The following is a 103,080-nucleotide window of genomic DNA, read 5'->3' on the forward strand; positions in this document are numbered from 1 at the left end:
CGACCCGTTGGACGCACAAGATGGACGCTGACCCGTCCTCGCCGTTTCTCCATCTCCTCGACTTCGGACTCGGCGCGTCGGGATTCCTCAGAGAGAATGTCGCTTTCCAGTTGGTTTCGAAGTTCGTCAACATGCCACGGAAATACAGACTGCTTTACAAGGACGTACCTGCCTGGCAGAACCAAAGTGACGAGCGACTTGCCTACTTCTTCACCTTCTGGTCCGCAGTACGCGACCGCTATCAGTCCACCTGGGATGAGGGCGTCAGAGCCGGCGGAAACCAGTTGTTCATGAAAGCTGGAATGCTCGTACTCCAAGAACTTGTCCTGGACTTCCTGGTACAGGTGATGACAGTACGTCAGATCGAGGGCAAGCCTTCCCCGTTCGCCGATCGCGACGACCTGGCTGACCTGGTTGTAGCTTCCCTGAAGTACCTACCGTCGGAATTCTTCTCGCGCGAGTGGCAAGAGAAGCAACTGGACACAAGTGAGCGCCGAGCATTCTTGCGAGCGCAAATGGAGATAACGATCCGCAACCAGGGCAAGAACATCGGGAACCAGCAACTGTTCAAGAAGAAGTGACGCCGGCGAACTTCGGATCTCTCGAGGCACTCCTGGACCAGCTCGTCGTCACGGCGAGTCGTGACGTCGAGTCCGAACAGGAACGGTACTACCAGTCAGTCGCGTTCGACCGCGCACTGCGTCTACTTCGCGTAGCCGACGACGATCGGGAACGCGTCTTGTTCGAGACGCGTTTGCGCCTGGCGCTGCACCTGGCCCCACGCGATGCGATCGCCTACTCTCACGATAATCCTGTGCCTCGATGGCAACTCGTTCGAGACCACCTCGTGTCTCGGTACGGACGTCCGGCCGAACTCGCTGCCCCAGCCGCTCGTGGAATTGCTGTGGTTCTGGACAACTGGGACCGTGGGCGAGACCCGGTGTCGTCTCGACGCGCTCTTCTAATACGGCGACATGGCCCAGTGTGTCGGCACTGCCACGTTCGGTTTGATGTCGAACCGGTCACGCTTGCGCATCTGGACGCGTACAAGCCGTATTTCCGATCTCCTGAGGAATTGCTCAGCCCTGAGGTCGATCACGTCGAAGCAATCAGCGCGATCGGTACCAACGAACTGCGGAATCTCCAGTTGCTGTGTCGACTCTGCAACGCCGGCAAAGGCGACGGACTTGGAATGGAGGTTCGTCACGAGGCGGCATTTGCAGGATATTCAGTGGAACGGATCCCGACAGCGCATCTGGCCCGGTTAGTCTATTACGTCATCGACCGTGACAATCGGCATTGCACACAGTGCGACCGCGATGACCTCGAACTCACAATCCGTCCAATCGTGGATACGGGCGGCGTCGTTCGCTCCAATCTGCGCACCGTTTGCGTCGCCTGTGGTGGTTCGTCGCCGGCGTAGATACGTGCCCACCTTCGGCGCCACACGTCCTAGGGATCGTTCGATACACAACCGCATCCCCGCCCGTTCGAAACACTTGACGACCGTCGACCTGCTCAACTCGGAGACTCACAGGCCAGTCGCTCATCAAGGCCAGAAGTGACTTGAGGGCATAGACCGCCGCCGACGGAACTCTCTTGGGCCATCTGCGCACTTGTCTCGGACCCCTCGTCGCCGCGTCCTTGTAGGCGTCTCTCGCGTGGCCGATGCGTTGCGCCGGCCCACATGTGCGCCGACGGGTCGGAGGTGCCTACAGGGGTCACTGCGCGACGTGACTTGACGACCACGGGCGCCGTTCAGTTGAACTCACTCGCGCCGGACGATCCATTGGTCGACAGGCACAACCAACCGGCCCGGCTCGCGATTCGCGTTTTCTGCACAGAGATCAGCGTCGAAGCCGACCCTCCAGACGACGACGTCTGCACGACCCTGATTGGAGTCGTCGGCGGCGGACGTGCAGCAGTCGCCGAGATCGCGGCGACGATCGTAGCCGGTGCTCCGCAGCGACGAAGGTCCCCTGCGTGCGGGCCTTTGCGGGAAGCCCTCTGCCGGACTCGAACCGGCGACCCCTTCCTTACCATGGAAGTGCTCTACCAACTGAGCTAAGAGGGCGTGCGGGGAAGCAGGGTAGCGCCTAGAGAGCGGCGAGGCGATCTGCGATGACGCGGGCGATCGCCAGGGACGAGGTTGCGGCCGGGGATGGGGCGTTGCGGACGTGGAGGACGCCGAGGGATTCGGCGAAGGCGAAGTCGTCTAACAGCTTGCCTTCTCGGGTGACGGCCTGGGCTCGGACGCCGGCGGGGCCGGGCTCGACGTCGGACGGTTTCAACGAAGGGACGTAGGCTGCGCACGCGTCTACGAACGACCTTCGGTTCATAGCGAAGCGGAGTTCTGAGACGCCCGTGCGCCAGAACTTGCGGGCCAGTCGCCAGGTGCCTGGCCAGGTCAGGGTTGAGCGGGCGTCGGCGCGGTTGAAGGTACGCAGCGAGTACGCCGTGCGGGACGGGGCCAACAGCGCTGTGGGGCCGAGCCAGACCTCGCCGCTCACGGTCTTGGTCAGGTGGACGCCGAGGAACGGCAGCGCGGGATCGGGGACTGGGTAGATCAGACCGCGAACCAACTCGGGGCGGCGCAATCGCAGATAGCCGCCTCGGAAGGGGACGATGCGCAGGTCGTCCGGTTCGCCGGAGCGGACGGCCAGCCGGTCGGACCAGAGGCCCGCGCACGCGACGGCGCACGCCGCTGGGATCGCGCCCTCGGAGGTGTTGACGACCGTGACCCCGCCGTGGCGTTCGAAGCGCGACACGGACACGCCCGTCTGGATTGTCGCGCCCATCGCGCGCACATCCGCGGCGTAGGCCCTCGCGACCGCGGCGAAGTCGACAATGCCGGTCGAAGGCGAATGGAGGGCGGCGACGCCGACGGCGTGCGGTTCGATCTCCGCGATCTCACCCGAAGAGAGACGGCGGAGGCCCGGGACGCTGTTCGCGACGGCGCGGCGTTCAAGTTCACCGAGGGCCGGGACCTCGGATGCGTCGCGCGCGATGATCAGCTTGCCGCAGCGCTCGTAGGGCACGCCCCGCTCGTCGCAGTACGCATAGAGCTTCTCGCGGCCCTCGGTACACAACTGCGCCTTCAGTGATCCGGGCGCGTAGTAGATGCCCGCGTGCACCACACCGGAGTTGTGGGACGTCTGGTGCGCGGCGATGTCCGGTTCGCGCTCGAGCACCAACACACGCGAGTCAGGGCGGCGCAGCAACAGCTCTCGGGCCGTCGCGAGGCCGAGGATGCCCGCGCCGACGACCACCACATCCCAGGGAGCCGTCAATGAATCGCGACTTCGTCGACGCCGCCGGCGCCTTCGAGGAAGTCGAAGTCGCAGCCCAGGTTGGCCTGGGTGACGTGGTCGGCGAACAGCTGTGTGTATCCGCGCCTAGCGTGGCGGGGGCGTGGGGTCCACGACGCGCGGCGGGAGGACAACTCCTCCTCCGAGACCAGTAGCTCGATCCTTCGCGCGGGCACATCCAAGGCGATCTCGTCGCCCGTCTGGACCAGTGCCAAAGGACCGCCGACGAACGCCTCGGGCGCGACGTGCAACACACACGTGCCGTACGACGTTCCGCTCATGCGGGCGTCGCTGATCCGGACCATGTCACGCACGCCCTGCTCCAGCAGCTTCTTGGGGATCGGGAGCATCCCCCACTCGGGCATGCCGGGGGCGCCCAACGGCCCCGCGTTGCGCAGGACCAGCACGGACGAAGCGTCGACGTCCAGCCCAGGGTCATCGATGCGGGCGTTCATGTCGTCGTAGTCCTCGAAGACCACAGCTCGGCCGCGGTGCACCAGCAGATCCGGGTCTGCGGCGGAGTGTTTGATCACGCAGCCGTCGGGGGCCAGAGAACCGCGGAGGATCGCCAGACCCGCCTCCTCCCGGACCGGATTCGACCGCGGACGGATGACGTCGTCGTCGAAGACCTCCGCGCCGGCCAGATTCGCGACGACGGTCTGCCCCGACACGGTCATGACGTCGTGCAGGTCCAGCCGCGCCATCAGCGCCCGCAACCCACCCGCCTCGAAGAAGTCCTGCATCAGGTACTTCCCACTCGGCCGGATGTTGGCGAGCACCGGAACGCCCCGCGAGAGCTCGTCGAAGCGGTCCAACGACAACGGGACGCCGGCACGTCCGGCCATCGCGATCAGGTGGATGACCGCGTTGGTCGACCCGCCCAACGCGAGCACCACGGTGATCGCGTTCTCGAACGACTCGACCGTGAGGGGCGAAGCAGGCAAAGAGACGATCCTGCGCCCCGACTCGACCGCCATGCGCGGGTGATCGCTGTCCGCAGCGGGGATCGACGCCGCGCCCGGGAGCGTCACACCGAGCGCCTCAGCGGCCGAAGTCATCGTCGACGCCGTCCCCATCGTCATGCAGTGCCCGGGGGTCGAAGCGATCCGCTCCTCGATCTCATCCCAGTCCGCCTGCGTGATGTTCCCGGCGCGCAGCTCGGCCCAGTACTTCCACACATCGGACCCAGAGCCCAACGTGACCCCTCGCCAGCGCGCCCGCATCATCGGCCCGCACGGCACGAAGATGAACGGCATCCCGACCGAGATCGCGCCCATGATCAGGCCGGGCGTCGTCTTGTCGCACCCGCCCAACAACACGGCGCCGTCGAAGGGGTAGGACCGCAGGAGCTCCTCGGTCTCCATCGCGAGCAGATTGCGATAGAGCATCGTCGAGGGCTTCATGAACGGCTCGCTCAGCGAGATCGCCGGGACCTCGACCGGGAAGCCTCCCGCCTGCCAGACGCCCCGCTTGACCGACTCGGCGCGGTCGCGCAGATGCGTGTGACAGGGGTTGATCTCGGACCACGTGTTGACGACCGCGATCACCGGCTTGCCGGCGAAATCCTCCCGGTCGTAGCCCATCTGGAAGGTCCGCGAGCGGTGGCCAAAGGACCGCAGGTCGTGGACGCCGTACCAGCGGTGACTGCGAAGCTCCTTCACACCCGCAATCCTGTCATGGCCATGGATCGCACCCTCGAGCTCCTGAAGTCGGTCTCTACAGCCACGATCACGACGCAGCTGCTCCAGCGCGGGCTGCGCAACGTCTTTCTGGAGGGCGTCAAACCCGTCACGCCGCACCGGATGGCGGGACCCGCCTTCACGCTTCGGTACATCCCCGCGCGGGAGGACATCGACACGCTCGACGTCTTCAAGGACTACGACCACCCGCAGCGGGCGGCGATCGAACAGGTGCCGCCGGGACACGTCCTCGTCATGGACTGCCGCGGGCAGAAGCGGGCGGCGAGCGCCGGCGGGATCTTGCTGACGCGCCTACAGGCGCGACGGGCGGGCGGTCTCGTGACGGACGGTGCGCTGAGAGATACGCCCGAGATCTCGAAGCTCGGCATCCCGGTGTTCGCGCAGGATGCCTCGCCGACGACGAACCTCGTCCAACATCACGCGACCGACATCAACGTGCCGATCGGCTGCGCCGAGGTGCCGATCTACCCGGGCGACATCATGGTCGGCGACGCCGAGGGGGTGGTCTGCATCCCGCGACACCTGGCGGAGGAGGTGGCGACCGCGGCTCGCGAGCAGGAGAAGCTCGAGCGCTTCATCCAGTACGAGGTCTCCAACGGCGCACCGCTGCGCGGGACGTACCCGCCGGACGAGGACACGCTCGAGCGCTATCGCGAGTCGCCGTTCTCGCGTTAAGGAACTCGTCAGCTCCTGCTCAGCTTTCGCACAGGGTTCTCGCCGACACTAGGTCTCGTGCTGAAGCGAACCCTCCCTCCGCTCCCCAGCCAGGCCTCGGCCGGCCACGCGCAAGTACCGGCCGCCGACGCCCGTGTCCCCCGGTAGCGCAACCGCAGACACCCCTCATAACGGAGCTGACCACTCCACTGCCGCCGAGCCCGCCTGACCAGCGAGCTCGGCTGCGTTAAGGGGCTGGCCTCACCGTCGGGGGCGGTGAACCGCACCTCGGTTCACCGGCGAGCACCCTGAAGCGGGCTGTCTCCGGCGGGCAAGATTCGCCTCGTGCTGAAGCGAACCTCCTCCCCGCTCCCCAGCCAGGCCTCGGCCGCCAATGCGCTTCTACCGGCGGTCGACGCACGCGGACACGGCAGCGCAGCCGTGAACGCCACGCAGCGTTGGCGCTGACCACGCCAGACGCTTCATCTCTCTCATTGCAGAGCAGCCGCCAATAGGCGGCTGAACTGCGTTCTGTGCCAAAACTGCAACGACTCTGCATCAATTCACGCGCGGCGCGTGGGTGCTCGGCGGATCCCGTGAGAACGTGGTCGCCATGGAAGAGATCGTCGCCGTGAAGGACCGGACCGCCCTGCTCCGCGAGGGCATCGCCGTCGTCGATGCGGAGGTCAAGGACGGGCGCCTGCTCGTCGAGGTCACGGGCGCGCCGGACGAGCGTGTGCGCCAGGTCGTGGGCGATCGCTTCGGGCCGGGAACGCGCGTGACCGTGGTCGACGACCTTCCACGGCGCCTCTACGCACGCCCAGCCGTCGGCCACAAGGAGCGCGAAGAGAAGCGGCTGCAGCTCCGATACGTGATCTGGCCCGATGAGCACATCGGGGACATCTTCGTCGAGGAGGACGAGGACAGCGTGGTCGTGCTCGGGATGATCTGCGTCTCCGCGGCCTGCGAGGACGGCGAGCCGACGGAGGTGCCCACGCACGTCTACCTCGAAGAGCCGCTGCGCAGCCGCCTCGTGATCGACGGCTGCAGCGGCGAGGTCGTGCCGTACAAGAACGTCTGGGACGACATCGAGGAGTCCGAGACGGCCACCCTCGAAGGGCGCTTCTTGAACCTCCTGCGCACCGGGGCGGAGAGCCGCCCTGCCGAGGGCGGCTGACCGCACTGCGATTCACCGGCTGGCGCCCTCAAGCGCCCGGTCTCGGGCGGGCAAGATTCGCCTCGTGCTGAAGCGAACCTCCTCCCCGCTCAACAGCCAGGCCTCGGCCGCCAATGCGCTTTCACCGGCGGTCGACGCTCGCGGACATGGCAGCGCAGCCATGAACGCCCACACACGTTGGCGCTGACCACGCCGAACGTCTCCTCAAATGCAGAACAGCCGCCAACAGGCGGCTGAACTGCGTTCTGTGCCAAAACTGCAACGACTCTGCAGCAATTCACGCGCGGTCGCGGTGGGTCGGCGGAACCCGTGAGAACGTGGCTGCCATGGACGAAATCGTTGGCGCGCAAGACCGCGCCGCCCTTTTCCGGCAAGGGATCACCATCGTGGACGCGCGCCGCGAGGACGGGAAGCTCCGCCTGGAGGTCACCGGCGGAGATGACGAGCGCGTGATCGGCGAGATCCGTGCCCGATTCGGCGCTGACACACAGGTCGCGGTCCGCGACGCGTATCCGCGGCAGCTGTGCGTGACCCGATGCGCCGGCTACATGGAACGCGAGCCGAAACGACTGCAGCTTCGGTGGGTGCTGTGGCCGAACGAGACGATCGCGGACATCGTGGTCGTCGAGGACGACGAGTCAGTGGTCGTCCTCGGTCTGAAGTCCGTCTCGTTCGAGCGGACGGACGATGACCCCTGCGAGTGCCCGACGCACGTGTACCTGGAGCAGCCGCTCGGCGACCGGACGGTCTACGACGCGTGCGGCGGTGACGAGATCCGATACAAGAACGTCTACGACGAGATCAAGGCGCGAATGGCCGGCATCTGATCCGCGGCGACCAGCCGCACGCCGACGGGCGGTTGACCGCACGTGCACTCACCGGCTGGCGCCCTCCAGCGCGCGGTCCGCGGCAGGCAAGATTCGCCTCGTGCTGAAGCGAACCTCCTCCCCGCTCCCCAGCCAGGCCTCGGCCGCCAATGCGCTCTCACCGGCGGTCGACGCTCGCGGACATGGCAGCGCAGCCATGAACGCCCACACACGTTGGCGCTGACCACGCCGAACGTCTCTCTCAAATGCAGAACAGCCGCCAACAGGCGGCTGAACTGCGTTAAGGGGACGCGGTGTGGGTGCGAGGCGAGGCTCAGACGCCCGGGGCGTTGCCGTTCGAGCTGCCCGGGTCCGGCGTGGCGTCGAGGAGCGCGAATCGCACCTGGGTGCCGTCGAACTGGGCGTCGAGGATCTTGTCGTCGAGGGCGGCGGCGACCGGTTCCTCGAGGTAGACGTGGGCCCCGCCTTGGTCGACGGTCTGGTCGGTCGGCCGGGGCTCGGCCGCGAGGCTGATCTCTAGCGGCGTGCCCTGCGGCGTCGGCGACCCGACCGAGATCCGGAGCCCGGGGTCGGGCTCGAGCCCAGAGCCGACAGAGAGTTGCCGGACTGCCTCCGCCGCGTTGTCGGTGATCGTCAGCATCGACGTTCCCTTCGTGTCGTTGGCGTCAACCCACGGCTACCACGATGGAGGCGACGAGGACCCGCGAACGTCGCATGACTGACCACCGCGCGGCGCGGCGCGGCAGCGGGGTCGGCGGCGCAGCGGGGCGGCGCGGCGCGGGGCGGAGCGGGGCGGCGCGGCGCGGTCCGGGGCGTGCGACGCGGCGGCGCGGCGCGGCGGCGCGGGGCGCGGCGCGGGGCGGCGCGGGGCGGAGCGGGGCGGCGCGGCGCGGGGCGGCGCGCGGCGCGGCGGCGCGGGGCGTGCGACGCGGCGGCGCGGGGCGGTCCGGGGCGCGCGGCGCGGCGGCGCGCGGCGCGGCGCGGCGGCGCGGGGCGGCGCGGCGGCGCGGGGCGGCGCGGCGGCGCGGGGCGGCGCGGCGGCGCGGGGCGGCGCGGCGGTGCGGCGCGGCGGCGTGGGTGGGGGTGAGCCGCCAGCGGTCCGGCGGGTAGCCCCACCCACGTTCACCGGCGAGCACCATCAAGAAGCGAGCGGCAAGAGAGCAAGCTGTGAAACGTGCTGAAGCGAACCTCCTCCCCGCTCTCCAGCCAGGCCTCGACCGCCTATCACGCGCTCTCATCCGCGGTCGACGCTCGGACTCTCGGCAGCGCAGCCAAGGGCTCCATCAGCGTTGGTGCTGACCACACCGGCGCGTACATCTTCTAGAGACAGAACTCCCTGCAGCGCAGCCGAGCCCCGAGTCCCCCGGGGCTCGGCTTCGCCGCTACCGCCGTATTCTCCGCCGACCGATGGATGACGCGGAGCTGAGATTGCGGCTGTGGGACGGCTTCGCCGCCCTGCAGACGCTGCTCGGCGGGTCCGCGCGCAATGGGTGGGTGCTGCGCAAGCCCGGGCTGGTCGCGAGCATCGTGCCGAGCGCCCCGGATTCGCCTGCGCTGAATGCCGCGGTGGCGCTCGATCCGAACGTCGCGGTCGAGGCGCTCCCCGAGCTCGAGATCACCTACGGGGATGCGGGCGTCAGACGGTGGGCGGTGTGGATCGACGGCAACGCCCGCCACGTCACGACGCAGTTCCGCGAGCAGGGCCTTGCGATCGCCAGCGCGTCCCCCGGCATGGGCGCCTCGATCCAACACCTGGGCATCGACCTCACCACGGCGAACGACCGCCCGAACGCGGGACTCAGAACGGTCGGCAGGGTCAATGACCTCGCCTACGGGAACGTCGACGCCCGGCTCGAACGAACCCTGACCACGCTGGAAGAAGGCACGCTGCGCGGCTACAAGGCCGATCTGAACGGCGCGCCGGCGGCGGTGGCGCTCGCGCTGCACCACGGCGAGGACTGCGGGGTCTCGTTCGTCGCGACCGTCCCCCAAGCGAGACGGCACGGGCTGGCGACGCAGGTGATGCGCTCCGCGCTGGCCGACGCCAACCGGCACGGCCTGACCACGATCACGCTGCAGGCGACCGAGCTGGGCGAGCGGCTGTACGCGCAGCTGGGACTGAAGCGACTGGGGCCGATGGAGCTGTGGGAGCATCGCCGATGAGCCTCAACCCCGCGCTCGAGGACATCCACTTCTGCCCGCGCTGCGGCAAGACGCCGACGGTGAACGCACCCCGCAGCATCACCTGCGCCCACTGCGGCTACGGCGCCTTCTACAACCCGAAGCCGGTGGCGGTGGTCATTCCGGTCACGGAAACGCAAGAGATCATCCTCATGAGAAGGGGCTTCGAACCGCAACGCGGTCACTGGTCGCTTCCCAGCGGGTTCGTGGACCTCGGAGAGACCGTCGAAACCGCGGCAGTGCGCGAAGTCAAAGAGGAACTGGACCTTCGGGTGGAGATCACGGGCCTCGTGGGCGTTTATTCGCGTGCAGAGGATCGTACGGTGGTTGTGGTCTACGCGGCCGCCGCGAAGGGCATCCCCTCCACGTCGGAGGAGGCCCTTGAGGTGAGGGCGTTCGCGCCGATCGATATCCCATGGCAGGACCTGGCTTTCTGGAGCGAAGAGCGCGCATTGGTGGACTACCTTGGCTCAAGGTCAAGGCCCGCGCGCTCCTGAACGTCCGACGGCTCCTCGCCCTCGTCCTGGTCTTCGCCGCCACGCTGCTGGGCGGCTATCTCGCGCTGGTCAGCTATCACGACGAGGATCGCCTCTCCGTGGGCGAGATCCGGATGTCGATCGACCCGGGCCACAAGGGGGCGCTCGACGTCTACGTGCCGCTGGTCGACTGGGGCGCGCGATTTGAGGCGATCCGCGCGCCGATCCGCATCCGCGTCGACCTGCAGACGATCGACCGGACCGTGGCGCAGCAGCTCGCCGAAGGCCAGCAACTCGACGTCCAGCAGGTCCGCACCGAGGCCCGCGACGCGCTGGCCGCCTACCTCAAGCGACTGATCGCGCTCGTCGTCGCCGCCGCGCTCCTGCTCGGCCTGCTCGTCGCCTTCGCGATCCGATCGCGCGTGCCGCGCCTGAGATGGACCTCCCTCCTGGCGATCGTCACGAGCCTCGGCATCGGGGCCGCGCTGATCACCTTGATCCCGCCGCGCGGGGAGATCTCGGACCCGCAGTACTACGCCCACGGCCCGGACATCCCACGCGCGCTCGAGGCCGTCGAGGCGGCGCGGCGGACGAGCGGCGTCCTCGACCAGGAGCTCGACGCGCAGCTGGTCGGCCTCGCCCGCCTCGTCGTCGCGCCCGGTCGCCGGCGCAGCCTGAGCAACCAGCCGGTGATCACCGTCGCGAGCGACCTGCACAACAACACGGTCGGCCTCGGCGTCCTCGAGCGGCTCTCCAACGGCGGCCCGGTGTTCTTCGTCGGCGACCTGACGGACCGCGGCAGCCAGCTCGAGACGTCCCTCGTCAAGCGCGTCGCCCACAGCGGCAAGCCGTTCGTCTTCGTGACCGGCAACCACGACTCCGACTACCTGAGCCGAGCGCTCGCGGGCGAGGGCGCGATCGTGCTCACGAGAGAAGGCCGCATGCGCGAGGACGGGACGACCGACCATCGCCTGGTCCACACCATCGAAGGCCTGCGGGTCGCGGGCTACGACGACCCCTACGAGCGCCGCTCGGCCGAGTCGTTCAAGGATCGCTACAACGCGGCCCCCGACCCCGCCGAACAGGACAAGTTCACGGGCTGGCTGACGCCATTGATCGGGAAGGTGGACGTCGTGATGGTGCATGAGCCGGCGCTGATCGCGCCCGCCCTGCAGGTCCTCAAGGACAAGCCGCCGGAGAAGCCGCTCGTCTTCCTGGTCGGCCACACCCACACCGCGGCACTGAACAAGCAGCCCGGCGTGACCGTCATCAACGGCGGTTCCGTCGGCGCGGGTGGCACGGGCAACCTGACCGAGAAGACGAGCCTCGGCATCGCCCGCTTCGTCTACACGCTCAAGCCCGCCTTCCAGCCGCTGGCGGCGGACCTGGTCTCGATCGACCCGGGCACTGGTTCAAGCAGCGCCCGGCGGGAGCGCCTCGATCCCGAGTAGATAGGGTCAATCCCACGTTGTGGGATGAGCTGCTGGAGCTGGACCGCGCCCGTGTGTGGCACCCGTACGGGCCGATGCCCGCGACGCATGCACCCCTGCCCGTGGTCGAGGCGGAGGGAGTGCGGCTGAGGCTCGCCGACGGCCGCGAGCTGATCGACGGGATGGCGTCGTGGTGGTGCGCGATCCACGGCTACCGCCACCCGGTCATCGACGAGGCGATCCAGGACCAGCTCGGCCGGATGGCCCACGTGATGTTCGGCGGCCTCACCCACGAGAACGCGATCCGGCTCGCCCAGAGACTCACGGACTGGACCGGCCTCGACCACGTCTTCTTCGCCGATTCCGGCTCCGTGTCCGTCGAGGTCGCCATCAAGCTCGTCCTGCAGTACTGGCACGGGGAACGCCGTCAACTACTCACCTGGCGCGGCGGGTATCACGGGGACACGTTCGGCGCGATGGCGGTGTGCGACCCCGACGGCGGCATGCACTCGATGTGGAAGGGCACGCTGGCGGAGCACGTCTTCGCCCCGCTGCCGGAATGGACCCCCGAATGGCGGGATGAGGTCACCCGTCTGTTCGAGACGCACACGCTGGCGGGCGCGATCGTGGAGCCGATCGTGCAGGGTGCGGGCGGCATGCGCTTCCACCCGCCCGAATGCGTACAGCACCTCCGTGACCTGTGCGACACGCATGAGGTTCCCCTGATCCTGGACGAGATCGCGACGGGCTTCGGCCGCACCGGGACGCTGTTCGCGGCCGCCGAGCACGCGGACATCCTCTGCCTCGGCAAGGCTCTGACCGGCGGCTACATGACGCTGGCGGCGACGCTGTGCACGGCGGCGATCGCGGAGCGCCTGAACGGGCCCCTCATGCACGGACCGACCTTCATGGCCAACCCGCTCGCGACCGCCGCCGCGCTGGCGTCAACCGGCCTTCTCATAGACGGGAGTTGGCGCGCGGAAGTTGCGCGCATCGAGCGCGGATTGTCAGCCGGCTTGCCGAACGGGCGGGTGAAGGGCGCGATCGGCGTGATCGAGCTCGACCACCCCGTCGACATCGCCAAAGTCACACGAACAGCGGTCGACCACGGCGTCTGGCTGCGCCCGTTCCGGAACCTGATCTACACGATGCCGCCCTACATCACGTCCGACGAGGACCTGCAGCGCATCACGGAAGCGATGGTCGCATGCGCATCGTCGTGACCGGGACCGACACCGGCGTCGGCAAGACGTACGTCTCCGCGGCGCTGTGCGACGAGCACACGACCTACGTGAAGGCCGCGCAGACCGGGGATGACGACGACGCGGGAACGGTCGCACGGCTGAGCGGCGCGAAGACGCACACCCTCGCGCACTACCCCGAGCCGCTCTCGCCCGAGCGCTCCGCAGCGCGTGCGGGTGTCGAGTGCATCACGCCCCGCGAGATCGCCGAGTTCGTCGACGGATTGCAGGGCCGCGTGGTGATCGAAGGAGCCGGCGGGCTGCTGGTGCGATTCGGCGACCAGGGGACGATCGCGGACGTCGCGGAGCTGCTGCAAGCACCGATCGTCCTCGCCGTCCGCGCCGGCCTCGGCACCCTCAACCACACCGCGCTCACGGTCGAGGCCATACGCCATCGAGGGCTCACCCTCCTCGGCCTCGTGATCGGGTCGTGGCCGGCGGATCCCGACCTCGCAAGCCGCTGCAACCTCGACGACCTCGCGACCATCGCCCCCGTTCTTGGCAAGCTTCCTGAAGGCCAGGCCCCCAGACTGGAGATCCCCGCATGATCCTCGACATCGCCCGTGAGCAGGTCCTCGAGCAGGGCATCGGCCTGTCCGAGGCGCAGACGCTCGAGGTCCTCCGGCTGCCGGACGAGCGGGTCGACGACGCGCTCGAGCTCGCCCATGAGGTCCGGATGCGCCACTGCGGGCCTGAGGTGGAGATCGAGGGGATCGTCTCGATCAAGACGGGCGGCTGCCCGGAGGACTGCCACTTCTGCAGCCAGTCCGGGCGCTTCGAGACGCCGGTCCGCGCCGTCCGGCTGGACATCCCGAGCCTCGTCGAAGCGGCGAGGGAGACGGCACGCACGGGCGCGACCGAGTTCTGCATCGTCGCCGCCGTCCGCGGCCCCGACGAGCGCCTGATGGCGCAGGTGCGCGAGGGCGTGAAGGCGATCACCGACAACGTCGAGATCAACGTCGCGTGCTCGCTCGGCATCCTCACCCGCGAGCAGGGCGAGGAGCTGCGCGACCTCGGCGTGCACCGCTACAACCACAACCTCGAGACGGCCCGCAGCCACTTCGGGAACGTCGTCACCACGCACACGTGGGAGGAGCGCTTCGAGACCCTGCAGCTCGTCCGCGAGATGGGCATGGAGGTCTGCTGCGGCGGGATCATCGGCATGGGCGAGACGCTCGAGCAGCGCGCCGAGCTCGCCGCGCAGTTCGCGGCGCTCGACCCCGACGAGGTCCCGCTGAACTTCCTCGACCCGCGCCCCGGCACCCCGTTCGCCGACTTCGAGCCGGTGCCCGCGATGGACGCGCTGCGCACGATCGCCGCCTTCCGCCTCGCGCTGCCGCGGACGATCCTGCGCTTCGCCGGCGGCCGCGAGCTGACGCTGGGCGACCTCGGGGCCCGCCAGGGCATGGTCGGCGGCATCAACGCGGTGATCGTCGGCAACTACCTGACGACGCTCGGCCGCGACCCGCAGGAGGACCTCGACCTGCTCGCCGAGCTGAGCATGCCGGTGAAGGAGCTGAGCAAGACCCTGTGACGTACTGCGCGGGCTGCGGGAAGGACGCGATCGGCGATCACAGCGGCTGTCTGAAGCCGCTCGACCCGCCCCGCTTCTGCACGACCTGCGGCCGCAAGCTGAAGGTGCAGGTGCTGCCGACCGGCTACCGGGCCGAATGCGTCCGCTGCCCGACATAGACCCCGCCCTGCACCGGACGCTGCGCACGATCGAATCCGCGCAGGGCCCGACGGTCACGCTCGACGGGCGCGAGGTGCTCCACCTGTGCTCGAACGACTACCTGGGCCTGGCGGGTGACCCACGCGTCGCGCAAGCGGCGGCCGAAGCAGCGCAGCGCTGGGGCTCCGGCGCCGGTGCCTCGCCCCTCGTCAGCGGCCACATGGGCATCCACGTCGAGCTCGAGCAGCGGCTGGCCGAGCTCAAGGGCACCGAGGCGTGCGTGCTCTTCGGCTCCGGCTTCCTGGCCAACATGGGCGTGATCGCGGCGCTTGCGACCGACGGCGTCGTCGCATCCGACGCTCTCAACCACGCCTCGATCGTCGACGGCTGCCGGCTCGCCCGCGCGCAGACGCTCGTCTACCCCCACGGGGAGGTCCCGGAGCAAGCCGACGTCATCGTCACCGACGCCGTCTTCAGCATGGACGGCGACATCGCCGACCTGACCGCGCTGGTGGAGACCGGCGCCCGCGTGATCGTCGACGAGGCACACGCGACCGGCGTGATCGGCCCAAGCGGACGCGGGCTCGTCCACGAGCTCGGCCTGCAGCACGACGTCATCACGATCGGCACCCTCGGCAAGGCGCTCGGTTCCTACGGCGCGTTCGTCTGCTGCGACGCCAAGACCGCCGACGTGCTCGTCAACCGCGCCCGCACGCTCATCTACAGCACCGCGCTCCCGCCGCCGAGCGTCGGCGCCGCGATCAAGGCCCTGGAGCTCATGCCCGAACGGGTCCCGCTCCTGCACGAGAACGCCCGCACGCTTCGAGCCATGCTCGGCGTCGAGGTCAACGACATGCCGATCGTCCCGCTCGTCTTCGGCACGCCCGAGGCCGCGCTCGACGCCAGCGCGAAAGCCCTCCAACAGGGCGTCTTCGCCCAGGCGATCCGCCCGCCCACGGTCCCGCGAGGGACCTCCCGGCTGCGCCTGGTCGCCACCGCCGCCCATCGCGACCTCTCCGTTTATGAGAACGTTATGAACGAGTTGGGCTATGCTGTGCGGCGAAGGGAAGTAGTCCCAACGGGTGACGTACGTCAACACGGCCGATAACGGCCCGGCGTCACCGGCCTGAAGCCAGGCGGACGAAACCTTCTCCACCTACCCAGGAGAAGACCCCTTGCTACTCGCCGCTGCCGCCGAAGCCGACAAGCTCAACCTCGACATCTCGATCGGGATGTGGGGCATCCTCGCGGCCGTCATCGTCGTCATGCTCGCGTTCGACCTGTTCGTCTATGCACGCGGGCACATCCCGAGCGTGCGCGAGAACTCCCTGTGGTCGATCGGGTGGATCCTGGTCGCCCTGGCGTTCGGCGCGGTCTTCTGGGCGTGGCAGGGTTCGGAGGCCGGCTCGCAGTACCTCGCGGGCTATCTGCTGGAGCGTTCGCTCTCGCTCGACAACATCTTCGTCTTCGCGGTGATCCTGAGCTACTTCGCGGTGCCCGGGGAGAAGGTCCAGGGCAAGGTCCTCGCGTGGGGCATCATCCTCGCGCTCGGCCTGCGGCTGATCTTCATCATGATCGGCGCGGCGCTGCTGGACGCCTTCCACATCACGTTCTACGCGTTCGGCGCGATCCTGCTCTACACCGCGTACAAGCTCGCCCGCCACGACGACACCGAGATCGAGCCCGAGCACAACCCGCTGCTCAAGCAGCTCCGCAAGCGGGTGACGATCACCGACGACTACGACGGCGACAAGCTGTTCACGAAGGCCAACGGCAAGCGAGTCGCCACGCCGCTGCTCGCGGTCTTCATCGTGATCGCGTCGACGGACATCCTGTTCGCGGTCGACTCGATCCCCGCGATCTTCGCCATCACCCAGGAGTCGTTCATCGTCTTCGCGGCCAACGCGTTCGCGCTGATCGGCCTGCGGGCGCTCTACTTCCTGCTCGTCGGGCTGATGGACCGCTTCGTCTACCTGACGCAGGGGCTCGCGTTCATCCTCGCGTTCATCGGCGCCAAGATGCTGCTGATCGACGTCTGGCACATCCCGATCTGGCTCTCGCTGTCGGTGATCGTGGGCACGCTCGCGGCGACCGCGGTGCTGTCTATGCGGGCAGAGCCGAAGGCGCACACTCCGGCATAGCGATCTGCACGTGCTCGTGCGTGCACGGCTGGCCCGCCGCGACGTGGAACCGGCGGGCCGCCAGGTTCATCACGACTGACGCGACCGTCTCGGTCCGATCCGCCCACGGCTCGCTCGGATCGACGTGACGGCAGACGCCCTTCGGGTGCGACTCGTGGCTGCGCAGCGCATCCAGCAGCGGCTGGCTGCGGACCACGTCCAGCCGCGGGAGCGTGCTCGGGGACTCCTCCGGCGTGGTGTCGTGGCCGCTGCGCGGGGCGACGAGGAAGTGGTTGGTGTGGGCGCCGACCTGACCGCGGATGACGTTGGCGCCGCCGGGGTTGAGCTCGATGCTGGCGACGTCGTTGGGCTGCGCGACGGTGACCGCCGAACTGGCGCTCGTGCGAGCGCCCGTGAGCAGCGTGACGGCGTCGTCGACCGTCCGGCACGTCTGCAGCGTCTGCCGCAGCAGGAGGTGGATCGGCGTGCCGTCCAGGCCGCCGTCGGCGGTCGTGTTGAGGAGGTTCAGGCAGACGCCGAGCCCGGCGTCGTTGAGACCGATCTTGGCCAGGATGCCCGCCTCGGTGAGCGTCGCGAACCAGCCGTGCTCGTGCTCGACGATCCAGACGACCGTCGAGGCCGCCGCGTCCGGATGCCAGTCCCAGTTCTGGGCGAGCAGCCCGCCGGCGCCGACCACCGAGCACTCCGTCGGGCCCTGGCCGGCCAGGATCTCGGTGCGGGCGTTGGCGGCGCGCAGCTCGAGCTCGTCGAGCCCCGATCCGGTCGCGATGCCCCTGATCTCCTCGTCGGCCTCAGGCGTGAGCCGGACCTTCGAACCCTCGATGCGGGCGTTGACGCCGGCCGTCTCCGCGAACATCCGGCGGTAGAGCGCGAGCGTGTTGGCGATGGGAGCGGCCTGCGCGCGCCCGAACGCCTCACCGCGCTCGTAGGGCGTGCGCTCGCTCGAGCGGTGGACGGGGAATGTCATCCCACCACGAAGGCTGCCACATCCTCGTGACGGGCGAACCACACCTTCGCCTTCGCCTTCATCGCCACGATCAGCCCATCCAGCAGCTGTGCGCGGTAGCCGCGCCCGATCACCTCCGGGTGCATCGTGTACGTGATGTGACGCCGATCCTCGAGCGCCGAGTCGAACTCGCGCAGCCAGGTGTCCAGGAACGCCTCCGGCGCGGTGAACGCGTCCCCGCGCCCCGGCTTCCAGTGCAGGTGCGGCCAGTCGTCGAGGCTCCAGTGCACCGGCAGCTCGAGCAGCCCGTCGTAGAGATAGGGCCGGTCGTCGCCCATGAGGCTCGAGTCGTAGCCGAACCCATAGTGCTTGAGCAGGTTCAGGGTCTCCGGCGTGAGCTCCCAGCTCGGGCTGCGGTAGCCCTTCGGCGTGACACCCAGGCGACCCCGGAGCGCCCGGATCCCCTTGTCGATCTCCTCCTCCTGCTCGAACGGCGAGATCGCGTCGCTCTGCTTGTGCAGGTAGCCGTGGTGGCCGATCTCATGCCCGTCCTCGATCACGGCCTCGATCGCCCGCGTGTGGCGCTCGGCGGTGTCGCCGGGCACGTAGAACGTGCCCTTGATGTCGTGTCTGCCCAGGATCTCGAGGATCCGCGGCAGCCCGCGCGTGACCCCGAAGCGGCCCTCGCTCAGCGTGCTCAGGCGGCCGGCGTAGGCGGGATCGCTGCCCAGCCACCCCGACTCGGCGTCCACGTCGAAGGTCAGCGAGACCGCCACCTCCGCCTGATCCGGCCAATCCGATCGCATCATCCGGTTGCAAATCCTCCCGAGAACTGGAAGTTTGCCGGACGTGGGGGGCATTCGGTTGTGGGCGGCGTCGGCCGTCATCCTCTTCGCCATGCCGGTGGCCGTTGCGCACGCCGGCACCTATGACGTCCGGTCCTGCGGCGCCAATTCGCCGCAGGCGTTCACGGTCGCCAACGAGAGCCCACAGACGATCGCGAGCGGGACCGTGTGCCCGCAGAGCGGCTCGCGGCTGCTGAGCGGGATGTACGCGGGCGTCATGAGCTCGGGCTTCACGTTGGCCCGCGCCGGCGCCTCGTGGACGATCGCCGCGCCCGCCGGCCTGACGTTGCAGCGGCTGGACCTCAAGCGCTCGCTCGGGCGGGTCAGCTCGTCCTGGTACGTGACGGCGTCGACCCCGGCGAAGGTCCTCGAAGCGTGCGACCAGGGCGACCCCGCGACCTGCCGGCTCGGCAACGCCGGAGGCGAGATCACGGCCTACACCGACCTGAACGCGCCGTCGGTGACGTTCCGGCTCGAATGCCACCCGCCGGAGGAGGACCTCGCGTGCGTCGGCCGCAACAGCACGCAGGCGTGGGTCGCCATCTACAACGCCACCGCCCGCGTCAACGACCCCGCCCCGCCGGTGTTCGAGCCGCTCGGCCTCGCGCCCGGCTGGCACAGCGGCATCGAGCCGCTGACGGTCGCGGCCGCCGACCCGAGCGGGATCAAGTCATTGAGCGTCTCGGCCGGCACCACCTCGCTCGTCGAGCGCAAGCAGACCTGCGACTACACGCGCATGCAGCCCTGTCCGGCGAGCGCGCGCGAGTCGCTGTCGATCGACACGACCAAGCTCGCCGACGGGACGTACCCGGTGAAGGCCGTCGCCACCGACGCGGCCGACCAGGCGGCGGCCGCCACGACCGAGCTCAGGATCGACCGGCGCGCGCCGGCGGCCCCGCAAGCGCTCGCCGTCCAGAGTGAGGCGGACGGCACGACGGCGTTCGTCTGGACCAACCCCGACCAGGGGACGGCGGCGCCGATCGCCGCCGCCCACTACGAGGTGTGCGGCACCGCGTGCGTCGAGGGAGTGGCCACCGGGCCCGCGATCGCTCGACTCGACTCCGTCGTCCTCCCCGCCGGCTCGAACCTCGTGCGCGTGTGGCTCGAGGACCAGGCCGGGAACGCGGACCGCGCGAACGCCGCGACCCTGACGGTCGACCCGTCCATCGTCAGCGCGCCACGGCCGATCGACCTCAACCCGCCGGTCTTCGCCGCCGGCGCCGCGCCCGCCTTCCGCGTCACGAGCGCGCGCCGCAGCGGGTCGACGCTGACGCTGAGCGGGACGATCGCCAAGGCGGCGACCGCGCGGATCACCGCCAAGGTGACGCACGGCCGCGCCTCGGTCACCGCTCAGGCGAAGCCGAAGAACGGCCGCTGGACCGTCAAGCTCAAGCTGAGCTCTGCGTTGCGCCGCTCGAGCGCGCTGTCGGCGACGCTCACGTTCGCCGGTCAGACCGCCTTCCGCGGCTCGACCATCCGCCGCCAGCTCACGAAGCGGCCACGGACGGACGAGTTCCGCATCAAGGCTTAGGCCGGAGCGCGCAGCGCCACGCCGACGAGCTCGTCCGCCGGGACCGGGCGGCCGAAGTGATAGCCCTGGCCGAGGCGGCAGCCGAGCGCACGGAGCGCATCGACCTGCTCGGGCTCCTCGATGCCCTCGGGGATGAGCACGAGGCCGAGCGACTCGCCCATGGCGACGATCGCCTCGAGCAAGGCGGTGTCGGTGGTGGCGTCGCGGGTGAAGGAGCGGTCGATCTTCAACACGTCCATCGGGAAGCGGCGCAGGTAGGACAGCGAGGAGTAGCCCGTGCCGAAGTCGTCGATCGCCAGGCGCACGCCCAGGCGGCGCAGGTCCTGGAGGCGCTCGGCCTCGAAGTCGGCGACGAGCGAGGACTCGGTGACCTCGAGGACGAGCCGGGCGGGGTTCAGGCCGCCGTCGGCCAGGGCGGTCGCCACCTCGTCGACGAAGCCCGGCTGCTCGAGCTGTGCGCCCGCGACGTTGACGCTCAAGTACGGCGCGCCGGACCAGAGCGCGGCCTGGCGGGCGGCCTCGCGCAGGACCCAGCGGCCCAAGGGGACGATCAGCCCGGTCTCCTCGGCCAGCGGGATGAACTCACCCGGACCGAGGAAGCCACGGACGGGGTGCTGCCAGCGCACGAGCGCCTCGAAGCCGGCGACGCGGCCCAGGTCGAGGTCGACGATCGGCTGATAGTGCAGGCGCAGCTCGTCGTTCTCGATCGCGCGCTCGAGCTGCTCGCGGCGGTCCAGGCGCTCGACCGCGCGGATGTGCATGTCCTCGGTGAAGAACGCGCAGCGGTTGGTTCCGGCGGCCTTGGCGGCGTACATCGCCAGGTCGGCGTTGCGGAGCAGCTCGGGGCCGGAGAGCGTGGTCGCGACGCCGACCGAGGCGCGCAGGTAGAGCCGCTTGCCCTCGAGCATCAGCGGAGCGCTCAAGACGGAGAAGATCCGGTCCACGAACGCGTCGAGGTCGGTCACCTCGACGGCGAGGATCGCGAACTCGTCCCCGCCCAGGCGGGCGACGGTGTCGCCCTCGCGCAGCGCGTTGCGCAGACGCTCGCCGCAGATCTCGAGCAGCCGGTCGCCGGCGGCGTGGCCGAGCGAGTCGTTGACCTGCTTGAACTCGTCCAGGTCCAGGAACGCGACGACGGCGGGCGCGCCGCCGGCCAGCGTGTCGGCGATGCGCTGCTCGAACAGCGGGCGGTTCGGGAGCCCGGTCAGCGAGTCCTCGAACGCGAGGCGGCGCAGGTGGTCGTCGCGCAGCCGGCGACGACCGGCGCGATCGAGCAGGGCGAGCAGCGCGGTCAGACCGACCACCAGCAGCGCCATCACCGCGACGGTGCCGATCCACGAGAAGCGATCGCTGCGGACGGCGACCTCGCGGTTGTTCTCGGCGGCGCCGCGCAGGCGGGTGCTGAGGTTCGCGCTCGCCGCCTCGACGGTCACGTCCATCGCCTGGGCACGCTCGAAGTCGCGGGCGCGCAGCAGCGCGAACTCGTCCTCGATCGCGGGCCGCAGCCGCTCGAACGCCGCGAGCGCGTTGGCGGCTCCGAGGCTGCCCTTGTGGCGCAGCAACCGAAGCTCGTCGCGCATGGACTCCAGGCGCGCGGTCAGCTCGGCCTGGACGGTGAGCGGGACGCGGCGGCGCGCTGTCGCCTCCCACTGCAGCGCGCTGACGCGGTTGGCCTCGGCCTCGACGGCGATCAGCGCCATGTAGCGCGAACGGCGCTCGTCGGCGTGGCGATGCAGGGCGGCGATGCCGAGCGTCGCCGCCGTCGCGACCAGCGCGACGACGGTGGCGATCAGGATGGTCCGCTTCCCCCGCATACTCCCCAGGGTGTTCGGCGGCAGCGGGCGCCGCTTGATGCGCTACGAGCCCAGCGTTGCCTTCGTCACCTTCCCGAGCGCGTTGCGCGGCAGCGCGTCCAGGTAGCGAACCTCGCGCGGGCGCTTGTACGGGGTCAGCAGCGAGGCGACGTGGTCCGCGAGCTCCCGTTCCCCCGGACGGGGGAGGCCGTCCTCGACGACGACCCAGGCGATGATCCGCTCGCCGAGGTCGGCGTCCGGCTCGCCGGTCACGGCCGACTCGACGATCGCGGGATGCTCGTTCAAGGCGTTCTCGATCTCGCCGGCGCCGATCTTGTAGCCACCGCTCTTGATCAGGTCCGTCGAACGGCGGCCGACGATCCGGATGTAGCCGTCCTCGGCGCGTGTCGCGACGTCCCCGGTCGCGAACCAGCCGTCGCGGAACGCTTCCGCGGTCGCGTCCGGGCGATTGAGGTACGACAGGAAGAGGTTCGGGCCGCGCACCTGGATCTCGCCGACCGTCTCGTCGTCCCAGACGTCCAGCTCGTCGCCCGAATCGTCGACGAGCCGCACCGACACGCCGTCGACCGGCAGCCCGACCGTGCCGGGACGGCGGTCGCCGGCGGCGCGGATCGCGGTGTTCATCAGCGTCTCGCTCATCCCGTAGCGCTCGACCGGCAGGAGCCCGCAGGCGGCGGAGATCCGCGCGTGGTCCGCGGCGGGCAGCGCCGCCGAGCCGCTGACCAGGAGCCGGGCCGAGCCCACCGCGCGCGCCAGCGTCGAGGACGCTTCGAGGTCCGCGGCGAGCCGGTGGTACATCGTCGGCACGCCGAAGAGCATCGTCGCGCGTCCCGACAACGCCTCCGCCGCCGCCTCGGAGGAGAAGCGCCCGAGATGCCACGCGGCGCCGCCGGCCCGCAACGGCCCGAGCATGCCGAGGATCAGCCCGTGCACGTGGTAGAGCGGGAGACCGTGGGCGACCACGTCCTCCGCCGTCCAGTCCCAGGCGGCGTAGAGCGCATCCAGGTTGGTCGCGATCGCCCGCCGTGGCAGCAGCACGCCCTTGGGCGGCCCGGTCGTGCCCGAGGTGTAGAGGATGATCGCGGGCGCCTCGTCGTCGATCTCGCGGGTCGGCAGCGTCCCCGCCGCGGTCACGTCCACCGGCTCGTCGCGCCCGAAGATCAGCTCGGGCCGCGAGTCGCCGAGGATGTGCTCGAGCTCGCGCGTTCCGGCCTTGGGGCTGACCGGGACGATCGGGACCCCCGCGGCCAGCGCACCCACGACCGCGACCACCGTCTCGAGCGAGTTCGTCGCCCACACCGCCACCCGCGACGCACCGGCCACGCGCTCGGCGACCGCGCCCGCCGCGGCACGCAGCTGCGGGTAGGTCAGCGCGTCGTCGCCGACCCGCACCGCCTCGCCCTCTAAGTCTTCGTTCAAACCTTTCAGGAGCACACCGAAGTTCTATCCGGTGCAAATCCGCGGCGACCTGCCGATCACCCGGGTCGATCATGCCCGGCACCACCGCACCCCGCGCCCTTGTCGTCGACGACGCCCCGGAGAACCGGATGCTCGTCAGCGCCCTGCTCGTGCAGCAGGGCTTCGACGTCGCCCAGGCCGAGGACGGGGAGGCCGCCGTCAAAGCGGCCTCCCTCAATCCACTCGACCTGATCGTCCTCGACCTCGGCCTGCCCGACATCGACGGCGTCGAGGTCTGCCGGCGGGTGCGCGAGTTCTCCGACGCCCACGTCCTGATGCTCACCGCGCAGGACACCGAGCTCGACAAGGTCGTCGGCTTCGAGGCGGGCGCTGACGACTACGTCACGAAGCCGTTCAGCGTCGCCGAGCTCGTCGGCCGCGTGAAGGCCGTGCTGCGGCGCGCGAACAGCAGCGCGCGGAGCCAGGTTGCGACCACCGCGGACGAGATCCTGCGCACGTTCGGCGGTCTGACGGTCGACGCCCCGGCCCGCGAGGCCAAGCTCGACGGCGCGGTCCTCGACCTCACCCGCATCGAGTTCGACCTGCTCGACACGCTCACCGCCGAGCCGCGCGTCGCCTTCAGCCGCGCCCAGCTGCTCGAGCGCGTGTGGGGCGAGAACTGGTTCGGCGACGACCACCTCGTCGACGTCCACATCTCCAACCTGCGCCGCAAGCTCGCCGACGACCCGCGCTCGCCCGACTTCGTGTGCACCGTGCGCGGCGTCGGGTACCGGATGGGCGCCGGTCGGTGAACCGGACAGCGTTGGCGGCGCCCCCGCTCGCGCTGCCCGAAGCCCTCGAGGAGGGCATCCTCATCTGGGACCCGCACGGCGTGGTCCTGAACGCCAATGAGGCGATGGCGCGGCTGATCGGCGCGCCGGTCGATGCGCTGATCGGCCAGCCGTCGGACCCGAGCGCGCTGCTCGCGCCGGGCGGCGGCACGATCCCGCCCGAGCAGCTCCCCGCCGCGCGGGTCGAGCGCGCCAAGTCCCGCGTCGACCAGGAGTTCGGCATCCCGCACGCCGACGGCGGTCACGTGTGGGTCGCCGCCCGCTCGGCGCCGCGCCCGGACGGGACGATCATCAGCGTCTACACGCCGATCAGCGAGGCCGAGGCCAAGGCCCGCGCGAGCGCGCGGATCGCCACGCTGGTCGACGACTCCCCCGACCTGGTGTGGATGTTCGACGCGCACGGGCTGATCGAGTACGCCAGCCCGAGCTTCAGCGCCACGCTCGGCCTGCGCCAGGACGAGGTGATCGGCCGGCTGTGGCGCGCCCTCACCCACCCGCTCGACGTCCCCGTGCTGCGCGCCGCGATCGGCGACGCCGGGCCCGACGAGCCGCGCACCGGGATCATCGAGGTGCGCCTGCGCAAGGCCGACGGCACGTGGGTGTGGGTCGAGGGCCAGGCGACGCTGCGCTTCCGCGGTGGGACCGCGATCGCGGTCGAGATCATCGGCCGCGACGTCACCCGCACCCGCGCCGCCGAGGACGCCGGCCGCCGCCTCGGCGAGCAGCTCAAGGCGCTCGTCGCCGGCGCGCCCTACGGGATCCTGATGCTCGACCAGACCGGGCACATCGCGGTCGTCAACGAGCAGGCCTGCTCGCTGCTGGACCTGGACGAGCGCCCGGAGGAGCTGATCGGCCGCGACACTAACGTGATCATGACCGCGATGGAGCGCATCCTCGCCGAGCCCGAGCGCGACGTCGCGCGACTGCGGGAGGTCGCCAAGACCGGCGAGACCGTGCGCTTCGTGTCGATCGACTGCGCCGACGGGCGCCGGATCAGCTACGACCATGTCCCGCTCGGCGAGGAGGGCGCGGCGGGGCGGCTGTGGTCGTTCCGCGACATCACGCATCTCAAGCTCGCCGACGAGGAGCAGCAGCAGTTCCTCGCCACGATGAGCCACGAGATCAAGACGCCGCTCTCGGGCATCGCGGGAGCCGCCGAACTGCTCTGCAACTCCGGGTTGCCGGACGCCGAGCGCGAGCTCGCGGTCGTGATCGCCGATGCCGCGCAGGCGCTGGGCGGGCTGGTCCGCGACACGCTCGATGTCACCCGCGCGGAGGCCGGCCGTGCGCAGCCCGAGTCCGAGGACTACGACCCGCGGCGCCTGCTGACCTCGATCGCCGGCGTCCTGCGCCCGAGCCTGCGCGGCCGCCCGCTCGAGCTGCTGGTCGAGGTCGACCCGGAGGTCCCGGACGCGCTGCGCGGCGACCCGGCGCGGGTGCGCCAGATCGTGCTCAACCTCGCATCCAACGCGGTCAAGTACACGGAGTCCGGCCACGCGCGCATCGGCGCCCGCATCGACGACGACCGCGTGCTGATCACCGTCTCCGACACCGGCCGCGGGATCGCCGAGGAGGACCTGCAGCGGCTGTTCGAGCCGTGGACGCGCAACCACACGCGCGCGTGGGCGGGAACCGGGCTCGGGCTCTCGATCGCCCGCCGCCTCGCCCGCGCGATGGGCGGCGATGTCACGGTGATGTCAGAGCTCGGCACGGGGTCCGCGTTCACGCTCGAGCTGCCGCTCGAGCAGGGCGAGCTCAGGCCCGTCGCGGCGGCGCGGGTCACGAACACGTTGTCGGCGAGCCGCGTGCTCGTCGCGGAGGACGACGCGGCGCTGCGCAGGTTGATCGGCATGCAGCTCGAGCGGCTGGGCGCGCAGCCGACGCTCGTCCCGGACGGGAAGGCCGCGGTGGGCGCGGCGATCGACACGGCCTACGACGCGATCCTGCTCGACCTGCGCATGCCGGTCATGGGCGGGTTCGACGCGGCGGCCGCGATCCGTGATCGCGACCCGAACATCCCGATCCTCGCGCTGACCGCCGATACCGCCGCCGAGGACGTCGAGCGCTGCCGCGCCGCCGGCATGGACGGGCATATCGCCAAGCCGGTCACGCTGCCGGCGCTGCGCGAGGAGCTCGAGCGCCGGATCGCGCCGGTGATCGACGACGGGCTGCTCGACGAGCTCGCCGAGAGCCTCGGCGGCCGCGCGCTGGTCGACCAGATGCTCCACGTGTACCGGGACAGCCTGCCGGAGCGGCTCGAGAAGCTGCGCGCGGCGACCGCCCCGGAGACGCTGCGGGAGGCCGCGCACGCGTTGCGCTCCCCGAGCGCCGGCTTCGGGATCGCGCGCCTCGCGGCGCGGCTGCAGGTCGTCGAGACCGCCGCGCGAGCGGGTCGGATGGCCGAGCTCGGCCCTTCGCTCGTCGCCGCCGCGCACGCCGATCGCGCGCTCGCCGCACGCTTGAGCACTTCTTGACAGTGCGTCGACCGGACCTTGAGGTCCGGTTCCGATACCTGGAGCATGAAGATGCTCCGCAAGCGTGATGCCGTCCCGACCCTCGCCGATGATCCGGTCGTTGCTCAGCTCAAGGACCGTCTGACCAGCCTGCACGACAATTGCCTGACGGACCTGGCCGGTGGACTGCGCGCGATCAACGGCTCCGACCTCACCGTCGCCGTCACCCCGGTCACGTCGCCGATCGACGCCGTCTCGGACGACCCCACGGTGCAGGAGCTGGTGAAGCTCTTCAACAGCATGCTCGACGTCGCCCAGTCGGCGATCGGCGACTACAACGCGATGCGCGAGGACCTGCGCGTCGCGCTCGGAGACCACTCCGTCCTGCACGATCTCCAGCCGCGCCTCGTCAGCCTGACCGACCACTGCCTGACCGGCCTCGGGACCGGCCTGGCCGCCGTCGCCGAGGGCGACCTCACGGTCGACGCCCACCCGGTGACGACCCCGATCGCGGGCGAGAGCATCGGCCAGCTCGGGGAGACCTTCAACCGCATGCTGTCGATGGCCCAGGGCGGGCTGGAGAGCTACAACGCGATGCGCGGCCGCCTGCACGACCGCGTCGGCGGCATGGTCAACGAGATCGGCGCGCTCGCCTCCCAGGTCGAGGCCTCCTCGCAGGAGCTGTCCTCGAGCGCGCAGCAGACCGGCGCGGCGATGGGCGAGATCGCGATCGCCGTCGGCGAGGTCGCCCACGGCGCCGAGCGTCAGGTCGAGCTCGTCAACTCCACCCGCGGCGCCGCCCACGAGGCGGTCGAGATGGCCGAGAAGGCGCGAGAGGTGGCCAAGACCGGCGTCCGCCTGACGGGCGAGATCGCCAAGGTCGCCGAGCAGACGAACCTGCTCGCTTTGAACGCCGCGATCGAAGCCGCCCGCGCGGGCGAGGCGGGCCGCGGATTCGCGGTCGTCGCCGACGAGGTGCGCAAGCTCGCCGAGACCGCGTCCAAGACCGTGGTCGAGACCCGCGCCGCCTTCGACGGCCTCGCCCAGAGCATCGACGACGTCTCGGGCTGCGTCGACCGCGTCGCCGGCGTCACCGTCCAGGTCTCCACGGTCGCGGGCGACACGAGCGCCGCCACGCAGCAGGTCGCCGCCTCCGCCCAGCAGTCCAGCGCCTCCACCCAGCAGGTCGCTTCCACGAGCGACGAGCTCGCCCGCCTCGCGACCGAGCTCAACCGCCTCGTCGCCGAGTTCGCCGTCTAAACCCCACATAAAGGGTCTGACCCCTTATCTCGCCGTTAGGTTCATCGACGGCGCTGCGCCGTGGCGCAACCTAAACCCCACCTAAGGAGTCTGACCCTTTATGTGGTGTTTAGGTTGCGTAGGCGGGCATGAGCCAGCGGCGGAGGAGCATGGCGAGGTGGGCGGCGGCGCCGTGGTCGGTGAGCATCGAGTAGTGGTCGCCGCCGCTGCCGAGGCGCTCGACCGGGCCGTAGCGGTCCCAGCCGAGCGCCGAGCTCTCGGGGAGGAGTGAGGCGGAGGCTTTGACGACGGTCAGCGGTGTGCCCGACGGGGTGTGGCCGGCGATCAGGCGGTGGTCGCGCAGGACGCGGGTGGAGTGCTCTTCGAAGCAGCGCTCGACCGCGGCGGGTGCGGTGTCGGCGCGGAGGGCGCCGACGGCGATCGCGGCCTCGCGGATGCCGTCCAGCGTCAGCTCGGACGGCGTCACGGTCAGGCCCTTGCGCGCGCCGACGTACATGGCGAAGGAGCGCAACCGCGCGGCCTCGTCCGGTTCCTCCGCGCCGGGGGCGGGCGCGTCGAGGAGGACGACCCGCCGGGCGGGCGCGGCCAGCGCGTCGGCGACGGCGCCACCGACGCCCCAGCCCACGAGCACGCGCGGCGCGCGGGTCGTGCCCAACCGACCGCGCAGCCGCTCGGCGAGCGAGGAGACCGTCAGCGTCGGGTCGGCCGCCCAGAAGCGGTTGACGGTCTCGAGCTCGAGCACCTTGACCGGCGTCCCGGCGGGCAGGTGCGAGGCGAGCCGCGCCCAGCAGGACGCGGACAGCGCCCCGGGATGGATGACGCACAGCTCCGTGGCAGGCATACACCTGTCAGAGCCGTCACCGCAGCGCCTGATACACCAACCTGTGGTAGTCGGGGACGTCCATCAGGAACGAGTCGTGTCCCCACGGGGATTCGACCTCGTGGTGCGTCACGTCCGCCCCCAGTGCGCGCAGCTGCTCGAGCATGTACAGCGAGTGCTCGGTGCCGAAGCGCCAGTCGGAGTCGAACGACACGAGCGTGAACGTCGTGTCAGGCGCGGTGACGTCCTCCGCGAACGGGTCGTAGTAATCCATCACCCGCGACAGGTACAGGTACGAGTGCGGGTCGAAGCGCTCGAGGAAGATCTTCGCCTGATGGTCGAGGTAGTGCTCGACCTCGAAGTCCGACGCGAGCGTCATGCCGTTCGCCGGCGGGCGCCGGTTGCGGCTGAACTTGCGCCGCAGCGACTCCTCCGACACGTAGGTGATGTGGGCCATCATCCGCGCGACGTCCATCGCGTCGTGGGTGAGGATCGCGTGGCGGGCGACTTTGCTGAACGCGATGTTGCCCGCCGTGAGCCGCGCCGTCGCGCACACCAGCACGGCGCGCTCGATCTCGTCCGGGTGATCGAGCGCCCACTGCAGGATCTGCATCCCCCCGAGCGACCCGCCCACCGCGGCGTGCACCTTCGTCACACCCAGCTCGCGCAGCAGCCGCCGGTGCACCTCGGCCATGTCGCGGATCGTGAACAGCGGGAAGTCCAGGCCGTAGCGCTCGCCCGTGGCCGGGTCGATCGACGTCGGCCCGGTCGTCCCCTTGCACCCGCCGAGGATGTTGGCGCAGATCACGTGGAAGCGATCGGTGTCGACCGCCTTGCCCGGCCCGATCAGCGTGTCCCACCACACGGCGGCCTCGGCATCCCCGGTCAGCGCGTGGGAGATGTAGACCACCGGGTCCGCTGGGTTCCCGTAGCGCGCGAACGCGATCTCGAGCGGCGCGACGTGCGCGCCGCTCTCGAACGTCAACCCCTCGTCGAGGCTGAGCGTCTCAACCACGGGTGCGTCGTGAAGAGATGACACCGGTGTCGAAGCCCGCGAGGTGCAGGCCGCCGTGGAAACGTGCATGTTCGATCTTCACGCAGCGGTTGGAGACGACGTTCAACCCTGCGCCGTGGGCGATCTCGACCGCCTCGTCCGAGTGCAGCCCGAGCTGCATCCAGAGCGTGCCCGCACCCGCCGCGACCGCCTCACGGGCGACGCCGGGGAGCTGATCCGCGCGGCGGAACACGTCGACGATGTCCGGCGGACCGGGCAGGTCCGCCAGCGACGGGTAGCACTTGACGCCCAGGATCTCGGTCTCGTTGGGCGTGACCGGCCAGACCTCGTAGTCGGCGCTCGAGGACAGCAGGTAGGTGAGGACGAAGTTCGACGCCCGCGCGGGGTTGGCCGACGCGCCGACGACGGCGATCGTCCGCGCGCGGCGCAGGATGTTGCGGCGCTTGGTCGCGCCCGGCGGCTCCCACGTGGTCGTCATCCGAGTGCCTTGTCGAGGTCGTAGATGATGTCGTCGACGTCCTCGATGCCGATGCTCAGACGGACGAGCTCCGGCAGCACGCCCGCGGCCTCGAGCGCGTCCGTGGAGAGCTGCCGGTGCGTGGTCGAGGCCGGATGGATGACCAGCGTGCGCGTGTCGCCCACGTTGGCCAGGTGCGAGCACAGCTCGACGTCGCCGATGAAGCGCTCGCCCGCCTCGCGCCCGCCCTCGACGCCGAACGAGAACACCGCCCCCGGGCCCTTCGGCAGGTACTTCTGCGCGAGCGCGTGGTTCGGGTCGCTCGGCAGCCCGGCGTAGCGCACCCAGCTCACGCGCGGGTCCGCGTCCAGCCACTCGGCGACGCGCTGCGCGTTGGCGACGTGCGCCTCCATCCGCAGCGGCAGCGTCTCCATCCCCTGCAGGATCAGGAACGCGTTGAAAGGCGACAGCACCCCGCCGAGGTTGCGCAGGCCCTCGACGCGCAGCTTGGTCGCGAAGCCGTACTCGCCGAAGTTGTCCCAGTAACGCAGGTTGCCGTACGTCGCCACCGGCTCGGTCATGACCGGGAAGTTCCCGTTGTCCCACGGGAAGCGGCCGGAGTCCACGATCGCGCCCGCGATCGACGTGCCGTGCCCGCCGAGGTACTTGGTCGCCGAGTGGACGACGATGTCGGCGCCGAAGTCCATCGGGCGGCACAGGTACGGCGAAGCCAACGTGGAGTCGACCGCGAGCGGGACGCCCGCGTCGTGCGCGACCTTCGCGAGCGCCTCCAGGTCGGCCACCGTGCCCGCCGGGTTGGCGACGATCTCGGTGTAGACGAGCTTCGTGCGCCCGGGCTGGACCGCGGCGGCGAAGGCGGCGGGGTCGTCGGGCGCGACGAACGTCGTCTCGATGCCGAGCCGGCGCAGCGTGACATTGAGCAGCGTGTAGGTGCCGCCGTAGAGGGCGCTGGAGGAGACGATGTGATCGCCCGCGTCGCACAGCTGCGTGAAGAGCAGCGTCTCGGCCGCTTGGCCCGATCCGGTGGCGACGGCGCCGATGCCACCTTCGAGTGAAGCGATCCGCTCCTCGAACGCGGCGACCGTCGGGTTGCCGACGCGCGTGTAGATGTTCCCGTACTTCTGCAGCGCGAACAGGTCGGCGGCGTCCTCGGTGTTCTCGAACACGAACGAGGTCGTCTGGTAGATGGGTACCGCGCGCGCTCCCGTGGTCGGGTCAGGGCGCGCGCCGGCGTGGATCGCGCGCGTGCGCATTCCCCAATCCCGGTCCTCAGGGTCACTCATGGGCCATGACGGTACTGGCCCGTCCGCCAGATCTGGGTTTTTCGGCGCGTCTACTGCGGTGACGCGGTTTCCGCTACCCGTTCACCCCGGTGGGGGAGGTGGAAGTGGCGACCCGCGAGGGATCCGTGGGACAGTAAGCACCTTCCGAACCGCCCCGAGAAGGTCAGCGCGTAGACATCCTCCCGCGAAAGCCCGGTTGCAGGTAGTTGGGGTGATCGTTCCGGTGCATCGTGCGCCGTGGCTTTACACCATAAATCGGACTGACTTCGCGCGGACACCGTCTGCAAAGCGACACTGTTCCTCTGTATAGCTTCCGGTTCGCAACGGAATTACGGGCGGGAGAGACATGAAGGTAAGGACACTCTTGGCGATGCTGGCGGCTCTGGTTGGAGCGCTGAGCGCTGCTGCTCCCGCTTCGGCGCAGGACCCGGGCGGCTGCAATGCCAACCGGATGACGTTGGACATCATCCGGGACAAGACGTACGTCAAGAACGGCGACGTCATCAACTACTACGTCGACATCGCCAACGTCGGTGGCTCGGCGTGCCGCGTGTCGAACGTGACGGTCTGGATCCAGTTCCCGGCGCCGGACGGCACGTCGACCGGACTCCTGCAGCGGGTGGACACGAACCTCGACCTGCCGGCGCAGTTCCCGACCAGGCGCTACGGGCCATACGCGTACACGGTCAACGCCAACCCGGGCGTCTCACGACTGGAGGCCAAGACGTACGTCGTCAACGGCCGGCTCCATGACACGCCGGTCCTCAGCCCCTTCAACGCCGACAAGTCGATCGGCACGCTGATCCCGACGCCTGGCATCGAGGTCACCAAAGAGGGCTCGATCGTCAACGGCCAGGCACCGGCGAACGTGACGTACACCTTCCGCGTCTACAACCGCACCAATCCACCGCTGACACTCGACAACGTCACCGTCAGCGACAGCCTGTGCCCGAACGTGGTCGGCCCGGTTTCGGGTGACGACGGCGACAACCGGCTCCAACCCGCCGAGGTCTGGGTCTACACCTGCTCGATGACCCACCCGTCCCCAGGTGAGTACCCGAACACGGTCACCGCGTGCGGTGAGTTGATCCTCAACGGCGGGCCGATGCCGAAGGTCTGCGACGAGGCCAACTGGAAGGTGACGCTGACGGCACCGCCGCCGCAGGTCGCGGTCAAGCCGCAGTCGACCACCAAGGCGCCGTGCACCCTGGCCCGCGCGAACGCCACAACAGTGCGGGCGGGACAGTTGAACACGATCCGCGTCCGCGTGCGCAACGTCGATGCCGGCACGAAGGTGACGCTGACGCTGCCCGGTGGCAAGAAGGTCACCGCCACCGCCGACAAGAACGGCCTCGCGACCTTCCGGGTGCGGCCGACCAAGTCGGGCACGGCCAGCATCCAGGCGGCAGAATGCTCAGATGTCGAGAGATTGTCGGTCAAGCCGGCGCGGCGTGTCGTGGCGCAGCGGGCGCCACGCGTCACCGGCTGACGTGCTGAAGACCAACTCCGTCGTTCTCGGCGCCGTCGCGATCGCTCTGATCGCGGCGGCGCCGGCGCGTGCGGCGAAGATCGAGAACCTGAACAAGCTGGGCAAGGAGTCCTACTACGCCTTCGTCGAGAAGGCGGTGGGCGCGAAGTCCCAGCCGAAGACGTCGGCCAAGACCGTCGGCAAGCTGCGCTTGAAGACCGGTGAGGGGACCGACGACCTGGTCCTCGTGATCGCCCGGACGACCGACAGCAAGGACCGCGTGTGGCTGAAGGTGCGCCTGCCGATCCGGCCCAACAACACGACGGGCTGGGTCCAGGAGAACGCGCTCAGCGAGCTGCAGCCGGTCGACAGCTGGATCAAGGTGTCGACCAAGACCTACAAGGTCACCGTGATCAAGAAGGGCAAGCGGGTGTTCAGCGCGCCCGTCGGTGTCGGGCAGCCGCAATGGCCGACGCCGAAGGGCCAGTTCTACATCCGCGCCAAGCTGACGAACTTCGGCGACCCGTTCTACGGACCGATCGCCTACGTCACCAGCGCCACGTCGGACCAGCTGACCGACTGGCCGGGCGGTGGCATCGTCGGCATCCACGGCACCTCGTTGCCCGACCTGATCCCGGGCAAGATCTCGCACGGCTGCGTGCGGATGAAGAACGCCGACATCAAGAGGCTCGACAAGCTCGTCGAGGTCGGCACCCCGATCACGATCACCTGACGCCGGAACGCAGGGTCGAGGCCGCGCGCTCGAGCGCCTCGACCCCCGCCGCGAGCGCGAGCACGCGCAATGGCATCGACAAGATGACGCTGCGCGGCGTCGCGCGCAGGAACTCCACCGCGACGGCGACCTGCCGCTCCCATTTGCTCGGCGACCCGTTCTGGAGCTTCTTGAAGAACACGCCGTGTTCCTCGGTGAGCCAGTCGAGTGCGGTCGCGCACGGGGCCGGCAGCACCGACGCGTCGAGCTCGGCGGCGACCGGGCGCTCATCGATCACGGCGACGGCCGCGCGCAACCAGGCGTCGAGCAGGCCCCAGTCGTGGCAGTCGGCGCTCGTCGCCAGGCCCATCAGGAGCACGTCGACGCGCAGGCGCGCCCAGTCCATCGCCGGGTGCGCGAGCACCATGTCCGCGGGATCGAGCAACCGCAGCCCGCCCTCATGGACGAGCAGGTTGCGGCCGTGCAGGTCGCCGTGGGCCAGCGCCATCGTCGACGCCGGCGGCATCTTCTCCTCGCCCACACCGGCGACGATCCGATGGCGGAAGAACGGCTCGATGGCGTCGAGCCGGTCCACGTAGTCCGGAAGCTTGTGCTCGATCAACGGTCGCATCTCCTCGAGCGCGAGCATGATGCGAGCTTGGCGTCCGATCGTCAACGTGCTTTCGGCCATGGCCGCGACCGCGCGCAGCGGAAAGTCGCCGGTCTGCTTCTCGTACTGGCTCGCCAGCCCGGTCGCGAGCTGACGGAGCGCCTGCGTGACATCGTGCGGAGACGGCGGACACTCCGGGCCCGCCAGCCAGTCCGTGAGCGTCTCCCCGTGCTGGAAGTCGATGGCGATCCCGAACCACCCGTCGATGTCGGCGAGATCCTGCGAGGCGAGCGCCGGCAGCTGCGGATTGCCGCGCCGCTTCCACGCCATGAGCTCTTGTGTGGCCCTCGACGCATCGCGGGACGCCTTCAGGAGGAACTGCTCCGACAGGCCGTCGGGCACGTGGCAGTAGCAGTTGAACACGACCGCTCCGGAGAGCCCCGGGCGCACGAGCTCGACCGTGATCTTCGCCGGCGTCGCGCTGGCCAGGCGGGCCACGAGCTCGCGCAGGTTGTCCTCTCCGACCTGCGACACCGCCGCCTGCAGCGCGAGGTTGAGAGGGTCGTACTCGAGCTCGATGTCGCGGGCGGTGCGCGGCCAGATCCTCGCGAAGTTGAATGCCTGGACGAGCGCCGAGCGCAGGTACATGTCGTTGGCGTCGTCGGAGAAGAGATAGCCCTTCTGGAGCGTCACGGACACACCGTGCGCGAGGTGTGGCGCCAGTTCGCCGGGCACCGTCGAGATCGCGATCAACGCCGCGCCACGGCCACGGAGCAGCTCGCAGATCTCCCAGCCGCGCCGTACTTCGCGCCCTGCTTTGTTGTCCTTCTCGAGGATGTCGACCACGACGAGGTCGAACTGGACCGACTTGTCCTCGAGCAGCTTCTCGGCGGCGTCGAAGTCGAGATCCTTCAGCTCGAGCTCGGCGTGTGGATACTCAGCGGCGAAGGCACGTTTGAGGCGGCGGCCGACACCGCGCAGCCGCTCCTGCTCGATGTCGTCGATGTACAGCCCACGGGTCTTCGGCATCAGGCAGCCCTCTGAAACGTGACCGTCACGCTGAACGTCGTGCCGTCGGTCGAGCCCGAGACGTGGCGGTGCTCGAGCCGGCCCCCGAACGCCGCCAGCTCGCGCTCGTAGGTCTCGAGCAGAGTGCCGGGCCTCGCGCTCGGCTCGGTCTCGGTGTTCCTCAAGGTGATCGACACGTCCGGGCCGCCGACGCGTGAATCCATCCAGATCGTCGCGGGCGGCACGCCTTGGCGCCCGCCGCGGCCGCGCCAGTGCTCCTCGACGTTGGCCACGAGCTCCTGCGCCAATTCGCGCAAGCGCTCTCGTGGAAAGAACACGTTGACCCCCTCCCGTAGTTCCCAGTCTCCTTCGCGCACGATCATCGAGCTCTTCCGGGCGCGCGCCAGCGCTTCGCGACCGAAGCTCTCCAGCGACGACGGCGCGCTCTCGAGGAACCGCACCAGCCGCGACGACGGCACGACGCTCTCGGGCACCGTGGCGCGCAGCAGGACCTCGAAGAGCCAGAGGAACTCGTCGGAGAAGACCTTCCAGTCCGTGTCGCTGATCGGCTCGCTCGAATAGCGGATGCGCTCGATCAGCTCGGCGATCGGCCACTCGGCGACCCCTCGCTTCTCGTCCAGGAGGTGCCGGAAGCGTGCCGCATGCTCGCCCAGCACCTCGCTCGCGGCGTCCGTGGCGAAGACCGGGCGCAGACGCTTGAGCGGCGGGAGCAGGTCGTCGCGGAGGAAGCGCGCCACGCGGTCCCAATCGATGATCACCCCGTCCTTCCACGTCAGCGGGTGGAGATCCTCGGTGTTGGTCGGCACGTCGTGCTGTGCGTCCTGCGCGAGCCGCCGGATCGGTCCTTCCTCGCCGTGCCGGTGATACAGCGGGCCGAAGTGCTGAGAGAGCACTTTCCAGGTCTCGGCGAGCGTGTAGCTGGTCAGCCGCGCGACGCCAAGCCGGAGCTTGGCACGATCGAGAAGCACGCGAGCTTCCCGGACACCCTTGCTCGAACGCGGCACCGTCGCATCGCGGACGTCCTCGTCGATGCGTTCGAGCGCGTAGACGAGCGGCGTCCAAGCGCCCTCGGCGCGGAGATACGGGCGCTCACTGTACGTCAGGAACCCGTGCATCAACGCCATCGTCGCGCCGTCGTCGTCGTGACACTGGCGGAAGATGTCCGGCCCGTAGTCGGCGAAGAACTGCTTCGAGCTCGTTCGGAGTACGTTGATGGCGCTGACACGGTCTTCGGGCTCGGTGTGGTGGTCGAGCGAAATCCGTATGGCGAGGAACGCGAGCCGGTCGCGCAACCTCGCGAACACCAGCGGCGGGCGGCGCAGCCACTGTCCTTCGGCGTCGAGCAGCCGCATCAGGTCCCGCGCGCGGGGTTCCCTCGGCGCGAGGCGGTCGAGGAGCTCGGCCAGCTCATGGCGCCGGCGGGTCGAGCGCAGCGCGGCGTCCAGCATGTCGCGCAGCCGGATCATCTCGACCGTCCGCTCCCCGGGGAGCGGTGAGCGCACGTGTTCGACGTCCGGCTCGCTGGACAGCTCCTCGCGGGTCATCAAGCGCAGCCGCTGGTCGCGTTGGTCGTGGGCGTACGCGACCAGATCGTCGGTCGGCATGATCTGCATGCCGAGGTGCCGGCCCTTCATGCAGACCGGGCACTCGGACGGCGTGTACGCGCGCACACCGATCGTGCTCGTGAAGCGGACCTCGACTGGCACGGTCCTGGACACGAGCCGCCGCCTCGGCGGCGATCCGTCCGCTCCGAACAGCTGCGCCTGCGGCTCGATCCCCGGCACTTCCACCTGCACCTCGATCTGCCGCACGGAACGCAGCTGCCATTCCTGCTCCGGCGACAACTGGCTCAGGCAGACGCAAGCGAGCACCCGCGCTGCACCGGCCTCCGCCGCGAGGCGCATCATCTCGGTGATCGTCCGGCCCTCGAGCGCGCCCCAGTCGACGACCACCACCTCCGTGCCGGGAGCAACCGACGGGACCGCGGGCGGGAACTTCCACCCGCCCCACACGGGTTGCCGCGGGATCGTCTGCGACGCGATCTCGGGTCGCGCGTCGCGCACGAGCTGCACGAGCGCGGCGGCGGGCTGCGAAGACCGCGGCTCCGGAGTCGGATGCCAGAGCTCGATCCTCGGGTCCTTCAGCTCGCTCTCGGCCGCCCATTCTGTGACCGACGTGACGTAGCGCTCGACGAGCTCTGGCACCCCGAGCAGCGCGTTGGGCGAGACGTAAAGCGTGTAGTGCCGTCCTGAGCTTCCTCCGACGTGACCGAAATGGATGGCGCGCGCGTCGGCGGCGATCGCCATCAGGTCCTTCGGCTTGATGGCGTAGCCCTCGAAGGGCGGCGCCTCGCGTTCTTCGCAGTTCGTGGCATCGACGAAGATCGGCTTCTCGCCCTCGCGAGGGGAGTCGGCGGCCGAGATCTTCCCGAGCGAGATGACCGGGATGCTCACACCCCAGAGCTCGACCTTGCGGTCCGGTTCCGGGCGCGAGTCGAGCAGGCACGCGACCGCGACCGGTGTCGCGCCATCGCGCATCACCTGTGACATGCACCGCCGGACCGACTCGCCGCTCGCCACGAGGTCCGCGTAGATGACGACCTGGTCCGAGGGGTGCGCGACGCCGACGCCCTGTACGCCATCGGCCCCGACCTCGCCCGGGATCACGTTCCGGCGCCCTGCCCGCATCGCCGTGGCGACCGCCTTCAACGTCGCCGGCTCGACCGCGCTGTCGGCCAGCAGGAGCGTCGGGGGTCCTTGCGCCTGGATCGCCCGCTGCGCACGCGACGCGAGCGCCAGCGCCGCCAACGCCACGTCGGCCGGGCGCTCGAGCGCCTTTCGCACGCTGATCCAGCCTCTGACCATGGCGAGGGACGGCGTGATCCTGATCCGCTCGCCTTCGAAGCCTTCGACCTGCTGCCGGATCCTCGCGGTGAAGCGGTCCGCGATGCCGTCCTCGATCGCGCGGATGTGCAGCCTGAGCTCGATGCCGGCGGTGACCAGCCGCGCGACGCCGTCGCGACGGAGCGTCATCCGGACCTCGCTGCGCGTTTCCGCGTCCGGAATGATCCGCTCGATCTCGCTGTGGGTGAGCAGGGCGCCGGATGCACCGACGAGCCGTGTCAGGAGCTTGGCGGTCACCGGGGTCGTGCCCGTCCACGCGAAGTCGTTGACGTCCTCGCCGATCACGAGCACCGGATCGAGCACGTCCTCGTCCTCGTCCGCGGCCTCCTCGAGGTTCATGCGCCGGTCGGCCACCCACGCGTTGAGGGCGTGGCACGCCCCACGGGCGACGGCGAAGTTCGGCACCCCCGCCACGACGGCGAGGTCCGGGTCCCGCGCCCGCGACAGGGCCTCGAAGAGGTGCCTGAAGCCCGCGTCGTCGAGCGGCTCGCTCGGAACGAGGACGCGGCACGTGTTGCCATCGCCGCCCTGTGCTCTCAAGGGCCGGCCGTCGATCAGGACCTGGTCGCCCTCGACGGTCACCGAGCCGTACTCGAAGCGCAGCTCGCCAGGCGGCTCCTGCCCGGCGCGATGCGGAAGCGTGTCGGGAAGCGCGGCGAGGTGCGCGCGGAGCACGGTGCCCGGGACCTCGGCGAGCCGGAGCTCGTCCTCGACCATCAGGACGTCGTGCGACAACCCGCCATGGTCGTAGCCGACCAGCTGATCCTCGGCACGGACCGTCACGAGCCCGGCATGACGCTTGATCACGCGGTCGACCCGATAGAGCCCGCGCGTGCCCTCGCGCGGGCCGGCGACGCTCGTCGACCGCCGGTCGAACGCCCACGCCAGCACGCTCGCCGACCGCCCGGCCTTCAGGCGCGGAACGCGAGCGTCGGAGCGGATCGCGGCCTCGTATGACGCGCCGAGCGTGGCGGGAATCCCGCGCCCCGAGTCGCCGACCACGATCTCGACGCCACGGCGCTCCGAGCGCGAGATCCACTCCGCGAATCCGCGCTCACACGGCGGGTACTCGTTTGCGGGGAGCTGCAGTGAAGGCGGGTGTGCGAAGGCCGCGACGAGCGCGAAGTCGGCGTCCGAGTGGCGCACCGCGTTGTCGATGAGCTCGTGCAGTACCACCCGCGAGAGCGCACCCGCGTCGAACCGGCTCCCGATGCCCCGGTTGTGGAGATCCAGGACCTGGACGAGGTGCTCCCCGACCGCGTCGATGTCGTCCTTCTCGGTCGGTCGCAACCACTGGAGCGCAACGATGCTCGTCGCGCGTCCGTGCTGCTTGGGGAGGCTGGTCTCGAAGCTGGGGACCCTGGGCGGCGTCGCGGGAAGCGGCGCGTCGGCGCTCGAGTCGTAGTCGTCGACGATCCGGAGCGGCGCTCCTTCGAGATGGCCCGACAGGAGGACGCCGGGGAAGTTCAGCCACCGCTGCAGGTAGTCCTTCGCCGCGGCGCGTCTGGCCGAGCGCTGGAGCAGCACACGCCGCTTGCGTTCCGGCAGTGGGCTGTCGGCGCTTGCGAAGTGCGCTTCCGCGCGGCGTTCACGCCCCAGGGGAAGCGCGAGCAGGACGGGGACCTCGTCGCGGAGGGCACGCTCGATCAGCAGCGCGGTCCTGACCACGGCGCTGAGCTCGACCCACTCGATGCGGGACACATCGAAGAACAGGCCCTTCTCGCGGACCTCCGCGCTCCACGCGCCGTCCTTGAAGACCCGGTGCGGACGCCGCAGCCACGACTCGAGCTCGGCGGGCACGAGCGCGCGTTTGGTGTGCCACACCGGGACCGGGTGATCCTCCACCCGCAGGGCGGTGATCGGCCGGCGGCGGCTGTGTCGCTCGTCGTTCAAGAGGGTGACGCGGTTGCCTGGGCTTGCTCGAGCTCGCGGATCCGCCACGCCGCGCTCACCGCGTTGGCGAGCGCGATCACCGCCGCCTCTTCGTACGCTCCGGGCTGCCCGTCACGTGTCAGCACGGAGACCACGGCGACGGTGCGCTTCTCGAAGCGGACCGCCGCCGAGGCGATCCCGGTGAAGCTCAGCTGGCTCAGCTGCCAGAGGTCGCCGCGGTTGTCCGCGCCTTCGAACTTGGCCAGTGGGTCGTCCACGCGTTCGCTGCGGCCGTTGCCCCACACAGCGCCGACGTGCCCGAGCGTGGTGACATCGATCTTCCCGATCATGTCGCGCGGATCGTGATGCCAGCCGACCGCGTAGCGGCGCCCGTCCTCGCGCCAGACCACGATCGCCGGGTGATGCTGCTTGTCCGGGTCGATCAATTCGGCGACCTTTCGCAGCCGTTGGGTCATCCACTCGTCGAACTCGCCCTGGCCGCTGAGGCTCTTGCGCAGCGACCGCAGCAGCTCCGCGCCTTCGCGGAGGCCCGCGGCGCGCGCGACCGCGTCACCACCCAGCCGCTTGCGTTCCGCGATCGCCGCGCACACCCAGAAGACGCGCAACACGAGCGCCGTGACCGTGATGCCGAAGATGATCCACTTGATCGTGGGATCGATGTTGTTGTTGGCGACGAGCCCGATGACGGAGAGGGCGCCGCCGAAGGTGAAGATGCCGCCGAAGACCTTTCCGGCCCAGCCCGCGAGGAGCTCGCGCCGCAGCGTCCCGAAGAGGAGCTTCATGGCGCGACTCTACTGGCGACTCCCTGACAGCGCCACGGCAACCTCGCATTCAGGGGCGACCTCGCGTTCAGCGAATGCCCTGAGCGGGGCGGAAGCGGTTCGCCGGGTCGACCTCCTCCTTGACCCGGCGCAGCCGCGGCAGGTTCGCGCCGTAGTAGGCGCGCAGGGCGTTGCCGAGGTCGGGGTCCGCGTAGTTGGCGTAGGCGCCGCTGCCGTACGGGGCGATCGCCGCCCGCGCGCGCTTGACCCGGGACTTGGCGAGTGGAATCGCCGCGTAGCTGAGGACCTGCGCGCTGAAGCGGGCGTCGCGGTGCGGGAACGCGGTGTCCGTGCGGTGCGGCCGGTTGACGGCGCCACCGTAGGCGTCGAGGATCAGCGTCGCGCCGGTGTCGGCGGCGGCGAGGAAGGCCGTGCGACCCCGCGTGCTCAACCTCTTGGTGACGTAGAGGGACGAGGCGGCGAAGCTGGAGCGCTGCGGCTTGGCGCCCGCCCACCGGCGCTGGACCGTGAGGTAGTCGGCGCTGCCCACGGTGGGCGCGCCCTGCAGCGGGGCGATCAGCTTGGCCAGCGCCTGCGGCGAGCCCAGGTACTGGCCGAAGGCGCTCGCACCGTTGGCATCGAGGGTGAGGATCGCGGTGAGCGCGCTCGGGGCGGTCGGCGCGAAGGCCTCCCAGTCGTGCAGCGCCTCGTCGCGCGCGCCGCGCGGGTAGGTGACGCGGAAGAAGGAGGCCGTGCTCACGCGGCGGGTCCTGAAGCGGATCGCGGTGACGATCCCGAAGCTCCCGCCGCCACCGCGCAGCGCCCAGAACAGGTCGTCGTCGTGCTCGACGCGCCGGCGCACGCCGTCGGCGGTGACGACGTCGAAGCTCGTCACGCGATCGAGCGTGAGCCCGAACGCGCGGCCGGCCAGCCCCATCCCGCCGCCGAGCACGAGGCCGCCGACGGCCACCGTCGGGCAACTGCCTGCGGGGATCGTCACACCCTTGGCGGCGAGCCGGGCGTACACGTCGCCGAGGCGCGCGCCGGGGCCGATCGTCGCCTTGCCGTCGCCGTACGCGATCCGGTCGAGGTTGCGCAGGTCGACGACCACGGCCGAGTTGCTGGTCGAGTCGCCGTTGTAGCCGTGGCCGCCGGAGCGTGAGACGAGGCCGATCCCGTACCGGTCGGCCCACCTGACCACGGCGCGGACGTCGTCGCTGTCCTTGGCGACGAGGACGGCGGGCGGCTTGACGCCGTCGAAGCGGCGGTTGAAGACGACGCGCGCGGCGTCGTAGCCCCGGTCGCCGGGCGTCAGGACGCGGCCGCGGGTCGCCGCCCGCAGGGCCCGCGCCTGCTTCGGGGTGAGGCGCTTCGCCTGCGCGGACTCGGCCCCGGCGAGCAGCGCGGCGGTCGCGACGAGCAGCGTGCGCCGCGTGACCCTCCCCGTGTGAACAGTTTCACTCCCGGAACTCAGGCCGCGACGGTAGCGTGAATGGATGACCTACCGGCGCTTCGTCGCCCTCGGGGACAGCACCACCGAGGGACTGATGGATCCGCTGCCAGACGGGAGCGGGTTCCGCGGCTGGGCGGACCGCTTCGCGGAGCTGCTCGCCGCGGTCGAGCCAGAGCTGCGCTACGCGAACCTCGCCGTGCGCGGCAAGCTCGCGTCACAGGTGCGCGAGACGCAGCTCGAGCCCGCCTTGGCGCTCGAGCCCGACCTCGTGTCGGTCCTGGCCGGCCTGAACGACATGCTGCGCCGCAACGTCGACATCGCCGCGGTCATCGGCGAGCTCGACGGCATGGTCGCCCGGCTGCGCGACGCCGGCGCCGACGTGCTCCTCTTCACGCTCCCGGACCCCGTGCCGATCAACCCGCTGGCCAAGACCGCCGCGGCGCGGCTGGTGCGGATGAACGACGCGATCCGCGAGATCGCCGCCCGCCGCGGCACGTTCATCGTCGAGCTCGACCGCCACGAGGTCTCCTCCGACCGCCGCCTCTGGAACGAGGACCGGCTGCACGCCAACCCGGAGGGCCACCGCCGGATCGCGCAGGCCGCCGCCCACGCGGTCGGGCTGCCCGACACCGACATGTCCTGGACGACCGCGTTCCCCTCTCCCCTGACGCGCCGCTCCCGCCGCTCCCACGCGGTCTGGTTCGGCCGCTACTTCACGCCCTGGTTGATCCGGCGGCTCCGCGGCCGCTCCTCCGGCGACGGGCGCGTGCCGAAGCGGCCGGAGCTCGAACCGGTTCGCCGCTGATCGTCAGCGCCGAAAGGGGCTCTTGCCCTTCTTCTTGCCCCGCCGCTTGGCGGCGAGCTTGACCTTGCGCACGACGACCTTGCGCTTGGGCTTCTTCCTGTGCGACTTGTTGTACGCGACACCGCCGCCCGCGGCGCCCGCGCCGATCGCGGCGAGGATCGCGGCGAGCAGGCCCGGGTTGGCCTTCAGGCGGGCGAACTCACGCTCCACCTCGGGCCACACCTGGTTCTCGATCAGGTCGGCGGCCGCCTCGGGCGTCGCCTCGAGCTGGGACGGCTGGATCGCGGGCGCGAAGGACACTTGCACCTTCACCGGCCGCGGGAACCAGCCGTTGAAGAGCTTCTCGGTGCCGGTGATGGCGCACGGGACGATCGGCGCCTGCGCCTCGATCGCCAGCCGGCCCGCGCCCTTGCGCGGCGCACGCAGCTGCTCGGGGTCGCGGTGGCGCGTGCCTTCCGGGAACAGCGCCAGCACGCGCCCCCGCTCCAGATGCAGGCGGGCGGTCTCCAACGCCTCCGGGTCGGCCTCGCCGCGGCGCACCGGGAAGGCGCCGAGCCCGCACAGCAGCCGCGCCGACTTGCCCTCGAAGAGCTCGGTCTTGGCCATGAAGTGCAGGTGGCGCCTGGTCGCGAGACCGATGAAGAACGAGTCGTAGAAGCTCTTGTGGTTCGGGGCGATGATCGCCGGGCCCTCTTTGGGCACGTACTCGTCGCCGGTCACCTTGAGCCGGTACCAGACGCCCGCGATCGGCGTGAGCACGACCCGCGCGGTGCCGTAGATCAACTTCGATGTGCCCCGCCTACGGGAGAGCTCGTGCGCCTTCTCGTTCGTCATCGCCATTGGCGCGTGAAACTAACACGCAATGACGAGCGGGATAGGAGTCCGGGAGCTCACGGTCTGCCGCGCCGGGCGCGTCGTGCTGCGCGAGCTGTCCTTCGACGCCCCGCGCGGGAAGGTGCTGGCGCTCGTGGGCGCCTCCGGCGCGGGCAAGAGCACGCTTCTGCGCTGCCTCAACCGGCTCGCCGAACCCGAGTCCGGGACGATCGAGTTGGACGGCGAGGACATCCGCGCCGTGGCGCCCCAGGTGCTGCGCCGCAGGGTCGCCCTGGTCGCGCAGGCGCCGGCGATGCTGCCCGGGACCGTCGCCGACAACCTCGCGTACGCGCTCGACGCGTTGACGGACGAGACGCGCGACGCGGCCCTGGCGGCGTCCGGCCTCGACGAGTCCTTCCTCACGCGCCCCGCGAAGCAGCTCAGCGGCGGCGAGCGGGCCCGGGTCGCGCTCGCGCGGGCGCTGACCCGCGACCCGGACGCGATCCTCCTCGACGAGCCAACCGCGGCCCTGGACCCGGAGACCGCGCACGTCATCGCCCGGACGGTCGCCGCGTTGGCGAAGCGCGACCTCGCCGTGATCGTGGCGACGCACGACATGGCGTTGGCGCAAGAGGTCGCGGACGCGACGCTGCGCCTGAGGCCGGGCGGCGACGCCCCGCCGCCCTCGGCCGCGCCGCCCGCGGGCGCGCCGCGCCTCGCCGACCCGCCGTGCGGCGCCGACGCGCCGCCCGCCGACGGAGCGCCCGGCCGGTGAGCTCCGGGGTCCTCCAGGTCGCGTGTGGCATCGCGTTCGTCGCGCTCGCCGCCGGGCTCGCGTGGCGGCTCGAGCTCGAGCTCACGCGCGAGATCGCCGTCGCCGCGGTGCGGGCGATCGTCCAGCTCACCGCGGTCGGCGCGCTGATCGCGCTCGTCTTCGAGTACGACGCGTTGGCGATCGCCTTCGTCGCCGCGATGGTCACGACCGCTGCGCTGACGAGCGGCGGGCGGATCAAGGGGGTCCCGCAGGCGCGGGCACGGGCGATCGCGGCGATCGGCATCCCCGCGGTCGGTGCCGCGGGCATCCTGATCGCGGTCGGTGCGTTCGAGCCGACGCCGCGCGCCGCGATCCCCACCGCGGGCATCCTGATCGGCGGGGCGATGACCGCCTGCACGCTCACGGGGCGGCGCCTGCTCGAAGGGCTCACCGGCGACGAGGACCTCATCGAGGCCCGGCTCTCGCTCGGCGACCGCATCCGCACAGCGCTCGCCCCGACCGTGCGGCAGGCGATCCGGACCGGGCTCGTTCCGGCGATCGACCAGACCCGCAACGTCGGCATCGTCACGCTGCCGGGGACGTTCGTCGGCCTCGTGCTCGGCGGCGCCTCGCCCGCCGAGGCGGCGCGCATCCAGCTGACCGTGCTGTTGACGCTGCTGGCGGTCGAGCTGCTGGCCGCGACGGCGATCGCGGAGCTGATCGTCCGCACCCGGATCGCTCCCGGCGAGCGGCTGCGCGAAGATGTCGTCGATGTTCGACGGTGACTTCGAGCGTGACGCGGAGCGCTTGACCTCGAAGCTGGACGGCTTCGCGGACGATCCGGACGGGCTGCGCGACGCGTTCCTGGACCGCCACGTCCACACGCTCTACGCGAAGCTCACCGACGACGGCACGAACGGGTTGCGCGCCGACGACCTCGTGTACGCGGCCGCGGAGCTCGTCCCCGGTCTGACGCCGAGCCGCGAGCAGGTCGAGCGCGAGCGCGAGCGGCTGCTGTCCGACCAGGAGGGCTACGAGATCGCCCAGGGCCAACTGCTCGGGCACGTGTTGGCCAACGAGGACGCGGGCCGGCACCTGATCGACGTGATGCTGCGGCCGACGCAGCTCGCGCTCGACCATGCGGAGGCGTTCGCACAGACGGGGGAGGCGGACCTCGGGACCGCGTACGTGAAGCGCGACGGCAACGTCGGCACGGTCGAGCTGCGCAACCCGCGCCACCTCAACGCCGAGGACGACACGACGACCGGCCCGCTCGAATCCGGCATCGACCTGTTGATCCTCGATCCTCAGGTGGAGATCGCGGTGCTGCGCGGCGGCGTCGTCGAGCACCCGCGCTACGCCGGCCGTCGCATCTTCGGCGCCGGCCTGAACCTCACCCACCTCTACCGCGGCCGGCTCTCGTACCTGTTCTTCGCGGTCCGCGACCTCGGCCTCGTCCACAAGGTCTACCGCGGGCTCAGCCGGCCGGAGACGGAGAAGCTGTGGATCGCCGCGGCGGAGACGTACGCGATCGGCGGCGGCTGCCAGCTGTTGCTCGTCGCCGACCACATCCTCGCCGAGGCCGGCTGCCGCTGCACGCTGCCGGCCCGCAACGAGGGGATCATCCCCGGTGCCGCGAACCTGCGGCTCCCGCGCTTCGTCGGCGACCGTCGCGCGCGCCAGGCGATCCTCTCCGACCGCGAGCTCTCGCCCGAGGAGCTGGCCGACGACATCGTGGCGCCCGGCGAGATGGACGCCGCGATCGAGCGCACCGCGGCGCACCTGGCGAGCGCCGGCGCGGTCTCAGGCGTCGCCAACCGGCGCGCGCTGCGGATCGCCCAGGAACCATTGGACCTCTTCCGCACCTACATGGCGACCTACTGCCGCGAGCAGGCCGTGTGCCACTTCAGCCCCGCGCTGATCCGCAACCTCGAGGAGAACTGGCGCGCCCATGAGCGTCAGGATTGAGCATGCGCCCCGCGCCGTGCTCGAGACGCTCCAACTCGAGCGCCTCAGAGAGCTCGTCGCCCGCCTGCGGCGCGTCGGGCGCGACGTGCCGGACATCGAGACCCTCGACGACCTGCGGCAGGTCCCGTTCACCCACAAGGACGACCTGCGCGAGCACTACCCGCTCGGCCTGCTCGCCGTGCCGCGCGACCGGCTGCGCCGCATCCACGCCTCCTCCGGCACCGGCGGCACCCCCACCGTCGTCGCCTACACCGAGCACGACCTCGACGTCTGGTCGAAGGTCATGGCCCGCTGCATGGCGATGGCCGGCATCACCCCGGGCATGGTCGTCCACAACGCCTACGGCTACGGGCTCTTCACCGGCGGCCTCGGCTTCCATCAGGGCGCCGAACGGCTCGGTGCCCTCGTCGTGCCGGTGTCCGGCGGGGTCACCCACCGGCAGGCGACGCTCCTGCGCGACCTCGAGGCGGAGGCGCTCTGCTGCACCCCGTCCTACGCGCTGCACATCGCTCAAGGTCTACGTGAGGCCGGAATCGCGCGTGAAGAGCTCAAGCTGAAAATCGGCATGTTCGGCGCCGAGCCCTGGACCGAGGGGATGCGCGAGCGGCTCGAATCCGAGCTCGGCGTGGTGGCGCTGAACGTCTACGGGCTGTCGGAGATCGTCGGCCCGGGCGTGTCGGCCGAGTGCCCGGAGGGGCGCGACGGCCTCCACGTCCAGGAGGACCACTTCCTCGTCGAGGCGATCGACCCCGACACGGGCGAAGCGGTCGCGGACGGCGTCGAGGGCGAGCTCGTCTTCACGACGCTGACCAAGGAGGCGGTGCCACTGCTGCGCTACCGCACGGGTGACATCGCGTCCTTGACCCACGAGCGCTGCGCGTGCGGCCGGACGTTCGCGCGGATGAGCGCGGTCCGCGGGCGGCGCGACGACATGTTGATCATCCGCGGCGTCAACCTCTATCCCTCGCAGATCGAGCACGTCCTGCTCGGCCAGCCGGGCGTCGCTCCGCACTACCAACTGGTGGTCGAGCGGCCGGAGACGCTGGACGAGATCACCGTCTGCTGCGAGCCCGTCGCCGACGGCGTGAACCCGATCGCCCTCGCCGCGACGATCCAGAAGGCGATCCACGCTCAGATCGGCGTGACCGTGACCGTGCACGTCAAGGCGCCGGGCGAGATCCCCCGCAGCGAGGGCAAGGCGGTGCGCGTCGTCGACCGGCGCGGTCAGCTCGGCGCGTAAGCCGTCAGCAGACGGCGAAGGAAGACCTCGGCGTCGGGCCACTCGAGGTGCGGGCGCACGGCGCGGAGCATCGCGTACCCGTGCAGTGACGACCAGATCAGGATCGCCAGCTCGCACGCCGGCTCGTACCCGAGTGACGGGTTCATCGCCTGCAGCAGCGCGACCACGCCGTCGAGGGCCTGGTCGCGGTTCACGTCGGGGTCCTTGTCCACCGCGGTGCGGCGGGTGGAGAACAAGGTCGCGTAGAGCGCCGGGCGCTCCTCGTAGAACGCGAGGTACGCGCGGCCCATGTTCATCAGCCGCTCGACCGGCGGGCCGTCGATCGACGCCGCGGTCAGCAACTCGCGGTTGAAGGTCTCGAAGCCGGCGTCGACCGCCGCGGCGATCAGCGCGTCGCGGTCCGGGAACTGCAGGTACAACGCGGTCGGGGAGACGCCGGCGCGGGCGGCGATCGCGCGCACCGAGGCGCGATCGGCGTCGCCGACCTCGTTCAGCACCTCCGCCGTGGCGGCCAGCAGCTGCTCGCGCAGCTTGGAGCCTTCGCCTCGCGGGTTGCGGGGACGCGTCGTCACACCCAGAGGTTAGCGATTACTTGACAGTCGTACATGTACTGTTGTTCACTGACGCTCATGCTCTCCGCCCGCCCCAAGCGCACGCTCCTCCTCGTGCTCCTCTTCGTCGTGGTCGCCGGCGTCGTCGGTGGACCGATCGCCGGGTCACTGCAAACCGAGGGCGGGTTCATCGCCACCCAGTCGGGCTCGGCGAAGGCACAGGCCGAGATCGAGGCGGCGACCGGCATGCAGGAGGCGCCCGGCGTCGTCGCCCTGATGAAGGACCCGGGCCAGGCCGCGGCCGTCCGCGCGAAGCTGGCGCGGCAGCCCGGCATCGCGAGCGTCCCGCCGCAACCCGTGCTCAGCCGCGACGGCAAGCAGGCCTACTTCTTCGCCACGCTGACCGCGAAGGCCGACGAGGAGGACGTGATCGCCGGGCTGGAGAACCGGTTCCCTGAAGGCTCCGGCGTGCTGCTCGGCGGCCCGGTGTTCGCGCAGCACCAGATCGGCGACTCGGTGTCCGAGGACCTCGGGCGGGCCGAGATGCTCGCCTTCCCGATCCTCCTGCTGCTCTCGCTGCTGTTCTTCCGCGGTCGTGCCGCCCTTCTCCCCCTCGTGGTCGGCATCACCACCGTGCTCGGCACGTTCCTGGTCCTCACCGTGGTCAACCAGGCGTACCACCTCTCGATCTTCGCGCTGAACCTCGTGATCGGCCTCGGCCTCGGCCTGGCGATCGACTACACGCTGTTCCTCGTCACCCGCTACCGCGAGGAGCTGGCCAAGGACAACCCGGACGCCATCCGGACGACGGTCAAGACCGCGGGACGCACGGTCGGCTTCAGCGCCGTCACGGTCGCGCTCGCCCTGATCACACTCACCGTCTTCCCGCTCGGCTTCCTGAAGTCGATGGGGATCGCGGGCGCGGCCGTCAGCATCGTCGCCGGCTCCTCCGCGCTCGTGATCGCGCCCGCGATCTTCGCGATCTGGGGTCGCAAGCTCGCCGTGAAGCCCCGCGGGCGTTCCGGCGGCTGGTATCGGCTGGCCCACGGCGTCATGCGGCACCCGCTCCCGATCGCGCTCGCCACCGGCGCGCTGATGCTCGTGATGGCCCTGCCCGCGTTGCGCGCGGTGTGGACGCCGGTCGACTCGAGCGTGATCCCGAAGGGCCAGACCGCGCGCACGGTCGTCGACACCGTCGATCGCGAGTTCGCGGGCGGCCAGGGCGACTACCCGATCACGATCGTCACCGAGCCCGGCAAGGTGCAGGCGATCAGCGCGCGTGTCGAGCAGCTGGCGGGCGTGCGCAGCGTGAGCGAGCCGCGCGCGCTGAACGCGACCACGAGCCAGATCGACGTGCTCGCCAAGGGCGACCCGATGGGCGAGACCGCGCGCGACCTCGTCGGCGACATCCGCGACGTCTCGGGCGGCGCGCTCGTCGGCGGCGCGGCGGCCGCGTTCGTCGACCAGCAGGCCGCGATCGCCGACAGCCTCCCGCTCGCGGTCGCGCTCCTCGTCGGCCTGACGATGCTCGTGCTGTGGCTGATGACCGGCTCGGTCGTCCTCCCGATCAAGGCGATCGTGATGAACGCGCTGACCGTCGGCGCCTCGCTCGGCATCCTCACGCTCGTCTTCCAGGACGGCCGCTTCGAGGGCCTGCTCGGCTACACCGGCAACGGCGGCGTCGAGCCGACCGACTTCCTCGTCGCCGCCGCGCTCGTCTTCGCGCTCTCGACCGACTACGGCGTCTTCCTGCTCGGGCGCATCAAGGAGGCGCGCGACAGCGGGCTGCCGGACCGCGAGGCCGTGGCGGTCGGCGTCGAGCGCACCGGCGCGGTCGTGACCGCCGCGGCGATCCTGCTCGCGGTCGCGATCGGCGCCTTCATCACCTCGTCGATCTCGTTCATCCAGCAGATCGGCGTCGCCACCGCCGCCGGCGTGCTGATCGACGCGTTCATCGTCCGGGCCCTGCTCGTCCCCTCGCTGATGGCCCTGCTCGGGCGCTGGAACTGGTGGGCGCCGCGTCCACTGCGCAGCCTGCACGCCCGCGTGGGGCTGCGCGAGGAGGTCGCGACAACCTAAAGGGGTCAGGCCCCTTTAACTGCTACGCCGTCGACGAGCGTCACGGCGCGGATGATCCCGCCGCCCGGGTGGACCTGTTTGGCCAAGGCGGCGGGGACGGTGGGCGAGCGGTCCTTCCAGCCGAGCAGCAGCTCGTCGTAGGCGGGGAGATCGACACGCGGGACGGGGCCGTCCTCCACGAGGCACGGCCCCGGCTCGCGGCAGTCGCGCTTGGGCAGGCCGGACCAGTAGGCGAGGTCGTCCCGCGAAGCTCCGTGGTGGCAGGCGCCGTAGCGGCGGGCGAGCTCGTCGAGCGCCGCGTCGCGGTCGATCTCGCGCGGTGCCCAGGGGATGAAGCGCCGCTCGACGTCCTGCACGACGTGCCCCTGCATCGCCGCGCGGGCGAGCAGGTGAACGAAGCCCTGGCCCTCGACCCCGAGCTCGGCCTTCAGCTCCGCGCGCGTCGCCGGCACGCGCGCGACGATGCGCGCCACGTACGCGTCGGGGTCCGTGACACCGAGCTGCTTCAGCCGGCGCACGTTCGTCGCCTCCATCCGCGGCGCGAACAACGGGTGCAGCCACTCGAGGTCATCCGCCGACACGAGGTGCAGCGTCTGGCGCATCAGCCACGTGATGCGCATCCCGTCATCCAGTGCGCCGCCGCGGACCGCCAACGCACGCTCCGGCGTCCGCAGGTCCTGCGCCTGGACGGCCAGCAGGTGGCGCAGGACATCGCCGCCGGGCGCGTGCAGCCACTGGCCGCGCGCCCGCAGCGTCGCCTCACTCACCCGCGTCGAAGGCCGCGACGACGCGCTTGGCCGCCTGCAGCCGCCACGCGTCCTCGACCAACTCGGCGAGCATCTCCGCCGCCACCATGTCCAGCCGCACGAGCACGACCGGGTAGTTCGCGTAGTGCGGCGTCACGAAGAACGTGTCCGGCTCGCCCTTGAGCAGCGCGTCGCGGTCGGCCATGTCGATCACGCGCATGACCAGCGCGTCGGGGTTGGTCCGCATCCGGCACATGAACTTGTCGCGCACCTTCAAAGAGGGCGTCCCATACGACGTCCCCTCGACGACGCCGGGGAATCGCGCGCCGATCTCGACGACGTCCTTCCACTCAGGCATCGGCGGGGCGGGGGCGGTTGCGGACCGGGGCGTGGGAACGGCGGTAGACGAGCAGGGTGCGTTTGAAGCTGATCACGACGGTACCGTCCTGGTTGTATCCGCGCGTGCGGACCGTGACGACGCCGACATTTTCGCGGGACTTGGAGTCGCGCACCTCGAGCACCTCGGACTCGGAGTAGATCGTGTCGCCCTCGAAGACCGGGGCGGGGAGGCGGACCTCGTCCCAGCCGAGGTTGGCCATCACGTTCTGGGAGACGTCGGTGACGCTCTGGCCGGTGACGAGCGCGAGCGTGAACGTGGAGTCGACCAGCGGGCGGCCCCACTCGGTCTGCGCCGCGTAGTGGGCGTCGAAGTGCAGGTCCGCGGTGTTCTGGGTCAGCAGGGTGAACCAGGAGTTGTCGACGGGCAGGACGGTTCGTCCGAGCGGGTGCTCGTAGACGTCGCCGACCTCGAAGTCCTCGAAGAACCGCCCCGTCCAGCCGGGCTTGATCATGCGCGGAGCGTACCCTCGTCGTCATGGGCGACCTCGAGCAGCTGACGAAGGTGGTCGACGTGCGCGGGAAGACCGTCGTCGACATCGGCTGCGGTGACGGCGCCTTCGTGCGCGCGCTGGCGACCGCGGGTGCGGAAGCGATCGGCATCGAGGTTTCCGAGGACGCCGTCGCCCGCGCCCGCGAACGCGACCCGGCGCATCGCTACGAGCTCGGCGGGGCGGAGCGGCTCCCGTTCGAGGACGCGTCGATCGACGTCGCCACGCTGATGCGCAGCCTGCACCACGTGCCCGACCCGGCGAGGGCGTTCCCGGAGCTCGCGCGTGTGGTGCGCGGGCATGTGTGGATCGCCGAGCCGCTGCCCGAGGGCGAGTTCTTCGAGCTCCTGCGGCCGGTCGACGACGAGACCGAGGTGCGGGCGAACGCGCAGCGCGCGATCGCCGAGCAGGACCGCTTCGACCGCGTCGAGACGATCGAGTACGACGTCTGGCTCAGGCTTCCCGCGTTCGAAGCGTTCCGGGACATGGTGCTCTCGGCCGACCCCACCCGCGCCGAGCGCTGGGCGGCGCACGAGGGGGACCTGCGGGCGCGGTTCGCGCCGGGCGACTTCCTGATCCCGATGCGCGCCGACCTGCTGCGGATCACCAGCCGATGAGGACCAACTCGCCGGTGCGCTCGAGCGAGCGAGCGTCGATCCGGCCGTCCGCCAGCTCCGCGGCGACGTCGGCCTCCTCGCCCGCCAGCAGGCGGTCGACGAGCCGGCGGTCGCCATGCCCGGGCAGCTTCGTCTGCCCGACGTAGCAGACGCGCTCCGGTGCGCCGAGGCGTTCGAGCAGGTCTTCGGCGATCGCGAGGATGGCCCGCGTGCGCTCCGGGTCCGAGCGGGTGAGCCGGCGGGCGGCCGCGACGTCGCAGCCGAACAGGCGCGCGATCGTCCGCTCCTCCGGTGCCGCGGCGGCGAACTCCTCCGCGGCGGCGAGCACCGCGTCGCTCTCGCCCGCCTCGATCAACTCGAGCGGGGTCTGGGAGAGCATCATCGGGTCGCCGATCGGATACGAGCGGCGCTCGTGGGTGAGCCACTCGCGCGCGTCACCCGGCGAGAGCCCGCAGCCGAGCAGCGTGCCCGCGATCGCATCCGCGACCTCGCGCGACGCTCCGGCGGCCACCAGCCGCCCCGCGACCGCGGACGTCCCGAATCTCAAGAGTCTCATCCACGACTCATGGTACGGCCAAGGGCGCCGGCGCTCACGCGCCGGCGCCCCCCAATCCGCTAGGGAGCCAGCTGACGAATACCGATTCGCCCGCGCCGGCACATCCGCAGCGCCTCGCGCCAGCCACGCTGCTCACGTGGCAGAGCCACGCATCGCGAGCGCGGCCGGCCCGACGCACTGGCGGCTGCACCAGCGCGGTCGGACCGACCATTCGCCAACTGACTCCTAGGGAGTCGTCGCTGACAGGGTGAAGGTCAGCGTCTTGCCGTATGCGCCGGTCAGCAGCGAGTCCGCCGCCGCGACCGGTTGCTTGAACTCGAGCGTCACCGGGCGGGCGCCGACCGGTGTGCTCCAGCTCTTGATCGCCAGCGCCGCGCCGGTCGAGCTCAGGGGCGCGAACGCTCCGTCATCCGCCCGGACCTGGAGCGACTGTGGCATCACCGCGGTGCCATTGACCAGATGGCCCGTGGCCGTGGCCGAGGGGTCGCGGACGGACAGCGCGGCGGCCGTGGCGCTCGACGTCACCGTCGCGGCCACGGAGCCCGTGTAGTCCTTCGTGACCCCCGGCATGAACGTGCCGAGGCTGGGTGCCGTGCCGATCGTCAGCGCGAGCACGCCGGGCACGTTGCCACCGACGTTGACTGAAACGTCGGTTCCGCCGCCCGACGGCGGCGCCACACCGCACGCCGCCGACGGCAGCACCCCTGCCGCGATCTCGATGCCCGCCCCGATGTGGGACAGGATGCCGGCCTCCTGGAACGAGGCCTGCGTGTGGCCGAGGCCGGTGTAGAACGAGCGACCGCCGTCGTAGCGCTGGCACCACGAGATCGGGTGGTCGTCGTCGACGCCGTCCGACCCGTCGTTCTCCGCGTACGTCGACTCGTCCATCTTCAGCAGGACGTGCACGCCCGGGGTGTTGCGCGGGCTGTAGTCGTCGCCGTTCGCGTTGCTCGGCGCCTTGTAGTTGTACCACTCGTCCACGCGGCTCCAGCGGGCCGGGAGACCGGCCGTCGACGGGTCCGTCGTGTCCTCCGCGACGACCGTCGCGGTGGGCGTCCCGTCCGGGTGGTTGCGGAAATACGCGCCCACCAGGTTGCCGTACCAGCGCCAGTCGTACTCGCCGTCGGCGGCCGCGTGGATGCCCACGTAGCCGTTGCCGGCGCGGATGAAGCGCTCGAACGCCGCCTGCTGGGTGTCGTTGAGCGTGTCACCGGTCGTGGAGACGAAGATCACGACCTTGTAGTGCGAGAGGACCGCGTCGGTGAACAGCGACGCGTCCTCGGTGGCATCGACCTGCCAGTTCTTCTGCGTGCCCAGCGTCTGGATCGCGGCGACGCCCGCCGGGATCGAGTCGTGCCGGAAGCCCGCCGTCTTGGAGAAGACGAGCGCGCGCAGCTTCTTCGTCGAGTCATCCGCGGCCAGCACCTGCACCGGGATGTCGCGCGTGGCGGTCCCGCCCTTGCCGTCCGACACGGTCAGCTTGATCGTGCGGTTGCCGGCGGTGGTGTACGTCGTCGAGGCGGTCGCCCCGGTCGCGTCCGCGGTCCCGTTGCCGTCGTAGTCCCACGAGTACGTGAGCGCATCGCCGTTGGCGTCCGTGGCCGCGGCGCTCAGCGCCACCTGCAGCGGGGCGAAGCCCGCGGTCGGCGTCGCGGTCGCCGACGTGATCACCGGGTTGGTGTTCGTCGGGCCGCTGCAGCCGGTCGCGCCGTTGACCTTGAAGTAGTCGAAGGTCGCGGTCCCGCCCGCGCCGTCGACGCCGGCCGTGTAGAGGCCGAACTTCATGTCCGCGGTCGGGTTGGTGATGCCGGTGCCGACGGCCTGCCAGGTCGTGCCGTTGAAGGACGCCTCGGCGGTGTAGGTCGTGCCGGACTTGGTCATCCGCAGCCAGATCCCGGTCACGCCCGTGGGCACGTCGAGGTTGGGCTGCGGGCTCGTCACGGTTCCGGCGACCTTCGAGCGGTTCTCGATCCGGTTGATCCGGGTGTTGGTCCCGTCGGAGATCGCGTTGAACTTGACGTAGTTGTTGTCGTCCTGCCAGATCAGGATGCCCGCCTGGCGGAACTGGCCCACGAACGTCCACGCCGAGAGCTTGGTCTCGAGCACGTAGTCCGGGGAGGTGTGGTCGGCCGTCTGCAGGAAGTAGTTCTTGTTCCCGCCCGCGACGTCGGCCTGGACCATGGTGGCGGTCAGCCCGCCGTTCTCGACCTTGTAGAGCGAGGTGTCCTCGCGCTGGATCGCGTTCCAGCGGGTCTTGTCCAGCGACGTGCCGGTGAACTCGTCACCGGGGCCGCCGGAGCCGGAGCCCGGGGTGGTGAGCGTGAACCAGTCGAACTCGGACGTGACGGTGTTCGCCGCCGCGTTGCCGAGGGCGAATATGCCCACGCGGACGTTGCCGGCCGGCAGGTTGGCGGGCTGGCCGACGAGCGTCCACGTCGTGCCGTCCGTCGACTGGTAGCCGCGGATCTGGGTGCCGTCGGACTCGATCTTCATGAAGAAGTCCTGCGGGTAGCTGGCACCCAGCGCCCCGCCCGAGTCCGCCGACGTGTTGCGCGGCGTGCCGGCGACCTCGTTGATGAACTCGAAGTGCTCGGTGACGGCGCTGGTCGGCTGGTTGTCGGCCAGGCGATCGAACTTCGTGTAGTTGTCGTCGTCGCCGTAGACGATCAGGCCCGCCTGGTGGTACTGGCGGTTGCCGGCGTGCTTGACCTTCGCCGTGATCGTGAACGGGCCGGACGGAGCCGTCCGCAGGACGATGTTCTTGGCGTTGTTGTCGCCGCCGTAGACGTCGCCGGTCGCGGTCGGGATCTTCAGCGTCCCGCCCGAGACGACGAGGCCCTGGTCGCGGCGTACGACCTCCCAGCCGGTGCCGAGGTCGGTGCCGTCGAAGTCGTCGCGGTAGTTGGTGCCGCAGCCCGCGGGCGCGCTCACCTTGATCGCGAACGTCTTCGTGGTGGTGCCGCCTTGGCCGTCGGTGACGGTCAGCGTGGCCGTGTAGTTGCCCTGGTTGGCGTACGTGTAGGTCGGCGAGGGCTGCGTCGACGTGTCCGTCGTCGTGCCGGGGACGCCGAAGTCCCACGCGTAGCTCAAGGTCCCGCCGTCCGGATCGGTGGCGGTCGAGGTGAACACCACCGGGAGCGGCGCGGCGCCGGTCAGCGGCGCAGCGGAAGCCGTCACGTCAGGCGCGGCCGTCTGCGCGGCGCCCCTGCCGACGAAGTCGACCCAGTTGATGTTCAGCAGCGAGGCCGTCTGGCCCGGGTTGCGGGTGATCATGAACAGCTCGTGCGTGCCCGCCGGCACCCCGGTCAAAGGCAGCGAGACGTTCTTGTACGTCTGCCAGTTGCCGGTGGGCGTGATCATCGCCGTCTTGCCCAGCAGCGGACCGGTCGGCGAGTCGTAGCGCAGCTCGATCGTGCCGCCCGGGCCGGCGGAGGCGACACGGAAGCGCGCCTCGGTGATGTCGGTCAGGTTGAACGGCTTGTAGGACGTGTAGTCGCCGTCCTCGATGAAGCCGATGTTCAGCCCGCCGCCCTCGGTGTCACTCGTCGTCTCCGTCTGCACGCCCGCGGTCCCGCCGGTCGTGCCGTCCGCGGTGCGGCCGGTGGAGGCGAAGAACTCCGCCTGCTTCTGCTTGGGCTGCAGGATCGCCTCGGCGCGCCCGGTGAGCGGGACGATGCCGCCCGGGCCGCCCTTGTCGGTGTAGGCCACGGAGATGACGGTGAACGTGTTGGCCTCCGGACCGTGGCCCGCGGCCAGGCCGCTGTTCAAGGTCCCCTCGCACCCCGTCGCGGACGCCAGGTCGTGCGCATGCTCGTCGTGGCCGAGCGAGATCTTGACCGTGATGCCCGAGCAGTTGATGCCCGCGCCGGTCGTGCCGTCCTCCGGATCGGTGACGGTGACCTTGTACGGGATCTTGTCCGTGAAGGATGCGAGCTTGCCGTTGAGCGGCGTGTCGATCGTGACCGTCGGGGCGCGGTTGCCGACCGAGATCAGGATGTTCTCGACGGCGGTCAGCCCGGTCTGGTCCTTGACGGTCAGCTTGGCCGTGTAGGCGCCGTTGGACGTGTACGTGTAGGACGGGTTGGCCGCGGTCGAGTCGACCGTGCCGTCGCCGTTGAAGTCCCACGCGTAGGTGATCGGGCCACCCTCGGGGTCGCTCGAGCCGGTCGACGTGAAGTTGACCGCCAGCGGGGCGAGCCCTGAAGTGACCGACGCCTCGGCGTTGGCGATCGGGGCCTTGTCGCCGGCGACGTAGTCGATCCGGTAGACGCCCGAGTCTGCGTTGTCGCCGCCGAAGCCGGAGCCCCACTCGATGACGTAGAGGGCGCCGTCAGGACCGAAGTCGAGGTCCATCGGCCGCTTGTAGCCGGTGCCGAGCGCGAAGGCGCTGACCTTCGTCATGGCGCCGTTGGCATCGAGGTCGGCGTTCTTGATCCAGCCGTTGTTCCACTCGGCGATGAACCACTTGTTGTCGTAGTACGCCGGGAACTTGCGATCGCTGTCCAGCGTCGGGTCGAAGTGGTAGCGCGGGCCGCCCATCGGCGCGCCGCCGGTGCCCAGGTCCGGGCGGAAGCGGGCGTCGGTGTCGCTGAAGCCCATCCAGGCGGTCGCCGGGCGGGCGGGCGGGAGGTTGGTCAGGCCGGTGTTGTTCGGCGAGGTGTTGACCGGGTTGTTGCAGTCGAACTTCGCGCCCGAGGTCTGGGTGGCGAAGTCGTAGTCGTTGTACGCGGTGTTCTCGCGGATGCAGTACGGCCACCCATAGTTGCCCGCGCTCGGGAGGACGTTGTACTCGACCGAGCCCTGCGGGCCGCGGTTGGCGTTCGTCGTCCCGGCGTCGGGGCCGTAGTCGGCGCTCAGCACCCACCCGGTGGTCTGGTCGACCGTGAAGCGGAACGGGTTGCGGAAGCCCATGCCGTAGATCTCCGGCCGGGTCTTGTTGGTGGCGTCCGCGGCCTCGTCGAAGAGGTTGCCCGTCGGGATCGTGTACGTCGTCCCCGGTCCGGGAGAGCCGAGCGGGATCTCCATCGGCTTGATCCGCAGGATCTTGCCGTTGAGGTCGTTGGTGTTGGCGGAGGTGCGCTGCGCGTCCCACGCGGAGCGGCCGGTGGTCTCGTCGATCGGGTTGTAGCCGCCCGAGTCGAACGGATTGGTGTTGTCACCGGTCGAGATGAACAGGCTGCCGTCCGGGCCGAAGTACAGCGAGCCCGAGGAGTGGCAGCACTGCCCACGCTGGTGCTGGAAGGTCAGGATCCGCTGCTCCGAGCTGAGGTCGAGCGTGTCGCCGTTGACCTTGAAGCGCGCGATCACCTGCGTGTTCGTGTTGTCCGGCAGCAGCGAGTAGAAGAGGTACACCCACTTGCTGAACGCGAAGTCCGGAGCCAGCTGCAGGCCGAGCAGGCCGTTCTCCTGGCTGCGCGTGACCGGTACGGTGCCGGCGGTCACGGTCTGGCGGGTGTCGGGCTTGAAGATCATCAGGCGCCCGTCGCGCTCGATGTAGAAGACACGCCCATCCGGGGCGACGTCCAGCTCCATCGGATTCTGCGTGTTGTCATCCAGCGTGACCTTCTGGAAGTCGCCCGCGGCCGGCGTCTGCGCCGCCGCGGTCGAGCTCCAGATCAGACACGCCAAGGCCGCCGCGAGAGCGGCCAGGAGCGATCGCATCGTGATCTCCTTACGGCGTCGTGGTGGTGAGCGAGAACGTGAGCGTCTTGCCGTACGCGCCCGTGTGCAGGCCGTCAGTGGCATCGACGTGTTGCTTGAAGCCGATCGACACCGTGTCGAGCGACTTGGGGCCGCTGTAGGTCAGCAGCGTTGCCGGCAGGGTCGCGAACGCTCCGCCTTGCGCCTGCACCTGAAGCGCCTGCGGCATCACGTAGCTGCCCTGCGTCAGGTGACCGGGGGCGGTCGTGCTCGGGTCGGACACGCTCAACGCCGCGTCAGGGGTGGACGTGGTGACCGTGGCAGTCAGCGACGCCGTGTAGTCCTTCGTCACCCCGGGCGCGAAGGTGCCGAGGTTGGCGTTGGCGCTCGAGAGGCTGAGCGAGAGCACGCGCGGCACCGTGCCGCCGATCGGCACCTGCTGCGAGACGCCCTCCGTGAACGCCAGCTCCTGCCAGCGCGCGCGGTCGGTCGCGCTGAGCACCTTCGGGAACATCGCGGTGCGGTCGAGCTCGGCGCTGATGCGCTGGCCCCCGCCCTGGTCGGCGCCGAAGCGGATCTCGGCCGGCGCGCAGCCGTTGATGCCGAGGTCCGGCAGCGTGCTGCCGCCGATCCGCGTGCCGTCGACGTAGACGTCGACGTTGCCGTCTCGCCCGGCGGTGATCACCAGGTTGATGAAGCGGCCGGTGGGCGGGACCGCGTTGGTCGTGATGCCGCGGCCGGACGTGATCATGCGAACCTGGCCGGTGGGCGTGAGGTCGATCAGGAAGCCGACGTCATCGCCGCCGCTGGCGGTCTTCCAGTCCCAGATCCGGCGATAGGTGGTGCCGGCGTTGATCTTCACGTCGGCCGCCCAGGTCGCTTCTCTGAGGAAGCCAAGCGTCGTGGCCGGCGTGCGCAGGTAGCGCGGACCGGAGATGTCGGCGCTGGTGCCGGTCGGGCCGGTCGCGAGGTACGCGGCAGCGCCGCCGCCGAAGACCGCGTCGCGCATGAAGCTCGACTTGTCGGTGATCGTGTTGCCGGAGGTCGCGTCCCACGCGAACAGCGGCGACTGGCTCGGGATCGGGCACGGCGTCGGCGGCTCGTAGCCGGCCGGGTCGATGCCGATCTTGACGTTGCTCTGGGCGAGGTGGCGGACGGCCGTGTTGGCGACGCCGGTCAACTGGGCCTTCGGCTGCGCGCTCGTGGGCGCGGACGGCTTCTGGATCAGGTACATGCCGTTCGCGGCGGCCGGGATCGTGAACGTCGCGGCGTTGGTGGTCGCGACGACGACGGTCGTGCCGTCATCGCCCTTGACCACCTGGGCGTCGCTGCCCGGCCACGGGTTCTTGACCCGGATGTCACGCGCCGTGGGGCCGTTGACGACGGCCGCGGTCGTGATGACGCCGTCCTGGACCTGGACGTGCACCTTGCTGCGGTGCTGCAACGACACGGTCCCTTCGGCGTTCCAGCCGGGCGGGACGGCGGGGGCGATCCGCAGCAGGCCGTCGAAGTCCTGCGCGAGCGCCTCGTTGAGCGCAAGCGCGACGATCCCGACCTGCTCGTCGTAGACGTTGGTCAGGTTGCCCGCGCCGAGGTTGGAGAGCCCGTTGCTGTAGAGCTGGTAGCTGTTGACGGAGGCGCGCAGGCGCTGCGCCACCTCGACCCCGTTGCCCAGGCGCGCGGCGTGGACCGGGTCGTACGTCCAGTCGTTGGCGTTGACGTAGCGCCGGTTGGCGTAGGTGACCTTCGAGAGCTCGAAGTCCGCCGGCGTCTGATCGGAGATCAGGTTGTAGGGGAACAGCGGCTCGAGGTCGAGGTTCTCGACGTTGTTGAACGCGAGGTTCGGCGTCGAGCTGAAGCCGAAGACGGTCTGGTTGTTGCGGGTGGTGCGGGGGAAGTCGAGCAGCTTCGGGATCGCCGCCTGCAGCTGCGTCACCAGGGTCGCGTCCTGTCCGAGCAGCTGCGCCGCCTCGATGACGACCGGGAACAGCGACTTCATCGCCGCGATGTCGGTGATCGGGTCGGTCGCGTCCCACTGCGTCTCGTGGGCGTTCGAGGGCGACGTGTGCAGCTTGCCGTCGGCGCCCTCCTTCGCATAGGCGAGCAGGAAGCGCGCCGCGTCGGCCATCAGCGGGTAGTTGCGCTCGAGGAACGTCCGGTCGTCGGTGGCGAGGTACTGGCGCCAGATGTTCAGGCCGACCTCGGCGCCCGTCGTCAGGTTGCGCTTGTTCCAGGACGGCTCGCCGCCCTCGAGGCAGCTCGGGTTGCCCTCGTCGGTGCCCGTGTACCAGCCGGTGCCGTCGAAGCGCATCGTCTCCGGCACGCAGACGCCGGGGCGCAGGCCCATCCGCAGCGACGTCCAGCTGCGGATGCTGTCGAGGTTGTCGCGGTAGAGGCGGAAGCGCGGCTGGTTGAAGTCCGCGTTGCCGGCGCCGAGGTTGGCCGCCAGCTGCATGCGCAGGTTCCAGAACCAGTAGTGGCCGCCGCCCCAGGACTGCGAGTCGCGGGAGAAGTTGAACAGCGGGTTGGTGCCCGCCTGGCTCGTCGGGAAGGTGCCGCGCTCGGACGCGCCCTCGATGTAGAGGAACAGCGTGCGGAGGTTCTCCATGTAGTCCGCGGTGCCGTCGGACGACGTGAGCTTCATCAGCCCGACCTTGTTCCAGTAGTCGTGCCACCACTGCAGATGAGCGGCGCGCAGGGCGGTCGTGGTCGCGGTCGCGTCGGTGCCGATCAGGGTCGCGGCCGTCGCCTGCGCGTCACCGCCGGCCCACGTGGGGCTGGCGACGATCACGCGGAACGTGCCGTCCGCGTTGGGCTTGAAGGAGACCTCGGCGGTGCGGGCGTCGACGACCGTCGCCGTGACGTTCTGGCCGCCGGCGGTCACCGCGGCGAGGCTGCCGAAGGTCTTGCCGGTGCCGCCCGTGGCGCTGCCGGTGTCGACCCAGGTCTCGGCGAGGCGCGCGATGCCACCGTTCGCGCCGGCCGTGGGGTTGCGGCCGTTCTGGAGGCTGATACGCGCGGTCTGCGTGCTGTTCGGGTCCGCGCCCGTGACATCGATGACGAGCTCGTCCTTGTCGGCGCGCACGTACGTGGTCGCGGTCATGCCACCGCCCTGCTGGCGGTAGATCGCGTCGTAGAGGTCGACGGACGCCGAGTAGTCGCTCGCGCTCGTCAGCGCCTGCAGGCCGGGGATCGTCACCTGGCCCGGGCTGCGGCGCGTCGGCCACGTGTCCGTGCGGTTGATCTGCGCCGTGAAGCCGTTCGCGGCCCACACCGCGGCGCCCATCTGGCCGTTGCCGACCGGCATCAGCTGCGACGCCTGCGTCGGCGGCGACCCGACCACGATGTTCGCCCGCTTGACGACGTTCGGCACGTCGACCTGGAACTGGTTGCCGATCCACGCGGTGGACGGCGCCGCCTCTGCGGCCGGCGCAGCGGCGATCAACGCCGTCAGCGCAGCGATCAGCCACGCCGCTACGCGGCGATGGCTCCTCTCCCCCGACATCAGTATCTCCTCGTTTGAACCGTTTGACCGGCCGCGCAACTATTGCGGCAAGTTTTCATGAAGTCAAGCGATTCACCCGATGTTTCCTTCCGAATTCGTTTTCGGACGGGTGTTAACGCCGGTATGTTGCGCAGAGATCGGAGGAGTTCAGCTTGAGCGTTACGCAAGAAGCGATCAACAAGATCAAGGCGATGATCATCGACGGGGAGCTCGGGCCAGGTGCCCGCCTGCCGAAGGAAGCCGACCTGGCCGAGCAGCTCGGCCTGTCCCGCAACTCGCTCCGCGAGGCTGTACGGGCGCTCACGCTGATTCGCATCCTCGAAACGAGGCAGGGCGACGGCACCTATGTGACATCGCTCGAACCATCGGTTCTGCTCGAAACGATGACCTTCGTGGCCGACTTCCACCAGGACGGATCACTCCTGCACGTCTTTCAGGTGCGACGCATCCTCGAGGCCGCCGCGACCGCCCTCGCGGCCCAGTTGATCACCGACCACGAACTCGAGGTTCTCGACGAACTGGTCGGAGGTATGGACGCCTGCGGGACCGTGGAGGCCTTCGTCGAGAACGATCTGGCGTTCCACAGGACGATCGCACTCGCGTCCCGCAACCCCGTCCTGGCGTCGCTGATCGAGAGCTTCTCCTCGCGCACGTCACGCGCGCGCGTCTGGAGGGGGATCACGCAGGCGGGCGCGATCGACCAGACCAAGACCGACCACCGCGCGATCTACGACGCGCTCCGCCACCACCGCCCTGACCTCGCAAGCGGGCTGGCGATCGCCCACATCGGCGCGGTCGAGTCCTGGTTCGAGCAGACGCTCTCGGAGAGCGAGCCGCCCGAGCGAGCCGCGGCATAGTCCCCGTAGGATCCTCAGATGCTCCTGGAGCGCGACGACGAGCTCTCAGTGCTGCGCACGCTCGTCGCCGCGGCGGCGAAGGGGGCGTCGGGACTGCTCGTGATCGAAGGGCCCGCGGGGATCGGCAAGACGCGGCTGCTCGCCGAGGTGCGACGCGAGGCGGGCGTGCGGGTTCTCACCGCGCGCGGCGGCGAGCTCGAACAGGGGCTGGCGTTCGGGGTCGTCCGCCAGCTCTTTGAGAGGGCGGACGCACCGCTGGAAGGCGGCGCGGCGGCGGCGCGCGAGGTCTTCGACGGGCCCGCGGGCGGGGTCGGCCGCGAGGACGTCTCGTTCGCGATCCTGCACGCGCTCTACCGGCTGACCGTCGAACTCGCCGAGGAGGCGCCGCTGCTGCTCCTCGTTGACGATCTCCAGTGGTGCGACGAGCCGTCGTTGCGGTGGCTCTGTTACCTCGTGCGCCGTCTCGACGGGTTGCGCGTGACCGTCGTGTGCGGCGTCCGCCCGTTCGAGCGTCACGCGCACGCCCATCTGATCGGTGAGATCGCCCATGACCCGCTCGCCGTCACGCTGCACCCGCAGCCGTTGAGCGAGCGCGCGAGCGCCGCACTGCTGGATGAGGGGGCCGACGCGACCTTCACGCGCGCGTGCCACGCGGCGACCCGCGGGAACCCGCTGTTGCTGGTCGAGCTCGCGAAGGCGCTGCGCGCCGAAGGCATCCCGCCCGACGCCGCGCACGTCGCGGCCGTCGACACGCTCGCACCGCGCGCCGTCTCGCGCGCGGTGCTCGTACGGATCGCCCGGCTGAGCGCCGGCGCGGCGGCGGTGGCGCGCGCGACGGCGGTGCTCGGTGACGCTGCGGCGCTGCCGCTCGTCGCCGCGCTCGCGGGCCTCGACGACGCCTCGGCGGCCGCGGCGGCCGGGGAGTTGGTCAGGGCCGAGGTGTTCGCCGACGAGTCCGCGTTGGCGTTCGTGCACCCGCTCATCCGCGCCGCGGTCTACGAGGACATCCCGGTGCACGAGCGCGCACTCGCCCACGAGCGGGCCGCGCAGCTGCTGCGCGCCCGCGCGGCCTCCCCCGGCTCGCTCGCGACGCAACTCGTGCACGCCCCCGCGCGGGGGGAGCCGTGGGTGGTCGAGGCCCTTGCCGAGGCCGCACGCGCGGCGCAGCGCGCCGGGGCGGCCGCGAGCGCCTCGGCCTACCTCGACCGCGCGCTCGCCGAACCGCCGCCTGAGGAGCTGCGCGCGCAGGTCCTGCTCGCCCTCGCGGGCGCCGAGAAGGGGCACGATCTCGCCCGCGCGAACGAGCACCTGCGCGATGCGATTGCCCTGATCGACGACCCGCTCGCCCGCGGCCTGCCCACGCTCCAACTCGCCCGCGGCCTCGCGATGAGCCGCCGCGCGGACGACGCGGTCGCGCTCGCCCGCAGCGCGGCCGCCGAGCTCCCGCCCGAAGCCGAGCTGCTGCTCGCGGCGTTCGAGGCACTCGAGCTGACGGCGCCGCTGCTCGGGGGGAGCGAGCCGGTCGCGCCGGAACGGTTCGCCCGCCACCGCCGCCTGCCGCTCGCTCCCGGACGGGGCGCAAAGCTGCTCGCGGCGATCGCCGCGCACCAGTGGGCGTACGGCGGCGGCTCGGCCGCCGAGTGCGCCCCGCTGGCGCTCGCCGCGCTGGACGGCTGGGAGCTGATCCGGGGCGACAACCTCGTCCTCTCGGTCGCCGCGATCCTGGTGCTCGTCATGGCCGATCGCGAGGAGGCGCTCGACGGGTGGGAGGCGCTGCTCGCCGCCGCGCACGCCCGCGGATCGATCGCGTACCAGGCGGCCGCGAGCACCTACGGCGGGTACACGCTCCTGCGACACGGCGAGCTCGGCGACGCCGAGGCCTCGTTCCGCGACGCGACGGAGGCCCGAACGCTCTGGAACCTCGGGGACGAAGGACGGCTCGAGGTCGCCGCCTGGCTGGCCGGCATCCGGCGCGAGCGTGGCGACCTGGCCGGCGCTCGGCGCGAGCTCGAGACGGTGGCGCCGCGAGGCGACGTCTCGCACGGGGACCGTTACTGGCACGGCGCGCACGTCGAGCAGCTGCTCGCCGAGGAGCGCCACGAGGAGGCGCTGACCGTCGCCGGCGAAGCCGCGCAGCGGTTCGCCCACCTGCGCCCGATCGACACGCCGTTCCGCGCCCACCAGGCCGTCGCGCTGCAGCAGCTCGGCCGACGCGAGGAAGCGCTGAACCTGGCGGAGGAGGAGCTCGGCGCGGCCCGTGAGTGGGGCGCGCCGTCGATCGTGGCGCGGGCGCTGCGCGTGCTCGGAACGATCGAGCAGAGCCCGGAGCGGTTGCAGGAGGCGGTGGAGGTCGCGGAGCGTTCCCCGGCGCGGCTCGAGCACGCGAAGGCGCTGGCGGCGCTCGGCGGCGCGCTGCGAGCCGCCCGCCGGCCGTCCGACGCCCGCGACCCGCTGCGGCGGGCGCTGGAACTCGCCGAGCCGCGTGGCGCGGACGCCCTCGCCGCCCGCGTGCGTAGCGAGCTCTACGCCGCCGGCGGCCGGCCGCGCACCACCGCGCTCCGCGGCCCCGAGGCGCTCACCCCGTCGGAGCGCCGCGTCGCCGAGCGGGCGGCCGCCGGCCAGACCAACCGCGCGATCGCCGAAGCGCTGTTCGTCACGCCCAAGACGGTCGAGCTGCACCTCCGCAACGCCTACCGCAAGCTCGGCGCGAAGAGCCGCCGCGACCTCGACGAGCTGCTGGCAAACCCCAGGGTTCCCGCCTAGAGCGCGTAGAGTCTCGCCGCGATGGGTGAACCGCAGGCGATCCTGACCCCGATCACCGAGGCCGCGATCTTCCTCGTGCTGGTCGTCGACCGCGAGGACGCCGTGCTCGACCTGCTGCCCGACGTCGCCGGGCTCAAGCGCTCCGTCGGGTTCCGGGCGCCGGAAGCCGGGCTGACGTGCGTCACCGGCATCGGCGCGGAGCTCTGGAGTCGGCTGTTCGGCGTGGCGAAGCCGGCGGGGCTGCATCCGTTCAAGGCGTTCAGCGGCGCGCATCACGCTCCCGCCACCCCGGGCGACCTGCTGTTCCACATCCGCGCCCGCCGGCTCGACCTCTGCTTCGAGCTCGCACAGCTGTTGTGCGAGCGCCTCGACGGCGCAGCCCGCGTGGTCGACGAGGTGCACGGTTTCCGCTCCTTCGACGATCGCGACCTGCTCGGGTTCGTCGACGGCACCGAGAACCCGGAGGGGTCCGGCGCGGACGACGCGGTGCTGATCGGCGACGAGGACGCCGCGTTCGCCGGCGGCAGCTACGTGATCGTGCAGAAGTACGTGCACGACCTCAAGACGTGGAACGCGCTCCCGGTCGAGGCGCAGGAGCAGGCGGTCGGGCGCACCAAGCTCAACGACGTCGAGCTCGCGGAGAAGGCGGCGAACTCGCATGTCGCGCTGAACACGATCGTCGACGACGACGGCGAGGAGCGGCAGATCGTCCGCTTCAACATGCCGTTCGGCCGCGTCGGCGCGGGCGAGTTCGGCACCTACTTCATCGGGTACGCGCGCACCCCGGACGTGATCGAGCTGATGCTCGAGCACATGTTCGTCGGCAACCCGCCCGGAACCACCGACCGCCTGCTGGACTTCTCGACCGCGCTCACCGGCACGCTCTTCTTCGTCCCCACGGCGGACTTCCTGGATGACCCACCGACACGCGAGCCGCCGCCCGAAGGCGACGGCTCGTTGTCGATCGGCAGCCTGCGCTAGGTGCCTACGGCGTGGTCGCCGAGAGCGTGAACACCAGCGTCTTGCCGTAGCCGCCGGCGTTCAGCGGCTCGTCGGCGGCGATCGACTGCTTGAAGCCGATCGTCAGCGCACGCTCGCTGACCGGTGCCGGGAACGCGAGCAGGTTCACCCGCGCGCCGGACTCGCTCAGCGGCGCGAACGCCGTGTTGGGGTTGGCGGCGTCCGTCGCCCGCACCTGGAGGGCCGAACGCAGCGACGCCGTGCCGTTGACCAGATGGCCCGTGGCGGTGGCGCTGGGATCGCGCACGGTCAACGACGAGGACGAGGCCGTCGAGGTGGCGGTCGCCGCCAAGCTGGCCGTGTAGTCCTTCGAGACCCCCGGCTGGAACGTCCCGAGGTTGCCGCTGCCGCTGATGTTCAGCGCCAGGACGCCGGGGACCGAGCCGCCGATGTTGACCGGCGTCGAGACCTCGTTCTCGGGCTTGACGACCACGGTGAGCGTGGCGCTCGCCGTTCCGCCCTTGCCGTCGGAGACGGTCACCTTGGCCGTGAACGTCCCGGCCGCGGTGTAGGTGTGCATGGCGCCCGCGGTGGTCGCGGTGCCGCCGTCGCCGAAGTCCCACGCGTACGTGAGCGCGTCGTTGTCGGAGTCGGCGCCGGTCGCGCTGAACGCGATCGGATCACCGACGGTGACGTCGCCGGACGGGGTGCGCTGCGCGCTCACCGTCGGGTCGTGGTTGACGGCCGCGATGCCACAGGCGTTGGACGTCTGGACACCGGCGGCGATCTCGATGCCGGCGAGCATGTGCTTGAGGAAGTCGGCCTCGCTGAACGAAGCCTGCGTGTGGCCCATGCCCGTGTACCACATGCGACCGCCGTCGAACTTGCGGCACCACGAGATCGGGTGATCGTCGTCAGTGCCGTCGCTGCCGTCGTCCTCCGCGTAGGTGGACTCGTCCATCGTCAGCAGCACGTGCGTGCCCGAGGTCGCCCGCGGGCTGTAGTCCACGCCGCCGCCGTTGACCACGGGGTTGACCGGCGACTGGAAGTTGTACCACTCGTCGGTGCGCTGCCAGCGGTCTTGGAGACCCACGGTCGAGGGGTCGGTCTTGTCCTCGCGGACGACCGTCGCGGTCGGGGTCCCGGCCGGGTGGTTGCGGAAGTACGCGCCCACCAACTGGCCGTACCACGGCCACGTGTACTCGGTGTCGGTCGAGGAGTGGACGCCGGCGTAGCCGCCGCCCGCCTTGATGAACCGCTCGAACGCCGCCTGCTGCGTGTCGGTGAGCACGTCACCGGTGGTCGACATCCAGATCACGACGTCGTAGTGCGAGAGCACGTCGTCGCGGAACAGCGACCCATCCTCGGTGGCGTCCACCTGGAACGAGTACTGGTTGCCCAGTGCCTGGACCGCGGCGATGCCCGCCGGGATCGAGTCGTGCCGGAACGCGGCGGTCTTGGAGAAGACCAGCGCCCGGAACCGCTTGGACGTGTCGTCGGCGGCCAGCACCGTGACAGGGACGTCACGCGTGGCGGTGCCGCCCTTGCCGTCGCTGACCGTCAGCTTCACGGTCTTGGCGCCGGCCGTGGTGAACGTGGTCGACGCCGTGGCGCCGGTCGCGTCCGCCGTGCCGTTTGAGTCGAAGTCCCACGAGTAGGTGAGCGCATCGTTGTCGGCGTCGGTCGCCGCCGCCGCGAGGTTGACCGCCAGCGGCGCGAAGCCGGCCGACGGCGTCGCGGTCGCGGAGGAGATCACCGGCGAGGCGTTGCTGGTGGTGCCGCAGCCCGTGGAACCGTTGAACTTGAAGTAGTCGAAGACCACGGTCTTGTCCACGCCCGCGGCCTGCCCACTGATCGTGAACAGCCCGAACTTCGGGGCGGTCTGCGTGTTGGCGACGGTCGCGAACGTCGAGACCCAGGTGGTCCCGTCGAGCGAGTACTCGCCCTTGTACGTCGTCCCAGTCTTCGTCAGACGCAGCCAGAAGTTCGCCGTCCCGGTGGGGATGGCCGTGGTACCGCTGGCCTGCGGCTGCGGGTTCTGGGTCGCCCCAGCCTGCTCGGAGCGCAGCTCGATCCGGTTGATCCGCGTCTGGTTCTGGTCGGAGATCGCGTCGAGCTTGACGTAGTTGTCGTCGTCGGTGTAGATGATCAAGCCGCCCTGGCTGTAGCCGCCGGTGAACGTGCCGGAGACCTTGGTCTCGAGGACGTAGTCGGTCGGCGCGCGATCGGCGGACTGCAACATGAAGTTGCGGGTGCCGGCCGGATCGCTGGTGGTGTTGATGTCACCCAGGACCGTCGTGACGGTCAGGTTGCCGCCGGCGACGGAGTACTTCGTCGCGTCTTCACGCACGATCGAGTTCCAGCGCGTCTTGTCCAGCGACGTGCCGGGGAACTCGTCACCCGGATGCGCGCTGGGCGGCAGCGGGGACTCGACGGTCACCCAGTCGAACTTGGCGTCGACGTTCGTCGCCGCGGCGTTCGAGAGGGCGAAGATGCCGATCTTGGCGTTCGCCGGCAGGGCCGCCGAACGGCCGACCGCGGTCCACGTGGTCCCGTCGATCGAGTACTCGCCGGTGATGTTGGTGCCGTCGGACTTCACACGCATGTAGAAGTCGTTCGGGAACGTCGCCTGGGGCAGGTTGCCCGAGGCATCCGCAGAGGCGTTGCGGGGCGTGCCCGCGACCTCGTTGATGAACTCGAACTTCTCGACGACGGCGTTACCCGAGGTGTTCGTCGCCACGCGATCGAACTTCGTGTAGTTGTCGTCGTCGCCGTAGACGAGCAGTCCGGCCTGCTGGTACTGGACGGCACCCTTGAAGTTGAGCTTCGTGGTGATCGTGAACGGACCCGTCGGCGCGGTGCGCAGGACGAGGTTCTTGGCGTTGTTGGAGGTCTGGTAGACGTCGCCGGCCTGCGCCGGCATCGTCACCGTGCCATTGTTGACGACCAGCGTCTGGTCGCGCCGGACGACGCTCCAGTCGCTGCCGAGGTCGGTGCCGTCGAAGTCGTCACGGACGGTCTTCACGCACGAGGAGGACGCCGCGACGGTGACGTTGATCGTCTTCGTCGTCGAGCCGCCCTGGCCGTCGGTGACGGTCAGCGTGGCCGTGTAGACGCCCTGCGCCGTGTAGGTGTAGGAGGGCGACTTGGCGGTCGAGACGTCGGTGGTGGTGCCGGGGACGCCGAAGTCCCAGGCGTACGCCAGCGTCCCGCCGTCGGAGTCGGTGGCCGTCGTATCGAAGGCGACCGTCAGCGGCGCCGCGCCGCTGGTCGGCGTGGCGGAGATCGTCGCCTCGGGGGAGGCGGTGACCGCCGCGCCCTTGCCGACGACCTCGAACCAGTTGACGTTGAACAGGTTCTGTGTGCTGCCGCGGTTGCGGAACACTAGGAACAGCTCATGCGTGCCGGTCGGCGGGGTGGCGATGTCGAGCTGGACGTCCTTGTACACCTGCCAGTCGCCGGTCGGCGTGATGTTCGCGGTCGTGCCCACGAGCGTGCCGGTCGGCGAATCGAGGCGCACCTCGATCGTGCCGCCCGCACCCGCACTCGCGACGCGGAACCGCATGGCCGTGGTGTTCTCGAGGTTGTACGGCTTGAAGGAGACGTAGTCGCCGTCCTCGATGAAGCCGATGTTCTGGCCGCCGCCCGCGGTGTCGGTGGTGGTCTCCTTGGTCACGCCGGCGTCACCGTTGGTGCCGCCGTCAGCCACGCGACCGGTCGAGGCGAAGAACTCCGCCTGCTTGGTCTTGGGCTGCAGGATCGCCTGCGCGCGGCCGGTCAGGGCCGGAGCGCCGCCCGAGCCCTTGTCGGTGTAGGACACGCCGAGCACCGTGAAGGTGTTGGCCTCGGCGCCGTGGCCGGAGGTCAGACCCGTGCTGAGGGTGCCGGTGCAGCCCGTGCTCGAGGAGAGCGTGTGCGAGTGCTCGTCGTGGCCGAGGGCCACATCGACCTTGACGTCGTCACAGCTGATCCCGGCGCCCGTGGTCCCGTCCTCGGGGTCGGTGACCGAGATCTTGTAGTTGACCTTGTCGGTGAAGGAGGCGACCTGGCCGTCCTTCGGGAACTCGATCGTGATCACCGGCGGGCGGTTGCCGACGGTGATCGGCACGTTGGCCACGGCGGTCAGGCCGGCGCCGTCGGTGACGGTCAGCTTGGCCGTGTAGGCCCCATTCGCCGTGTACGTGTGCGACGGGTTGGCCAGGGTGCTGGTGCCGCCGTCGCCGAACTCCCACGCGTAGGTGAGCGTGGTGCCCTCCGGGTCGCTGGAGCCGGCGCTCGAGAAGCTGACGGCCAGCGGCGCGAGGCCGGTGCTCGGGGTGGCCTTCGCCTGTGCGATCGGGGCCTTCTGGCCGGAGATGTAGTCGATGCGGTAGACGCCCGAGTCGGCGTTGTCGCCGTTGAAGCCCGAGCCCCACTCGATGACATACAGCGCGCCGTCAGGACCGAAGTCGAGGTCCATCGGCCGCTTGTAGCCCGTGCCGAGCGCGAAGTTCTGCACGGCGGTCATCGCGCCGCCCGAGCCCAGGTCAGCGGTCTTGATCCAGCCGTTGTTCCATTCGGCGATGAACCACTTGTCGTCGTAGAACGACGGGAACTTGCGCGCCGAGACGAGGTTCGGGTCGTAGTGGTAGCGCGGACCGCCCATCGGGGCGCCGCCCGTGCCGAGCCCCGGCACGCGCGAGTCCGTCTCGCTGTAGCCCATCCACGCCGTCGCGCCGATCGCAGGCGGCAGATTGGTCAGGCCCGTGTTGTTGGGCGACTCGTTCTTGAGGTTCGCGCAGTCGAACTTCGCGCCTGACGTCGAGGTCGCGAAGTCGTAGTCGTTGTATGGCGTGTTGTCGCGGATGCAGTACGGCCAGCCGTAGTTGCCCGACTTCGTGAGCACGTTGTACTCGACCGAGCCCTGCGGGCCGCGGTTGGCGTTGGTCGTGCTCGCGTCCGGGCCGTAGTCGGCGCCGAGGACCCAGCCGGTCTCGGGGTCGACGGTGAAGCGGAACGGGTTGCGGAAGCCCATGCCGTAGATCTCGGGACGCGTCTTCGCGGTGCCCTCGGCGAAGAGGTTTCCGGCCGGGATCGTGTAGGTCGTGCCGACGCCCGGCGTGCCCGTGATCGTCGTCATCGGCTTGACCTTGAGGATCTTGCCGTTGAGATCATTCGTGTTGCCCGCGGTGCGCTGCGCGTCCCAGTAGGCGCGGCCCGAGCGCTCGTCGATCGGGTTGAAGCCGCTGGAGTCGAACGGGTTCGTGTTGTCGCCCGTCGAGATGTAGAGGCTGCCGTCGGGGCCGAAGTACAGCGAGCCCGACGAGTGGCAGCACTCCGCGGTCTGGTGCTGGAACGTGAGGATCTTCTCCTCGGAGGTCAGGTCCAGCGTGTCGCCGTTGACCTTGAAGCGCGACACGACCTGCGTCCCGGTGCTGTCCGGGAGCTGGGAGTAGAAGAGATACACCCACTTGCTCGTGTCGAAGTCCGGCGCGAGCTGCAGACCGAGGAGCCCGTTCTCCTGGCTGCGCGTGACCGGGATCGTGCCGGCGGTCACCGTCTGTTGCGTGTTCGGCTTCCAGATCTGCAGGCGGCCGTCGCGCTCGATGTAGAAGACACGCCCGTCGTTCGCGATGTCGAGCTCCATCGGATTCTGCGTGTTGTCATCCAGCGTGACCTTCTGGAAATCGGACGCCGTCGGCGTCTGCGCGCGTGCCGCGCCACTCCAACACAGGCACGCCAAAATGGCCAGGGCGAAGCTCGCCCAGGCCCTTGAGGACCTTCCCATCAACTCTCCCTCTCCTCCGGGGTCCGACCCGGACACGTATTCGACTACTCGCGCAACGAATACAGGTTCAGGCAGCTCTCAGGTAGCTCCAATTGTCATCTGCCTGACAACTTAGACAGATGTCCAACAGTATGACCAGGTGAAACGCTTTTGCGCGCCCCTTTTTGACCGGGTGTACTACAAATGTTCGAAGGTTTCAGTCATTGAGCGTGCTCTCGAGCCAGGACTCGACACCAGCTACGTGAGCGGTCGCGACCGCGCGGGCGATGTCCGGGCGATGGTGGGCGAGCGCCTCGTAGAGCGCGGCGTGCTGGGCCTTGGTCTGGTCGATCGCGTTGGCCTGGGTGACGCCGCGCCAGACGCGGGCGCGGCTCATCGGCGTGGAGAAGCTCTGGAGCACGGAGGCGAGGACCGGGTTGCGCGACGCGACGCCGATCAGGCGGTGGAACTCGAGGTCGTTGGCGACGAACGCCTCGACCGTGTCGCACGCGTCCATCTCCTCGACCACGCGGCGCAACTCGGCGAGCTCGGCGTCGGTGATGTACTGGGCGGCGAGCGCGGCCGTCGCGGCCTCGAGGATCCGGCGGACCTCGAGCACCTGCAACAACGTGCGGTCCTGGTGGAACTCGGCCATGAACGTCAGCGGCTCGAGGAGCATGCTCGGCTCGAGGCTCGTGACGTAGGTCCCGTCGCCCTGGCGCGCCTCGAGGATGCGGGCGAGGGTGAGCGCGCGGACCGCCTCACGCAGCGAGTTGCGCGAGAGGCCGAGGCGGGTGGCGAGGTCGGCCTCCTTCGGCAGCCGCTCACCCGCCGCGAGCTCGCCGCGGATGATCATCGCCTTGATGTCCTCGATGGCTCGCTCGGTGACGCTCATTCGCGTCACGGGAGCGTATAGATCCGCCGGGCGGTGCCGCCGAAGACCTGCTCTCGCTCGGCCGCGCTCAAGCCAGCGGTGAGCGCCTCGGCGGCGTCGACCACCTGCTCGTAGGACGCGGCGAGCAGGCAGACCGGCCAGTCGGAGCCGAACATCACCCGGTCGGGACCGAACGCGTCGAGCACGATCTCCGCGTACGGACGCAGGTCGTCGACGGTCCACGCGGCCCAGTCGGCCTCGGTGACCATGCCCGACAGCTTGCAGGCGACGTTCTCGTGGGCGGCCAGCTCGCGGATCTGCGTGGCCCACGGCTCCAGCTCCCCGCTCGCGATCGGCGGCTTGGAGAGGTGGTCGAGGACGAACCGCAGCTCGGGCAGCGCGCGCCCGGTCTCGATCGCCGCCGGCAACTGCTCCGGGATCGTCAGCAGGTCGTAGACGAGCCCTTCGCGCGCTACCGCGGCGAGGCCGGCGCGCACGTCGGGCCGGCAGAGCCAGCGCGGGTCGGGCTCGCCTTGGACCAGGTGCCGGATGCCCACGAGGCGGCCGTGCCGCAGCGCGGCCAGTCGATCACCCACATCGGCGGCCGTGAGATCCACCCACCCGACGACCCCCGCGATCAGCGGGTGCTCGATGGCGAGCAGCTCCGGCGTCTCCTCCGCGACGGCGACGGTCTGGACGACCACGGTCGCGTCGACGGGCGCGACCGCTTCGAGATCGGCAGCCGTGAAGGTCCGACGGATGCGATCGTCGGAGATCCACGGCTGGTCGCGCACCGAGAGATCCCACAAGTGATGGTGTGCGTCGACGCGAAACATCCGATCTCGGCCGAATCCTATCGGACTTGACGACCGAGACATCCGATGATTAGCTGTCCAAACATCCTATGTCTGTGATCACGGCACTCGACACATACGACGTCCGCTTCCCCACCTCGTTGCACCTGGACGGGTCGGATGCCATGAACCCGGACCCCGACTATTCCGCTGCCTACGTGGTGATCCGCACGGACGCGCGGGACGGGCTCGAAGGCCATGGGTTCGCGTTCACGATCGGGCGCGGGAACGACGTGCAGGTGGCCGCGATCCGCGCGCTGGAGCCGTTCATCGTCGATCTCCCGCTCGAGGAGACGCTGGCTTCGCTCGGCTCCGTCTACCGCCGGCTCACGCATGACTCGCAGCTGCGCTGGCTGGGCCCCGAGAAGGGCGTCATGCACATGGCCGTGTCCGCGGTCGTCAACGCGCTCTGGGACCTCGCGGCCAAGCGCGCGAACAAGCCGCTGTGGAAGCTGTTGTCCGACCTTTCGCCCGAGCAGCTGGTGGAGCTCGTCGACTTCCGCTACCTGACCGACGCGCTCACGCCCGAGGAGGCGCTCACCATCCTGCGCGGCGCGCAGCAGGGGCGGGAGGAGCGCGAGGACCGGCTGCTCGCGACGGGCTACGCGGCGTACACGACGACGCCCGGCTGGCTCGGGTACTCCGACGCGAAGCTCACCCGCCTCTGCCGCGAGGCCGTCGCCGCCGGCTACGGGCAGATCAAGCTCAAGGTCGGCGCCAACCTGTCCGACGACGTCCGCCGGCTGCGGATCGCGCGCGAGGCGTGCGGGCCGGACATCCGGATCGCGGTCGACGCCAACCAGCGCTGGGACGTCGACGTCGCCGTGCGCTGGGTTCGCGCGCTCGCGCCGTTCGACCCGTACTGGATCGAGGAGCCGACGAGCCCGGACGACATCCTCGGCCACGCCACGATCCGGCGCGGGGTCGCACCGATCCGCGTCGCCACGGGCGAGCACGTGCAGAACCGCGTCGTGTTCAAGCAGCTGATGCAGGCCGAGGCGATCGACATCGTGCAGATCGACGCGGCGCGGGTGGCGGGCGTCAACGAGAACATCGCGATCCTGCTGCTCGCGGCGAAGTTCGGGCTGCCGGTCTGCCCGCACGCCGGCGGCGTCGGCCTGTGCGAGCTGGTGCAGCACCTGTCGATGTTCGACTACCTCGCGGTCTCCGGGAACGCCGACGGCCGCGTGATCGAGTACGTCGACCACCTGCACGAGCACTTCGTCGACCCGGTCGTGATCGAGCAGGGCCGCTATCGCGCCCCGCTGCGGCCGGGGTTCTCCTCCGAGCTGAAGCGGGACGCGCTGGCCGAGTACCTCTTCCCCGACGGCGCGGTGTGGGCGCCGCAGCCGACCCATGCGTGATCGAGCCCGGCCAGCGGCTCGGCGGACCGACGGTCCGGTTTCGGGCATCCCGGAGGTGGCGCGGTGAACGGCCTACGGGTGATCGTCACCGGCGGCGGCTCCGGGATCGGCCTGACGACCGCGCGGCACATGGCGGCGCAGGGTGCGCGCGTCGTCTGTCTCGACCTCGACCCGTCGGCCGTCGAGCCGCCGCTCATCGGAATCGAGTGCGACGTCTCCGATGATGCCTCCGTCCGGCCGGCGGTCGCGGCCGCCGCCGAGCAGTTGGACGGCATCGACGTCCTGGTCAACAACGCGGGGATCGGCGCGCGCGGGAACGTGGCCGACAACGACGACGCCGAGTGGCATCGGGTGCTCGATGTCAACGTCGTCGGCATGGCGCGCGTCAGCCGGGCGGTGCTGCCCTGGCTGGCGCGCTCCCCCCATGCCGCGATCGTCAACACCGGCTCGATCGCCGCCACCGCGGGGCTTCCGGACCGCGCGCTCTACAGCGCGTCCAAGGGCGCGGTCCAGGCGCTCACGCTCGCGATGGCGGCCGATCACCTCGACGCCGGGATCCGCGTGAACTGCGTGAACCCGGGCACGGCGGACACGCCGTGGGTGCGGCGGCTGCTCGACGCGGCGGACGATCCCGCCGCCGAGCGCGCGGCGCTCGAGGCGCGCCAGCCACACGGGCGGCTGGTCGCGGCCGAGGAGGTCGCCGCCGCCATCTGTTACCTCGCCGGACCGGGCGCGGGCTCGACCACGGGCGCCGTGCTCGCGGTCGACGGCGGGATGCAGGGACTGCGGGTGCGGCGATGACGCTCGGCTTCGGCAGCGCTCCGATCGGCAACCTCGGCCGCGAGGTGAGCGAGCAGGAGTGGCGGGGTGCGCTGGCCGCGGCGTGGGACGCGGGCATCCGCTACTTCGACACCGCCCCGCACTACGGGCTCGGGCTCGCGGAGCGGCGGCTCGGCGAGGGCCTCGCCGGACGCGACGGATTCACCCTCTCCACCAAGGTCGGCCGGCTGCTCGTGCCGGGTCCGGGGCCGTCGGAGGGCTACGCCGTCCCGCCGACGCATCACCGCGTGCGCGACTACAGCCGCGACGGCGTTCTGCGCTCGTTGGAGTCCAGCCTGGAGCGCTTGGGCGTCGACCGCGTCGACATCGTCTTCGTCCACGACCCCGACGACCACGAGCGCGAGGCGCTCGACGGCGCGTTCCCGGCGCTCGACGAGCTGCGCTCGCAGGGCGTCATCACGAGCTACGGCGCCGGGATGAACCAGTCCGAGATGCTGGCCCGGTTCGTCCGCGAGACCGATCTCGACGTGCTGATGCTCGCCGGCCGCTACACGCTGCTCGAGCAGGGCGCGCTCGACGACCTGCTGCCGGAGTGCGAGCGGCGCGGCGTGTCGGTCGTGGCCGCGGGCGTGTTCAACTCCGGCCTGTTGGCGAACGAGCGCCCGCGCGAAGGCACGACCTACAACTACGAGCCGGCGCCGCCTGAGCTGCTCGCGCGCGTGCACCGGATCGCCGACGTGCTCGAGCGCCACGGCACGACGCTGCCCGTCGCGGCCGCGCAGTTCGCGCTCGCGCATCCCGCGGTGTCGGCGCTGTGCCTCGGCGCGCGCTCCGCCGCCCACGTCGAGCGCAACGCCGCGCTGCTCGACGAGCCGGTCCCGGACCAGGCCTGGACCGAGCTCGTCAGCGAGGGCCTGCTGCGCCCGGACGCCCCCATCCCGGCGCAGGCGCCATTGTGACCGGGACCTGAAACGTGAGCGGGGGGAGAGAGCCGATGGAACGTCTGTTGTTGGAAGTGCACGGGGTGAGCAAGAGCTTCCCCGGCGTCAAGGCGCTCGAGGACATGCACCTCGACGTGCGCGCCGGCGAGGTGCTGGCCGTGGTGGGCGAGAACGGGGCCGGCAAGTCGACGCTGATGAAGCTCCTGTCCGGCATCTACGACGCCGACGCGGGCGAGTTCTCGTTCAACGGCGGCCAGTACGAGCCGACGTCGCCCAAGCACGCGCTCGAGCTCGGCATCAGCATCATCCATCAGGAGTTCAACCTGATGCCCGACCTGACGGTCGCGCAGAACATCTTCATCGGTCGCGAGCCGGGCGGGTTCTTCACGTCGGAGCGGCGCCTGAACGCCCGCGCGCAGGAGCTGATCGAGCGGCTGCACCTGCCGCTGCGGCCGAAGGACCTCGTGGGCGATCTCACCGTCGCCAAGCAGCAGATGGTCGAGATCGGCAAGGCGCTCTCCTACGACGCGAAGCTGCTGATCATGGACGAGCCGACCGCGGCGCTCAACGACGCCGAGGTCGAGGTCCTGCACGGCCTGATCCGCCGGTTCGTGACGCCCGACACGGGCGTGATCTACATCTCGCACCGCATGGACGAGCTGCGGCGGATCGCCGACCGCGTGACGGTGATCCGCGACGGCCGCTACGTCGGCACGCGCGACATCGCCGAGACGACGATGAAGGAGGTCATCTCGATGATGGTCGGGCGCGAGCTCTCGACCACGGCGAAGCCCGAGGGGGTCCGCGACGACCGCGAGGTCGTGCTCGAGGTCAACGGGCTCTCGACCAAGGATCTGCTCCAGGACGTGAGCTTCGAGCTGCGGCGCGGAGAGATCCTCGGCTTCGCGGGGTTGATGGGGGCCGGGCGGACCGAGGTCGCGCGCGCGATCGTGGGCGCCGACAAGACGTCGGCCGGCAGCGTATGGCTGCGCGGGCGCCAGCTGCACATCACCAACCCGGCGGACGCGGCCAAGCACCGGATCGGCTACCTGTCGGAGGACCGCAAGCGCTTCGGCCTGCTGCTCGAGCAGGACGTCAACGCGAACATCGGGCTCAGCGCGCTCGGCGAGCGCTTCGTGCGCTGGGGCTTCATGCGCGACAAGGCGATGCGCGCGACGTCGCGCGAGTACGTGGACAAGCTGCGGATCAAGACGCCGTCGGTGGCCCAGGAGGCCAAGTACCTCTCCGGCGGCAACCAGCAGAAGGTGGTCATCGCCAAATGGCTGGTCAAGGACTGCGACGTCCTGATCTTCGACGAGCCCACCCGCGGCATCGACGTGGGTGCCAAGGAGGAGATCTACCGGCTCCTGAACGAGCTCGCCGAAGGCGGCAAGTCGATCATCATGATCTCGTCGGAGCTGCCCGAGATCCTGCGCATGTCGCACCGGATCGTCGTCATGTGCGAAGGCCGCGTCACCGGCACGCTCGACGCTTCCGACGCGACCCAGGAGCAGGTCATGCACTATGCGACCCTGCGGACGCTGGAGGAGGTGGCATGAGCGTGTCGACGCCCCAGCGCGAGGACACGGCGCCGGCCGCGGTCGAGGCCGTCGGCAGCACCGTGCGCAATCGGCTGCAGCAGTTCCTGGCCTTCGCGAGCCTGATCGCGATCTTCCTGTTCTTCTCGATCGCCAGTTCGAGCTTCCTGAACTACGCGAACGTCACGGCGATCCTGTTCTCGACGGTCGTCATCGGCCTGCTCGCGCTCGGGACGACGTTCGTGATCATCACGAGCGGCATCGATCTCTCGATCGGCACCGGCATGACCTTGTGCGCGGTCATCTCGGGCGTGCTGATCGTCAACACCGGAGTGCCGATCGTGGTCGGCGTCATCGGCACGATTCTCTTCGGCGGCCTCATCGGCCTCGTGAACGGATTCAACGTCTCGGTGCTCGGCATCCCGCCGTTCATCGCGACCCTGGCGATGATGCTCGCGGCCCAAGGGCTCGCGCTCGTCATCTCGCACTCGACGCCGATCTACTTCACCGACGCGCCCGGTTACACGGCGATCTCGACCGGCCACCTGTTCGGCGTCGACTTCCCCAACGCCGTGCTCGTGCTCGCCGTGGCGGCGATCGTCGCCGCGGTGATCCTGAACCGGACGATCCTCGGCCGGTACACGTACTCGATCGGCTCCAACGAGGAGGCGACCGCACTGTCGGGCATCCCGGTGCGGCGGTGGAAGATCATCATCTACACGCTCGCCGGTCTCTTCACCGGGCTGGCCGGCGTGATGATCTCGGCCCGCCTGGCGTCCGCCCAGCCGGCCACGGGGCTCGGCTACGAGCTGCAGGCGATCGCCGCCGTCGTGATCGGCGGGACGTCGTTGAGCGGTGGAAAGGGCTCGATCGTCGGCACGATCATCGGCGCCCTGATCATCTCGGTCCTCAACAACGGGCTGCAGATCATGTCGATCCCGCAGGAGTGGCAGAACGTGATCCTCGGCGTCGTGATCCTCGTCGCCGTCTACGCCGACATGGCGCGCAAGCGCACCACGGTATGAACACAAAGGAGAGAGAGTGATGATGGGTCGCAAGTGGGTCGCGGTCGTCGGCGCGGGCCTCGCGTTGGCGGTCGCTGCCTGTGGGTCTGACAGCAACGATTCCGGCGGTGGCACCTCGAACACGGCCGCCAGCGGTGGTGGCGGCGAGCAGCCCTACATCGCGATCGTGAGCAAGGGCTTCCAGCACCAGTTCTGGCAGGCCGTCAAGCAGGGCGCCGAGGAGGAGGCCAAGGCCGAGGGCGCCCGCATCACCTTCGAAGGCCCGCCGACCGAGCAGGACATCGAGCAGCAGGTCACGATGCTCACCAACGCGATCCAGAAGAAGCCCGCCGCGATCGGCTTCGCCGCGCTGGACTCCAAGGCGTCCGCGCCGCTGATGGACCAGGCCAAGTCGCAGAACATCCCCGTGATCGCGTTCGACTCCGGCGTGGAGTCAGACGTGCCGGTGACGACCGCCGCGACCGACAACAAGGCCGCCGCCGCCGAGGCCGCCAAGCACATGTCCGACCTGCTCGGCGGCAAGGGCAAGGTCGGCATGGTCGTCCACGACCAGACGTCCAAGACCGGCATCGACCGCCGCGACGGCTTCATCGAGTGGATGAAGGCCAACGCCCCCGGCATCGAGGTGCTCCCGGTGCAGTACGGCGGCGGCGACCAGGCCAAGTCCGCCGACATCGCGAAGTCGATCATCTCCTCCAATCCGGACCTGAAGGGCTTCTACGGCGCCAACGAGGGCTCCGCCATCGGCATCGTCAAGGGCGTCGAGGAGAGCGGAAAGAAGGGCCTGACGATCATCGGCTTCGACTCCGGCAAGGCCCAGATCGACGCGATCAACAGCGGGGTCATGGCCGGCGCCATCACCCAGAACCCGGTCGGCATGGGCAAGGAGCTCGTCTCCTCCGCCATGAAGGCGATCAAGGGCGAGTCCGTCCCGAAGGTCATCGACACCGGCTTCTACTGGTACGACAAGACCAACATCGACGATCCGAAGATCGCCGCGGTCCTCTACCAGTAGCCGTCACATGAACGTCGGTCGTGGCACTTCAGGGTGTGTCCCGAAGTGCCCGACCGACGTGCCTGCTGAAGCTCGCGCGGTTCTTCCGGCGCGGGAAGGTCGAGCGGCGCGCCCTGCAGCGGCTGGGGATGCAGTCCCCCGTGCTGGCGCCTGACGACTACGAGCGGATCGAACACGAGGCCGGGCTGCCGGACCTCCGGGCGCGGGTCCGCGCCGGGCTGGAGCAGATCTCCGGCGACCAGCAGGCGGCGCTGCGCCTGCGGGTGGTGGACGAGCTGCCGTACGACGAGGTTGCGCGCCGGCACGGACGTCGTCCTGGCTGGTGCCGGACTCCTCGACGGCGCGCATCGTCCGCCGCCTGCCGGACCCCGCGGGGGTCTTGACTGGGCCGTGCGCACCTTCACCGCGCGAACGGCGCAGGGCGGCCGGGCGATGCGAGCGCGTACGCGCCGCGGCCCACCGTGACGGTCGGGCGCGCGCGTACGCGCCGCGGCCCACCGTGACGGTCGTCTGGGGGCCGCCGGTCCGGCGCGTCGAGGTGGGCGGGCGTTGGCCCCCCTTGGGGCCGGACGGGTCGTTCCTCGCGTTCTTCTCGCCCTCTATGACGGACCGCGACCTGGTGGTGCGGACCACGTGCGCGGACGGGAGCAGCCATCGCGTCGAGCGCTTCCGCGAGCGGCGGGTGCCGCGTTCGCGGATCGAGGCCCGCGCTCCCGACCCCGACGCCGGCACGCCGTACGGGCTGCTGGTCTGGCGCGACCCCGGCTTCCTGCATCCCGACGTGCAGGAGCTCACCATCCGCACGCCGCGCAGCGAGCGCCACCCGCTCGCCGGGCCGTAGGATCTCGGGTGAGAACGACGCAAAGGACGCCTATGACCAGTGCCTACACCGTCGCGGGCCGCGAGGACGCGCTCGACTTCATGGCGGACTACCCGGGCTACGGGGAGCAGCGGTGGTACACGACCGCGCTCGGGGCCGAGCAGGTCTCCTTCAGCTGGCGCCGGATGCTGCCGGGAACCGGCGGCCGCGGCAGCTACGGGCATCGCCACCCCGGCCAGGAGGAGGTCTACTTCGTGATCGCCGGCACGGTCACGTTCAAGGTCGACGACGACATCTTCGAAGCGGGTCCGCAGACCGCGGTCCGCATCGCGGGTGACGCATACCGCTCGATCCACAACGACACGGCCGACGAGGCGCAGGTGCTGATCTTCTCGCCGCGGCTCGCCGAACCTCCGACCGAGACGGTCGATGAGTTCTGGTCGTAGCGAGATCGCGGCGCTGATCGACCGCTACGACGCCGCGTGGAACGCCCAGGACCTGGACGCGATCGCGTCGATGCACGACGACGCGATCGTCTTCCACAACCACACCGCCGGCGAGCGGGTCGCCGGCGGGGCCGCCGTCCGCGCCCACATCGGCGCGATCTTCGCCCGCTGGCCGACGCTGCGCTTCGAGCGCCGTTCGTTGCGTTGCGGGGAGGACTTCGCCGTGAGCGAGTGGACCGCCCGCGCGACACATCCGGACGACGGCCGCCGGCTCGAGTGGGACGGCGTCGACGTCTTCCCGCTCAGCGCGGACGGGCGGCTCGCCCGCAAGGACGTCTACTCGACTTCGGGAACGCCGCGCGTGCTCTGACGCTATGACGACTCGCAGGCGTACCCGTCGCCGTCGCGATCGAGGTCGTATGGGTCGCTGCCGACCGACCTGACCGGTCCGGTGTAGTCCGGCCCGTCCCCACTCCCGCCCCGGCAGTCGTAGTCGGACGAGTCGGGCTTCAGGCAGGCGCCTTCGTAGTTGGGATCGCAGTTCGGCTCGCTCTGGGCTTCCTGCTCGGCGTTGTACGCGTCGCACCCCGGCGGCGTCGCCGCACCATCGCGGACGGCAGCCTTCTCCGCGGCGGTGCACGTCTTCGCGTCGCGGGCGATCCGCTTGCGCTCGCGCGCCGCGGCGTCGGCCTTGGCGATCGCCGCGTTCGCGCGCGCGATGACGGTCCGGGCGGCCTGCGTCTTGCGCAGTTGCCGTGAACGCGTCGCGAGACGCCGGGCATTCTTGTCGTGCCCGCGCTTGAGCTCGCGCTTCGCCTTTCGGAGGAGTTCGGCGGCCTGGCGTCGACGCTCCTTGGCGCCGTCGAGGGCGACCTCCCCGTTCATCGCCGACGCATCCAGCACGGCCCCCGTGTCCGGCGTGGCCGGGGGAGCGTTCTCCCCGGCGGCGCACCCGCTCACGATCGCCAATAGCACCAGGCCGCTCGCCAGCCTGGCCGCCCACCGCCCTCGTCGATCGCCCTCGCTCACAGTGCTCCCTCCATGCCAATACCGAAACCTTCACTAGTGACCCTATCGCGGCGCGCAGCGGGCGGCACTGGATACTCGTCCAGTCGACCAGAAGTGGAACGTGATCCGCTTATAGGGGGGTGGCAAGGAAAACTTGACCCTGAGGACGGTTTTCCTGCGCACCCCCTGTCGGGCAGCTGGCACCACCGATCCTCGCGGTGCGGCTTTGAGAGCTGCCCGTGTCTGGTCAGCGTGGCGGCCGTGGACGATCGATTGCGGCACAGCGCGAGAACGATCTATGTTCCCTCTGCGCGCAAGAAGGCGCGCACTCGTCCGCAGAGGAGTGTCTGATGGCCGCAGCGACGCAAACGACCACGGGTTCCAATAACGGTGCGCCCGAGGTGGCACTCCCGAGCAAGGCGGTCTCCGACGCACAGGACGTCTTGAAGCCCACGAGGGATCTCCTTCACGGGCTCAGCCTCCTGGGAGGCGACAAAGGCGCCGACGATGCGGCGGACAACGCCGACGACTTCGGCTCCGTCTGGGGCGGGCCCCCGCAGAGCGTCGCGCTGATCGAGGCCGGGGCGACCGCCGCTGCGAAGTGGTGGGCGGCCGGTTTGAGCGCCTCCGTCGGTGCGGCGTGGGTTTGGGTGACGGCCTTCTGGAACGCCAACGGTCCCATCCACGCCAACCTCGTGACCGGCATCGCGATCGTGACCGCCGCGGTCGTGCTCGCGATCGGCTACCTGATCGCGAGCGATGTCCGTGGGCGCGCCGCCGCCGCGGCGGCGACCATCGATGCGCGCAGCAGGGTCGCGATCGCGATGCTCAGCAACGCCGAGGCGCTCTACAAGCGCCCGCCGGCGCAGTTCGAACCCTCCCTCGTCGCTCTGTCGCCGTCCCGCAAGGTCGTCAACCGCGCGGCGGAGGAGCCCGATGACGAGAACGACTGGGACGCGATCGCCATCGAGCGCCAGGCGGACGGCTCCCTCGCCTACGTGGTCGCCAAGGGCTCCAAGCAGATGACGCTCGGCCCCGACAAGTTGATCTTCGTCAGCCAGGCGAAGCCGCCGAAGTCAGGATCACGAAACGGCAGTTGAGGCACCCTCAATCTGAGACGTAGCCCTCGTCCTCGAACCGGTACGTGCGGAGGTCCTGATAGATCGGCTTGGCGTACTGCTTGGTCGAATGAGTCGTGAGGCCGCGCTGGATCGCCACCGCGTGGCGACGCATCACCTCGTCGGTCGTGACGCCTTCTCCGCCACCCGGGTAGTGCTGGCGGACGATCCCGAAGATCGACCGCAGCTTGGACTCGGACTGGTCGCCGTGGCGTCCGAAGCTGAGCGATTGCGGCGGGACGAGGTCGTCGCTCCGGAACGCGAGATTGGTCGCGTCGCCGGTGTCCTCTCGAGTCTGCAACGCCTGCGCCGGGGTCAGGAACGCGCGCAGGTGCGGCGCGTCCGGGGGTTGCTTGAGCTTCCGGTTGTAGTAGCGCGTCGTCGTGATGTCGCCGCCGAGGAAGACGGCCGGGTCGTTCTTGGCCGCTGCGACGCCCTTCGGGTTCGCGATCGCCTCGGCCCCCTCCGAGCTGCCGCGCTTGGCCGGGTCGAGCCCTTGGGCGAGGATCGACGGGACGCTCGTCCGGCTCGTCGCGTGGTAGAAGCGCGCGTTGCGGTAGGCCTCCATGTGCGCGTCCAACTGCTGGTCGGTGACGGGCTCACCGTGCATCAAGACCCGCTCCAGCAAGCTCGGCCTCGGCGGATCGGGCATCAGCTCGATCCGCACCTTGTCGTTGGCCGAGATCAGGATCGGAGCCCGCGGATCCGGCTTGGTCGTCTTGTTGACGCGCACCGGGTACTCCATGCGGCCGACACGTTACGCCTTCACTGAGGAGGACCGGAACGGAGGATGATCGTGGTCTCGGTGTCGACCGCGCCGACGCGGTTGCGCAGGGTGCGCAGGAAGGCGTCGAGCTCGGCGGTGTCGCGGCAGGCGACGCGCAGCTGGTAGTCGGGCGCGCCGCTCAGGTGCAACACCTCGATCACCGGCTCCAGGCGCGACACGGCGACCGCGAACGCGTCGGAGTCGACGCCGCGGCGCAGCGTGACGCCCACCAGCGCCTCGAGGTGCCGCCCACCCGCCGCGGGGTCGATCAGCGCGACGAAGCCGGTGATCACGCCGGCCTGCCGCAGTCGGCGGACGCGGTCGGCGGCGGCGTTGGCGCTGAGGCCGACCGCGGCGCCGAGATCGCGCCACGAGAGGCGGCCGTCCTCACGGAGGAGCCTGAGGATCTCACTGTCGATCGGGTCCAGCGCCACGGTTCTCGCGGTCTTCTCCAAGGGCGGCTTGCGGGGCGTGAAGTGTCGCCGATATCCCCTGGACATGCACGCTCTCACGATCGGTTTCGGGCTCGGGTTCCTCGTCGCCCTGCAGCTCGGCCCCATGTCGCTGTTCCTGGTCCGCTCCACGTTGCGCAGCGGGTTGGCCGTGGGGTTGGCGATCGGCGGCGGGATCGCGCTCGTCGACGCGCTGTACGCGGCACTGGGCGCGGCGGGCGCCGCTTCACTGCTGGCCATCGACGCGTTGCGGACGACGTTCACCCTGCTCGGCGCGGCGGTCCTGCTGGTGCTCGGCATACGCACGCTGCGCGACGCGTTCCGGGTGCGGCCCGACGCGGAGACGCGGGAGGTCGTCCGGTCGCCGCGACGCGCGTTCGCCACGGCCGTCGCCGCGACGGCGTCGAACCCGGCGACGATCGCCTCGTGGGCGGCGATCTTCGCCGCCGCCAGCGGCGCGAGCGCGAACGGCACACCCGCGCTCCTGGTCGCCGGCGTCGGCGCCGGCAGCCTCTGCTGGGTCACGCTGCTCGCGGCGGGCACGGCCACCGCGCGGCGGGCGGTCGGAGCGAAAGCGATCCGGATCGCCGACGTGATCGCGGGCGGCGGGCTCGTGATCTTCGGCTGCGCGCTCGCGATCAGCGCGAACTAGGGCGTAATGTCCGCCCGCATGGACGCGATCAGGGCTCTGCGGGACGGACTGCTCTCCAAGCGCGAGGACTGGGAGGCCGCGTGCGCGCAGTTCGCGTGGCCGGTGCTGGACGAGTTCAACTGGGCGCTGGACTGGTTCGACGGCTTCGCGCGTGGCAACGACGCGACCGGTCTGCTGGTGGTCGAGGCCGATGGCAGCTCGAAGCAGCTCACGTTCGACGAGCTGGTCACGCGCAGCGACCAGCTCGCGAACTGGCTGCGCGCGCAGGGCGTGCGACGCGGCGAGCGGATCGTGCTGATGCTCGGCAACCAGGTCGAGCTGTGGGAGACGATGCTCGCGGCGATGAAGCTCGGCGCGGTCGTGATCCCCGCGACGACGCTGCTGGCCGAGGCCGACCTGCGCGACCGGATCGACCGCGGCAACGCCAAGCACGTGATCGTCCGCGCCGCCGACGCGTCCAAGTTCGACGGCGTCGCGGGCGACTACACGCGGATCGCGGTCGGCGAGAACGCCCCCGACGGCTGGCTCGACTACGCGCAGTCGCACCAGGCACAGGCGGAGTTCACGCCCGACGGCCCCACCCACGCCACGGACACGCTCCTGCTGTATTTCACCTCCGGCACGACCGCGCGCCCGAAGCTCGTCGAGCACACCCACGCCTCGTATCCGGTCGGCCATCTCTCGACCCTGTACTGGATCGGGCTCAAGCCCGGCGACGTGCACCTCAACCTGAGCTCGCCCGGTTGGGCGAAGCACGCCTGGTCGAACTTCTTCGCCCCCTGGCTGGCCGAGGCGACGGTCGCGATCTTCAACTACGAGCGCTTCGACGCGAGTGCGCTGCTGAACGTCATCGCCACCCACAACGTCACGACGTTCTGCGCCCCGCCCACCGTCTGGCGGATGCTGATCCAGGCCGACCTGACGTCCGTCCGAACGCAGCTCAGAGAGGTCGTCGGCGCCGGCGAGCCGCTCAACCCTGAGGTCATCGAGCAGGTGCAGAAGGCGTGGGGCCTTACCCTTCGCGACGGGTTCGGCCAGACCGAGACGACGCTGCAGATCGGCAACCCGCCCGGCCAGCCGATCAAGCCGGGTTCGATGGGCCGCCCGATGCCCGGCTACACCGTCGCGCTGATCGACCCGGTCACCGGCGAGGCCGCCGAGGAGGGCGAGATCTGCCTACCGCTGGACAACCGCCCGCTCGGCCTGATGGTGGGCTACCGCGACGACGACGAGCGCACGTCGGACGCGATGCGCGGCGGCTACTACCACACGGGCGACGTCGCCTCGCGCGACGCGGACGGCTACATCACCTACGTCGGCCGCACCGACGACGTCTTCAAGGCCTCCGACTACCGGATCTCGCCGTTCGAGCTCGAGTCGGTGCTGATCGAGCACCCGGCGGTCGCCGAGGCCGCCGTCGTCCCCTCCCCCGACCCGCTGCGCCTCGCCGTCCCGAAGGCGTACGTGGTGCTGGCGCAGGGACACGAACCGACCAGGGAGACCGCGCTCTCGATCCTCAAGCACGCCCGTGAGCAGCTCGCGCCCTACAAGCGGGTCCGCCGCATCGAGTTCTATGAGCTGCCCAAGACGATCAGCGGCAAGATCCGCCGCGTCGAGCTGCGCGCCCGCGAGGAGCAGGACGTAAGCGGCGGGTGGTCGGAGGCCGACTTCCCGGAGCTGAAGGCCTAGGCGCCGCAGGCGGCGGTGACCCCCGCCTGCGCGGTCGAGAGCGCCGCCCGCTTCTTCGAGCGCGTGCGGACCGCGCTCTTGTAGCGGCTCTTGTCGCGCTTGGCCAGCCGCTTGTAGGAGGCGCGCTTGGCGCCGTGCGCACGCCGGGCCTTCCGCTCGTAGGCCTTGTAGGACTTCCGATAGCGCGCGACCGCCTTCTCGGCCGTGGTGACCGCCTTGTTCGCGGCGGTGAGCTTGGCGCGGGCGGTCACGCACGGGTCGGGACCGACGAGGAACGTCGCGGACGACGTCGCCTCGGGCGCGGGATCGCTTCCCGACTCGACGACGTAGGCGCAGAGCAGGTAGGTGCCGTTCGTCGTCGGCGCGGTGATCGTGTCGGTCCCGGTCTGGGTGCCCTGCACGGTCGTGTAGAGGACGTCGGTGGAGTTCGGGTCGTCGAGCGCGTAAGTCGCCTCGCAGCCACGGCCGCCGGCGGGCTTGAGCGTGATGATCAGCCTGCGGCTCAGCTCGGTGTTCACCGGCGCGTTGAGCGCGAACGCCTGTCCAGCGTCGACACGCGGCGGGACCTGGATCGAGACGGTCGCCCGCGCGGAGCGGACGGTGAGCCTGACCGCGCCGGTCACTGCGAGTGGTGACGCGTCGCTGGAGCTGTTCTGGAGGTAGCCGCACACGATCGATGTGCCCGGGTCGTAGATCGTGTGCGTCTGCGTCGTGCTCCCGCTTGCCGACCCGCTGGTGTAGATCACGTCGGAGCTGTTCGGGTCGTCGACGTTGTACGCGGACCCGCAGCCCAACGGCCCATCGGGCTTGATGGTCACGATCACGCGGGGGTCGGGATCGGACGATGTCCACGTCGCGGTGATCGGGATCGGCACCTCCTCGGTCGGATCGGCTCCGAAGGTCACCGTCAGCGTGTCCGCGGCGCGCGCGGAAGCGGCAGTGGCCAGCAGCATCACGACCACGAGCAGCGACGCCATCACCGTGCGAGACATTCGGGAACCTTCCGTGGATTACGGGCGCAGATCGCGCAAGGTTATCTGCGCGCTCCACCGGTCACAACCCGATCAGTTCTCGAAGATGACCTGGACCCGCGCGCGCAACTCGCTCACCTGTGCCGCGAGCTCGGTCTGCCCGAGACCGTCGACGGCGAGGAGCTCCGCGCGGACGGTCTGCAGCGTCGTCACGACCTCGTCCATCTCGGTGAGCATCGCGGCCAGGCGCTGCCGCAGACGGTCGAGCGCGTCCGCGTCCGCGGCCGGCTGTTCGGCCAGAAAGGCGTGGATGCGCTGCGCGCGCTCGGCGTGGCCCTGCAGGGCGAGCACGAGGCCCGCGACCTCGCGGTTGACGTCGTCGGACGCCTCGGCCGTGATCGCTGCGCGGGCGGCGCTCGCGGCGCGCACGCGAGCGGCGATCTCCGGCGCGAAGCGGGTGGTCGTGCGCGGGACCGGCGGCGGCTCCCGGCGGGCGGCGGATCGCGCCCGCGAGCCGGCCTCGCGCGCCTCGCGCTCGTCGAAGAACGTGACGGTCACGAGCGCGAGCCAGCACACGACGGCGACCGGCGCGAGCCAGAGCACGCCGAGCGCGAGCGCGGCGACGAGGACGATGGCGGGCGCGAGCACGTTGACGGGCTTGGTGACCGCGTTGACCGCGAGGACGAGGCTGAGCTCCTTGCGGGTCATCGCTAGAAGAAGGAGCTGATCGACCGGTAGATCGAGCCGATGTCGTCGGCCCCGCCCGTGTAGCTCTTGCCGCCGCTGGCCTTCGCGTACTCCGCCAGTTCCTCGGCGTTGGGGTCCGTGCCGTAGGCGATCGTGAAGACGCGGATCTGCCCGCTCTCCTTCTCGCGCTGGCGGTCGAGCGCCTGCAGGACGTCGGAGGCGGTGTGGTTGGACGAGGTGTCCTCGCCGTCGGTCAGCAGGACCACCGCGTTGATCGCGTCGCGGTCGAGGTGGGCGGAGACGGCGTTGATGCCGGCGAGCGTCGCGTCGCGCAGGCGCGTGTCGTCCTCCGGGAGGATCGTGTCCGTGGCGGCGAGCAGCTTCGCCCGGTTCGCCGACATCGGCGCGATCGGAATCAGCGGCACGATGTCCTGCGAGAACTTGATCAGGCCGATGCGGTCCTGCGGCGCGGCCTGGCGGAAGAAGCCCTTCAGCCCGGCCTTGGCCTGCTCGAGCTTGTCCTCCTCGCCCATCGAGCCCGAGTTGTCGAAGACCATCATCACGTTGGCGGGCTTGCGGTCCTCGCGCCAGGTCGCCTTGATCTTGGCCAGCACCTTCGGCTCCGGCAGGCGCAACACGCGCGCCGGCTGCTTCGGGTCGACGCCGTTGGCGGCCGTCACCAGCCCGGCGGGAGCGACGTCGGGATCGGCGGGGCGGAAGCCCTGCGCGCCCGCGACCTCAGGCGTGATCGCCTTCGCCAGGAACGCAGTGAACACCTTGCCCGCGCTCGCCTGCTCGGGGGTCACCCAGTCGCCCTCGAGGGTCATCAGCGGGTTGTCGGAGAAGAACGTGCCCTCCTCGGGGTAGATCGCGACGAGGTGGTCGCCATCGCCCGCGTGACGGTTGAAGTCGATCATCGTCGTCTCCTCCATCGCCGCCGCCGAGGCGTAGCCGAGCCCGCGCCGGCGCATCTCGTCGGCGATGAAGAGCGTGGTGTCGCCGTAGTGGACGATCGAGTGCTCGAGCCGCTGCACCTGCGGGCGCCCGCGGGTGACGTCGGCCTCGGTCAGCCCCTCCCGCTTGCCGACCGCGGCGTAGTAGGAGGCGGCGACGGCGGAGAGTCCGGCGGTCGAGAAGTCCGGGTTGGTGTGCACGTACTTGAAGGACCCGAACTGCGGCTTGCCGACCGCGGCCCAGCCGCCGGTCGCGAGCTTGTCGAGCTCCTTGTAGCCGAGCGGGCGCTTGGGGTAGCCGTAGGCGTCCGCGAGCTGCTTGAACATCGCGATCACGAGCGGCGTGCGCACGATCGAGGGGTTGTCGTCGGCGACCAGCCGCCGGTCGGCCTCGTAGTTGAGCAACCGGCCCCAGAAGGACGAGGCGGGCGACCACAGCACCGGGCGGAGCTTGCCCTGCGAGATCCGCGTCTCGGCATCGCCGGACGCGACGATCTGCGGCTCGATGTACACGACGCGCCCGGCGCTCTTGTGTCCCTCGGCGTTGAAGCGCTTGATCAGCGGCGCGAGCAGCGCCTCCTTCTCGGGCGAGTAGGCCAGCGTGAGCTTCAGGGCGCCCGGGGGCGGGCTGGCGGTCGGGGGCGTGGGGGCGGACGAGGTCCGCGCCGGCGGCTTCGGATCGCCTCCGGCAGAGGCCACGAACGCGATCGCGACCGCCGCGAGCGCCAGGCCGATGATGAGCATGCGTCCTCGCATCGAGGTTCCTCCTTAGAAGTCCTGGTAGGTGCGCCACACGGCGGCGGCGTAGACGGCGAGCGCGAGTCCGACCATGAGCCGGACCGTCCCGAGCAGCGCCCCGGCGACCAGCAACGCGCACAGCAGCACGACGTTGAACGGGTCGGTGAGCGCGCTGACGAGCGCGTCGCGGCGGACGCGCGGCGCCTTCGCCGCGGGCGCGGCGACCGCCATCAGGACGGCGTCGCCCAGTTCACCCGCGCTGGCGTAGCGGTCGGCCGGGCGCTTGCTCATCGCCCGCGCGACGATCGCGTCGAAGCGGGTGCCGAGGCCGGGCGTCCGCCCGCTCGGCTTCGGCGGCCGCTCGGAGAAGTGCGCCCACAGCTTCCCCTCCTCGGTCGGCACAGTGAACGGCACCTCGCCGGTCAGCAGATGGCAGAGCATGCAGCCGAGCGAGTAGACGTCGGTGTACGGCCCGATCGCCTCGCCCCGGATCTGCTCGGGCGCGATGTAGTCGAGCGTCCCCAACACCATCCCGGTGCGGGTCGCCTCGGGGTCGCTCGAGAGTTGCTTGGTCAGCCCGAAGTCCGTCAGGTACGCGTGGCCCTCGGGGGTGACCAGGACGTTGGCCGGCTTGACGTCGCGGTGGACGAGGCCGTGCGTGTGCGCGGCGTCCAGGGCGGACGCCACCTGGGCGACGACCCGCGCCGCGTACGCGGGCTCGAGCCGCCCTTCCCGCCGCAGCGTCTCGCGCAGGTCGGCGCCGGGAACGAGCCGCATCGCGATGTAGAGCACGCCGTCGTGCTCGCCCGCCGCGTGGATCGGCACGACGTTCGGGTGGTCGAGCGACGCGGCGAGCTTGGACTCGGTCACGAACCGCCGCCGGAAGCCCTCGTCACCCGCGAGGTCCTCGGTCAGGACCTTCAGCGCGACCGCCCGGTCCAGCGTGAGATCGGTCGCCCGGTACACCACGCCCATGCCGCCGCGGCCGACACGGCTGTCGATGCGGTAGCCCGCGAAGACGGTCTGGATGAGGGCGTCCGGCATCGTGTCGCAAGCGTCCGCCACGCGCCCCATGCCAACAACGCGTCCTAGGTGTTCTGGTTCACACCTGCGTTCCGCCCACGGAAAACCGCGGACGGAGTTTCCGGCAAGACCGTGCGTGTCACGGTTTCCTCTCGGACACCCGCGGGTGAGAACGACCGGAGCCGCGGCTACGGTTGCGGGCGCCGTTCTTGGAGGTTCCGAGGACGTGGGCGAGCCGTGGCAGATCAAACGTGGCGCTCGGCGCCGCGTGCCACGGCTCCGCGACTCACACGAGCTTGCGCAGCACCTGCTCGGTCTTGCGCGACGGGTCGCCGGCGACGTCCTTGACCAGCCCGGTCAGGAAGGCCTTGAACACCGGCTTCGCGTCCTTCACGTCGCCGGGCTTGACCTTGATCGAGAGCTCGACGAAGTGCAGATCGTGCACCGACCACTCCTCGGCGGCGAGCTTGTAAGGGAATCCCGGAAGGTCCTCGATCTCCCAGACGCGGGCCGCGATCGGGCCTAGCGGCTTGATGCCGTCGATGTCGCCCGCGAGCGCCTTCTGCTCGTCCGTGAACAACCCGTCCCACTCGCCCTGCTTGATCGCGCCGGTGTCGACGTCGTCGTGGTCGAGCTTCGCCGAGAGCGTCTCGTCGTCCCCGACGACGTCGAGCTCGATCCGGACGTCGTCGTTGACGTCCTTGGCGGCTCCGGCGACGTCCGGCTCGACCGGGCGCAGCTTGACGGTGGTGTCGCCCTCGCCGTCGGTGATGCGACCGCGCAGGATCACATGCCGCTCGAACAGCGACAGGTCCTCGTCGTCGTAGAAGTAGACCTTCCGCTGCTTCATCGGGAAGTCGCTGAGGAAGGCGACGACGCGCCCCTTGTCCGCCGGGACGGCCGTGAACTTGAGCTCGACCTTGTCGATGTCCATGCCCGTGAGAGGGGAATGGCCGTGAGCGTGATACCGAAGTGAACGCAAAATGTTCGGCCTCTCATCATTCGCTCCTGTAGGGTCGAAGTCCCTTCCGGGTGCCAACCAACTTTTGAGGAGGCCCGGATGCCCACAGGACCGCGAGGTTCCACTCGCGCCGGTGTCGTCGACGTTCGCGACCATCGGCCCCAACACGAGGCAAGGGTCGCCGCGTTCGGTGACTCTTTGATGTGGGGACAGGGCCTGGCCCGTGACAACCGCTTCGTCGCCCAGATCGTCGAGGCGATGCCGGAGATACTGGGCAAGACGCATTCGAAGCTCGCGTTCGACGCCTCGCGGTCGGGCGCGAAGATCGAGGCGAGCGGCGAACAGCGCCCCGACTTCGCCGACACCTTCCCGAAGTTGTTCGCCGACGCCCCCGCACGACAGGCGTTCCTGGACTCCACCAGCGACCAACCGGCGACCGGGCTCTACGGCGAGATTCCGGGGTCGTTCCCGACCGTCCGCGGGCAGGTGAGGCTCATGGCGGACGCCCTCGGCGAGACGATCCATGTCGCGCTCGTCGACGGCGGAATCAACGACATCCCCCTCGAGGAGATCATCAACCCGTCGATCGCCAGCGGCGAGTTCATCGAGCGCTGGGACGAGGTCATCCGGGATGCGGCGCACGACAAGGTGCTGAAGCTGCTCACCCGGGTCCGCGACAAGTGCCCGAACGCCGTGATCCTCTACTTCGGCTTCTTCGCACCGTTGTCGTACGGGTCCCACGTGAGCAAGATCCGCGCGGCGTTCAAGCACCAGTTCGATGACGATTTCGCCTGGTGGATGAACGACGTCTTCGGATTCGAAGACGTCAACGCGGCGATCCGGCAGGCGCAGGCCCGGTCCATGTGGATGCAGGGACGCTGGCAGTACTGGACGCGGCGCGCGGTGACCGAGGCCAACCTGGATCCGGCGCTGCGCCATCACGGCCTGCTGTACGTCCCGTCGGGGTTCGGGTCCCCGAACTCCGTGTTCGGCGACAAGCCCTGGCTGCACGAGGACTACACCGCCCCGACCACCGACGCGGGACGGGCGATGCGCGAACGCCATTGCCCGCGGCTGCTCCAGTTCGGCGCGATGCAGGCGCTCTACAAGCGCTCGCTCGCGACCGGCCCGCAGGGGTTCCCGGACACCGACGACGCACGCGATCTGCGGGACGCGATCGACGGACCGGCGCGCCTGCGAGCCGCGCTGGCGGCCTACGCCGACGACCGCGGCGTGGACACGCTCGTGCGCATGCGCGACGCCCTGCACGAGGAGATACTCCGCATCGGGCGAGCGCTGATCGCGTCGATGAGCCACCCGAACGACGCCGGCGCGGATTCCTACGCGAAGCACGCGATCCATCGCCTGAAGCGCCACCTGAAGGTGACGCCGATGATCACGCGCGACGAGCGCCCGGGAGCGACGCCGCCGCTGCCGGGGACCGTCACGCTGGGAACCGAGCTGGCGCGCTACAAGATGCGCGGCGAAGGGTCCCTCCACGCGTTCGTCGGCCACCACTTCGTCGACTCGCTGGCGGTCCGTGTCGTCACGCGCGAGGACTCCGACGAGGCATTCTCGGCCGACATGTGGCTGCTCGTGGCGGTCAAGGCCTCCAACGGGACGCTCGAGCGCCGCGACTACCTGCTCAACTTCCCCTATGGGCGGACCGCCGTCCCGTCCACGTTCCTCGGTCCGGCGCGGGCGATCGTCCGCAAGCTGTATCCGCAGTTCGAGCCGGGAGCAAAGGACACCTTCACGATCGACACGATGGGCCGGCTGCGGCTGGAGGAGATCCAGAGCTGCCGGATCGTCGCGAGCGACGACCCGTTCGCCGACGGGCCGGACATCGCCGACCGCGGCAGGGTGTGGCGGCCGCAGTCCGTGACGCTCGAGGTCAACGGCGTCAAGGTCCTCACCCGCGACGTGTCCGGCAAGGAGTTCACCTTCAACGACTCGCTCGATCTCGCCTATCCGGACCCCCACGCCGACGGGCTGCCGCCGCGCCTGAAGCCGGTCAAGTTCGAGCAGGTCGAGCCCCTTCAGGGCGCGCGCGGGGCCAACGGTGCCGTCGCCCACGACGCCAGCGAATGAAGCCGGGCACGTGCTCAGCCTCCTCCCAGGTCTGCGCGACCTCCGGGTGCCGGTCGCCGCCGGCTACATCTGGCTGGTCGCGTCCTGGGTCGCGCTCGAGCCGGTCGTCCCCGATCGGGACGCCGCGTCCGGGGTGCTCGCCTCGATCTATCACCTGACGGACGCACTGTCGCTGATCGGGCTCGGCGTCTTCATCTCGTTCGTCGCCTACGTCGTCGGTGCCCTGTCGACGAGCCTGTTCGGATCGCTGGCCACCGGACTGCACGCTCGACGCCGAATCCGGCGCCTGGATCCGATCAGCGTCCACGGCCGTCGAGCGCTCGACGAGCTCGCTCGACTCAACCGCACGGAGCTGCAGCGCACGCTGTCGATGTCAGGGATCGACGTGCCGAAGTTTCTGAACCAGAGCGGTGTTCCCCAGGGCCCGAGTCATCCGCCGCGGGAGAACGTCGGCGGTCCAGGCACGGCGCAACCGCTCGAGTACGACTGGGCCCTGGAACGGAGGATCGCCGCCGCGGTGCAGCGTGAGCTCGACACCATCGCGTCCACGCGGCTGCTCGGACGCGACGACGCCTTCTTCTCGCTGATCGATCGCCTCCAGTCCGAGGCCGAGTTCCGGCGCGGGATCGTGCCGCCGATCCTGTTCGCCGGCGCGGTCCTGGCCGTGCGGATCGGGCCCCCGTGGTGGCCGCTGGTCGTGCTCGTCACGCTCGCCCTCGGCTACGGGCTGGTGCTCGACTCCGTGAAGCTCGAACGGCGCGCGACCGAGCGCCTCCTCGACGCGATGACCGACAACCGGCTCAACTCACCCTTCCTCGAACGCCTTCAAGCACGGGCGACGAAGATCGCCGGCAGCACGCCGGCGGACGACGCGGATGAGGCTGCGAACCAGGTCGCCGCGGCGATCGGCCGCGCGATCGGACGTTTGGAACACGTGGACGAGCCGGAGCCGGCTCTCGCCGACAAGGCCCAGCGGGACACCGCCGAGGCCAGGACGACGCTGGATGAGCTTCGTCCGCGGCTCCCGCCTGAGGCCGCCGCGCGAGCGCATGAGGCCATGACCGAGCTGGTCAGCGCGTCTGACGCGTGGGCGGCGATGATGCGCGGCGACGGCTCCGGCACGGACGGCCGAGCGGCGCTCGACCGCGGCAAGGTCCGCTATCGCGCCTTCCTGTCGGAAGCCAAGGATGCGATCGCACGAATGCGCGAGCCTGCACAGGCGGGAGAGCGGCCCGCGCGATTGCCTGCCCCCGCGTCAGTCGCGGTCGTCGGGGTGCAGGAACGCGGGGTCGGCGATCGCGAACACGCCCGCGATGATGAAGGCGAACAGCAGCGGGATGCCGATCCAGGTCAGCTCGAAGCCGACCATCAGCACGATGCCGAGCACGAAGCAGCCGAGCGCGAAGGCGACGAGGCGGCTCATGTGTGGAAGCGCTGATCGAGCGGCTCGTAGGTCTGGTCGAGCTGGCCGCGCAGGACGAGGCGGTAGAGGTACCAGAGCGACGGGCCGAGGATGAGCATGCCGAGCGCGACGACGAGGACGACCGCCGTCAGCGTGGCGTCGGCGGCAGCGGCTTCGTCGAGCTTGAGATCAGGCGGCAGCAGGTACGGGTTCTGGGCGAGCGCCCAGCCGACCACGATCGCCACGACGGCGAGCGCGGAGGAGACGCGCGCGAGGCCGTAGCGCTCGCTCCACACGAGCCACAGGGTCGCCGCACCCGCGAGGGCGGAGACGATCACCATCGCCAGCCCGGCGCCCGAGGTCAGCCCGTCGAACAGCGACCGGGCGTCGCTGCGCAGCACCAGCAGCCCGCCGATCGCGACCGCGCCGGACAGCCCGCCCGCGAGCAGCGCCCGCGCGCGGAAGGCTCGCGCGAGGTCGGGCTGCTCGGCGCGCACCGAGTCGCCCGCGAGGTAGACCGCGGCCAGGTATGCGCCGGTGAGGACGGCGATGACGCCGATCAACGCGGACGTCGGGTTCAGCCAACTGCTCCACGGGTCGCCCGTCGCGTTGCCGATCCCCACCCGCCCGGACGCGATCCCGCCCAGCACCGCGCCGAAGCAGAACGGGATCAGCACGGACGCGGTCGCGAACAGGGCCCCGAGCAGGCGCGCCTCGTTGATCGTCGCCGCCTGGCCGCGCAAGGCGAACGCGGTGCCGCGGAAGATGATCCCGATCGCGGCCAGGAAGAGCGGGATGTAGAGGGTCGAGAAGATCGAGCCGAACGCGGTCGGGAACGCGGTCCAGCAGATCACCAGCACGAAGATCAGCCAGACGTGGTTGGCCTCCCACACCGGCGCCATCGAGCGCTGGATCATGCCGCGCAGCCGCCCGCCGCCGCGTGCGCTTCCCGCGGTCAGGTCCCAGAAGCCGGCGCCGAAGTCGGCCGAGCCCAGCACCGCGTAGGCGGAGATGCCGAGCACGATGAACGCGGCGCAGATCTCAGCCACGCCGCACCTCGGTCTCGGGCGGCTTGCTCGCGAGGCGGCGCAGCAGCCACACGACCGCGGCGCCGACGCCGATGTAGACCGCGATCAGCACGGCGTACCCGACCTCGAGGCCGTTGGCGTTCGTGACCGCCTCCTCGGTGCGCATCACCTGGTAGACGATCCACGGCTGGCGGCCGACCTCGGTCGTGATCCACCCCGCGATCAGCGCGACGAACGCCGCCGGCCCGGACACCATCACCGCGCGGTAGAACCACACCGACTCCGGCAGCCGGCGCTTGCGCCACCAGACCCAGATGAACACGACGCCGAGCAGCGCGAGCGCGCTGCCGAGCCCCACCATCGTCTGGAACGCGTAGCGGACGATGTTGACCGGCGGGCGGTCCTCCGGAGGCACGGTGTTCAGGCCCTGGATCGTGGAGTTCGGGTCGTGGGTGGCGAGCAGCGAGAGCAACTTCGGCACCTGGATGCCGAAGCGGACCTCGTTGCGATCGGCGTCGTAGAAGCCGCCGAACGTGAACGGCGCGCCCGTCGTCGTCTCGTAGAGCCCTTCCATCGCGGCGAGCTTGATCGGCTGGCGCTCGGCCACCTCGCGCCCCGCCCAATCGCCCACGATGACCTGGACCGGCGCGGCCAGGGAGGCGAACGCGAGCGTCACGACGAGCGCCGTGCGCACGTAGAGGTCGCGCTTGCCCTTCAGCCACGCGCGGGCGTAGACGCCCGCGACGATGAAGCCGCACACGAGGTACCCGGCGAGGTACATGTGGATCAGCTCGTGCCACATGTTCGAGTTCAGCAGCGCCGCCCACGGGTCCGGGTTGAGCACCTCGCCGTTCGGGCCCTGGTCGAACCCGGTCGGGTCGTTCATCCAGCCGTTGACCGCGATCACGTTGAAGGAGCCGGCGAAGCCCGAGAGCACGACCGGGATGCCGGTCAGGAAGTGGGTGCGCTTGGGCAGCCGGTCCCAGCCGTAGACGTAGATCGCGATGAAGATCGCCTCGACGAAGAACGAGATGCCCTCGAGGGCGAAGCCGATCCCGAACACCTCGCCGTAGCGCGCCATGAACTCCGGCCACAGCAGGCCGAACTCGAAGCTGAGGATCGTGCCGGTGACGACGCCGACCGCGAACAGCGTCACGGCGACCTTCGACCAGCGCTTGGCCAGCGCCTTGTAGGTCGCCTCGCCGGTGCGCAGGTACAGGCCCTCGACGAAGAGCATCATCGCCGGGAACGCGATCCCGAAGCAGACGATCGGGATGTGCACCGTCAGTGACAGCGCCTGCATCTGGCGGGCCTCGAGGAGGTCGGACGCCGCGAGCACAGGGGCGAAGATACTGTGGCGCGGCACATGAGGATCGCTCGACTGCACATCCTGGGCTACGAGGCCCGCTACGTCGGCGGCGAGTACGCGATGTCCGGCGGGCGCGTGATCAGCGCGCTGCAGAGCACGATCGTCAAGCTCGAGACCACCGACGGGCGCGCCGGCTACGGCGAGACCTGCCCGCTCGGCTCGACCTACCTCCCCGCGCACGCGGCGGGCGCGCGGGCGGCGATCGAGGAGGTCGCGCCCGCGCTGATCGGGGTCGACCCGCGCAATCTGAACGCCGTGTGGGCGGCGATGGACGGCGCGTTGGCCGGGCACGACTACGCCAAGGCGGCGATCGACATCGCCTGCTGGGACCTCTGCGGCCAGGCCGCGAACCTGCCCGTGAGCACGCTGCTCGGGGGCGCGACGAGCGAGGACTTCCCGCTCTATGTCGCGATCGGGCTCGGGACGGTCGCGTCGATGGTCGAGCAGGTGGTCGCGCACCGCGCCCAGGGCGTGCGCCGCTTCCAGCTCAAACTCGGCGCGGATCCGCGCGAGGACGCGGACCGGGTGCGGGCGGTGCTCGACGCCACCGACGTCGGCGAGACGATCATCGCCGACGCCAACGGCGGCTGGCGACTGCAGGACGCGGTGATCGCGGCCCGCGCCCTGGAGGGGCTGGACCGCGTGCTGTTCGAGCAGCCCTGCCCGACGCTGGACGAGTGCCTGGTCGTGCGCGAGCGCACCACGTTGCCGATGATCCTCGACGAGGTGATCGTCGACGTCGACACGCTGCTGCGGGCGCGGCCGGCGATCGAGGGCATCAACCTGAAGATCGGCCGCGTGGGCGGGCTCACCAAGGGCAAGCTCCTCCGCGACCTGGCGGTGCGGCTCGGCCTGCGGTTGACCGTCGAGGACAGCTGGGGCGGGGATGTGACCTCAGCCGCGGTCGCCCACCTCGCTGCCAGCACGCCGCCCGCGCAACTGCTGATGGCGAGCTTCATGAACGACTGGACGCTGGAGCACGTCGCGGGCCACCAGCCACGCAGCGCGAACGGGCGCGGGCGCGCCCCGAGCGGTCCCGGGCTCGGCATCACGGTCGACGACTCGCTGCTCACCGCACTAAAGACAGTCGAATGACGTAGGCGTCGCGTGGGGCGCGGTCCATAGCGTCACGCGGTATGAGAACCCTTCGCCGACTCGCGGTCCTGGTGACCGCATGCTTCGCGTTCGCCGTTTTGCCCGCCGCCGCCCACGCGGCCGCCAAGCCGACCATCGTGCTCGTGCACGGCGCCTTCGCCGACGCGTCCGGCTGGTACGGCGTCCAGGAGCGCCTCGAGGACAAGGGCTACAAGGTCGTCAGCCCCGCCAACCCGCTGCGCGGCGTGACCGCGGACGCCGCCTACCTGCGGAGCTTCCTGAGTCAGATCAGCGGCCCGATCGTGCTCGTCGGCCATTCCTACGGCGGCGTCGTGATCACCAACGCGGCGACCGGCAACGCGAACGTGAAGGCCCTCGTCTACATCGCCGCCTACGCGCCCGATCAAGGTGACACGGTCCTGACGTTGAGCCAGCTCGGCAAGCAGGGCCAGATCGGCCCGGCCACGCTGGACATCAAGAACTTCCCGAACCCGGACGGCAGCACCGGCCAGGAGGGGACGATCAAGCTCGACGTGTTCCACGAGATCTTCGCCGCCGACCTCTCGAAGAAGCTCGCGCGCAACATGGCGCTCGCGCAGCGGCCCGCTTCGCTCGTCGCGCTCGGCGAGCCGTCCGGCCCGCCCGCGTGGAAGACGATTCCGAGCTACTACATGATCGCCGGCGCGGACAAGGCGATCGGCGCCGACACCGAGAAGGCGATGGCCAAGCGCATCAGCCCCCGCAAGACGATCACCGTCAAGGGCGCCAGCCACGTCGTGATGATCTCGCAGCCGAAGACGACCGCGGACTTCATTCTGGCTGCGGCGAAGGCTCAGGGGTAGCGGGCCGGTACGGCACGCCGGCGTTCAGCGCCCGCACGGCCGCGCGACGTTGCTCCGCGGTCGTGCGGTCGAGCATCAGCACGCCGTCGAGGTGGTCGAGCTCGTGCTGGAGCACCCGCGCGTGGCCGCCTTCGGCCTCGATCCGCAGCGGGCGACCCTTCGCGTCCTGGCCGGTCATGACGACCGCGTGCGGGCGCTCGACCTGGACGTTGACCCGCGCCTTGCCGAGCGACAGGCAGCCTTCGAGCATCGTCTCGGTCTCGTCGCTGGAGGACTCGATCGTGGGGTTGACGACCACGCGGGCGGGCGCGTCGTCCTCGTCGTCGGGCAGGCGATAGACGAACACCCGGCGCAGCGAGCCGACCTGGGTGGCGGCGAGGCCCGCGCCGTCGGCGCCCTTCATCAGCGAGTCGAGCTCGGCGACCTGCTGTTCGAAGGCGGCGTCGAACGTCTCCACGGGCCGCGCGGTCTCGCGCAGCACGGGGTCCCCCCATTGACGAATGTGCGCGAACGCGTCAGCCACGGCGGGCGATGGTATCGCCCGCGCTCGGCAGCACCGCGCTGACCGCCCACCCCCCGCCGGGCCGAGGTCCGCTCGCGAACGTTCCGCCCATCGCGCGCACGCGGCGCGCCATCGAGGCGATCCCGTTCCCGCCGCTCGGCAGGTTCGCGGGCCGGCCGCCCTCGTCGACCACTTCGAGCGCGATCTCATGGCGGGTGTGGGTGAGGCTGACGCGGACCGGGGCTCCGGCGGCGTGCTTGGCGGCGTTGGTCAGGGCCTCGGCCGTGATCGAGACGACGGTGTGGCGGAGGTCGTCGTCGAGCTCGATGCGGTCGGGCAGCTCGAGCGCGACCGTCTGCCCGGTGGCGGCGACGATCCGCTCCAGGTCCGCGGCGAGGTCGCCCGCCGGCCGGACGACCGCCGCGAGCCGCTGGAGCTCGACCACGCCCTGCCGCGCCGCCGCGCGCAGCGGCGCCCGCTCGAGCGGGCGCCGCTGCCGGAGCTGCGTGAGCCCGGCCGCGGCGTGGATCGCGACCGCCGTCAGCGCGTGGCCGACGAGGTCGTGCAGCTCGTGCGCGAGCCGCACCCGCTCACGCTGCACCGCCTGACGGACGAGCGCGTCGAGTTCGCTCGTGGTCGCGTCGAGGTCCTCGGCGACGCGCTGCTGTTCGACCGCGACGCCGCGCAGCAGCGCACCGACGCTCCACCCACCGGTGAGCAACAGCGCCTGCGAGAGGTAGCTGACCGCAGGCCACGGCATCGCGGGGTCGGTCCCGAGCGCGGCCGCCGCGCCGGCCTGCAGGAGCACGAACGACATGACCGCTCGGCGCGGTCCGGCAAGCGCGCCGGCGACGACCATCGCGAGCAGGAGGACGAGGTCGAACGTGACCTCGACGGTGCCGACGAGCTCTGTGGCGGATGCCGCCGTCAGCCCGGCGGCGAGGCCGAACGAGGCGGCGACCGGCGCCCGCGGGACGAGCAGCGGCGCGAGCGGGAGGATGAGCGCGGGCAGCAACGCGACCGCGGCCTCGCCGCGCACGATCGTCTCGACGACGGCGCCGGCGACGAGGACGGCGCAAGCGGCCGCGAGCGGCGAGACGCGAACCGGCCCGGTGCGCCACCCGCGCGACGCGGTGCCGCCCCGCGCGCGCGTCTCCCCGCGGCGCCGGCACGGCCCGCCACCGCACCCGCGCCGCTCCGCGCCCTCCCACCCGCGCCGCTCCGCGCCCTCCCACCCGCGCCGCTCCGCGCCCTCCCAC

General features: G+C 70.4%; 86 protein-coding genes and 1 tRNA gene (1 of these 87 cut by a window edge). 47 read left to right on the forward strand and 40 right to left on the reverse strand.

Translation table 11 applies throughout. From position 1 onward, the window contains the following. Positions 1–581 carry the end of a ParB N-terminal domain-containing protein gene (locus tag G569_RS0101940; RefSeq protein ID WP_028062161.1) on the forward strand. Its footprint begins 844 nt before the window's first position, so the window shows 581 of its 1,425 coding nt (coding positions 845–1,425); the start codon falls outside the window, past its left edge; its stop codon occupies positions 579–581. A gap of 380 nt (positions 582–961) precedes the next feature. Here the strand turns inward: G569_RS0101940 and G569_RS65125 are convergent, their stop codons facing one another. After that, a complete protein-coding gene (locus G569_RS65125) occupies positions 962–1,207 on the reverse strand; it encodes a hypothetical protein (RefSeq protein WP_028062163.1) in 246 nt (81 codons plus the stop codon). On the opposite strand from G569_RS65125, the gene G569_RS66285 reads away from it, so the two are divergent. Continuing rightward, positions 1,133–1,423 (forward strand): hypothetical protein, encoded by a 291-nt coding sequence (locus G569_RS66285; RefSeq protein WP_371683447.1) that lies wholly within the window; start codon positions 1,133–1,135, stop codon positions 1,421–1,423. The two genes, G569_RS65125 and G569_RS66285, sit on opposite strands and share 75 nt — an antisense overlap. Before the next feature lie 578 nt (positions 1,424–2,001). Here the strand turns inward: G569_RS66285 and G569_RS0101955 are convergent. The 3 genes from G569_RS0101955 to araD form a co-directional block, all read right to left on the reverse strand. Then, positions 2,002–2,074, reverse strand: a tRNA-Thr gene (locus tag G569_RS0101955). Positions 2,075–2,096: 22 nt separating this feature from the next. Then, positions 2,097–3,272 carry an L-2-hydroxyglutarate dehydrogenase gene (gene lhgD / locus G569_RS0101960; RefSeq protein WP_245602338.1) on the reverse strand — a complete coding sequence of 392 codons (1,176 nt, stop codon included), beginning with the start codon at positions 3,270–3,272 and terminating at the stop codon, positions 2,097–2,099. 14 nt (positions 3,273–3,286) lie between these two features. Continuing rightward, positions 3,287–4,969 carry an L-arabinonate dehydratase gene (araD, locus tag G569_RS0101965; protein ID WP_211232884.1) on the reverse strand — a complete coding sequence of 561 codons (1,683 nt, stop codon included), beginning with the start codon at positions 4,967–4,969 and terminating at the stop codon, positions 3,287–3,289. 21 nt (positions 4,970–4,990) lie between these two features. Here araD and G569_RS0101970 point away from each other — a divergent pair, with 21 nt between their 5' ends. From G569_RS0101970 to G569_RS0101980, 3 genes are all read left to right on the forward strand, one after another. Further along, entirely contained in the window at positions 4,991–5,683 is a 693-nt protein-coding gene (locus tag G569_RS0101970; protein ID WP_211232885.1) for a ribonuclease activity regulator RraA, read from the forward strand. Between the two features lie 592 nt (positions 5,684–6,275). Further along, positions 6,276–6,839: a hypothetical protein gene (locus tag G569_RS0101975; RefSeq protein ID WP_028062167.1), complete on the forward strand. Its 564-nt coding sequence runs from the start codon at positions 6,276–6,278 to the stop codon at positions 6,837–6,839. A gap of 326 nt (positions 6,840–7,165) precedes the next feature. Then, complete coding sequence (locus G569_RS0101980; RefSeq protein ID WP_028062168.1) at positions 7,166–7,666, forward strand: hypothetical protein; 501 nt, start codon at positions 7,166–7,168, stop codon at positions 7,664–7,666. Between the two features lie 313 nt (positions 7,667–7,979). Here the strand turns inward: G569_RS0101980 and G569_RS0101990 are convergent, their stop codons facing one another. Then, positions 7,980–8,306, reverse strand: a complete 327-nt coding sequence (locus tag G569_RS0101990) for a hypothetical protein (RefSeq protein WP_028062169.1) — start codon at positions 8,304–8,306, stop codon at positions 7,980–7,982. A gap of 767 nt (positions 8,307–9,073) precedes the next feature. Here G569_RS0101990 and G569_RS0102000 point away from each other — a divergent pair. The 9 genes from G569_RS0102000 (at position 9,074) to G569_RS44860 (ending at position 16,807) form a co-directional block, all read left to right on the forward strand. Beyond that, a complete protein-coding gene (locus tag G569_RS0102000) occupies positions 9,074–9,829 on the forward strand; it encodes a GNAT family N-acetyltransferase (protein ID WP_028062170.1) in 756 nt (251 codons plus the stop codon). Continuing rightward, entirely contained in the window at positions 9,826–10,344 is a 519-nt protein-coding gene (locus G569_RS0102005; protein ID WP_028062171.1) for an NUDIX domain-containing protein, read from the forward strand. Before G569_RS0102000 ends, G569_RS0102005 begins: the two co-directional genes overlap by 4 nt. Beyond that, positions 10,263–11,774: a metallophosphoesterase family protein gene (locus G569_RS44845; protein WP_084284047.1), complete on the forward strand. Its 1,512-nt coding sequence runs from the start codon at positions 10,263–10,265 to the stop codon at positions 11,772–11,774. Before G569_RS0102005 ends, G569_RS44845 begins: the two co-directional genes overlap by 82 nt. Positions 11,775–11,848: 74 nt before the next feature. Next, on the forward strand, positions 11,849–12,976 hold the full coding sequence (bioA, locus tag G569_RS0102015; protein WP_371683448.1) for an adenosylmethionine--8-amino-7-oxononanoate transaminase: 1,128 nt from the start codon (positions 11,849–11,851) through the stop codon (positions 12,974–12,976). Further along, the gene (bioD, locus tag G569_RS44850) at positions 12,961–13,542 is read left to right on the forward strand and encodes a dethiobiotin synthase (RefSeq protein ID WP_037494195.1); all 582 of its coding nucleotides are present in this window, start codon (positions 12,961–12,963) and stop codon (positions 13,540–13,542) included. Before bioA ends, bioD begins: the two co-directional genes overlap by 16 nt. Then, positions 13,539–14,528, forward strand: a complete 990-nt coding sequence (gene bioB, locus G569_RS0102025; protein ID WP_028062173.1) for a biotin synthase BioB — start codon at positions 13,539–13,541, stop codon at positions 14,526–14,528. Before bioD ends, bioB begins: the two co-directional genes overlap by 4 nt. Further along, positions 14,525–14,686 carry a biotin synthase auxiliary protein BsaP gene (gene bsaP / locus G569_RS63645; RefSeq protein WP_169542048.1) on the forward strand — a complete coding sequence of 54 codons (162 nt, stop codon included), beginning with the start codon at positions 14,525–14,527 and terminating at the stop codon, positions 14,684–14,686. Before bioB ends, bsaP begins: the two co-directional genes overlap by 4 nt. Beyond that, positions 14,665–15,774 carry an aminotransferase class I/II-fold pyridoxal phosphate-dependent enzyme gene (locus G569_RS44855; RefSeq protein ID WP_064750238.1) on the forward strand — a complete coding sequence of 370 codons (1,110 nt, stop codon included), beginning with the start codon at positions 14,665–14,667 and terminating at the stop codon, positions 15,772–15,774. The genes bsaP and G569_RS44855 overlap by 22 nt, the downstream gene beginning before the upstream one ends. A gap of 67 nt (positions 15,775–15,841) precedes the next feature. Next, positions 15,842–16,807, forward strand: a complete 966-nt coding sequence (locus G569_RS44860) for a TerC family protein (protein ID WP_211232886.1) — start codon at positions 15,842–15,844, stop codon at positions 16,805–16,807. On the opposite strand, the gene G569_RS0102045 is transcribed toward G569_RS44860, so the two are convergent. Both G569_RS0102045 and G569_RS0102050 read right to left on the reverse strand, forming a co-directional pair. Beyond that, the gene (locus tag G569_RS0102045) at positions 16,770–17,774 is read right to left on the reverse strand and encodes a C45 family autoproteolytic acyltransferase/hydrolase (protein ID WP_028062174.1); all 1,005 of its coding nucleotides are present in this window, start codon (positions 17,772–17,774) and stop codon (positions 16,770–16,772) included. The genes G569_RS44860 and G569_RS0102045 overlap by 38 nt on opposite strands. Then, on the reverse strand, positions 17,771–18,562 hold the full coding sequence (locus G569_RS0102050; protein ID WP_028062175.1) for a polysaccharide deacetylase family protein: 792 nt from the start codon (positions 18,560–18,562) through the stop codon (positions 17,771–17,773). Before G569_RS0102050 ends, G569_RS0102045 begins: the two co-directional genes overlap by 4 nt. An 88-nt stretch (positions 18,563–18,650) precedes the next feature. On the opposite strand from G569_RS0102050, the gene G569_RS0102055 reads away from it, so the two are divergent. Then, positions 18,651–20,129 carry a hypothetical protein gene (locus G569_RS0102055; protein ID WP_157591760.1) on the forward strand — a complete coding sequence of 493 codons (1,479 nt, stop codon included), beginning with the start codon at positions 18,651–18,653 and terminating at the stop codon, positions 20,127–20,129. Here the strand turns inward: G569_RS0102055 and G569_RS44865 are convergent. Then, entirely contained in the window at positions 20,126–21,943 is a 1,818-nt protein-coding gene (locus tag G569_RS44865) for a putative bifunctional diguanylate cyclase/phosphodiesterase (RefSeq protein WP_053225708.1), read from the reverse strand. The genes G569_RS0102055 and G569_RS44865 overlap by 4 nt on opposite strands. A gap of 42 nt (positions 21,944–21,985) precedes the next feature. Continuing rightward, a complete protein-coding gene (locus G569_RS0102065; RefSeq protein WP_245602340.1) occupies positions 21,986–23,362 on the reverse strand; it encodes an acyl-CoA synthetase in 1,377 nt (458 codons plus the stop codon). Between the two features lie 71 nt (positions 23,363–23,433). Between G569_RS0102065 and G569_RS0102070 the strand changes: the two genes are divergently transcribed. From G569_RS0102070 to G569_RS65865, 3 genes are read left to right on the forward strand one after another with little or no spacing between them, the layout of a single operon-like run. After that, entirely contained in the window at positions 23,434–24,153 is a 720-nt protein-coding gene (locus G569_RS0102070) for a response regulator transcription factor (protein WP_053225710.1), read from the forward strand. After that, entirely contained in the window at positions 24,150–26,666 is a 2,517-nt protein-coding gene (locus tag G569_RS57045) for an ATP-binding protein (RefSeq protein WP_169542049.1), read from the forward strand. The genes G569_RS0102070 and G569_RS57045 overlap by 4 nt, the downstream gene beginning before the upstream one ends. A 51-nt stretch (positions 26,667–26,717) precedes the next feature. Continuing rightward, positions 26,718–27,905: a methyl-accepting chemotaxis protein gene (locus G569_RS65865; RefSeq protein ID WP_157591761.1), complete on the forward strand. Its 1,188-nt coding sequence runs from the start codon at positions 26,718–26,720 to the stop codon at positions 27,903–27,905. A 109-nt stretch (positions 27,906–28,014) separates the two neighbouring features. On the opposite strand, the gene G569_RS0102085 is transcribed toward G569_RS65865, so the two are convergent. The 4 genes from G569_RS0102085 to G569_RS0102100 are packed head-to-tail and all read right to left on the reverse strand — an operon-like array spanning position 28,015 to position 31,501. After that, positions 28,015–28,746, reverse strand: coding sequence for an alpha/beta hydrolase family protein (locus G569_RS0102085; RefSeq protein WP_028062180.1), 732 nt, complete (start codon positions 28,744–28,746; stop codon positions 28,015–28,017). Positions 28,747–28,762: 16 nt separating this feature from the next. Next, a complete protein-coding gene (gene metX, locus G569_RS0102090) occupies positions 28,763–29,740 on the reverse strand; it encodes a homoserine O-acetyltransferase MetX (protein WP_037494199.1) in 978 nt (325 codons plus the stop codon). Beyond that, complete coding sequence (locus G569_RS0102095) at positions 29,733–30,218, reverse strand: CoA-binding protein (protein WP_028062182.1); 486 nt, start codon at positions 30,216–30,218, stop codon at positions 29,733–29,735. Before G569_RS0102095 ends, metX begins: the two co-directional genes overlap by 8 nt. Further along, positions 30,215–31,501 carry an O-acetylhomoserine aminocarboxypropyltransferase/cysteine synthase family protein gene (locus G569_RS0102100; RefSeq protein WP_028062183.1) on the reverse strand — a complete coding sequence of 429 codons (1,287 nt, stop codon included), beginning with the start codon at positions 31,499–31,501 and terminating at the stop codon, positions 30,215–30,217. The genes G569_RS0102095 and G569_RS0102100 overlap by 4 nt, the downstream gene beginning before the upstream one ends. A gap of 370 nt (positions 31,502–31,871) precedes the next feature. Here G569_RS0102100 and G569_RS0102105 point away from each other — a divergent pair, with 370 nt between their 5' ends. Then, complete coding sequence (locus G569_RS0102105) at positions 31,872–32,990, forward strand: Ig-like domain-containing protein (RefSeq protein WP_157591762.1); 1,119 nt, start codon at positions 31,872–31,874, stop codon at positions 32,988–32,990. A gap of 1 nt (position 32,991) precedes the next feature. Continuing rightward, positions 32,992–33,702, forward strand: coding sequence for a L,D-transpeptidase (locus G569_RS57050; protein ID WP_169542050.1), 711 nt, complete (start codon positions 32,992–32,994; stop codon positions 33,700–33,702). On the opposite strand, the gene G569_RS0102115 is transcribed toward G569_RS57050, so the two are convergent. The 4 genes from G569_RS0102115 to G569_RS44880 form a co-directional block, all read right to left on the reverse strand. Next, positions 33,695–35,320, reverse strand: a complete 1,626-nt coding sequence (locus G569_RS0102115; RefSeq protein WP_028062185.1) for a phosphotransferase family protein — start codon at positions 35,318–35,320, stop codon at positions 33,695–33,697. The genes G569_RS57050 and G569_RS0102115 overlap by 8 nt on opposite strands. Next, positions 35,320–40,116, reverse strand: coding sequence for a hypothetical protein (locus tag G569_RS0102120; protein WP_028062186.1), 4,797 nt, complete (start codon positions 40,114–40,116; stop codon positions 35,320–35,322). Before G569_RS0102120 ends, G569_RS0102115 begins: the two co-directional genes overlap by 1 nt. Beyond that, positions 40,113–40,898, reverse strand: a complete 786-nt coding sequence (locus tag G569_RS0102125; protein WP_028062187.1) for a hypothetical protein — start codon at positions 40,896–40,898, stop codon at positions 40,113–40,115. Before G569_RS0102125 ends, G569_RS0102120 begins: the two co-directional genes overlap by 4 nt. A gap of 67 nt (positions 40,899–40,965) precedes the next feature. Then, positions 40,966–42,375, reverse strand: a complete 1,410-nt coding sequence (locus tag G569_RS44880) for an FAD-binding oxidoreductase (RefSeq protein ID WP_306764987.1) — start codon at positions 42,373–42,375, stop codon at positions 40,966–40,968. On the opposite strand from G569_RS44880, the gene G569_RS0102135 reads away from it, so the two are divergent. After that, the gene (locus tag G569_RS0102135) at positions 42,374–43,135 is read left to right on the forward strand and encodes an SGNH/GDSL hydrolase family protein (protein ID WP_028062188.1); all 762 of its coding nucleotides are present in this window, start codon (positions 42,374–42,376) and stop codon (positions 43,133–43,135) included. The two genes, G569_RS44880 and G569_RS0102135, sit on opposite strands and share 2 nt — an antisense overlap. 3 nt (positions 43,136–43,138) lie before the next feature. Here G569_RS0102135 and G569_RS57055 read toward each other — a convergent pair whose 3' ends face one another. After that, on the reverse strand, positions 43,139–43,975 hold the full coding sequence (locus G569_RS57055) for a lysophospholipid acyltransferase family protein (protein ID WP_053225714.1): 837 nt from the start codon (positions 43,973–43,975) through the stop codon (positions 43,139–43,141). Between the two features lie 22 nt (positions 43,976–43,997). Between G569_RS57055 and G569_RS44890 the strand changes: the two genes are divergently transcribed. From G569_RS44890 to G569_RS0102160, 4 genes are read left to right on the forward strand one after another with little or no spacing between them, the layout of a single operon-like run. Next, positions 43,998–44,723 carry an ABC transporter ATP-binding protein gene (locus tag G569_RS44890; RefSeq protein WP_053225715.1) on the forward strand — a complete coding sequence of 242 codons (726 nt, stop codon included), beginning with the start codon at positions 43,998–44,000 and terminating at the stop codon, positions 44,721–44,723. After that, complete coding sequence (locus tag G569_RS44895) at positions 44,720–45,487, forward strand: ABC transporter permease (RefSeq protein ID WP_064750252.1); 768 nt, start codon at positions 44,720–44,722, stop codon at positions 45,485–45,487. The genes G569_RS44890 and G569_RS44895 overlap by 4 nt, the downstream gene beginning before the upstream one ends. Next, a complete protein-coding gene (locus G569_RS44900) occupies positions 45,474–46,670 on the forward strand; it encodes an enoyl-CoA hydratase/isomerase family protein (RefSeq protein ID WP_157591763.1) in 1,197 nt (398 codons plus the stop codon). Before G569_RS44895 ends, G569_RS44900 begins: the two co-directional genes overlap by 14 nt. Continuing rightward, a complete protein-coding gene (locus G569_RS0102160; protein ID WP_028062189.1) occupies positions 46,654–47,910 on the forward strand; it encodes a phenylacetate--CoA ligase family protein in 1,257 nt (418 codons plus the stop codon). Before G569_RS44900 ends, G569_RS0102160 begins: the two co-directional genes overlap by 17 nt. Here the strand turns inward: G569_RS0102160 and G569_RS0102165 are convergent. Next, positions 47,895–48,482 carry a TetR/AcrR family transcriptional regulator gene (locus tag G569_RS0102165; RefSeq protein WP_028062190.1) on the reverse strand — a complete coding sequence of 196 codons (588 nt, stop codon included), beginning with the start codon at positions 48,480–48,482 and terminating at the stop codon, positions 47,895–47,897. The two genes, G569_RS0102160 and G569_RS0102165, sit on opposite strands and share 16 nt — an antisense overlap. A 57-nt stretch (positions 48,483–48,539) precedes the next feature. Between G569_RS0102165 and G569_RS44905 the strand changes: the two genes are divergently transcribed. Then, entirely contained in the window at positions 48,540–50,540 is a 2,001-nt protein-coding gene (locus G569_RS44905; protein WP_037494201.1) for an MMPL family transporter, read from the forward strand. Positions 50,541–50,545: 5 nt separating this feature from the next. Here G569_RS44905 and G569_RS57060 read toward each other — a convergent pair whose 3' ends face one another. Genes G569_RS57060 through G569_RS0102185 form a run of 3 tightly spaced genes read right to left on the reverse strand, consistent with a single transcriptional unit; the run spans position 50,546 to position 52,137 of the window. Then, positions 50,546–51,307, reverse strand: coding sequence for a DNA glycosylase AlkZ-like family protein (locus tag G569_RS57060; RefSeq protein WP_028062191.1), 762 nt, complete (start codon positions 51,305–51,307; stop codon positions 50,546–50,548). Then, positions 51,300–51,644: an MmcQ/YjbR family DNA-binding protein gene (locus G569_RS0102180; RefSeq protein WP_028062192.1), complete on the reverse strand. Its 345-nt coding sequence runs from the start codon at positions 51,642–51,644 to the stop codon at positions 51,300–51,302. The genes G569_RS57060 and G569_RS0102180 overlap by 8 nt, the downstream gene beginning before the upstream one ends. Next, the gene (locus G569_RS0102185) at positions 51,637–52,137 is read right to left on the reverse strand and encodes a MaoC family dehydratase (RefSeq protein ID WP_028062193.1); all 501 of its coding nucleotides are present in this window, start codon (positions 52,135–52,137) and stop codon (positions 51,637–51,639) included. The genes G569_RS0102180 and G569_RS0102185 overlap by 8 nt, the downstream gene beginning before the upstream one ends. A gap of 23 nt (positions 52,138–52,160) precedes the next feature. On the opposite strand from G569_RS0102185, the gene G569_RS44915 reads away from it, so the two are divergent. Continuing rightward, positions 52,161–52,790 carry a class I SAM-dependent methyltransferase gene (locus G569_RS44915; RefSeq protein ID WP_053225718.1) on the forward strand — a complete coding sequence of 210 codons (630 nt, stop codon included), beginning with the start codon at positions 52,161–52,163 and terminating at the stop codon, positions 52,788–52,790. Here G569_RS44915 and G569_RS0102195 read toward each other — a convergent pair. The 3 genes from G569_RS0102195 to G569_RS57065 form a co-directional block, all read right to left on the reverse strand. Next, on the reverse strand, positions 52,777–53,346 hold the full coding sequence (locus G569_RS0102195; protein WP_157591764.1) for a hypothetical protein: 570 nt from the start codon (positions 53,344–53,346) through the stop codon (positions 52,777–52,779). The two genes, G569_RS44915 and G569_RS0102195, sit on opposite strands and share 14 nt — an antisense overlap. Positions 53,347–53,571: 225 nt before the next feature. Beyond that, on the reverse strand, positions 53,572–59,007 hold the full coding sequence (locus tag G569_RS44920) for a ThuA domain-containing protein (RefSeq protein ID WP_053225719.1): 5,436 nt from the start codon (positions 59,005–59,007) through the stop codon (positions 53,572–53,574). 10 nt (positions 59,008–59,017) lie between these two features. Next, positions 59,018–62,491 (reverse strand): glycosyl hydrolase family 95 catalytic domain-containing protein, encoded by a 3,474-nt coding sequence (locus tag G569_RS57065; protein WP_053225720.1) that lies wholly within the window; start codon positions 62,489–62,491, stop codon positions 59,018–59,020. Between the two features lie 152 nt (positions 62,492–62,643). On the opposite strand from G569_RS57065, the gene G569_RS0102210 reads away from it, so the two are divergent. Genes G569_RS0102210 through G569_RS0102220 form a run of 3 tightly spaced genes read left to right on the forward strand, consistent with a single transcriptional unit; the run spans position 62,644 to position 67,092 of the window. Continuing rightward, positions 62,644–63,348 carry a FadR/GntR family transcriptional regulator gene (locus G569_RS0102210; protein ID WP_028062195.1) on the forward strand — a complete coding sequence of 235 codons (705 nt, stop codon included), beginning with the start codon at positions 62,644–62,646 and terminating at the stop codon, positions 63,346–63,348. Positions 63,349–63,366: 18 nt separating this feature from the next. Beyond that, the gene (locus tag G569_RS44930; RefSeq protein WP_053225721.1) at positions 63,367–66,111 is read left to right on the forward strand and encodes an ATP-binding protein; all 2,745 of its coding nucleotides are present in this window, start codon (positions 63,367–63,369) and stop codon (positions 66,109–66,111) included. A 21-nt stretch (positions 66,112–66,132) separates the two neighbouring features. Then, positions 66,133–67,092 carry a Dyp-type peroxidase gene (locus tag G569_RS0102220; protein WP_028062196.1) on the forward strand — a complete coding sequence of 320 codons (960 nt, stop codon included), beginning with the start codon at positions 66,133–66,135 and terminating at the stop codon, positions 67,090–67,092. 4 nt (positions 67,093–67,096) lie between these two features. On the opposite strand, the gene G569_RS44935 is transcribed toward G569_RS0102220, so the two are convergent. From G569_RS44935 to G569_RS0102235, 3 genes are all read right to left on the reverse strand, one after another. Beyond that, entirely contained in the window at positions 67,097–72,697 is a 5,601-nt protein-coding gene (locus tag G569_RS44935; protein WP_169542051.1) for a ThuA domain-containing protein, read from the reverse strand. Between the two features lie 337 nt (positions 72,698–73,034). Continuing rightward, entirely contained in the window at positions 73,035–73,712 is a 678-nt protein-coding gene (locus tag G569_RS0102230; protein WP_028062197.1) for a FadR/GntR family transcriptional regulator, read from the reverse strand. Between the two features lie 5 nt (positions 73,713–73,717). Next, positions 73,718–74,527 carry an amidohydrolase family protein gene (locus tag G569_RS0102235; protein ID WP_028062198.1) on the reverse strand — a complete coding sequence of 270 codons (810 nt, stop codon included), beginning with the start codon at positions 74,525–74,527 and terminating at the stop codon, positions 73,718–73,720. A 68-nt stretch (positions 74,528–74,595) separates the two neighbouring features. Between G569_RS0102235 and G569_RS0102240 the strand changes: the two genes are divergently transcribed. The 10 genes from G569_RS0102240 to G569_RS44945 all read left to right on the forward strand — a co-directional run bounded on the left by G569_RS0102240 (position 74,596) and on the right by G569_RS44945 (position 82,844). Continuing rightward, positions 74,596–75,909, forward strand: a complete 1,314-nt coding sequence (locus G569_RS0102240) for an L-fuconate dehydratase (RefSeq protein ID WP_028062199.1) — start codon at positions 74,596–74,598, stop codon at positions 75,907–75,909. A 63-nt stretch (positions 75,910–75,972) separates the two neighbouring features. Next, positions 75,973–76,710 carry an SDR family NAD(P)-dependent oxidoreductase gene (locus G569_RS0102245; protein WP_028062200.1) on the forward strand — a complete coding sequence of 246 codons (738 nt, stop codon included), beginning with the start codon at positions 75,973–75,975 and terminating at the stop codon, positions 76,708–76,710. Beyond that, a complete protein-coding gene (locus G569_RS0102250) occupies positions 76,707–77,648 on the forward strand; it encodes an aldo/keto reductase (protein ID WP_028062201.1) in 942 nt (313 codons plus the stop codon). Before G569_RS0102245 ends, G569_RS0102250 begins: the two co-directional genes overlap by 4 nt. A gap of 35 nt (positions 77,649–77,683) precedes the next feature. Continuing rightward, positions 77,684–79,189 carry a sugar ABC transporter ATP-binding protein gene (locus G569_RS0102255; RefSeq protein ID WP_037494203.1) on the forward strand — a complete coding sequence of 502 codons (1,506 nt, stop codon included), beginning with the start codon at positions 77,684–77,686 and terminating at the stop codon, positions 79,187–79,189. Continuing rightward, the gene (locus tag G569_RS0102260) at positions 79,186–80,193 is read left to right on the forward strand and encodes an ABC transporter permease (RefSeq protein WP_028062203.1); all 1,008 of its coding nucleotides are present in this window, start codon (positions 79,186–79,188) and stop codon (positions 80,191–80,193) included. Before G569_RS0102255 ends, G569_RS0102260 begins: the two co-directional genes overlap by 4 nt. Positions 80,194–80,215: 22 nt before the next feature. Continuing rightward, the gene (locus G569_RS0102265; protein ID WP_371683449.1) at positions 80,216–81,208 is read left to right on the forward strand and encodes an ABC transporter substrate-binding protein; all 993 of its coding nucleotides are present in this window, start codon (positions 80,216–80,218) and stop codon (positions 81,206–81,208) included. Positions 81,209–81,243: 35 nt separating this feature from the next. Further along, the gene (locus G569_RS0102270; protein WP_028062205.1) at positions 81,244–81,591 is read left to right on the forward strand and encodes an RNA polymerase sigma factor; all 348 of its coding nucleotides are present in this window, start codon (positions 81,244–81,246) and stop codon (positions 81,589–81,591) included. A gap of 218 nt (positions 81,592–81,809) precedes the next feature. Beyond that, on the forward strand, positions 81,810–82,049 hold the full coding sequence (locus G569_RS0102275) for a hypothetical protein (protein WP_028062206.1): 240 nt from the start codon (positions 81,810–81,812) through the stop codon (positions 82,047–82,049). A gap of 32 nt (positions 82,050–82,081) precedes the next feature. Next, positions 82,082–82,474, forward strand: coding sequence for a cupin domain-containing protein (locus tag G569_RS44940; RefSeq protein WP_037494205.1), 393 nt, complete (start codon positions 82,082–82,084; stop codon positions 82,472–82,474). Beyond that, a complete protein-coding gene (locus G569_RS44945; RefSeq protein WP_053225724.1) occupies positions 82,458–82,844 on the forward strand; it encodes a nuclear transport factor 2 family protein in 387 nt (128 codons plus the stop codon). The genes G569_RS44940 and G569_RS44945 overlap by 17 nt, the downstream gene beginning before the upstream one ends. A gap of 2 nt (positions 82,845–82,846) precedes the next feature. Here G569_RS44945 and G569_RS64415 read toward each other — a convergent pair whose 3' ends face one another. Further along, positions 82,847–83,434 carry a hypothetical protein gene (locus tag G569_RS64415; protein WP_211232888.1) on the reverse strand — a complete coding sequence of 196 codons (588 nt, stop codon included), beginning with the start codon at positions 83,432–83,434 and terminating at the stop codon, positions 82,847–82,849. 287 nt (positions 83,435–83,721) lie between these two features. Between G569_RS64415 and G569_RS0102295 the strand changes: the two genes are divergently transcribed. Continuing rightward, the gene (locus G569_RS0102295; protein WP_157591765.1) at positions 83,722–84,582 is read left to right on the forward strand and encodes a hypothetical protein; all 861 of its coding nucleotides are present in this window, start codon (positions 83,722–83,724) and stop codon (positions 84,580–84,582) included. Between the two features lie 7 nt (positions 84,583–84,589). On the opposite strand, the gene G569_RS0102300 is transcribed toward G569_RS0102295, so the two are convergent. Together G569_RS0102300 and G569_RS0102305 are read right to left on the reverse strand one after the other, a co-directional pair. Then, positions 84,590–85,345, reverse strand: coding sequence for an RNA 2'-phosphotransferase family protein (locus G569_RS0102300; protein ID WP_028062208.1), 756 nt, complete (start codon positions 85,343–85,345; stop codon positions 84,590–84,592). A gap of 20 nt (positions 85,346–85,365) precedes the next feature. Beyond that, positions 85,366–85,866 (reverse strand): Lrp/AsnC family transcriptional regulator, encoded by a 501-nt coding sequence (locus G569_RS0102305; RefSeq protein WP_211232889.1) that lies wholly within the window; start codon positions 85,864–85,866, stop codon positions 85,366–85,368. Here G569_RS0102305 and G569_RS0102310 point away from each other — a divergent pair. Continuing rightward, a complete protein-coding gene (locus tag G569_RS0102310; protein ID WP_028062210.1) occupies positions 85,865–86,470 on the forward strand; it encodes a LysE family transporter in 606 nt (201 codons plus the stop codon). The two genes, G569_RS0102305 and G569_RS0102310, sit on opposite strands and share 2 nt — an antisense overlap. Before the next feature lie 18 nt (positions 86,471–86,488). Continuing rightward, the gene (locus G569_RS0102315; RefSeq protein WP_157591766.1) at positions 86,489–88,159 is read left to right on the forward strand and encodes an AMP-binding protein; all 1,671 of its coding nucleotides are present in this window, start codon (positions 86,489–86,491) and stop codon (positions 88,157–88,159) included. Here the strand turns inward: G569_RS0102315 and G569_RS0102320 are convergent. From G569_RS0102320 to G569_RS0102340, 5 genes are all read right to left on the reverse strand, one after another. Next, positions 88,156–89,151, reverse strand: a complete 996-nt coding sequence (locus G569_RS0102320; RefSeq protein ID WP_028062212.1) for a hypothetical protein — start codon at positions 89,149–89,151, stop codon at positions 88,156–88,158. The two genes, G569_RS0102315 and G569_RS0102320, sit on opposite strands and share 4 nt — an antisense overlap. Positions 89,152–89,223: 72 nt before the next feature. After that, on the reverse strand, positions 89,224–89,838 hold the full coding sequence (locus G569_RS0102325) for a hypothetical protein (protein WP_028062213.1): 615 nt from the start codon (positions 89,836–89,838) through the stop codon (positions 89,224–89,226). A gap of 2 nt (positions 89,839–89,840) precedes the next feature. After that, positions 89,841–91,514 carry a vWA domain-containing protein gene (locus tag G569_RS44955; protein ID WP_053225725.1) on the reverse strand — a complete coding sequence of 558 codons (1,674 nt, stop codon included), beginning with the start codon at positions 91,512–91,514 and terminating at the stop codon, positions 89,841–89,843. A 24-nt stretch (positions 91,515–91,538) separates the two neighbouring features. Further along, complete coding sequence (locus G569_RS44960; protein WP_169542052.1) at positions 91,539–92,552, reverse strand: serine/threonine-protein kinase; 1,014 nt, start codon at positions 92,550–92,552, stop codon at positions 91,539–91,541. A 265-nt stretch (positions 92,553–92,817) separates the two neighbouring features. After that, a complete protein-coding gene (locus G569_RS0102340; protein ID WP_028062214.1) occupies positions 92,818–93,465 on the reverse strand; it encodes a hypothetical protein in 648 nt (215 codons plus the stop codon). A gap of 228 nt (positions 93,466–93,693) precedes the next feature. Here G569_RS0102340 and G569_RS0102345 point away from each other — a divergent pair, with 228 nt between their 5' ends. Next, positions 93,694–95,583 (forward strand): hypothetical protein, encoded by a 1,890-nt coding sequence (locus G569_RS0102345; protein WP_028062215.1) that lies wholly within the window; start codon positions 93,694–93,696, stop codon positions 95,581–95,583. Positions 95,584–95,593: 10 nt separating this feature from the next. After that, positions 95,594–97,021 (forward strand): hypothetical protein, encoded by a 1,428-nt coding sequence (locus tag G569_RS0102350; RefSeq protein ID WP_028062216.1) that lies wholly within the window; start codon positions 95,594–95,596, stop codon positions 97,019–97,021. Here the strand turns inward: G569_RS0102350 and G569_RS0102355 are convergent. Both G569_RS0102355 and G569_RS0102360 read right to left on the reverse strand, forming a co-directional pair. Further along, positions 97,003–98,034 (reverse strand): cytochrome d ubiquinol oxidase subunit II, encoded by a 1,032-nt coding sequence (locus G569_RS0102355; protein WP_028062217.1) that lies wholly within the window; start codon positions 98,032–98,034, stop codon positions 97,003–97,005. The two genes, G569_RS0102350 and G569_RS0102355, sit on opposite strands and share 19 nt — an antisense overlap. After that, entirely contained in the window at positions 98,027–99,352 is a 1,326-nt protein-coding gene (locus G569_RS0102360; protein ID WP_245602341.1) for a cytochrome ubiquinol oxidase subunit I, read from the reverse strand. The genes G569_RS0102355 and G569_RS0102360 overlap by 8 nt, the downstream gene beginning before the upstream one ends. A gap of 27 nt (positions 99,353–99,379) precedes the next feature. On the opposite strand from G569_RS0102360, the gene G569_RS0102365 reads away from it, so the two are divergent. Both G569_RS0102365 and G569_RS0102370 read left to right on the forward strand, forming a co-directional pair. Then, positions 99,380–100,477 carry a mandelate racemase/muconate lactonizing enzyme family protein gene (locus tag G569_RS0102365; protein WP_028062219.1) on the forward strand — a complete coding sequence of 366 codons (1,098 nt, stop codon included), beginning with the start codon at positions 99,380–99,382 and terminating at the stop codon, positions 100,475–100,477. A 41-nt stretch (positions 100,478–100,518) separates the two neighbouring features. Beyond that, positions 100,519–101,319: an alpha/beta fold hydrolase gene (locus tag G569_RS0102370; RefSeq protein ID WP_028062220.1), complete on the forward strand. Its 801-nt coding sequence runs from the start codon at positions 100,519–100,521 to the stop codon at positions 101,317–101,319. Here G569_RS0102370 and def read toward each other — a convergent pair. After that, positions 101,288–101,842 (reverse strand): peptide deformylase, encoded by a 555-nt coding sequence (gene def / locus G569_RS44965; RefSeq protein WP_053225727.1) that lies wholly within the window; start codon positions 101,840–101,842, stop codon positions 101,288–101,290. The two genes, G569_RS0102370 and def, sit on opposite strands and share 32 nt — an antisense overlap. Continuing rightward, on the reverse strand, positions 101,835–103,080 hold a 1,246-nt coding region (locus G569_RS65135), incomplete at its 5' end, for a sensor histidine kinase (protein ID WP_442800905.1). The genes G569_RS65135 and def, both read right to left, overlap by 8 nt.

This window comes from Solirubrobacter soli DSM 22325 (genome assembly GCF_000423665.1).
GTDB classification, from domain to species: Bacteria; Actinomycetota; Thermoleophilia; order Solirubrobacterales; family Solirubrobacteraceae; genus Solirubrobacter; species Solirubrobacter soli.

Coding starts and splice junctions, on each gene's coding strand:
- G569_RS0102135 (WP_028062188.1), top strand. CDS start 42,374: ATGACCTACCGGCGCTTCGTCGCCCTCGGGGACAGCACCACCGAGGGA.
- G569_RS44935 (WP_169542051.1), bottom strand. CDS start 72,697: ATGGAGCTCGACATCGCGAACGACGGGCGTGTCTTCTACATCGAGCGC.
- G569_RS44930 (WP_053225721.1), top strand. CDS start 63,367: ATGCTCCTGGAGCGCGACGACGAGCTCTCAGTGCTGCGCACGCTCGTC.
- G569_RS44940 (WP_037494205.1), top strand. CDS start 82,082: ATGACCAGTGCCTACACCGTCGCGGGCCGCGAGGACGCGCTCGACTTC.
- G569_RS0102310 (WP_028062210.1), top strand. CDS start 85,865: ATGCACGCTCTCACGATCGGTTTCGGGCTCGGGTTCCTCGTCGCCCTG.
- G569_RS0102070 (WP_053225710.1), top strand. CDS start 23,434: ATGCCCGGCACCACCGCACCCCGCGCCCTTGTCGTCGACGACGCCCCG.
- G569_RS0102095 (WP_028062182.1), bottom strand. CDS start 30,218: ATGACGACCACGTGGGAGCCGCCGGGCGCGACCAAGCGCCGCAACATC.
- G569_RS0102195 (WP_157591764.1), bottom strand. CDS start 53,346: ATGAGACTCTTGAGATTCGGGACGTCCGCGGTCGCGGGGCGGCTGGTG.
- G569_RS0102105 (WP_157591762.1), top strand. CDS start 31,872: ATGCTGGCGGCTCTGGTTGGAGCGCTGAGCGCTGCTGCTCCCGCTTCG.
- G569_RS44960 (WP_169542052.1), bottom strand. CDS start 92,552: ATGCCGGACGCCCTCATCCAGACCGTCTTCGCGGGCTACCGCATCGAC.
- G569_RS0102255 (WP_037494203.1), top strand. CDS start 77,684: ATGGAACGTCTGTTGTTGGAAGTGCACGGGGTGAGCAAGAGCTTCCCC.
- G569_RS0102160 (WP_028062189.1), top strand. CDS start 46,654: ATGAGCGTCAGGATTGAGCATGCGCCCCGCGCCGTGCTCGAGACGCTC.
- G569_RS0102180 (WP_028062192.1), bottom strand. CDS start 51,644: ATGCCTGAGTGGAAGGACGTCGTCGAGATCGGCGCGCGATTCCCCGGC.
- bioA (WP_371683448.1), top strand. CDS start 11,849: ATGCCCGCGACGCATGCACCCCTGCCCGTGGTCGAGGCGGAGGGAGTG.
- G569_RS0101970 (WP_211232885.1), top strand. CDS start 4,991: ATGGATCGCACCCTCGAGCTCCTGAAGTCGGTCTCTACAGCCACGATC.
- G569_RS0102005 (WP_028062171.1), top strand. CDS start 9,826: ATGAGCCTCAACCCCGCGCTCGAGGACATCCACTTCTGCCCGCGCTGC.
- G569_RS0102370 (WP_028062220.1), top strand. CDS start 100,519: ATGAGAACCCTTCGCCGACTCGCGGTCCTGGTGACCGCATGCTTCGCG.
- G569_RS0102230 (WP_028062197.1), bottom strand. CDS start 73,712: ATGAGCGTCACCGAGCGAGCCATCGAGGACATCAAGGCGATGATCATC.
- bioD (WP_037494195.1), top strand. CDS start 12,961: ATGCGCATCGTCGTGACCGGGACCGACACCGGCGTCGGCAAGACGTAC.
- G569_RS0102260 (WP_028062203.1), top strand. CDS start 79,186: ATGAGCGTGTCGACGCCCCAGCGCGAGGACACGGCGCCGGCCGCGGTC.
- G569_RS0102305 (WP_211232889.1), bottom strand. CDS start 85,866: ATGTCCAGGGGATATCGGCGACACTTCACGCCCCGCAAGCCGCCCTTG.
- G569_RS44905 (WP_037494201.1), top strand. CDS start 48,540: ATGCTCTCCGCCCGCCCCAAGCGCACGCTCCTCCTCGTGCTCCTCTTC.
- G569_RS65865 (WP_157591761.1), top strand. CDS start 26,718: ATGCTCCGCAAGCGTGATGCCGTCCCGACCCTCGCCGATGATCCGGTC.
- G569_RS0102300 (WP_028062208.1), bottom strand. CDS start 85,345: ATGGAGTACCCGGTGCGCGTCAACAAGACGACCAAGCCGGATCCGCGG.
- G569_RS44855 (WP_064750238.1), top strand. CDS start 14,665: ATGCGTCCGCTGCCCGACATAGACCCCGCCCTGCACCGGACGCTGCGC.
- G569_RS0101990 (WP_028062169.1), bottom strand. CDS start 8,306: ATGCTGACGATCACCGACAACGCGGCGGAGGCAGTCCGGCAACTCTCT.
- G569_RS0102320 (WP_028062212.1), bottom strand. CDS start 89,151: ATGTCTCGCACGGTGATGGCGTCGCTGCTCGTGGTCGTGATGCTGCTG.
- G569_RS44890 (WP_053225715.1), top strand. CDS start 43,998: ATGACGAGCGGGATAGGAGTCCGGGAGCTCACGGTCTGCCGCGCCGGG.
- G569_RS0102365 (WP_028062219.1), top strand. CDS start 99,380: ATGAGGATCGCTCGACTGCACATCCTGGGCTACGAGGCCCGCTACGTC.
- G569_RS0102055 (WP_157591760.1), top strand. CDS start 18,651: ATGCCGGTGGCCGTTGCGCACGCCGGCACCTATGACGTCCGGTCCTGC.
- G569_RS0102085 (WP_028062180.1), bottom strand. CDS start 28,746: ATGCCTGCCACGGAGCTGTGCGTCATCCATCCCGGGGCGCTGTCCGCG.
- G569_RS0102050 (WP_028062175.1), bottom strand. CDS start 18,562: ATGATGCGATCGGATTGGCCGGATCAGGCGGAGGTGGCGGTCTCGCTG.
- G569_RS44945 (WP_053225724.1), top strand. CDS start 82,458: ATGAGTTCTGGTCGTAGCGAGATCGCGGCGCTGATCGACCGCTACGAC.
- bioB (WP_028062173.1), top strand. CDS start 13,539: ATGATCCTCGACATCGCCCGTGAGCAGGTCCTCGAGCAGGGCATCGGC.
- G569_RS0102240 (WP_028062199.1), top strand. CDS start 74,596: ATGTCTGTGATCACGGCACTCGACACATACGACGTCCGCTTCCCCACC.
- G569_RS0102340 (WP_028062214.1), bottom strand. CDS start 93,465: ATGGACATCGACAAGGTCGAGCTCAAGTTCACGGCCGTCCCGGCGGAC.
- G569_RS44955 (WP_053225725.1), bottom strand. CDS start 91,514: ATGCTCATCATCGGCCTGGCGCTCGCGGCGGTCGCGATCGCGTTCGTG.
- G569_RS44920 (WP_053225719.1), bottom strand. CDS start 59,007: ATGCGATCGCTCCTGGCCGCTCTCGCGGCGGCCTTGGCGTGTCTGATC.
- G569_RS0101980 (WP_028062168.1), top strand. CDS start 7,166: ATGGACGAAATCGTTGGCGCGCAAGACCGCGCCGCCCTTTTCCGGCAA.
- G569_RS44900 (WP_157591763.1), top strand. CDS start 45,474: ATGTTCGACGGTGACTTCGAGCGTGACGCGGAGCGCTTGACCTCGAAG.
- G569_RS0102325 (WP_028062213.1), bottom strand. CDS start 89,838: ATGACCCGCAAGGAGCTCAGCCTCGTCCTCGCGGTCAACGCGGTCACC.
- G569_RS0102265 (WP_371683449.1), top strand. CDS start 80,216: ATGGGTCGCAAGTGGGTCGCGGTCGTCGGCGCGGGCCTCGCGTTGGCG.
- G569_RS0102125 (WP_028062187.1), bottom strand. CDS start 40,898: ATGAAGCTCCTCTTCGGGACGCTGCGGCGCGAGCTCCTCGCGGGCTGG.
- G569_RS57055 (WP_053225714.1), bottom strand. CDS start 43,975: ATGGCGATGACGAACGAGAAGGCGCACGAGCTCTCCCGTAGGCGGGGC.
- G569_RS44865 (WP_053225708.1), bottom strand. CDS start 21,943: ATGCGGGGGAAGCGGACCATCCTGATCGCCACCGTCGTCGCGCTGGTC.
- G569_RS0102185 (WP_028062193.1), bottom strand. CDS start 52,137: ATGATCAAGCCCGGCTGGACGGGGCGGTTCTTCGAGGACTTCGAGGTC.
- G569_RS0102220 (WP_028062196.1), top strand. CDS start 66,133: ATGGGTGAACCGCAGGCGATCCTGACCCCGATCACCGAGGCCGCGATC.
- G569_RS0102345 (WP_028062215.1), top strand. CDS start 93,694: ATGTGGGGACAGGGCCTGGCCCGTGACAACCGCTTCGTCGCCCAGATC.
- G569_RS0102000 (WP_028062170.1), top strand. CDS start 9,074: ATGGATGACGCGGAGCTGAGATTGCGGCTGTGGGACGGCTTCGCCGCC.
- G569_RS0102100 (WP_028062183.1), bottom strand. CDS start 31,501: ATGAGTGACCCTGAGGACCGGGATTGGGGAATGCGCACGCGCGCGATC.
- G569_RS44845 (WP_084284047.1), top strand. CDS start 10,263: ATGGCAGGACCTGGCTTTCTGGAGCGAAGAGCGCGCATTGGTGGACTA.
- G569_RS0102235 (WP_028062198.1), bottom strand. CDS start 74,527: ATGTTTCGCGTCGACGCACACCATCACTTGTGGGATCTCTCGGTGCGC.
- G569_RS0102315 (WP_157591766.1), top strand. CDS start 86,489: ATGGACGCGATCAGGGCTCTGCGGGACGGACTGCTCTCCAAGCGCGAG.
- G569_RS44915 (WP_053225718.1), top strand. CDS start 52,161: ATGGGCGACCTCGAGCAGCTGACGAAGGTGGTCGACGTGCGCGGGAAG.
- G569_RS0102275 (WP_028062206.1), top strand. CDS start 81,810: ATGACGGACCGCGACCTGGTGGTGCGGACCACGTGCGCGGACGGGAGC.
- G569_RS0102045 (WP_028062174.1), bottom strand. CDS start 17,774: ATGACATTCCCCGTCCACCGCTCGAGCGAGCGCACGCCCTACGAGCGC.
- G569_RS0102250 (WP_028062201.1), top strand. CDS start 76,707: ATGACGCTCGGCTTCGGCAGCGCTCCGATCGGCAACCTCGGCCGCGAG.
- G569_RS0101975 (WP_028062167.1), top strand. CDS start 6,276: ATGGAAGAGATCGTCGCCGTGAAGGACCGGACCGCCCTGCTCCGCGAG.
- G569_RS57065 (WP_053225720.1), bottom strand. CDS start 62,491: ATGTCGGGGGAGAGGAGCCATCGCCGCGTAGCGGCGTGGCTGATCGCT.
- G569_RS0102115 (WP_028062185.1), bottom strand. CDS start 35,320: ATGCCGAAGACCCGTGGGCTGTACATCGACGACATCGAGCAGGAGCGG.